At 62.1% G+C, this 115,343-nt stretch carries 73 protein-coding genes and 1 other RNA gene (1 of these 74 running past the window's edge); 41 read left to right on the forward strand and 33 right to left on the reverse strand.

Features of this window, described 5'->3' with window-relative positions; translation table 11 throughout:
- A partial coding sequence (locus MKZ87_RS03310; RefSeq protein ID WP_244647842.1) for a transposase occupies positions 1-96 on the forward strand: 96 nt, incomplete at its 5' end.
- A gap of 223 nt (positions 97-319) precedes the next feature.
- Here MKZ87_RS03310 and MKZ87_RS03315 read toward each other — a convergent pair.
- The 5 genes from MKZ87_RS03315 to MKZ87_RS03335 all read right to left on the reverse strand — a co-directional run bounded on the left by MKZ87_RS03315 (position 320) and on the right by MKZ87_RS03335 (position 32,692).
- Complete coding sequence (locus tag MKZ87_RS03315; protein WP_266200293.1) at positions 320-1,267, reverse strand: alpha/beta hydrolase; 948 nt, start codon at positions 1,265-1,267, stop codon at positions 320-322.
- Between the two features lie 63 nt (positions 1,268-1,330).
- A complete protein-coding gene (locus MKZ87_RS03320; RefSeq protein ID WP_085703518.1) occupies positions 1,331-14,953 on the reverse strand; it encodes a non-ribosomal peptide synthetase in 13,623 nt (4,540 codons plus the stop codon).
- 12 nt (positions 14,954-14,965) lie between these two features.
- Entirely contained in the window at positions 14,966-30,526 is a 15,561-nt protein-coding gene (locus tag MKZ87_RS03325; RefSeq protein WP_266200294.1) for a non-ribosomal peptide synthetase, read from the reverse strand.
- Positions 30,527-30,706: 180 nt separating this feature from the next.
- The gene (locus MKZ87_RS03330; protein WP_085700193.1) at positions 30,707-31,441 is read right to left on the reverse strand and encodes a thioesterase II family protein; all 735 of its coding nucleotides are present in this window, start codon (positions 31,439-31,441) and stop codon (positions 30,707-30,709) included.
- Positions 31,442-31,519: 78 nt separating this feature from the next.
- Entirely contained in the window at positions 31,520-32,692 is a 1,173-nt protein-coding gene (locus MKZ87_RS03335) for an MFS transporter (RefSeq protein WP_085703520.1), read from the reverse strand.
- Between the two features lie 300 nt (positions 32,693-32,992).
- Here MKZ87_RS03335 and MKZ87_RS03340 point away from each other — a divergent pair, with 300 nt between their 5' ends.
- From MKZ87_RS03340 to MKZ87_RS03355, 4 genes are all read left to right on the forward strand, one after another.
- Positions 32,993-33,793, forward strand: coding sequence for a glucose 1-dehydrogenase (locus MKZ87_RS03340; RefSeq protein WP_085703521.1), 801 nt, complete (start codon positions 32,993-32,995; stop codon positions 33,791-33,793).
- On the forward strand, positions 33,786-35,612 hold the full coding sequence (locus MKZ87_RS03345) for a glycoside hydrolase family 15 protein (RefSeq protein WP_085703522.1): 1,827 nt from the start codon (positions 33,786-33,788) through the stop codon (positions 35,610-35,612). Before MKZ87_RS03340 ends, MKZ87_RS03345 begins: the two co-directional genes overlap by 8 nt.
- Before the next feature lie 308 nt (positions 35,613-35,920).
- Complete coding sequence (locus MKZ87_RS03350) at positions 35,921-36,310, forward strand: hypothetical protein (protein WP_085703523.1); 390 nt, start codon at positions 35,921-35,923, stop codon at positions 36,308-36,310.
- Between the two features lie 10 nt (positions 36,311-36,320).
- Complete coding sequence (locus MKZ87_RS03355) at positions 36,321-37,220, forward strand: alpha/beta fold hydrolase (protein WP_085703524.1); 900 nt, start codon at positions 36,321-36,323, stop codon at positions 37,218-37,220.
- Here MKZ87_RS03355 and MKZ87_RS03360 read toward each other — a convergent pair.
- Complete coding sequence (locus MKZ87_RS03360; RefSeq protein WP_085703525.1) at positions 37,189-38,172, reverse strand: GlxA family transcriptional regulator; 984 nt, start codon at positions 38,170-38,172, stop codon at positions 37,189-37,191. The genes MKZ87_RS03355 and MKZ87_RS03360 overlap by 32 nt on opposite strands.
- A gap of 90 nt (positions 38,173-38,262) precedes the next feature.
- On the opposite strand from MKZ87_RS03360, the gene inhA reads away from it, so the two are divergent.
- The 3 genes from inhA to MKZ87_RS03375 all read left to right on the forward strand — a co-directional run bounded on the left by inhA (position 38,263) and on the right by MKZ87_RS03375 (position 41,538).
- Positions 38,263-38,949: an isonitrile hydratase gene (gene inhA, locus MKZ87_RS03365; RefSeq protein WP_085703526.1), complete on the forward strand. Its 687-nt coding sequence runs from the start codon at positions 38,263-38,265 to the stop codon at positions 38,947-38,949.
- A 129-nt stretch (positions 38,950-39,078) separates the two neighbouring features.
- Entirely contained in the window at positions 39,079-39,870 is a 792-nt protein-coding gene (locus MKZ87_RS03370; protein ID WP_085700203.1) for a CPBP family intramembrane glutamic endopeptidase, read from the forward strand.
- 102 nt (positions 39,871-39,972) lie between these two features.
- Positions 39,973-41,538 (forward strand): methyl-accepting chemotaxis protein, encoded by a 1,566-nt coding sequence (locus MKZ87_RS03375; protein WP_085703527.1) that lies wholly within the window; start codon positions 39,973-39,975, stop codon positions 41,536-41,538.
- Positions 41,539-41,612: 74 nt separating this feature from the next.
- Here the strand turns inward: MKZ87_RS03375 and MKZ87_RS03380 are convergent, their stop codons facing one another.
- Both MKZ87_RS03380 and MKZ87_RS03385 read right to left on the reverse strand, forming a co-directional pair.
- On the reverse strand, positions 41,613-41,972 hold the full coding sequence (locus MKZ87_RS03380) for a DUF6124 family protein (protein ID WP_085703528.1): 360 nt from the start codon (positions 41,970-41,972) through the stop codon (positions 41,613-41,615).
- Between the two features lie 753 nt (positions 41,973-42,725).
- Entirely contained in the window at positions 42,726-43,403 is a 678-nt protein-coding gene (locus tag MKZ87_RS03385; protein WP_085703529.1) for an alpha/beta family hydrolase, read from the reverse strand.
- 99 nt (positions 43,404-43,502) lie between these two features.
- Between MKZ87_RS03385 and ccoN (MKZ87_RS03390) the strand changes: the two genes are divergently transcribed.
- The 17 genes from ccoN (MKZ87_RS03390) (at position 43,503) to MKZ87_RS03475 (ending at position 59,734) form a co-directional block, all read left to right on the forward strand.
- Entirely contained in the window at positions 43,503-44,927 is a 1,425-nt protein-coding gene (gene ccoN / locus MKZ87_RS03390; RefSeq protein ID WP_085703530.1) for a cytochrome-c oxidase, cbb3-type subunit I, read from the forward strand.
- Positions 44,928-44,937: 10 nt separating this feature from the next.
- Positions 44,938-45,546 carry a cytochrome-c oxidase, cbb3-type subunit II gene (ccoO, locus tag MKZ87_RS03395; protein ID WP_085700207.1) on the forward strand — a complete coding sequence of 203 codons (609 nt, stop codon included), beginning with the start codon at positions 44,938-44,940 and terminating at the stop codon, positions 45,544-45,546.
- Between the two features lie 5 nt (positions 45,547-45,551).
- Positions 45,552-45,749 carry a cbb3-type cytochrome oxidase subunit 3 gene (locus MKZ87_RS03400; RefSeq protein ID WP_085700208.1) on the forward strand — a complete coding sequence of 66 codons (198 nt, stop codon included), beginning with the start codon at positions 45,552-45,554 and terminating at the stop codon, positions 45,747-45,749.
- Positions 45,746-46,699 carry a cytochrome-c oxidase, cbb3-type subunit III gene (gene ccoP, locus MKZ87_RS03405; protein ID WP_085700209.1) on the forward strand — a complete coding sequence of 318 codons (954 nt, stop codon included), beginning with the start codon at positions 45,746-45,748 and terminating at the stop codon, positions 46,697-46,699. The genes MKZ87_RS03400 and ccoP (MKZ87_RS03405) overlap by 4 nt, the downstream gene beginning before the upstream one ends.
- A 481-nt stretch (positions 46,700-47,180) precedes the next feature.
- Entirely contained in the window at positions 47,181-48,623 is a 1,443-nt protein-coding gene (ccoN, locus tag MKZ87_RS03410) for a cytochrome-c oxidase, cbb3-type subunit I (protein ID WP_085690137.1), read from the forward strand.
- Positions 48,623-49,231 (forward strand): cytochrome-c oxidase, cbb3-type subunit II, encoded by a 609-nt coding sequence (ccoO, locus tag MKZ87_RS03415; RefSeq protein ID WP_085700210.1) that lies wholly within the window; start codon positions 48,623-48,625, stop codon positions 49,229-49,231. The genes ccoN (MKZ87_RS03410) and ccoO (MKZ87_RS03415) overlap by 1 nt, the downstream gene beginning before the upstream one ends.
- Before the next feature lie 6 nt (positions 49,232-49,237).
- The gene (locus tag MKZ87_RS03420; protein WP_003175465.1) at positions 49,238-49,423 is read left to right on the forward strand and encodes a CcoQ/FixQ family Cbb3-type cytochrome c oxidase assembly chaperone; all 186 of its coding nucleotides are present in this window, start codon (positions 49,238-49,240) and stop codon (positions 49,421-49,423) included.
- Positions 49,420-50,403 (forward strand): cytochrome-c oxidase, cbb3-type subunit III, encoded by a 984-nt coding sequence (ccoP, locus tag MKZ87_RS03425; protein ID WP_085700211.1) that lies wholly within the window; start codon positions 49,420-49,422, stop codon positions 50,401-50,403. The genes MKZ87_RS03420 and ccoP (MKZ87_RS03425) overlap by 4 nt, the downstream gene beginning before the upstream one ends.
- 393 nt (positions 50,404-50,796) lie before the next feature.
- On the forward strand, positions 50,797-50,985 hold the full coding sequence (locus tag MKZ87_RS03435; RefSeq protein WP_139834854.1) for a hypothetical protein: 189 nt from the start codon (positions 50,797-50,799) through the stop codon (positions 50,983-50,985).
- A gap of 261 nt (positions 50,986-51,246) precedes the next feature.
- The gene (ccoG, locus tag MKZ87_RS03440) at positions 51,247-52,662 is read left to right on the forward strand and encodes a cytochrome c oxidase accessory protein CcoG (RefSeq protein ID WP_266200295.1); all 1,416 of its coding nucleotides are present in this window, start codon (positions 51,247-51,249) and stop codon (positions 52,660-52,662) included.
- 11 nt (positions 52,663-52,673) lie between these two features.
- Positions 52,674-53,213, forward strand: coding sequence for a FixH family protein (locus MKZ87_RS03445; protein ID WP_085703532.1), 540 nt, complete (start codon positions 52,674-52,676; stop codon positions 53,211-53,213).
- A 133-nt stretch (positions 53,214-53,346) separates the two neighbouring features.
- Positions 53,347-55,797 carry a heavy metal translocating P-type ATPase gene (locus tag MKZ87_RS03450; protein WP_085703533.1) on the forward strand — a complete coding sequence of 817 codons (2,451 nt, stop codon included), beginning with the start codon at positions 53,347-53,349 and terminating at the stop codon, positions 55,795-55,797.
- A 22-nt stretch (positions 55,798-55,819) separates the two neighbouring features.
- Entirely contained in the window at positions 55,820-56,032 is a 213-nt protein-coding gene (gene ccoS / locus MKZ87_RS03455; protein ID WP_085703534.1) for a cbb3-type cytochrome oxidase assembly protein CcoS, read from the forward strand.
- Complete coding sequence (locus MKZ87_RS03460; RefSeq protein ID WP_039770036.1) at positions 56,025-56,708, forward strand: sulfite exporter TauE/SafE family protein; 684 nt, start codon at positions 56,025-56,027, stop codon at positions 56,706-56,708. Before ccoS ends, MKZ87_RS03460 begins: the two co-directional genes overlap by 8 nt.
- Before the next feature lie 82 nt (positions 56,709-56,790).
- On the forward strand, positions 56,791-58,173 hold the full coding sequence (gene hemN / locus MKZ87_RS03465; RefSeq protein ID WP_011333280.1) for an oxygen-independent coproporphyrinogen III oxidase: 1,383 nt from the start codon (positions 56,791-56,793) through the stop codon (positions 58,171-58,173).
- A 199-nt stretch (positions 58,174-58,372) separates the two neighbouring features.
- Entirely contained in the window at positions 58,373-59,107 is a 735-nt protein-coding gene (gene fnr, locus MKZ87_RS03470) for a fumarate/nitrate reduction transcriptional regulator Fnr (RefSeq protein WP_007951654.1), read from the forward strand.
- Between the two features lie 78 nt (positions 59,108-59,185).
- Entirely contained in the window at positions 59,186-59,734 is a 549-nt protein-coding gene (locus tag MKZ87_RS03475) for an adenine phosphoribosyltransferase (RefSeq protein ID WP_085700217.1), read from the forward strand.
- Between the two features lie 134 nt (positions 59,735-59,868).
- On the opposite strand, the gene MKZ87_RS03480 is transcribed toward MKZ87_RS03475, so the two are convergent.
- The 5 genes from MKZ87_RS03480 to dnaX form a co-directional block, all read right to left on the reverse strand.
- On the reverse strand, positions 59,869-61,017 hold the full coding sequence (locus MKZ87_RS03480) for an acyl-CoA dehydrogenase family protein (RefSeq protein ID WP_085700218.1): 1,149 nt from the start codon (positions 61,015-61,017) through the stop codon (positions 59,869-59,871).
- 71 nt (positions 61,018-61,088) lie between these two features.
- Entirely contained in the window at positions 61,089-61,691 is a 603-nt protein-coding gene (gene recR, locus MKZ87_RS03485) for a recombination mediator RecR (protein WP_085700219.1), read from the reverse strand.
- A 66-nt stretch (positions 61,692-61,757) separates the two neighbouring features.
- Complete coding sequence (locus tag MKZ87_RS03490) at positions 61,758-62,792, reverse strand: NADP-dependent oxidoreductase (protein ID WP_085703535.1); 1,035 nt, start codon at positions 62,790-62,792, stop codon at positions 61,758-61,760.
- A gap of 209 nt (positions 62,793-63,001) precedes the next feature.
- Positions 63,002-63,340, reverse strand: coding sequence for a YbaB/EbfC family nucleoid-associated protein (locus MKZ87_RS03495; RefSeq protein ID WP_007951650.1), 339 nt, complete (start codon positions 63,338-63,340; stop codon positions 63,002-63,004).
- Positions 63,341-63,407: 67 nt separating this feature from the next.
- On the reverse strand, positions 63,408-65,504 hold the full coding sequence (dnaX, locus tag MKZ87_RS03500) for a DNA polymerase III subunit gamma/tau (RefSeq protein WP_085703536.1): 2,097 nt from the start codon (positions 65,502-65,504) through the stop codon (positions 63,408-63,410).
- Positions 65,505-65,649: 145 nt separating this feature from the next.
- Here dnaX and MKZ87_RS03505 point away from each other — a divergent pair, with 145 nt between their 5' ends.
- Complete coding sequence (locus MKZ87_RS03505; RefSeq protein ID WP_085703537.1) at positions 65,650-66,399, forward strand: substrate-binding periplasmic protein; 750 nt, start codon at positions 65,650-65,652, stop codon at positions 66,397-66,399.
- 9 nt (positions 66,400-66,408) lie between these two features.
- Here the strand turns inward: MKZ87_RS03505 and MKZ87_RS03510 are convergent, their stop codons facing one another.
- The 7 genes from MKZ87_RS03510 to MKZ87_RS03540 form a co-directional block, all read right to left on the reverse strand.
- Entirely contained in the window at positions 66,409-68,364 is a 1,956-nt protein-coding gene (locus MKZ87_RS03510) for a hypothetical protein (protein ID WP_085703538.1), read from the reverse strand.
- A 228-nt stretch (positions 68,365-68,592) separates the two neighbouring features.
- An RNA gene (gene ffs, locus MKZ87_RS03515) (signal recognition particle sRNA small type) lies at positions 68,593-68,689 on the reverse strand.
- Positions 68,690-68,800: 111 nt separating this feature from the next.
- Positions 68,801-69,967 (reverse strand): zinc-binding metallopeptidase family protein, encoded by a 1,167-nt coding sequence (locus MKZ87_RS03520; protein ID WP_085700225.1) that lies wholly within the window; start codon positions 69,965-69,967, stop codon positions 68,801-68,803.
- A gap of 154 nt (positions 69,968-70,121) precedes the next feature.
- A complete protein-coding gene (ligA, locus tag MKZ87_RS03525) occupies positions 70,122-72,479 on the reverse strand; it encodes an NAD-dependent DNA ligase LigA (protein WP_085703540.1) in 2,358 nt (785 codons plus the stop codon).
- An 87-nt stretch (positions 72,480-72,566) separates the two neighbouring features.
- Positions 72,567-73,433 (reverse strand): cell division protein ZipA, encoded by an 867-nt coding sequence (gene zipA, locus MKZ87_RS03530; RefSeq protein ID WP_064378762.1) that lies wholly within the window; start codon positions 73,431-73,433, stop codon positions 72,567-72,569.
- 258 nt (positions 73,434-73,691) lie between these two features.
- A complete protein-coding gene (smc, locus tag MKZ87_RS03535) occupies positions 73,692-77,180 on the reverse strand; it encodes a chromosome segregation protein SMC (RefSeq protein ID WP_085700227.1) in 3,489 nt (1,162 codons plus the stop codon).
- A 2-nt stretch (positions 77,181-77,182) separates the two neighbouring features.
- Positions 77,183-77,842, reverse strand: coding sequence for a GntR family transcriptional regulator (locus tag MKZ87_RS03540; protein WP_085700228.1), 660 nt, complete (start codon positions 77,840-77,842; stop codon positions 77,183-77,185).
- 266 nt (positions 77,843-78,108) lie between these two features.
- On the opposite strand from MKZ87_RS03540, the gene xdhA reads away from it, so the two are divergent.
- The 4 genes from xdhA (at position 78,109) to guaD (ending at position 84,265) form a co-directional block, all read left to right on the forward strand.
- A complete protein-coding gene (gene xdhA / locus MKZ87_RS03545) occupies positions 78,109-79,563 on the forward strand; it encodes a xanthine dehydrogenase small subunit (RefSeq protein ID WP_085703541.1) in 1,455 nt (484 codons plus the stop codon).
- Positions 79,556-81,949: a xanthine dehydrogenase molybdopterin binding subunit gene (xdhB, locus tag MKZ87_RS03550; RefSeq protein WP_085700230.1), complete on the forward strand. Its 2,394-nt coding sequence runs from the start codon at positions 79,556-79,558 to the stop codon at positions 81,947-81,949. Before xdhA ends, xdhB begins: the two co-directional genes overlap by 8 nt.
- A 140-nt stretch (positions 81,950-82,089) precedes the next feature.
- Positions 82,090-82,947, forward strand: coding sequence for a xanthine dehydrogenase accessory protein XdhC (xdhC, locus tag MKZ87_RS03555; protein WP_085703542.1), 858 nt, complete (start codon positions 82,090-82,092; stop codon positions 82,945-82,947).
- A gap of 13 nt (positions 82,948-82,960) precedes the next feature.
- Positions 82,961-84,265, forward strand: a complete 1,305-nt coding sequence (guaD, locus tag MKZ87_RS03560; protein ID WP_085700231.1) for a guanine deaminase — start codon at positions 82,961-82,963, stop codon at positions 84,263-84,265.
- 192 nt (positions 84,266-84,457) lie between these two features.
- Here the strand turns inward: guaD and MKZ87_RS03565 are convergent, their stop codons facing one another.
- Complete coding sequence (locus MKZ87_RS03565) at positions 84,458-85,222, reverse strand: GntR family transcriptional regulator (RefSeq protein ID WP_007952027.1); 765 nt, start codon at positions 85,220-85,222, stop codon at positions 84,458-84,460.
- 347 nt (positions 85,223-85,569) lie between these two features.
- On the opposite strand from MKZ87_RS03565, the gene MKZ87_RS03570 reads away from it, so the two are divergent.
- Complete coding sequence (locus tag MKZ87_RS03570) at positions 85,570-86,760, forward strand: benzoate/H(+) symporter BenE family transporter (protein ID WP_085700232.1); 1,191 nt, start codon at positions 85,570-85,572, stop codon at positions 86,758-86,760.
- Between the two features lie 40 nt (positions 86,761-86,800).
- On the opposite strand, the gene MKZ87_RS03575 is transcribed toward MKZ87_RS03570, so the two are convergent.
- Complete coding sequence (locus MKZ87_RS03575) at positions 86,801-87,142, reverse strand: YggL family protein (protein ID WP_085700233.1); 342 nt, start codon at positions 87,140-87,142, stop codon at positions 86,801-86,803.
- A gap of 234 nt (positions 87,143-87,376) precedes the next feature.
- On the opposite strand from MKZ87_RS03575, the gene dacB reads away from it, so the two are divergent.
- The gene (dacB, locus tag MKZ87_RS03580; RefSeq protein WP_085700234.1) at positions 87,377-88,837 is read left to right on the forward strand and encodes a D-alanyl-D-alanine carboxypeptidase/D-alanyl-D-alanine-endopeptidase; all 1,461 of its coding nucleotides are present in this window, start codon (positions 87,377-87,379) and stop codon (positions 88,835-88,837) included.
- A gap of 195 nt (positions 88,838-89,032) precedes the next feature.
- On the opposite strand, the gene MKZ87_RS03585 is transcribed toward dacB, so the two are convergent.
- Together MKZ87_RS03585 and rlmKL are read right to left on the reverse strand one after the other, a co-directional pair.
- Positions 89,033-91,417: a diguanylate cyclase gene (locus MKZ87_RS03585; RefSeq protein ID WP_085703543.1), complete on the reverse strand. Its 2,385-nt coding sequence runs from the start codon at positions 91,415-91,417 to the stop codon at positions 89,033-89,035.
- A gap of 146 nt (positions 91,418-91,563) precedes the next feature.
- Positions 91,564-93,834 carry a bifunctional 23S rRNA (guanine(2069)-N(7))-methyltransferase RlmK/23S rRNA (guanine(2445)-N(2))-methyltransferase RlmL gene (rlmKL, locus tag MKZ87_RS03590; RefSeq protein WP_085700236.1) on the reverse strand — a complete coding sequence of 757 codons (2,271 nt, stop codon included), beginning with the start codon at positions 93,832-93,834 and terminating at the stop codon, positions 91,564-91,566.
- Between the two features lie 530 nt (positions 93,835-94,364).
- Here rlmKL and rmf point away from each other — a divergent pair.
- On the forward strand, positions 94,365-94,580 hold the full coding sequence (gene rmf / locus MKZ87_RS03595; RefSeq protein WP_003223300.1) for a ribosome modulation factor: 216 nt from the start codon (positions 94,365-94,367) through the stop codon (positions 94,578-94,580).
- A gap of 259 nt (positions 94,581-94,839) precedes the next feature.
- Here rmf and MKZ87_RS03600 read toward each other — a convergent pair whose 3' ends face one another.
- Positions 94,840-95,859, reverse strand: coding sequence for a quinone-dependent dihydroorotate dehydrogenase (locus tag MKZ87_RS03600; protein ID WP_085700237.1), 1,020 nt, complete (start codon positions 95,857-95,859; stop codon positions 94,840-94,842).
- Positions 95,860-96,081: 222 nt separating this feature from the next.
- Between MKZ87_RS03600 and MKZ87_RS03605 the strand changes: the two genes are divergently transcribed.
- From MKZ87_RS03605 to cobA, 8 genes are all read left to right on the forward strand, one after another.
- Complete coding sequence (locus MKZ87_RS03605) at positions 96,082-97,293, forward strand: CmpA/NrtA family ABC transporter substrate-binding protein (RefSeq protein ID WP_085703544.1); 1,212 nt, start codon at positions 96,082-96,084, stop codon at positions 97,291-97,293.
- Between the two features lie 15 nt (positions 97,294-97,308).
- Positions 97,309-97,884 (forward strand): ANTAR domain-containing response regulator, encoded by a 576-nt coding sequence (locus MKZ87_RS03610; RefSeq protein ID WP_085703545.1) that lies wholly within the window; start codon positions 97,309-97,311, stop codon positions 97,882-97,884.
- 342 nt (positions 97,885-98,226) lie between these two features.
- Complete coding sequence (locus tag MKZ87_RS03615) at positions 98,227-99,438, forward strand: nitrate/nitrite transporter (RefSeq protein WP_085690197.1); 1,212 nt, start codon at positions 98,227-98,229, stop codon at positions 99,436-99,438.
- A gap of 7 nt (positions 99,439-99,445) precedes the next feature.
- A complete protein-coding gene (locus MKZ87_RS03620; protein ID WP_085703546.1) occupies positions 99,446-101,116 on the forward strand; it encodes a bifunctional protein-serine/threonine kinase/phosphatase in 1,671 nt (556 codons plus the stop codon).
- 310 nt (positions 101,117-101,426) lie between these two features.
- Positions 101,427-103,880, forward strand: coding sequence for a nitrite reductase large subunit NirB (gene nirB, locus MKZ87_RS03625; RefSeq protein WP_085703556.1), 2,454 nt, complete (start codon positions 101,427-101,429; stop codon positions 103,878-103,880).
- Positions 103,877-104,194 (forward strand): nitrite reductase small subunit NirD, encoded by a 318-nt coding sequence (nirD, locus tag MKZ87_RS03630; protein WP_007951992.1) that lies wholly within the window; start codon positions 103,877-103,879, stop codon positions 104,192-104,194. The genes nirB and nirD overlap by 4 nt, the downstream gene beginning before the upstream one ends.
- Positions 104,194-106,908, forward strand: a complete 2,715-nt coding sequence (locus MKZ87_RS03635) for a molybdopterin-dependent oxidoreductase (RefSeq protein ID WP_266200296.1) — start codon at positions 104,194-104,196, stop codon at positions 106,906-106,908. Before nirD ends, MKZ87_RS03635 begins: the two co-directional genes overlap by 1 nt.
- Before the next feature lie 12 nt (positions 106,909-106,920).
- Positions 106,921-107,673, forward strand: a complete 753-nt coding sequence (gene cobA, locus MKZ87_RS03640; RefSeq protein ID WP_266200297.1) for a uroporphyrinogen-III C-methyltransferase — start codon at positions 106,921-106,923, stop codon at positions 107,671-107,673.
- Between the two features lie 75 nt (positions 107,674-107,748).
- On the opposite strand, the gene MKZ87_RS03645 is transcribed toward cobA, so the two are convergent.
- From MKZ87_RS03645 to ppsA, 8 genes are all read right to left on the reverse strand, one after another.
- Complete coding sequence (locus MKZ87_RS03645; protein ID WP_085700243.1) at positions 107,749-108,783, reverse strand: OmpA family protein; 1,035 nt, start codon at positions 108,781-108,783, stop codon at positions 107,749-107,751.
- A 107-nt stretch (positions 108,784-108,890) separates the two neighbouring features.
- Positions 108,891-109,481 carry an RNA polymerase sigma factor SigX gene (gene sigX, locus MKZ87_RS03650; RefSeq protein ID WP_011333251.1) on the reverse strand — a complete coding sequence of 197 codons (591 nt, stop codon included), beginning with the start codon at positions 109,479-109,481 and terminating at the stop codon, positions 108,891-108,893.
- A 90-nt stretch (positions 109,482-109,571) separates the two neighbouring features.
- Positions 109,572-110,396, reverse strand: a complete 825-nt coding sequence (locus MKZ87_RS03655; protein WP_007951987.1) for a mechanosensitive ion channel family protein — start codon at positions 110,394-110,396, stop codon at positions 109,572-109,574.
- A gap of 2 nt (positions 110,397-110,398) precedes the next feature.
- The gene (locus MKZ87_RS03660; RefSeq protein ID WP_085700244.1) at positions 110,399-110,647 is read right to left on the reverse strand and encodes a CrfX protein; all 249 of its coding nucleotides are present in this window, start codon (positions 110,645-110,647) and stop codon (positions 110,399-110,401) included.
- 63 nt (positions 110,648-110,710) lie between these two features.
- Positions 110,711-111,706, reverse strand: a complete 996-nt coding sequence (locus MKZ87_RS03665; RefSeq protein ID WP_085700245.1) for a zinc transporter ZntB — start codon at positions 111,704-111,706, stop codon at positions 110,711-110,713.
- 24 nt (positions 111,707-111,730) lie between these two features.
- Positions 111,731-112,222 (reverse strand): ribonuclease E activity regulator RraA, encoded by a 492-nt coding sequence (rraA, locus tag MKZ87_RS03670; protein WP_007951984.1) that lies wholly within the window; start codon positions 112,220-112,222, stop codon positions 111,731-111,733.
- Positions 112,223-112,448: 226 nt separating this feature from the next.
- Positions 112,449-113,438 (reverse strand): alpha/beta fold hydrolase, encoded by a 990-nt coding sequence (locus MKZ87_RS03675; RefSeq protein ID WP_085703549.1) that lies wholly within the window; start codon positions 113,436-113,438, stop codon positions 112,449-112,451.
- A 98-nt stretch (positions 113,439-113,536) separates the two neighbouring features.
- Positions 113,537-115,343, reverse strand: the 3' portion of a protein-coding gene (ppsA, locus tag MKZ87_RS03680; RefSeq protein WP_085700247.1) for a phosphoenolpyruvate synthase. Its footprint extends 569 nt past the window's final position; the window shows 1,807 of its 2,376 coding nt (coding positions 570-2,376); its start codon lies beyond the right edge, outside the window; the stop codon is at positions 113,537-113,539.

Here is a 115,343-nt window from a genome sequence, read left to right on the forward strand (position 1 = left end):
AATCGAATAAAGGTCATCAAACGGATGGCGTACGGTTACCGGGATAGCGAATTCTTTTTCATGAAGATCAAGAGCGTCTTTCCCGGTAATCCGTGAAGAACCTTTTTTTTGGGATGAACGTTTAATGACACAGCAAAGCATGCGGAAGGAAGCCAGGTGTAATTCGAACTACACCAACGGCAGACAAGGTTTCAAACCGGAACAGCCAAGCGCCTGAAACCGGACGTCACGACCGGCCTCTTCGCGAGCAGGCTCGCTCCCACAGGGACGGGTATTGAAGGCCTGATGTGGAATGAAGCGCACATCAGGCCAGGTCGGATCAGACCGTTTCGGGATACATCACGGTGCGCAGCACGCTCACCAGTTCCTGATAGATCGCCTCGACCTCCTCGGTGACCATGCGCATGCGTAAAAAGTCATGCACGTGGCCGCCGAACTCGCGGCATTCGAGCAAGCCGCCCGCCGCCGCCAGACGCTCGGCGTAGGCGCGGCCTTCATCGACCAGCGGATCGAAACCGGCCAGCGCCACGTAGGCCGGGGCTGCGCCGTTGAGGTCGGGGCTCAGCAGTGGCGAGAAGCGCCAGTCGCGGCGATCCTCGATGCTGCGGGCGTAGTGCTGGTAGAACCATTCCAGCGTTTCGCTTTCCAGCAGGTAGCCTTCACCGAGCAAGTCCATCGACTCTCGGCGCTGCGAGGCGTCGGTCACCGGGTAGCAGAGCAATTGCAGGCACGGTTTCAGCGCGCCGGGGGCGCGTGCCTCAAGTGCCAGCACGGTCGCCAGCGTGGCGCCGACGCTGTCGCCGCCAAACACCAGGCGCGACAGATCGAGATCGAATTCGCCGGCCCGTTCGCGCAGCCAATCCAGGGCATCGGCACAATCGTGCAACGCCACCGGGAATTTGTGTTCCGGCGCGCGGCGGTAACCCACCGACAGCACCGCACACGGTGTGCGCGCGCAGAACTCACGGCAAATACCGTCATGGGAGTCGAGGCTGCCGACGACGAAACCACCGCCGTGCAAAAACAGCAGCACCGGCAAGACACCGTCCTTGTGCAACGGACGGTACAGCCGCAAGGTCAGCTCGGCGCCGTCGCGGGCAAGGTGTCGCACCTCACTCACTTCGACATCCGGCACCTCCCAACGCATCTGTTGCGAGGACTGCTCGAACGCCTCCCGGGCCTGCTCGGGTGTCCCTTGGTGAAACGCAACGTTCCGACTGTCTTCGACCAGATCAAGAAACGCCGCTACTTCCGAATTCAATGACATGCACCCCATCCCGGGCCGATGCGCACAATGCGCACCGGCCCTCTCAAAAAGTTAAAGACCGGCTCAACCCGCCGACTGTTGCAGGCAATGCTCGACCAGCGCTTCCAGCTCGGCCTGATACTGCTGCATCAAGGTCTCGATGGTGCTTGGGCGGAAGCGACGGGTGCTGTACATGCAACGCATCGACAGCTTGCCGTCGAACACCTGACCGACAATTTCCAGCCAGTTGCCGAGGTTGGCATCCAGGCTGTAGACATCGCCGATGTGCTCGTGCGCCGGCATCAACATCGCCTGCTCGTCAAAGGTCTGGTCGAACTGTCCCAGATAGTTGAAGGTCAGCCGCGCCTGGGGCAACGCCGCCAGACGCTGTTGCACCGATGCATCCGCCATGTAGCGCAGCGCGCCGTAGCCGACGCCTTTCTGCGGCACAGCAGCCAACTGCTCGCGGACCGCCAGGATCGAAGCGCCAAAATCCTGCTCCGCCAACGGCGCCAGCCGCACCGGGAACATGGTGGTGAACCAGCCAAGCGTGCGGCTCAGATCCAGCCCTTCGACCAGGTCCTCACGACCGTGCCCTTCCAGTTGCACCAGCACCGACTCGGCCTCGCTCCAGCGACACAGCACACGACCGAGGGCAGTCAGCAGCAGATCGTTGATCTGGGTGCCGTACACCGCCGGCGCCTGTTTGAGCAGTTGCCCGGTGCGGGTGGCGTCGAGCCCCATGAACGCTTCTTCGCGAAAACGCACCAGGTTCTTGCCGCGCGGGTTGTCACACGGCAGATCCTTGCCCGGCTGATCCAGTTGTCCGAGCCAGTAATCCAGCTCTTGCCCGACCAGTGCCGGCACCTGCGCCGCCAGGCCATCGGCCCAGGCGCGATAGCTGCTGGTACGCTGCGCCAGTTGCGGCTCGCGACCCTGGCTGAACGCCTCGTACGCGAGTTGCAGGTCTTGCAGGAACACCCGCCACGACACCGCATCGATTACCAGGTGATGCACCACCAACAGCAAGCGCACCTCGCCGTCCGGCAGATTCACCAGCAGGCCGCGCATCAGTGGCCCTTCGAGCAGGTTGAGGCTGCGCTGCGCTTCGTTGACCAGTGCGTCGAGTTGCTCGATGTCGCTGATCTCACGCTGCCACAGCAACGGGTTGTGCTCGGCGATGCACAAGCTGTCCTGCAGCGTTTGATAGTGCTGCAACCAGCGGCCCTGATCCTGATAGAAGCGCAGCCGCAATGAGTCGTGCTGCGCCAGCATCAACCGCAGCGTCTGCTCCAGCGCCGGGGCATCCAGCGCCTGGCGCGATCGCAGCATCATCGCCTGGTTGAAATGATGCGGTTCGCTCATCCCCTCGGCGAAGAACCATTCCTGGATCGGCAACAGACCAAACGCCCCCGCCTGCGCTACATGACTGCTGTCGGCGGTCTGGCTCGAGCGCGCGACCGCTTGCTGGTCGAACAGGTTGCCAATGGTCTGGAAGCGCATCAGGTCGCGCAGCTTGATGTCCAGTTTCAGTTGCGGATGGTTCCGCGCCCGGGAAATCACTTGCAGGCTGAGAATCGAATCACCGCCCAACTCGAAGAAGTTGTCGCTGATACCGACCTGCTCCACTTGCAGGACATCGGCCCAGATCTCGGCCAGCCACGTTTCCTGCTCGTTGCGCGGCGCCTGATATTGATCGGCGCAAAACTCAGGCTCGGGCAGCGCCTTGCGGTCCAGTTTGCCGTTCGGCGAGATCGGCAGGCGTGCCAGACTCATGATCTGCAGCGGCACCATGTATTCGGGCAACTGTGCGCGCAACAGGGTCTTCAGACGCTCGCCGGCGTTGTCGTCGGTGCTGACCACATAGCCGATCAACTGTTTGCCGGAGACGCCGTCACGGGCGATGACCACGGCATCGGTGACACCGTCCTGAGCGCGCAGGCAGGCTTCGATTTCACCCAGTTCGATGCGGAAACCGCGAATCTTCACCTGATGGTCGGCGCGGCCGACGTAATCGAGGATGCCGTCATGGCGCAGGCGCACCAGGTCGCCGCTGCGGTACAGACGGCTGCCCGGTGCCCCGAACGGATCCGGCACGAAGCGCTCGGCGGTGATGGCCGCACGGCCATGGTAACCACGGGCAACCCCGTAGCCGCCGATATACAACTGGCCGGACAAGTCCTGTGGCAGCGGATTGAGATCGTCGTCCAGTACCCACAGCGAGCGTTGGCCGACCACTCGCCCGATCGGCGCATAGGCGGCAGCGCAGGCTTCATTGTTCGGCGCTTTCCAGAGCATTGGCGTGACCACGGTTTCGGTCGGGCCGTAACCGTTGGTGATGTACTGCGGTTGCAACACGCGGCGCACTTGCGCCAGGGTCTGCTCCGGCACCGCGTCACCCCCAAGGCAGTAAATGCGCACCTTCGGCACGGCCATGCCGCTGGCCTCGACATACTCAGCCACCTGTTTGAGGTAGGCCGGCGGGAAGCAGGCAATATCGATCGAACGGTTGAGCAAGGCGTGGCTGGTCTGCTCCGGTGTCCACAGTTCATGATCGCGCAGCACCAGCGTGCCGCCAAAGGCCAGCGTGGTCAGCCAGCGTTCATGGGCGCCGTCGAACGCGAACGACATGAAGTGCAACTCGCGCGTGCCGGCATCCATCTCGTACAACTCACGGATTGCCTGGCAATGCATGCTCAGCGGTCCGTGGGTCACCGCCACACCTTTGGGCAAACCGGTGGAGCCCGAGGTGTAGATCAGGTAGGCGAGGCTGTCATCACAGGTCTGTACTTGCGGGGCCGTGTCGGGGTACTGATTGCCGTCGAAAAGGTCGAGATCAAGCAATGGCAGGTTCGCCGGCAATGGCAAACGCTGGCTGGCGGCGCCACGGCTGATCATCTGACGCATGCCGGAGTCTTCGATCATGAAAGCCAGGCGATCGGCCGGATAGTCGATGTCCAGCGGCACATAGGCAGCGCCGCTTTTGAACACGGCGAGCAGAGCCACCAGTATGTCGAGCGAACGTTCCAGTGCGACACCGATCAGCACTTCCGGACCGGCACCCGCGGCGATCAAATGATGCGCCAGCTGATTGGCACGGCACTCGAGTTGCGCGTAGCTCAACTGTTCGGCACCACATTCGGCGGCAATGGCCTCAGGGCGTTGCGCGGCAATCATCGCCGGCAACAGCGCGCGCCGATGCACCGCCGCCGGTTCTGCGCCCCACTGTTGCAAGGCCTGCCATTGTGGCGCGGCCAGACGCTGCAGGTTGCCCAGACGCTCCGTCGGCTGCCGCATCATGCTGTGCAGCAACACTTCCATGGTCTGGCGGATCCGCTCGACCGCTTCGACACTGAAACGATCACGCAGGAACAGGTACTCGATGGAGAACTCTTCTCCCAGATGCACCGCCAGGTCCATCGGGAAATTGGTCACGTCATGGCTCGCCGAGGCGCCGAAGCGCAGGCCGCCCGGTGCCTGTTCCAGACGCTGGTCGATCGGGTAGTTCTCGAACACGATGATGCTGTCGAACAAGGCTTGCCCGCCCTGCCCCGACCAACGCTGAATATCCGCCAGCGGTGCGTGAGCATGTTCACGCAGATCGAGGTTATAGGCCTGCAGACTGCTCAGCCAGGCATTCAGCGGCTGCGCCGGATCGAGGGTCTGGATCACCGGCAAGGTGTTGATGAACAGCCCCAGCATGTTGCCGGCATTCGGCAACCCTTCCGGGCGCCCGGCCACGGTGGCACCGAACGCCACGCTGTGCTGACCGGTGTAGCGCTGCAACAACAGCAACCATGCGCCTTGAATCAAGGTGTTGGCGGTAATGCCCTGAGCCCGGCAATGCTGCTGCAACAAGGCGGTCTGCTGCGCATCCCAACGGGTGTACAACGCCTGGTGGCCGTGCTCGGCGGATTCATGACGCGGGTGCATCGCCTGGCTCAGCGCGGTCGGTTCCACCAGTGTCTGCAAGTGGCCGCGCCAGAACTGCTCGAGTTGCGCCGAATCCTGCTGCTGCAACCACGCGATAAAGTCGCGGTAACGACCGCTCTCGCCCTCGATCTGGCCGGTGGCGTAGTGCTGCAGGACCTCGCCGAACAACTGCGAACTGCTCCAGCCGTCCATCAGGATGTGATGGCTGGTCCAGATCAACTGGTACTTGTCGGCGTCCAGACGAATCAGGCGCGTGCGTTGCAACGGCATGCGATCCAGCTCAAAACCCTGAACCCGCTGCTGGCGGGCGAACTCGGCGAGTTGCGCCTCATCCATCGGCGTGTCCAGCGCTTGCAGGTCAACAATGCCCTGACGGTGGACGACCTGCACCGGTGACGCCTGGCTGTCTTGCCAGTGGAACGACGTGCGCAGGATTTCGTGACGCTGCACCACGCATTCCCACGCGGCACGGAAGCGTTCGATATCGAGGCCTTCGACCGACAGGTTGAGCTGGTTGACGTAAAGATCGTCGCCATCATCGGACAAGGTGTGGAACAGCATGCCCTGCTGCATCGGCGACAACGGATAGATGTCTTCGATGTCCGCGACCGGCACCGGCAAACCGTCCAGACGTGCCTGGTCCAGCGCCGCCAGCGGGAAGTCCGACGGCGTCAGGCCGTGGTTGCCCGGGGTCACGCAGTGTTCGATCAGCGCCGTCAGTTCACGCCCGTATTCATCGGCCACGGCCTGCACGGTCGCGGTGTCGAACATTTGCTCGCTGAAGCTCCACGACAGGCTCAGTTCACCGCCATACACCTGACCGTTGACCGACAGCCAGTTGCCCAGCGGGGCCTGTTCGCCGAGGTCACTGCCGGCGCTTTCGCCGGCCGGCAGGAACAGCGCGGCTTCGTCGAACTGGCTATCGAACTGGCCAAGGTAGTTGAAGGTGATTTTGGGCACAGGCAGCGCTGCCAGCGTCTCACGCGCCGAGGCATCGCCCAGATAACGCAAGGCGCCAAAACCGATGCCCTTGTGGGGAATCGCACGCAGTTGCTCCTTGATCTGTTTGATCGATTCAGCGAAACCGCTGGCCGGCGTCAGGTGTACCGGGAACACGCTGGTGAACCAGCCGAGGGTGCGGCTCAGATCGATATCGTCGAACAGGTCTTCACGACCATGACCTTCCAGCTGAATCAGTGCCGAAGCATGCCCGTTCCAGCGACTGATGACCCGCGCCAGTGCGGTCAGCAGCAAGTCGTTGACCTGCGTGCGATAAGCCGCCGGGGCCTGTTGCAACAATTGTCGGGTCAGCTCCGGCGCAAGGCGCGTCTGCACACTTTGCGCGTAGCGGTTTTCCAGGCTGCCGTCCGGATGTTCGCACGGCAAAGTGGCGGTCGCCCCGCGCAAGTGCTCACGCCAGAAGGCCTGCTCGTCATCGAGGCTGGCGGTGTGTGCCTGCAAGCGTTCGGCCCAGGCTTTGAAGGCGCTGGTCTTGGCCGGCAACGCGACCTCGCGCCCGGCCTGGATCTGGCTGAACGCGGTTTGCAGATCTTCCAGCAGGATCCGCCACGAGACACCATCGACCACCAGGTGATGCACCACCAGCATCAAGCGCTGAGTGTGATCCGGCAGATCGAACAACACACCGCGCAGCAGCGGCCCGTCGAGCAGATCGAGACTGCCCTGGGCCTGCTGACAGATCCCTTCGATGTCAGCCGAATCCGTCAGCGTGCGCTGCCAGAGCAGTTCCTGCACAGGCTCGGGCGGGCGGTGCGTGGCGGTCCAGCCTTCAGTCGTTTCAATGAACGACAGGCGCAAGGCATCGTGATGCGCAACCAGTGCCTGAAGCACCTGCGCGACGGTCCCGGCATGCAGAGTCATCGCCGGTTTGAGCAGCAGCGACTGGTTCCAGTGATGCCGCTCGGGGATCTCGCTGGCGAAGAACCATTGCTGGAACGGCAACAACGGCGTCGCCCCGCTGACCGGCCCCTGATCGATGCTCAGCACCGTGCCGCCCGATTGTGCGACCGCCGCCAGTGCCTGCACGGTCTGGTGCTGGAACAGATCCTTGGGCGTGAACTGGATACCGGCCTGCCGCGCACGGCCGACCACTTGAATCGAGATGATCGAATCACCACCCAGTTCGAAGAAGTTGTCCGTAGCGCTGACCCGCTCAAGGCGCAGGACATCGGCCCAGATCGTGGCGATGCGTTGCTCCATGTCATTGCGCGGCGCCACGTAGCTGTTCTGCATCAGGCTGGCGTCCGGTGCCGGCAGCGCCTTGCGGTCCAGTTTGCCGTTCGGGGTCACCGGCAGGTTCGACAGCACCATCAAGTGCGCCGGCACCATGTGCGCCGGCAGACTCTCCTTGAGGGCGTCGCGCACGCTGTCGCGCCATTCGCCCAGTTGTGCCTCCTCCACCGGCTGCGTCGGTACCAGATAGGCCACCAGTTGCTTGCCGCTTGGCCCGGTGTGCGCCAGCACCACGGCTTCACGCACCCGGCTCAACTCCAGCAGGCGCGCTTCGATTTCGCCCAGTTCGATGCGGAAACCACGGATTTTCACCTGATTGTCGACGCGGCCCTGATAGTCGAACACGCCATCGGCGCGTTCACGCACCAGGTCTCCGCTGCGGTACAGACGACCGCCCGGCGCCCCGAACGGATCGGGTACGAAGCGTTCAGCGGTCATCGCCGGACGATCCAGATAACCCCGGGCCAGTCCGGTGCCGCCCAGATACAACTCACCCATCACGCCCTGTGGCAATGCGTTGAGGTCAGCGCTGAGCACGCAGGTGCTGCGGTCGCCGATCCGCGTACCGATCGGCGCATAGGCCGCGCCGCACACGTCGCCGCGCCCGGCCTTCCAGATCAACGGGGTGACCACGGTTTCGGTCGGCCCGTAACCGTTGATGATGTGCTGTGGCGCCAGCGCCGCACGCGCCCGTTCGAAACTGTCGTTGGGCACGGCATCGCCGCCGAAACAGTAGATGCGCACCGCTGGCGGCTGGCCGACCTGTTCGGCGTGCTCGGCCAATTGCTGCAAGTACACCGGCGGGAACGCCGCCACCGTCACGCCGTGCTGTTGCATGGCGGCATAGGTCTGCTCCGGACTCCACAGACTGTCATCGCGCAGCAACAGCCGCGAGCCATGGGTCAGCGGGGTCAACCAGCGTTCATGAGCGCCGTCGAAAGCGAACGACATGAAGTGCAGCTCGCAATCGTCCGGGGTCATTTCATAGCGCTGACCGATCGCCTGGCAATGCATCGCCAGCGGTCCGTGTTCCACGCATACACCCTTGGGCTGGCCGGTGGAACCGGAGGTGTAAATCACGTAAGCAAGGTTTTGCGGGTGCACCTCGACCTGCGGCGCCACGTCTGGCCACTCGGCGGTCGGCAACGTGTCCAGATCCAGTGCGCGCAAACCGGTGCTCAGCGGCAACCGCGGGCGCAGTTGCGAATCGCTGAGCAACAGCGCGATGCCCGAATCTTCGATCAGATAGGCCAGGCGCTCGCGCGGATAACCGGCATCCAGTGGCACATAGGCGCCGCCGGCCTTGAGCACCGCGAGCAAGGCCACCAGCATCGATGGGCTGCGCGGCAGGGCGACGCCGACACGCACTTCCGGCCCGACGCCTTCATGGATCAGCACATGCGCGAGGCGGTTTGCCCGGCTTTCAAGCTCGGCGAAAGTCAACGCCTGATCGCCACAACGCACGGCTTCCCGTTGCGCCTGCTGCGCCGCGATCACCGCGATGCGCTGATGCACCAGCAACGGATCCGTGCACGGTTGCGCACGATTGCTGTCCTGCAGACGGCGCTGTTCTTCACCGCTGAGCAGGGTCAACGCGCCGAGACGCGCATTCGCCGACTGCACGAACTGCTCCAGCAACGAAGCCAGTTGCGCGTGCAAACGCACAATCGCCTGCGCGCTGAAACGGGCGGCGGCAAAGCTGTAATGCACCGACAGGGTTTCGCCGAGGTTGACCCCGACCGTCAGCGGGAAGTTGGTTTGTTCACGGGTGTCGACCGCGCCGAAATTCAGACCCAGCGACGAGCCTTGCTCCAGCGCTTCGGAGATCGGGTAGTTCTCGAACACCAACAGGTTGTCGAACAGGCCATCGCTGCCCTGCCCCGACCAGCGCTGGATATCGGCCAGTGGCGTGTGTTCGAAATCACGCAGGCCAACGTTGAGTTCCTGCACGGTTTGCAGCCACTGGCTGACCGTCAGTTGCGGCTCTGGACGGGCAATCACCGGCAGGGTGTTGATGAACAGGCCGACCTGCTGCTCGACCCCCGGCAGATTGGCCGGACGCCCCGACACAGTGGCGCCGAAGGCCACGGTCGATTGCCCGGTGTAACGTTGCAACAGCAACAGCCACGCCGCTTGCACCAGGGTGTTGAGGGTGACTTTTTGCTGACGGGCAAACTCGCTCAAGCGCAATGTGCCCGTGGCGTCGATCCACTGCTGATAGTGCCCGGTACCGCCCTCGGCGCTCGTCGACCGATCCGCCAGCCCCTGGGCCAGGCGGGTTGGCTCATCAAATTGAGCCAGACGCTCGAGCCAGAATTGCTCGCTGAGCTGACTGTCCTGACGCTGCAGCCAGGCGATGTAATCGCTGTAGCGGCCAATGGGCGCTGCAGGCACCTGCCCGGCATAGCGTTGCAGCACTTCACCGAGTAACTGCGAGTTGCTCCAGCCGTCGAGCAAAATGTGGTGGCTGGTGTAGAGCAGTTCGTGGCGGTCTTGCGCGGTGCGCACCACCACCAGGCGCAACAGTGGCACCTCGTTCAGATCGAACGGACGGTTGCGTTCGGCCTCGGCCAGCGCATCCAGCGCTTCGCCCGGTTGGCCGCGCCAGTCGTGAACGGTGAACGGCAGCGTGGCCGAGCGTTCGACGATTTGCAGCGGCTGAGCCTGCGCCCCGCCCCAGACAAACCGCGTGCGCAGAATGTCATGGGCCTCCAGCGCCGCTTGCCAGGCCTGACGGAAACGCTCGACATCAAGCCCTTCCACCGACACCCGCATCTGGTTGATGTAATCGCCCGAACCCTGTTCGTACAGGGTGTGGAACAGCATGCCCTGTTGCATCGGCGACAGCGGATAGATGTTGTTCACCGATGGCGGATCGGTGATCAGCGTATCGAGCTGCGCCTGAGTCAGGTCAGCCAGCGGGAAGTCCGACGGCGTCACACCGCGGTTGTGCGCCTCACAGCAATGGGCGATCAGCGCATTGAGCTCTTGTGCATAGTCGTCAGCCAGACGCTGGATCGTCGCCTGATTGAACATTTCGTGGCTGAACGACCAGCTGAGGCTGAGCTCACCGCCGTAGACCTTGCCGTTGATGTCCAGCCAGTTGGCCAACGGTGCCAGCGAACTCTGCTCGCGGCCGGTGCTTTCACTGGCGGGCACGAACAGCGCGGCCTCGTCGAACTGGCTGTCGAACTGCCCCAGATAGTTGAAGGTAATGCGCGGCACCGGCTGCGCGGCGAGCGTCTGCCGCGCGTGTTCGTCGCCCAGGTAACGCAGGGCACCAAAGCCCAGGCCCTTGTTCGGTACGCCACGCAGCTGTTCCTTGACCGCCTTCAGCGAGTCGGCCAGGCCCATGGCCGCGGTCAGACGCACCGGGAACAGGCTGGTGAACCAACCCACGGTTCGGCTCAGGTCGATGTCGTCGAACAGCGCTTCACGGCCATGACCTTCGAGCTGGATCAGGGTCGAGGCCTGACCGGTCCAGCGGCAGATCACCCGCGCCAGCGCCGTCAGCAGCAGATCGTTGATCTGCGTGCGATAGGCGGCGGGCGCCTGCTGCAACAGTTGGCGGGTCTGATCCGCATTCAGGCGGGTTTCCACGCTCACCGCGTGACGGTTCTGCAAGCTTGCCGCAGGGTTGTCACAAGGCAGATCGGCGGGCGCTTCACCCAACTGGCCGGCCCACCACGTCAGTTCCTGTTGCAGCTCACCACCGGCGAACGCTTGCAGGCGTTGCGCCCAGTCCTTGAACGGGCTGGTCTTGGCCGGCAGTTTGACTGTCTGGCCGTTCTGCAGCTGCTCGCAAGCGTTCTGCAAATCTTCCAGCAACACGCGCCAGGACACACCGTCGACCACCAGGTGATGGATCGCCAGCAACAGGCGCTGGCTGCCATCGGCCACATTCAGCAGCACGGCGCGCAACAGCGGGCCGTATTGCAAATCGAGGCTGCCTTGCGCGGCGTCGCACACCGCTTCGATTTCGTCGGCGTGCTGCACGCTCGCCTGTTGCAGCAACGGCCGGTTATCCGGCGCGCGGTGCGTGGCCGTCCAGCCTTCGGCACCTTCGCTGAAGCTCAGGCGCAAGGCGTCGTGATGCGCAACCAGTGCCTGCAAGGCGTGCTCGAGGACATCGGCATCGACCGCTTGCGAAGGTTTCAGCAGCAACGACTGGTTCCAGCGCTGACGCTCGGGAATCGCCAGCTCGAAGAATCGTTGCTGGAACGGCAGCAACGGCGTGCTGCCGGTGACGGCGCCCTGCTCGATGCCGAACGCCGCGTCGCCACGCTGGGCGACCCGGGCCAGACCTTGCACGGTCTGGTACTGGAACAAATCCTTGGGGGTGATGCGCAGGCCGGCCTGACGTGCACGGCTGACCACCTGGATGGAGATGATCGAATCGCCGCCAAGGGCAAAGAAGTTATCCGTGACGCCCACCTGTTCCAGCCCGAGCACGGCTTGCCAGATCTCGCACAATTGCCGTTCGTTGTCGTTACCCGGCGCCAGATAGGTGTGCTGCTCCAGCGCTGCGTCAGGTTTGGGCAGCGCCTTGCGATCAAGCTTGCCGTTGGGGGTCAGCGGCAGTTTTTCGAGGAACAGCCAATGCGCCGGCACCATGTATTCGGGCAGGTGCTCGCGCAGAGCGGTCTTGAGCACTTCGCGCAGCCGCGCTTGTTCTTCGGCGTTACCCAGGGCAGCGCTCGGCACGATGCAGGCGACCAGTTGCTGACCGCTCGCGCCTTCCTGCGCCAGCACCGCCAGCTCGCGCACCGTGTCTTGTTGCAGCAAACGCGCTTCGATCTCACCCAGCTCGATGCGGAAACCACGCACCTTGACCTGATGGTCGATACGCCCGACGTATTGCAGGTTGCCGTCAGGCTGATAACGCGTCAGGTCACCGGTACGGTAGAAACGCTCGCCCGGAGCGCCGAACGGGTTCGGCAGATACTTTTCTGCGGTCAACGCCGGCCGGGCCAGATAACCGCGGGTGATGCCGGCACCGGCCAGGTACAGTTCGGCGGCGACGCCTTGCGGCACCGGTTGCAACTCGCCATCGAGGACATAGCTGGCGGTGTGTTTCAGCGGCCGGCCGATGCTCGGCTGGCCACCCGCCATGCGCCGTGTCCAGGTTGAATAGGTGGTGTCTTCCGACGGGCCGTACAGGTCGAAAACATGCTCGACCGTCGGTTGCGCATACAAGGTGTCGACCAGCGACTGCTTGAGCGGCTCACCGGCCAGATTGATGATGCGCACGCTCGGCGGGATCTCGCCGCTGCGTTGCAGGGCGGCAATCGCCGACGGCACGGTGTTGATCAGGCGCACCTGATCGCGGGCCGGCAACTGCGGCAACTCCAGCGCATTGCGGGCGATGATCAGCGAACCACCGTTGGCCAGAGTGACAAACAGCTCCCACACCGACAGGTCGAAACACACCGACGTCGAAGCCAGCACGCCTTGAATATCGTCGCGGCTGTACACCGATTGCGACCAGTCGATCAGCGCCAGTACGTTGCGATGGGCAATCGCCACGCCTTTCGGTTTGCCGGTCGAACCGGAGGTGTAAATCACATACGCCAGATTGTCGGCCGACACCCGCGTTTGCGGCGCATGCGCCGGATACGCGGCGAAATCCTCGGCGGCGTTGTCCATCAGCAGCACGTCGGTGTCCGCCGCTGTCGCCAGACTGGCGGCGACGTCCCGTTCGGTCAGCAGGCACAGCGCCCGGCTGTCTTCGAGCATGTAGGCGACGCGGTCGGCCGGGTAATCCGGGTCGAGCGGCACGTACACGCCCCCGGCCTTGAGCACGGCCAGCAGCGCGACCAGCAGATTCTCCGAACGCTGCATCGCCACGCCGACGCGCACCTCCGGACCGACGCCTCGCTCGATCAACGCATGCGCCAACGGGTTGGCCCGTGCTTCAAGCTCGGCATAGGTCAGATGCCGCTCGGCGAACGTCACCGCGCGTGCATTCGGGGTCTGCGCGGCCTGCCGGGCGATCAACTGATGAATGCACAGGTCGCTGGCAAACGGTGCGTCGACAGGGTTCCAGTCGTGCAGCAATACCTGCCGCTCACTGGCATCAAGCAACGGCAATTCGCCGACACGTTGTTGCGCATCGCTGACGATGCCCTTGAGCAACGCCTGCAAATGCCTGCCCATACGCTCGATGGAGGCGGCTTCGAACAGGTCCGTGGCGTAGATCAGCGAGGCCCACACGCCCTCCGGCGATTCGTGGGTTTCCAGGGTCAGGTCGAACTGCGCCGTGAGGCTGTCCCAGTTCACGCTTTCAACCGCCAGCCCCGGCAACTGCATGGCCTGCCGGGCCTGCCGCGCGCCACTCTGATGGTTGAACATCACCTGGAACAACGGGCTGCGGCTCAGGCTGCGTTCCGGCGCCAGGGCTTCGACCAATTGCTCGAACGGCAGATCCTGATGCGCCTGCGCGCCCAGCGCCGCTTGCCTGGCCTGGGCCAGCAAGGCGCTGAACGTCATGCTGCTGTCGAGGGTGGCGCGCAAAACCTGGGTGTTGACGAAAAAGCCGATCAGCCCTTCGGTTTCCGCGCGGTTGCGGTTGGCAATCGGCACGCCGATGCGAATGTCGTCCTGACCGCTGTAGCGATGCAGCAAGGTCTGGAACGCGGCCAGCAACAGCATGAACATCGTCACGCCTTCACGGCGCGCAAGGTCCTGCAGGCCTTTGCTCAACGCCGCGTCCAGCTGCATGTCCAGACGTGCACCGCGATAGCTTTGCACCAGCGGGCGCGGATGATCGGCCGGCAGTTCCAGCACGCCCGGATCCGAGCCCAGATGTTCGACCCAATAGCTCAATTGCCGCTCGCGCTCACCGGCGTCCATCCAGCTGCGTTGCCACTGGGCGAAATCGGCGTACTGGATCGGCAACGGTGCCAGCGTGGCCGGTGCGCCCTGACTGAACCCGGCATAGAGTTCGATCAGTTCGCCGACCATCACTTGCATCGACCAGCCATCGGAAATGATGTGATGTTGCACCATCACCAGAACGTGATCGTCCGGTGCCAGCCGCAGCAGGCAGACCCGCAGCAAGGTGTCCTGTTCCAGATCGAACGGGCGGGCAATCTCGGCTTCGATGGCCGCGCGCAAACGCGGCTCATCGACTTCGCCCTCCAGCTCGCGAACCTCGATCTGCAAGGCAAACGGTGCCTTGATCAGCTGAATGGCCCTGTCCTGATCACCTCGGGCAAAGCCGGTGCGCAGACTTTCGTGACGCTCGATCAGCGTATCGAAACTGCGCTGCAGCACCGCCATGTCCAGGGCGCCGCGCAAGCGCAACGCCGTGGGAATGTGGTACGCCGCGCTGTCCGGCTCCATCTGCCAGAGAAACCACTGCCGCTCCTGGGCATAAGACAAAAGCAGCGGTTCACCTTCGGCGCGCCGGAAAATCGGCGCGATGCCATAAAGGTTAATGCCCTGTTTGCCCAGTAGAATCGCCAGCGCCTTGCGTTTCTCGGGAGAAAGCGCGCCTACCGATTCAATCAACTGCTGCATGCCGTGGTCCTCTCAGGAAATCAGTTTTTCAAGTTCATCTGCTGATAAACGATTGAGAGCCTCCAAGGATTTAGCCAAAACATCATGAACGGGCTGCAAATCGGGTTGCAGGGCTTGTACGGCTTCGCTGAAAGCCGCCAGATCGGCACTGGCGAACAGGCTGGCCAACGGCACTTCGAAGCCCAGCAACTCACGCAGACGCAGGGCCACCTGCGTGGCCAGCAGCGAATGACCGCCGAGCTCGAAGAAATTGTCTGTCAGGCCGACCCGCTCCAGTTTCAGGACATCGGCCCAGACCCCGGCGATCTGCCGTTGCAGTTCAGTTTCAGGCGCCACATAGCTGTGTTGCAGCAGGCTGGCGTCCGGTTGTGGCAGGGCCTTGCTATCAAGCTTGCCGTTGGCGGTCAGCGGCAGGCTGTCGAGGAGCAACAGGTGCGCCGGCACCATGTAATCCGGCAAGTTGTGCTTGAGCGCCTGGCGCAGGCGTTCACGCCACTGACCCTGCTGGTCGAGCTCGACCGACTGATCGGCCACCAGATACGCAACCAGTTGCACGCCGCCGGCGCCTGGCTGATCCAGCACCACGGCCTGACGGATTTGCGGCAGCGCCAACAGTTGCGCCTCGATTTCACCCAGCTCGATACGGAAGCCACGGATCTTCACCTGATGGTCGATACGCCCGGCGTACTCGATCCGGCCATCGGCGCGATAGCGCGCCAGGTCACCGGTGCGGTACAGCCGCGCACCGTCGCCAGCGAACGGGTTCGGCACGAAACGCAAGGCGCTGAGGTCGGCACGCTTGAGATAACCGCGTGCCAACCCGGCACCGCTGACGTGCAACTCGCCGATGCAGCCCTTGGCCACCGGTTTCAGGTCGGCGTCGAGCACGTACCAGCCCAGATCCGGGATCGGCTCGCCCAGCGGGCTGCCGGCATCCTGTTCGAGATCGGCCAGGGTCAACGGTCGGTAGGTCACATGAACCGTGGTTTCAGTGATGCCGTACATGTTGATCAGCTGTGGCGCGGCATCGCCGAAGCGTTCGAACCATGGACGCAGGCTGCGCACTTCCAGCGCTTCACCGCCAAACACGACGTAACGCAACGACAGTTGCGGAACCTGCGGCGCATCGCAAGCGACTTGCATCAGTTGCTTGAATGCCGACGGCGTCTGGTTGAGCACGGTGATGCGCTCACGGCACAGCAGCGCATGAAACTCCTGCGGCGAGCGGCTGACGCTGTGCGGTACGATCACCAGACGCCCGCCATGCAACAGTGCGCCGAAGATTTCCCAGACCGAAAAGTCAAACGCATACGAGTGGAACAGCGTCCAGCGGTCCTCGGCACCGAAGTTGAACCAGGGCTGCGTGGCCTCGAACAGACGCAGCACGTTGTCGTGAGCCAGCAGCGTACCTTTCGGCTTGCCGGTGGAGCCCGAGGTGTAGATCACGTAAGCGAGGCTGGCGCTGTCGGCCCAGACCTGCGGATCGGTTGCCAATTGATCCTGCCAGCGGCTGTCATCACCCAGCAGCAGGGTTTCGACGCGCTCGGCAACCTCCAGATGATCGAGCACACCCGGCTGCATCAGCAGCAAGGCAATGCCGCTGTCTTCGATCATGTATTGCAGGCGCTCGGCCGGGTACTGCGGATCCAGCGGCAGGTAAGCCCCGCCAGCCTTGAGGATGGCGACCAGGCCGACGATCATTTCGATCGAGCGCTCGGCTGCCAGCCCCACCAGCACATCGGCCCCGACGCCCCGCGCGATCAGAGCATGGGCCAGGCGGTTGGCCCGGGCGTTGAGTTCGCCGTAGCTCAATTGCTCCTCGCCCAGGCTCACGGCAATCGCCTGCGGCGCCCGCCGCACTTGCGCTTCGATCAGCTGTGGCAAGGTGCGGGTTTGCGCAAAGGTGGCCGGCGCGCGGTTCCAGTCGTGCAACATCGCCTGTTGTTGTGCGTCATCGAACAGGCTCAGATCGGCCAGCAGACGTTGCGCGGGCGAGTCGGCCATTTGCTGCAACAGGTGCTGCAGGTGACCCGCGATCTGCTCGATCTGCGCTGCGCTGAAATGCTGACGGGCATAGGCGAACTGCAACGACAGGCTGTCGCTCAGGTCCACCAGCACCGTCAACGGCAGGTTGGTCTGCTCCTGGCTGCGCGCCTGGTCGAAACGCAAGCCTTGCGGCGCACCGTTGTTCAGCGCCTCCGACACCGGGTAGTTCTCGAACACCAGCAGGCTGTCGAACAAGCCTTCACCGCGTTGCCCGGACCAGCGCTGAATGTCCGCCAGTGGCGTGTATTCGAATTCGCGCATGGCCAGGTTCAGCGCCTGCACGGTTTGCAGCCACTCACCGAGGGATTGCTCGACACGCGGGGTGGCGATCACCGGCAGCGTGTTGATGAACAGACCGATCTGTTGCTCGACACCTGGCAACTCGGCCGGACGCCCGGCGACCGTAGCGCCGAACGCCACGGTCGGTTGCCCGGTGTAACGCTGCAACAGCAGCAGCCAGGCGGCCTGCACCACGGTGTTGAGGGTGACCTTGTGCTGACGGGCGAACGCCCCCAGACGTTGTGTCTGCTCACGGTCCAGCCAATGGGTCTGCTGGTCGTAACCGCTCTGGCCGGCAGTCGCCAGTGTATCGAGGCAACTGCGGGCCAGATGGGTCGGCTCGTCCAGGTCGGCCAGACGCTCCGTCCAGAAACGCTCGCTGGCCTGACCGTCCTGACGCTGCAGCCAGCCGATGTAATCGCCATAGCGGCCCACCGGCGCGGCCGGGGTTTCACCGGCGTAGCGTTGCATCACTTCGCCGAGCAACTGCGAGTTGCTCCAGCCGTCCATGAGAATGTGATGGCTGGTGTAGATCATCTCGAAGCGGTCATCGCCGGTGCGGACCAGCACCAGGCGCAGCAAGGGCGCCTGCAACAGGTCGAAGCCTTGTTGCAGTTGCTCCTGCGCCAGCCCGTCGAGCGCTCCCGCCAGGTCAGGCCGACCGCGCCAGTCATGCAGGCTGAACGGCAATTGGGCACGACGCTGGACGATTTGCAGCGGCTGCTCCTGCTCGGAGATCCACACGAAGCGCGTGCGCAGAATCGCATGCCGATCGACGGCGCCCTGCCAGGCCTGACGCAAACGCTCGGGATCAAGACCTTCGACGCTGACGCGCATCTGGTTGATGTAATCCCCCGAACCCTGTTCGTACAGGCTGTGGAACAACATGCCCTGTTGCATCGGCGACAGTGGGTAGATGTCTTCGACCTCGGCACCGGCGTGCGGCAAGGCATCGAGCTGTTGCTGGTTGAGCGGCGCCAACGGAAAGTCCGACGGCGTGACGCCGGCATTGCGTGCAGCGCAGCAATGCTCGATCAGCGCCGCCAGTTCGCTCACGTACTCATCCGCCAGACGTTGAATGGTCGCTTCATCGAACATCTCGCGGCTGAACGTCCAGCCCAGACTCAGCTCGCCACCGTAGACCTGACCATTGAGCTCCAGCCAGTTGCCCAGCGGCGCCAACGGACTTTGTTCGTCCCCGGCCTTTTCGCTGGCCGGGGCGAACAGTGTGCCGTCATCGAACTGGCTGTCGAATTGCCCGAGGTAGTTGAACGTGATGCGCGGTGTCGGCAGCGCCGCCAGCTCGCGGCGGGTCGCTTCATCACCGAAGTAACGCAGCACGCCAAAGCCCAGGCCCTTGCCGGGAATCGCCCGCAACTGTTCCTTGATCTGCTTGATTGAACCGTCGAGCGACGCGGTCGGGCTCAGGCGCACCGGGAACAGACTGGTGAACCAGCCGACGCTGCGACTCAGGTCAAGGTCGTCAAACAGGTCTTCACGACCGTGCCCTTCCAGCTGTATCAGGGTCGAAGCCTGCCCCGTCCAGCGGCAGATGACCCGGGCCAGCGCGGTCATCAGCAGGTCATTGACCTGAGTGCGATACGCCGCCGGCGCCTGTTGCAGCAGTTGTCGGGTCAGCGCTTGATCGAGGCGCGTCTGTACGGTGTGCGCATCGCGGTTTTGCAGACGGGCCTGCGGATTGATGCACGGCAGGTCGACGGGCGCATCAGCCAGTTGTGCGCGCCACAGATCGAGTTCACCCGCCAGTTGCGGCGCGTGCTGTTGCAAGCGTTCGGCCCAGTGCTTGAAGGCGCTGGTCCTGGCCGGCAGGCGCAGGGGTTTGCCGTCGATGCGCTGTTGATAAGCGCTTTGCAAATCTTCCAGCAGAATCCGCCAGGACACCCCGTCCACCACCAAGTGGTGCACCACCAGCAACAAGCGTTGTGAACCATCGGCCAGGCTCACCAGCAAGCCACGCAACAGCGGACCTTGAGCCAGGTCGAAGCTGCGCTGCGCCGCAAGGCAGGCGTCCTGCAACTGTTGTTCATCGCTGACCGAAGCCTGCATCAACAGCGCGTGCCTGACGGTTGTTGCGTGGTGATTCGCGGTCCAGCCGTCGGTGGTTTCAGTGAACGACAGGCGCAAGGCATCGTGATGCGCAACCAACGCCTGCAAGGCTTGTTCAAGTGCATCGGCCTCAATGCAGATCGCCGGCTTGAGCATCACCGACTGGTTCCAGTGATGACGCTCGGCAATGTCCGTCGCGAAGAACCACTGCTGGAACGGCAGCAACGGCGTGGCACCGCTGACCGGGCCCTGGTCGATCTGCCCCGCACCATCGCCCAGCGTCGCGACGCCTGCCAGTGCCTGGACGGTCTGATACTGGAACAAGTCCTTGGGGGTAAAGCGGATACCGGCCTGACGGGCACGGGCCACCACTTGAATCGAAATGATCGAATCACCGCCCAGTTCAAAGAAGTTATCGCCCAGCCCTACTCGCGGCAGCTTCAGCACATCAGCCCACACCGCCGCGATACGTTGCTCCAGCTCATTGCGCGGCGCGATGTATTCGGCCTTGCCGGCGCCCAATTCGGGTTTCGGCAGCGCCTTGCGATCCAGCTTGCCGTTGGGGCTCAACGGCATCTGCGCAAGATTCAGCCACTGATTGGGCACCATGTACTCCGGCAGTCCGGCGTGCAGGTGGCGCATCAGGCTGTCGCGCCAGTCTGCGCTTTCTTCGTTCAACACCACGTAAGCGGTCAGCAGCTTGCCGTCGATCACCAGCACCGCCGCCTCACGGACGTTGCCATGCTCCAGCAGACGCGCTTCGATTTCACCGAGCTCGATACGCAAGCCGCGCAGCTTGACCTGATGGTCGATCCGGCCGGCGTATTCGATCACGCCGTCGGCGCGGTAGCGCGCCAGGTCGCCGGTGCGGTAGATCCGCTCGCCATCGCCATAGGGGCTGACGGCAAAACGTTCGGCGGTCAGCGCCGGACGCTGGTGGTAACCGCGTGCCAGGCCGACGCCCGCCAGGTACAACTCGCCGAGCACACCGGTCGGCACCGGCTCGAGGTTGTCGTCAAGGATGTAGCAGCCGAGGTTGGCAATCGGCTGTCCGATCGGCACGCTGTCGCGGCCCTCCTCCACACACGTCCAGTGCGTGACGTCGATGGCGGCCTCCGTCGGGCCGTAAAGGTTGTAAAGCCCGGCCGCCGGCAGTTTGGCGAAGACTTGCTGTTGCGCGTCCGCCGGCAGCGCTTCGCCACTGCACACGATGCGTTGCAGGCGGGTGCACGTGGCGACGTCGGAGTCCTGCAGGAAGGCTTGCAACATCGACGGCACAAAGTGCAGCGTGGTGATGTGTTCGCGGTTGATCAACGCCACCAGTCTTGCCGGATCGCGGTGATCGCCCGGCGCTGCGACGACCAGCCGTGCGCCGGTCATCAATGGCCAGAAGAACTCCCACACCGAAACGTCAAAGCTGAACGGCGTCTTCTGCAGCACGCTGTCGCCCGCGCCGATCTCATAGGCCTGTTGCATCCAGCACAGACGGTTGGTCAGGGCGACATGACGGTTGCCGGCACCTTTCGGTTTGCCGGTGGAACCGGAGGTGTAGATCACATAGGCGAGGTTTTCACCGGTGACCGCCACGGCCGGATTGTCGCTGGCGAAGCCCTCAAGCGATTCCTCGAGCAACAGGGTTTGCACCTGCCCGCTCAATGGCAAGGCATCGAGCAGATGCGCCTGAGTCAGCAACAGCTGCACGCCGCTGTCTTCGATCATGTAGGCCAGGCGATCCTGCGGGTATTCCGGGTCGAGCGGCACGTAGGCACCCCCGGCCTTGAGCACGGCCAACAGACCGACGACCATTTCGATCGAACGTTCGGCAGCGATGCCGACCAGGCTTTCAGGCCCGACACCCTGCGCCATCAGCTTGTGCGCCAGGCGGTTGGCGCGGGCATTGAGCTGCGCGTAGCTCAGGCATTCGTCGGCGAACTTCAGCGCCGGGGCGCCCGGGGTGCGCAGCACTTGCGCTTCGATCAACTGCTGCACGCTCAGGTGTAGCGGGTATTCGGTGGCAGTGGCGTTCCAGTCTTCGAGGATCTGCTGGCGCTCTTGCGCGGCGAGCATCGGCAACGCGGCGATCGCTTGCTGCGGCTCAGCGACAATCGCCCGCAACAATGCCTGCCAATGTTCGAACAGGCGCGCAATGGTCGACGCTTCAAACAAGTCGCTGGCGTAGGTCAGGCTGACCATCAGCCCGGCGGCGGTTTCCGTGGTGTCCAGGGTCAGGTCGAATTGTGCGGTGGCGCTGTTCCACGGCAGGCCTTCGATGCGTAAATCCGCCACATCGGTGACCGGCGCCGCATCGCGCTGGTGGTTGAACAGCACCTGGAACAACGGGCTGTGGCTGAGGCTGCGCTCTGGCGCCAGCGCTTCCACCAATTGCTCAAACGGCAGATCCTGATGCGCCTGGGCGCCCATTGCAGCCTGCCGTGTCTGCGCCAGCAGATCACGGAAACTCGGGTCGCCGGCAAACTGTGCACGCATCACCTGGGTGTTGACGAAGAAGCCGATCAGGCCCTCGGTTTCGGCGCGGTTGCGGTTGGCAATCGGCACGCCGACGCGGATATCGTCCTGACCGCTGTAGCGGTGCAACAGGGTCTGGAACGAGGCCAGCAGGAGCATGAACATCGTCACGCCCTCACGTCGGGCAAGCTCCTGCAATTGCATGCTCAACGCGGGCTCCAATGGTGCATCCAGTCGCGCGCCGCGGTAGCTCTGCACCGCCGGACGCGAATGATCGAGCGGCAGCTCCAGCACCGGTTGTTCGCCGCCCAGTTGGCCCACCCAATAATCGAGCTGACGCTGACGCTCGCCCGCCTCCATCCACTGCCGTTGCCACTGCGCGAAATCGGCGTATTGCAGCGCCAGCGCGGGCAGTTCGAGCGGTTGGCCGGCGCGTTGTGCGGCATACATCGCCATCAGTTCGCGCACCATCACTTGCATCGACCAGCCGTCAGAAACGATGTGGTGCTGAGTGATCACCAGCACGTGATCATCCGCCGCCAGACGCAGCAGGCTGACGCGCAGCAGCGGCCCGTTCAGCAGATCGAACGGCTGGCGAATCTGCGCCTGCACCCAGTTCGAAAGAGTGTCCTCGGCGTCGAGGCTGTGCTGTTCAATCGTCAGTTGGCCCTGCGCATGAATCACCTGCACAGTGCGCTCGTCGTCCTGACGGAACGTGGTGCGCAATGGCTCGTGACGCGCCACCAGTTGATTGAAGCTGTTCTGCAACGCGGCGATGTCCAGCGCACCGCGCAAGCGCAGCGCACTTGGCACGTGGTAAGCGGCGCTGTCCGGCTCCAGCTGCCAGAGGAACCACTGCCGCTCCTGGGCATAAGACAACGCCAGTGCATCACCGCGTTGCAGCGCCGTCATCGGCACGCTTTCGCTGTGTTGCAGGGTGGCGCAGGCGGCGGCAAAGGCTTGCAGCGTCGGTTGCTCGAACAGGGTGCGCATCGGCACATCAATTTTGAGTGTCTGGCGGACCCGGGAAATCACTTGGGTAGCCAGCAGCGAATGGCCGCCTCGTTCGAAGAAGTGATCGTTGAGCCCCACCGCGCCGGACTCCAGCACGGCTTCCCAGATCTGCGCCAGCTGCACTTGCAGCAAGGTTTGCGGCGCTGCATGAACGCACCGGGCCTGGCTCAGCTCGACTTTTGGCAGCGCGGTGCGATCAAGTTTGCCGTTGTTGTTCAGGGGCAATGCGTCCAGCGCCAGCAGGTGCGCCGGCACCATGTAATCCGGCAGCACCTGTTGCAGCGAAGCCTTGAGCGAGTCCAGCCACTGCGCCTGCGCGGTCGCAGGTTCGGTGCCTGTTTCGGGCACCACGTAAGCCACCAGCTGCGCGCCGCCCGGAAAATCCTGAGCGATCACGGCCGCGGCGCGCACGCCCTCCTGCGCTTGCAGGCAGGCTTCGATTTCACCCATCTCGATGCGCAAGCCACGAATCTTCACCTGGTGGTCGATACGTCCGGCGTACTCCAGATCAGCGTTTTCGTTGTAACGCGCCAGGTCGCCACTGCGATACAGACGCGCCCCCGCCTCGCTGGCAAACGGGTCTGGCAGGAAGCGTTCGGCGGTGAGGGCCGGACGATCGAAATACTGCTGGGCCAGACAGGCGCTCGCGCCGATGCACAACTCGCCCACACCACCGGCCGACAACAATTGCCCGGCGCTGTCGAGCACGTACAACGCGCGGCCGGGAATGGCCCGGCCAATCGGAATGCCGAAGGTGTCGCTGGCATCGCTCAGGCGGCAGTCGTGAACGCTCGACACCACCGTCGCCTCGGTCGGACCGTAGGTGTTGAGCAAGCGTACGTGGCTCAGCCCTGCTTCGTGCCACAGGCGCAGGCCTTCGACCGACATGGCTTCGCCACCGACATGCACCTGGCGCAACGCGCCCAGACTCACGACGTTGCCGCCAGCGCATTCACGCGCCAGCAAGAACCAGTAAGCTGCCGGCAAGTCCGCCAGCGTCACGCCGTGGCCGACGATCTCGTCCGCCAACCGGATCACATCCCAGAGTTCGTCGCCGCGCATGATCAGCGCTGCGCCGACACACAGCGGCGGGTAACACTGCTCGACAAAACCGTCGAAGCTGAAGGTCGCAAATTGCAGCACGCGATCATCGGCAGTCAGCGCCGAATACTCGGCACCGGTCTGGCAGAACTCGCGCAGCGCCGCGTGAGCAATCGCCACGCCTTTTGGCTGACCGGTGGAGCCCGAGGTGTAAATCACGTAGGCCAGGTCATCGACCGTGGCGTGATTCAGCGGATCGCTGTCCGGGTAAGCGTCCAGCGTTTCGATGAGGTCGCCCAGTTGCAAATACTCCAGGCCCGCCGCAAGCGGCACGTCTTGCAGGAGAGCGGATTCGTCGAGCAGCAGATCGACCCGGCTGTCTTCGATCATGTAGGCCAGACGCTGGGCCGGGTAGTTGGCATCAAGCGGCACGTAGGCGGCGCCCGTTTTCAGCACCGCCAGCAGGCTGACGATCATTTGCGGGCCACGGCGCAGCGCCAGGCCGACACGTTTGCCCGGCGCCGCACCGCTGGCCAGCAGACGGTGGGCCAGGCGATTCGCCTGGCGGTTCAGTTCGTCATAGCTCAGGCGCTGGTCACCGCACTGTACGGCCAGGGCCTGCGGTGTGGCTTTGGCCTGCGCGGCAATACGCTCGTGCACCAGCCCGGTGTGCTGCAGCAGCAGCGCGGGTGGCCGGCAGTGGGCGAGCATGGCGTGTGTGGCGGCTTCATCGAGCAGCGTCAGGTTGCCGAGGCAATCTGTGGCGTCGGCGATCAGTTGCTCAAGCAAGTGGCGCAGGTTGGCGCAGAGCCTGTGCACCTGGGCGGCGCTGAATCGCGCAGCGTCGTAGCTCATCTCCAGGCTCAGCGTGGCGCCGAGTTCGATACCCAGCGTCAGCGGATAGTGAGTGCGTTCGTGGTTGTGCAGGTTGCCGAAGGTCAACCCGGCCGGAGCGCCCTGTTTCAGCGCCTCGGCGACCGGGAAGTTTTCGAACACCAGCAGGCTGTCGAACAGCGCCGAGCCCTGCTGCCCTGCCCAGCCCTGAATGTCGTACAGCGGCACATGTTCGAACTCGCGCAGAGCCAGGTTCTGCGCTTGCAGATCACTCAGCCACTGGCCGACGCGGTGATCCGGGCGCGGGTTGCACACCAGCGGCAAGGTGTTGATGAACAGCCCCAGTTGCTGCTCGATGCCCGGCAGCGGCGCCGAACGACCGGCCACTGTGGCGCCGAACGCTACGCAATCCTGCCCGGTGTAGCGTTGCAGCAACAGGCTCCAGGCCGCTTGCAGCAACGTGTTGAGGGTGACTTTCTGCTGACGGGCGAACTCGCCCAGACGCCGCGTTGCAGCTTCGTCGATCACCTCGCGATGCTCGTCAGTGCCATGGCCGCCCACGGGCGGACGCAGGGCATCGGCAAGCAGCGTCGGCGCCTGCAACGGCGCCAGCGCAGCCTTCCAGAACGCCTTGCCGGCGTCTGCCGATTGCTGCTGCAACCAGCCCATGTAATCGCGGTAATGCCCGACCGGCGCCGGCAGTGAGCGCCCGGCGGGGTAGTGAGAAATCACCTCGCCGAGCAACTGGGCATTACTCCAGCCGTCCATCAGGATGTGATGGCTGGTGTAGATCAAATGCCAGTGATCGGCGCCGGTGCGCACCAGTTTCAGGCGCAGCAGCGGCGCGCAGTCGAGTTCGAAACCCTGCGCCCGCTCAGTCTCGGCCAGCGCATCGGTGTCGGTGTTGTCCAGCACTTGCAGCGGCAGTTGCACCTGACGGCTGATCACCTGATGGGCGCTGTCCAGGCCTTGCCAGTGGAAGCTGCTGCGCAGCACGTCATGACGCGCCAGCGCCGCTTGCCAGGCACTGGCAAAACGCTGCGGATCGAGGCCCTGAATGTCCAGACGCATCTGGCTGATGTAAGCCTCGGCCTGCGGTTCATACAAGGTATGAAACAGCATGCCCTGCTGCATCGGCGACAGCGGATAGACATCTTCGATGACAGCAGCGGCGACCGGCAACGCATCCAGTTGCGCCTGGCTGATGCGCGCCAGCGGGAAGTCCGATGGCGTGGCTTGCGCAGTGTCGAGGGCGCAGCAGTGCTCGATCAGCGCCGTCAGTTCGACCGCGTAGCGATCAGCCAGGCTTTGCACGGTGGCACGGTCGAACATCTGTGAACTGAAGCCCCAACTCAGGCTCAATTGGCCGCCGTAGACCTGGCCTTCGACGGTCAGCCAGTTGTCCAGCGGCGCCTGTGAATCCTGGGCGACACCGCCGGACTCGGCGGATGGCACCAGCAGCGCCTGCTCATCGAACTGACGGTCGAACTGCCCCAGATAGTTGAAGGTGATGCGCGGCGCAGGCAATGCGGCCAGTTCTTCGCGCACCGACGGCGCGGCCAGATAACGCAGCACGCCATAACCCAGACCTTTGTCCGGCACCCCACGCAGTTGTTCCTTGATCGCCTTGATCGAACCGTCGAGATCCTCGGTCGCCACCAGATTGACGGCGAACAGGCTGGTGAACCAGCCGATGGTGCGCGTCAGGTCGATGTCGTCGAACAGGTCTTCACGACCATGGCCGTCCAGTTGAATCAGGGTGCCGGGCTGCCCGCTCCAGCCACTGATGGTCCGCGCCAGGGCCGTCAGCAACAGATCGTTGACTTGCGTGCGATACGCCGCCGGTGCCTGTTGCAACAATTGGCGCGTGCGCTCGGCGTCCAGACGCCATTCGATCTTTTCCCCGAAACGGTTTTGCAGGCTGCCCTCAGGACGTTCGCACGGCAGATCCCGTGCGCCGTTGTGCTGGGCTTTCCAGTAAACCAGTTGATCGTCGAAGCGCGCAGCCTCGGTGCTCAGGCGCGCAGTCCAGCTCTGGAACGCGCTGGTCCTGGCCGGCAATTGCACGCCACCGCCCGCCGCGAGCTGTTCGTAGGCTTGCTGCAAATCTTCCAGCAACACACGCCAGGACACGCCGTCGACCACCAGGTGATGGAGGATCAGCGACAAGCGCTGAGTGCCATCGGCCATGCTCACCAACACGGCACGCAACAACGGCCCGCTGGCCAGATCAAGACTGCGTTGGGCTTCGTCGCAATGGGCGGTCAGTTGCTCGGCCGTTTCGGCCGTGCGCTGCCACAGGTCAGCGCGTTCGAGCTGTGCGGCGTACGCTTGCTGCCAGCCTTCGGCACCCTCGACAAAACGCAGGCGCAAGGCATCGTGATGATTGATCACATGGGTCAACGCGGCGTCGAGCCACTGAGCATTCAGCGCCTCGCGCGGGGTCAGCAGCAGGGACTGGTTCCAGTGCTCACGCCGGGGCATCGCGCGGCTGAAGAACTGCTGCTGGATCGGCCCCAACAAGGCTTCGCCCGTGGCCGGCGCCTGATCCACCGAACTGTGACGGTCGAGGATCGCGACCAGCGCCAGACTGCGCACCGTCTGATACTGGAACAGATCGCGCGGGCTGATACGGATCCCGGCCTGCCGCGCGCGGCTGACCACTTGAATCGAAATGATCGAATCGCCGCCCAGCTCGAAGAAGTTGTCTTCCAGACCCACGCGTTGCAAACCGAGCACGTCTTCCCAGATCGCCGCCAGGGCTTTCTGCATGGCATCCTGCGGCGCGACAAAAGCTTGCTGCGGCGCGGCATCCGGCTGCGGCAAGGCTTTGCGATCCAGCTTGCCGTTGGCGGTGACCGGCAACCTGGCCAGCGTCATCAGGTAAGTCGGCACCATGAATTCCGGCAGGCTGCCGAGCAGCCAGGCCTTGACGTCCTGTTGCCACTGTTCGTCTGCCTGAGCGGTTTCCAGCACCAGGTAGCCGACCAGATGTTTACCACCCTGCACCAGCACCACGGCTTCGCGCACCAGCGGATGCTGCATCAGGCGGGTTTCGATTTCGCCCAGCTCGATACGCAAGCCACGCAGCTTCACCTGATGGTCGAGACGCCCGAGGTATTCGATGACGCCGTCGGCACGCTGGCGGACCCGGTCACCGGTGCGGTACAGGCGCGCGCCTTCGTGGAAGGGGCACGGTACAAAACGCTCAGCGGTCAGTGCCGGACGCTGGTGATAACTGCGCGCCAGCCCCGCTCCGCCCAAATACAACTCACCCGCCACGCCGCTCGGCACCGGCAACAGTTCGGCGTCGAGCACATGGGTGCGCAGGTTGGCGATGGGCCGCCCGATCGGCACGCTGTCGGCGCCTTCGTCGACACAGGTCCAGTGGGTGACGTCGATGGCCGCTTCGGTCGGGCCGTACAAGTTGTAGAGTCCGGCATTCGGCAGTTTGGCGAACACTTGCAGTTGCGCGTCCAGCGGCAGCGCTTCGCCGCTGCAGACAATCCGTTTGAGCCCGACACAGGCCTCGACGCCCGGCTCATGAATGAACGCCTGCAACATCGACGGGACAAAGTGCAGCGTGCTGATGCCGTAGCGGTTGATGGTCTCGATCAACAGCGACGGATCGCGGTGCGCGCCCGGCGCTGCCACGACCAGACGCGCACCGGTCAGCAGCGGCCAGAAAAACTCCCAGACCGACACGTCAAAGCTGAACGGGGTTTTCTGCAGCACCGAATCGCTGGCATCCAGTGCGTAAGCCTCCTGCATCCAGCACAACCGGTTGACCAGCGCCGCATGACTGTTGCCGGCGCCTTTGGGTTTACCGGTGGAACCGGAGGTGTAAATCACGTACGCGAGGTTTTGCGGATCTACGCCGCCCTCGACACGGCTTTCGCTGTAGCGATCCAGCCAGTCGGCTTCCTGATCGAGGGTAATCACTTTCACCCCGGCAGTCGGCAGCGACGACAGCAGCGCACTCTGGGTCAGCAGCAAGGTGATGCCGCTGTCCTCGATCATGTAGGCCAGGCGCTCTTGCGGGTACTCCGGATCCAGCGGCACATAGGCGCCGCCAGCCTTGAGAATCGCCAGCAGGCCAATCACCATTTCCAGCGAACGCTCGACGCAGATCCCCACCAGGCTGTCGGCGCGCACGCCTTGCTCACGCAACAGATGAGCCAGTTGGTTGGCTCGCGCATCCAGTTGCGCGTAGCTCAGGGTTTGTTCGCCGAACACCAGCGCCGGTGCATCCGGGGTACGGGCCACCTGGGCTTCGATCAATTGATGAACGGGTTGCCCGGTCGGATAAACCGCTGTCGTCGCGTTCCAGGCATGAACCAGCCTGTGCTGCTCATCTGCGTCCAGCAATGGCAGTTCACCAACGCGTTGCGCGGGATCAGCGACCATGGCCTTGAGCAGACGCAACCAGTGGCGCGCCATACGCTCGATGGTCGGCGCGTCGAACAGATCGCTGGCGTAAGTCAGGGCGGCGTGCAGCTTGCCGCCCTTCTCGTAGGTGTCGAGTGTCAGGTCAAACTGAGTGGTGCGGCTTTGCCAGTCGAGGCTGTCGAGCACCAGGCCCGACGCGGTGCCGAGGGCGGCGATATCGGCCACCTGCGGCTGGTGGTTGTACATCACCTGGAACAGCGGTGTGTGACTGAGGCTGCGCTCCAGTTTCAGTGCTTCGACCAGTTGCTCGAACGGCAGATCCTGATGCGCCTGGGCGCCGAGCGCCGTCTCTTTGATCGCCTGCAACAACGCATCGACGCGGGTCTGGCCATCGATCTGGGTGCGCAGCACCTGGGTGTTGACGAAGAAACCGATCAGGCCTTCGATCTCGGCGCGATTGCGGTTGGCAATCGGCACGCCGACACGGATATCGGTCTGCCCGGTGTAACGGTGCAGCAGCGCATTGAACGCGCCAAGCAACAACATGAACAAGGTGACCTGATGCTGTTGCGCGGTGGTGCGCAACTGGTCGGCCAACGGGCCGTCGACGGCAAACTCGTAGCGCGTACCGCGATAGCTCGGCATGGCCGGACGCGAATGGTCCAGCGGCAGTTCCAGCACCGGATGCTCGTCGCCCAGCTGCGCCTGCCAGTACTCCAGTTGCCGCGCTTGCTCGCCAGCCTCCAGCCAGCGACGCTGCCACAGCGCGTAATCGCTGTACTGAACCGGCAGGGCCGCCAGCGCCGGCAACTGGCCGGCGTCAAAGGCGTCATAGCAGCGGATGAATTCGTCGATCAGCACATTCATCGACCAGCCATCGGAAACGATGTGGTGCAGGGTCAGCAGCAAGACGTGCTCCTGCTCGGCGAGCTTGAGCAACGTCACCCGCAGCAACGGCCCGACCGCCAGATCGAACGGCAACACCGATTGCTGCTCGGCGGCACGCACGACAGCCTGCTCGCGCTCGGTGGCCGGCAGCGCACTGAAATCTTCGTGCTGGATGTTCAAGGAAGTCGGGGCCGGCACTTGCAGCAGGCTGTCATCCGCCTGGCGCTGGAACACCGTGCGCAAGGTTTCATGTCGCTCCACCAGCGCAGCAAATGCCTGCTCCAGCGCTGACAGGTTCAGCCGTCCGGTCAGGCGCACCGCGCCCGGCAAGTTGTAGGCGCCGCTGTGCGGATCCAGTTGCCAGAGAAACCACATCCGTTGCTGCGCGTAAGACAACGCCTGGCGATCGTCGGCCTCGATCCCGGCGGGAATCGGGAAACGGGCGAAATCCACGCCCTCCTTTTGCAGGGCCGCGAGGAACATCTGGCGCTTTTCCAGGGGCAACCCGATAAACCGGCGAGCAAGTTTCAAGGAGTCTTCAGCATTCATTTCTCAGCATCCGGATCAGTAGGCAGGAAGCACAAAGGCACGTCGTCCCTATAAAACGAATGCACACCGGAAAAATTAGCGAATGAGAAGAAGTATCAGCAGGTCAGCGGCAAGCCCAAAGCTGCGAGCTGAAAGAAGAAACGACTACAGGCAGACAGCCTGCAGTCGTCGATTGAAAATTCAGGCAATGGCGGGCATCGAGTGCCGGCGGTGATGTACGTCGAGCTGATCCTTGATGACCTTCAGCACTTTGGCCTCGTGTTCATGGATGAAGAAATGACCGCCGGCCAGCATGTCCACCGAGAAACTGCCGAGGGTTTCCTTGCTCCAGCCGATCAATTGCTCGGTGGTCGCGCGATCAGTGGTACCGCCCAGCACATGCACCGGGCATTTGAGCAGCGGGCGCTGGATCGGCTGAAAACGTCCGCACAACAGGAAGTCGGCACGCAGTACCGGCAGGGTCAGGCTCATCAATTCGGCGTTGGCGAGAATGTCTTCGCTGGTGCCATTCAAGGTGCGCAACTGCTCGATCAGTTCGGCATCGCTCTTGGGTTCGGCGAAACCGCGGTCATAGTCACTGCGCAGCGTCGGCGCCGCCGTACCGGAGGCGAACAATGCAACCGGCTCCGGCAATCCCAGGGCGCGCAAGGCATGGGCCAGCTCGCAGGCCAGCAGCGCGCCGAGGCTGTGGCCGAAAATGGCATAAGGCGCGCGCAGGGTCGTTTGCAGTTCGCTGGCCAATTGACGGGCCAGCGCGCGCATATCGGTTTGCAGCGCTTCGCCAAAACGTGCGCCGCGACCCGGCAGCTCGACCGGTTGCAGCGTCAGCCACTGCGGCAATTTGCGTCGCCAGCGGCTGTAGACCATGGCACTGGCGCCCGAATAAGGAAGGCACAGCAATGTCAGCTGAGTCACCCGGCTTACCTCGAAAAGTTGTCTGTATAGAAGAACGAAGGCAGCCCTGCAGAAATTAGCCCGCGCGCGTCTGTTCAGTCATTTCAAGTGGCGGAAACTCTGCACCGCGGAGCCCAGCACCACCGCCCCGGCGGCAATCGCCAGCCAGAAACCGCTGCGGGCGCCGAACGCATCCACCAATGCGCCGGAACCGGCAGCGCCGATGGCCACACCGATGCTCAGGCCGGTGACCAGCCAGGTCAGGCCTTCGGTGAGCTTGGCCGGCGGCACGATGCGTTCGATCAACGCCATCGCCACGATCAGGGTCGGCGAGAAGAACAGCCCGGCGATGAACACCGCGACAGCCAAGCCGAAAATGTTGCTTGCCAGCAGCAACGGCAACGTGGTCACCGCTGTCGCCAGACCGCCGTAGAGAAACAGGCGCGGCAGCGGCAGTTTCGAACGCATCGCGCCGAAGGCAATGCCGGCCAGACAGGAACCGATGGCGTACACCGACAACACGATGCTGGCCGCCGCCGGCTGGCCCTGCTGTTGGGCGAACGCGACGCTGACCACATCCACCACGCCGACAATCACGCCCATGGCGAGCATCAACGCCAGCAACCATTGCACGTCGGTCGAACGAATGATCGAACCCTGATGCTGCGACTCACGCGGATGCACCGGCGGCTCGGTGCTGCGCTGGGCAACAAACGCCGTCACGCCAATCGCCAGCATGATCAGCGCCGCCAGTGGCCCGGCCTCGGGAAACACGCCAACGCACAGCCCCACCGACAACGGCGGGCCGACGATGAAGCAGACCTCGTCGAGCACCGACTCCAGTGCATAGGCGGTCTGCAATTGCGGCTGGCCGCGATAGATTTCGGTCCAGCGTGCCCGCGCCATCGCCGACATGCTCGGCATGCATCCGGCAAGTGCGGCGCAGACAAACAGGGTCCAGGTCGGCGCCTGCAAACGGGTGCACAGCAGCAACATCAGCAGCGCGCCCCCGCCGATCAGCGCCGCCACCGGCAGCACTCGCCCCTGACCGAAGCGATCCACCAGTCGTGACACCTGCGGCGCGCAAAACGCCGTGGCCAGGGCAAACGTCGCTGCCACCCCACCCGCCAACGCGTAGCCGCCGGTCAATTGCGAGAGCATCGTGATCACGCCGATGCCGGTCATGGAAATCGGCATGCGCGCGATCATCGCGGCCATCACAAAGGCCCGGGCGCCGGGGGCGTTGAACAACTCGCGGTAAGGGTTTGCCATCGGATGCAGCCTCATCAGGGGCGGCCAAGTTGCCACAAAGCCTGACGGGCGGGGAAGCGAGTAATTGTTGGTGGAATGTGAAGTCCCCAACGCGCGCAGGGCCAATCGCTGCTGCGTTGATCGTTCCCACGTCGAGGCGTCGAACCGTCCGCGTGGGAGTGCATCCCGGGACGCTCCGCGCCCCATGCGGACTCGGGAACGCCCAAGAGAAACCTGTCGATCATTTCATGTACGCGGATGAACTCTCGCCGCCGGCCATCAGTCAGCTAAATAAGCCCCCAACCCAAGGCGCAACCCTGCATGCAGATTTCCCTCGCCCGCCAAGTGGCTGTTGTCACCGGCGCCAGTTCCGGCATCGGCCACGGCGCCGCCAAAGCTCTGGCCGCCGCCGGTGCTGCCGTCGTCATCAACTACAACCGCCAGGCCGAGCCGGCCGAAGCGCTGGCCCGGCAGATCGTCGCCGACGGCGGTCAGGCCATCGCCATAGGCGCGGATGTATCGAAGGAAGAAGATGTAGAGCGGCTGTTCCAACAGACCCTCGATACCTTCGGAACACTGGACATTCTGGTGGCCAATTCCGGCCTGCAAAAAGACGCGGCGGCTGTGGATATGTCGCTGGACGACTGGAACACGGTAATCGGCGTCAACCTCACCGGCCAGTTCCTCTGCGCTCGCGCCGCGCTGCAGATCTTCAACCGCCAGGGCGTGCGCGAAGGCGTGTCCCGGGCTGCCGGCAAGATCATCCACATAAGCTCGGTGCACCAGCGCATTCCCTGGGCCGGGCACGTCAATTACGCAGCGTCCAAGGGCGGCGTCGATCAGTTGATGCAGACTCTGGCCCAGGAGGTCAGCCACCAGCGAATCCGCATCAACGGCATCGCGCCGGGGGCGATCCGCACGGCGATCAATAAGGACGCCACCGAAGGCGACGCGGGCCAGGCCCTGCTCAAACTCATCCCTTACGGGCGCATCGGCGATGTCGAGGACGTGGCCAATGCGGCGGTGTTCCTCGCCTCCGATGCCTCCGACTACATCGTCGGCACCACCCTGTTCATCGACGGCGGCATGAGCCTCTATCCGGAGTTCCGTGGCAATGGTTGAGCATCAATCCGAACGACAAAGCCCCATCGACGCCCACGGCATCATTGGCGACCTGCGCAGCGCCGCGCTGATCAATGACAAGGGCAGCGTGGATTTTTTCTGCTGGCCGGAGTTCGACAGCCCGTCGATCTTCTGCTCGCTGCTCGATACCCCCGATGCGGGGATTTTCCAGTTGGCCCCGGACCTGCCCGACGCCCGGCGCGAGCAGATTTACCTGCCGGACACCAACGTTTTGCAGACCCGTTGGCTCAGCGATCACGCCGTGGTGGAAATCACCGATCTGCTGCCCATCGGCGACAACGACGATGCACTGCCGCTGTTGATGCGCCGGGTGCGGGTGGTCAGCGGGCAGGCGACGTTTCACCTGCGCTGCGCCGTTCGGCACGACTATGCCCGCGCGCAAACCCGCGCCGTTATCGATCAAAAGGATGTGCTGTTCAGCGCCAGCGGGCAGCCAACACTGCGGCTGGCCTCGGACCAGCCCTTGAGCGTCGGTCAGGACGCCGCCGTCGCGCAATTCACCCTCAAGCAGGATCAGACCGCCGCGTTCATGCTCGGCGCCAGCGATGATCCGCGCTTTGCCGAAGGCGCCGCGCAGTTGTGTATCGAGCGCACGCTGAAGTTCTGGCGCGACTGGATCGGCCAGTCCAACTACCGCGGTCGCTGGCGGGAAATGGTCAACCGCTCGGCCCTGGCCCTGAAGCTGCTGACCTCGCGCCAGCACGGCGCGATCCTCGCCGCCGCCACCTTCGGCCTGCCGGAAACCCCCGGCGGCGAACGCAACTGGGACTATCGCTACACCTGGATCCGCGATGCCTCGTTCACCGTCTACGCCTTCATGCGCCTGGGTTTTGTCGACGAGGCCAACGGCTACATGCGCTGGCTACGCGGGCGGGTCAGCGATTGCAGCGGCCATCGGATGAAGCTGAACATCCTCTACGCGATCGACGGTCGCCAGGAACTCCCGGAAACCGAACTCACGCATTTATCCGGACACGGCGGCGCAAAACCGGTGCGCATCGGCAATGGCGCCTACGACCAGATCCAGCTGGATATCTTCGGCGAACTGATGGACGCCGTTTATCTGGTCAACAAGTACGGCGACGCGATTTCCCACGAAGGCTGGAAACATGTGATGGAAGTCATCGATCAGGTCTGTGAGACCTGGCAGACCAAGGATGTAGGCATCTGGGAAATGCGCGGTGAGCAACATCACTTCCTTCATTCACGACTGATGTGCTGGGTGGCGCTGGACCGGGCGATCCGCCTGGCCTCGAAACGCTCGCTGCCGGCGCCCTTCGCCCGCTGGGACCAGACCCGCCAGGCAATCCACGCCGACATCTGGGACAACTTCTGGAACGAAGAGCATGGGCATTTCGTGCAATACCAGGGCGGCACGGCGCTCGATGGCTCGATGCTGCTGATGCCGCTGGTGCGTTTTGTCAGCGCCAAGGATCCGAAATGGCTGGCGACGCTGGAAGCCATCGAAAAACACTTGGTGCGTGACGGCATGGTTTATCGCTATCGCAATGACGATGCCGGCATCGATGGTTTGTCCGGCACTGAGGGCGCCTTTGCCGCGTGCTCGTTCTGGTACGTCGAATGCCTGGCCCGCGCCGGGCAAGTGGAAAAGGCCCATCTGGAGTTCGAGCAACTGCTGCGTTATGCCAATCCACTTGGGTTGTACGCGGAGGAATTCGATAACCGTGGCCGGCATCTGGGTAATACGCCACAGGCATTGACCCACCTGGCGCTGATCAGCGCGGCGAGTTTTCTGGATCGCAAGTTGAGTGGGGAGAAGAATTACTGGCAGCCGTAGTCATATTTCTTCGCCAGAGCCTGTAAGAAAAATCGCAAATCCAATTGCCGTTTGTAGGAAGGCCACCGACGAACGGCAAACAACCCCGAGCCTTGCCCTTGGCGGGCCGGCCCACACAATCTATTCCTTTCGATACAACTGGTTGATGGCACGGCCTGCAAAAACCTGCCAACCCCGTGTAACGCTTGGCCCGCAACTCGCACTTACACCCCGAAATACCTTGTTGCCAGCTGTTACATCCACCCCTACCATCCACCGCAACGGGCACAGCGGAGCTGTCCAATAAAAACCCGATTCAAGGAACCAGAATGAGCCAACGCATCCACCGCCCCATCGATTCCCCTCTGCGTACGGGCCTAACCCGCGACGAACTGTGGGAAGCCGCCGACAAGGGCCTGATCAAATGCTGGGAAATCGGCCGCCAGCGCGCCGCCCGCTTCCCCGACCTCGCCCAACGCTGCAGCGCCGACGAACTGCCGGTGCTGGGCTGGAAAGGCGGGGTCAGCCGCAGCCTGAAGAAGAATGAAAAGTACGGATCGCTGAAATACCTGGCCCAGTGGCAAGGGTTGCGTGGCGAGGATCTGGATATTGATTTGGGTTCAGAGCGGGTCATGACCTGCTCGCGGACGAAAATGGTGGTGACGTTTACGCCGGATCGCAGCAAGTATTTCAATCAGGTGGCGGAAGCTGAAACTTGAGGAATCCCGTATGACCCAAGCCGTGATGCCGTTTTGCAAGACTGAAAGTCTGACCATCGCCTATGAGCATCACGGCCCTGAAGACGGCGCGCCGGTCATCCTGCTTCACGGCTTCCCCTACTCCCCCCGCGCCTACGACGAAATCGCCCCGTTCCTCGCCGCCGAGGGTTATCGAGTGATCGTGCCGTACTTGCGCGGTTACGGCCCGACCCGTTTCAACAGCGCGGACACGTTGCGTTCCGGCCAGCAAGCGGCGCTGGCTCAGGATCTGCTGGATCTGATGGATGCGCTGGGTATCGAGCAAGCGACGTTGTGCGGTTACGACTGGGGCGGTCGGGCGGCTTGCATTGTGGCGGCGTTGTATCCCGAGCGGGTGCGTGGGTTGGTGACGGGCGATGGCTACAACCTGCAAGACATTCCGAATTCGGTCCAGCCGCTGGATCCGCAGAGCGAGCACCGTTATTGGTATCAGTACTACTTCCACACACCCCGTGGCGTTGCAGGGCTGACGCAGAATCGTCGGGCGCTGTGCGAGTTGCTGTGGCAATTGTGGTCACCGACCTGGGCGCGGAACGCCGAGCGTTATCCACTGAGTGCGCCGGCGTTCGACAACCCGGATTTCGTCGAGGTGGTGATTCACTCTTATCGCCATCGGTTCATGTACGCGCCGGGTGATCCGGCGCTGGAAGGCATGGAGCAGGCGCTGGAGAAACAACCGGCGATCAGCGTTCCGACGATTTCGCTGTGCGGTGCCGATGATGGCGTCGGCCCGGCTCCGGAAGACGATGAAGATGCGCAGCACTTCACCGGGGTTTACGAGCGGCGGGTGCTGGCGGGTGTCGGGCACAACATTCCCGAAGAAGCGCCGGGCGAAACGCTCAAGGCATTACTGGACCTGCTCCAGCGCTGACCGAAAACCGCTCCCGATACGCCTGCGGCGTCACGCCCATGGCCCGCAGGAAACTGCGTCTTAACGTCTCTTCACTGCCAAAACCACAATTGGCCGCGACCCGCTTGATCGGCAACCCGGTATCGCTCAGCAAGCGACGCGCGGTTTCGACGCGGATCAGTTCGATGGCCCGGGCCGGGGTCTGGCCGGTGTCGGCGCGGTAGTGGCGCACGAAGCTGCGTTCGCTCATGCCGGCCTGTTCGGCGAGGGTCGGGATGCCCAGATCGCAAGTCAGGTGTTCGGCGATCCACGCGTGCAGATCATCGAAGCGGTTGCCCTGTTTTTGCAGTGACAGCGTCACGCTGAATTGCGACTGCCCGCCCGGTCGCTTGAGGAACACCACCAGTTGCCGGGCGACGTCCAGGGCCATGTCGCGGCCGAGATCGTCTTCGACCATGGCCAGCGCCAGGTCGATGCCGGCGGTGACGCCCGCCGAGGTCCAGACCGGGCCGTCGTTGATGAAGATCGGATTGGGCTCGACCTGCAAGCGTGGATGTCGCTGCGCTAGTTGCTCGCAACGGGTCCAGTGGGTGACGACCCGGCGACCGTCGAGCCAGCCGCTGGCGGCCAGCAAAAACGCCCCCGTACAGACCGAAGCCACGCGTCGGCAGCCATTGGCATGTTCGCGCACCCAACTCACCAATTCGGCGTCTTCGGCAGCGGCGTAAACGCCCCAGCCACCGGCGATGATCAGCGTATCGCTGGGCTGTTTCGGCAGCGGCTCGGCCAGCATCGCCAGCCCGGCGGAGGAGTTCACCGCCCCGCCGCCGCTGGCGATGACCAATGGCGCGTAAGGCGCAGGCAAACCCTGCTGGCGGGCGATATCGTTGGCCGAGGCGAAAACCTGCAACGGCCCGGTGACATCAAGCAATTGCACATTGGCGAAGGCGAGTACGTGGATAGTTTTCGGCATTTGGCGTAATTCGAGGGCTTATTGGCGTATGCGCCAAAACCTACGCGCCTACAGTGAAGACGTCTACCCCCCTTTTCACGGAGAAGAACCATGGCGCTGCAGATCGGTTTTCTGTTGTTTCCCCAAGTGCAGCAACTCGACCTGACCGGCCCGTATGACGTGCTGGCCTCGTTGCCGGACGTGCAGGTGCATCTGGTCTGGAAGGATCTGGTGCCGGTGACTTCCAGCACCGGGTTGCTGCTGAAACCGACCACGACCTTCGAGGATTGCCCGGATCTGGACGTCATCTGCGTACCCGGCGGCGCCGGGGTCGGGGCGTTGATGGAAGATGAGCAGACGCTGGCGTTCATCAAGGCGCAAGCCGCGCAGGCGCGTTACGTGACGTCGGTGTGCACCGGTTCGCTGGTGCTCGGGGCGGCGGGTCTGTTGCAGGGCAAACGGGCGACCACGCATTGGGCTTATCACGATCTGCTGCCGACACTGGGCGCGATCGCGGTGAAGGATCGGGTGGTGCGCGACGGCAATCTGTTTACCGGGGGCGGCATCACGGCCGGGATCGATTTTGCCCTGACCCTGTCGCAGGAACTGGTCGGCGTCGACACCGCGCAGCTGGTGCAGTTGCAGCTGGAATATGCGCCGGCGCCGCCGTTTGATGCGGGCAGCCCGGACACTGCGCCGAGCGGGATTGTCGATGAGGCGCGCAAGCGTGCGGCACCTTCGCTGAAACTGCGCCGGGAAATCACCGAGCGCGCGGCGGCGAAGCTCAATCTGCGCTGATTCGTGCGCAGCACAGGCCCTGTGGGGATCCACAGGGCCCGCGTCCCGGTTTTCCCCTACACCTTCACTTGTCCCCTCGCCCCCGGACGTGTAGAAAGCCTGTCCACAAATCGTGCACAAGGACTTTCCATGACCGCTCTGCCATGGCTCTATCTCGGGCTTCTCAGCCTTGGTTACGGATTAGCGCTGAGTTTCGGCCAGCTCGGCTGGCTGGCGCTGATCTCCATTGCACTGCTGGTTTTCGCCGGTTACGCCGTGCGCCAGCAAACCGTGCCGGTCGGGCGATATCTCGGCCATGGCCTGTTTATCGTGCTGGCGCTGGCGCTGGCCCTGCACTGGCTTCCGGGCTTCTACAACGGCCGGGTCATCGAACCGCAGCGCTTCACCGACAACGCGGTGCCGTTCTCGATGTACCTGAATCTCGACAAACCACTGATTGGCTTCTGGCTGCTGCTGGTCTGCCCATGGATCGTCGCGCGGCGCTCGTTGCGCCTGACCGTCTACGCGACCGCGCTGGCACTGACGCTGAGCGTGATTCTGGCGTTGGGCGGCGCGGTGTTGCTGGGCATGATCACCTGGGCGCCGAAATGGCCCGACCAAGCGTGGCTGTGGGTGCTGAACAATCTGCTGCTGGTGACGCTGGTCGAAGAAGCGCTGTTTCGCGGCTATATACAGGGCGGCCTCAGCCGGCGTTTCAAACATCTGCCTTACGGCGAAAACCTCGCGCTGCTGCTTGCGTCCCTGCTGTTCGGCCTGGTGCATGTGGGCGCTGGCTGGCAATGGGTGCTGCTGGCGAGCCTGGCGGGTGTCGGCTATGGTCTGGCCTATCGTTTCGGCGGGCTTGGTGCGGCAATCGCCACGCACTTTGGCCTGAACCTGCTGCATTTCGGTCTGTTCACCTATCCGATGCTCGCGGGTTGAAGCAAGGGCCGTTTTGCGACGCCGTACTTATAAATGAAAAAAAACTTCAATAAATCGCCGACCCCGCCGACAACCCTTCAAAGCCTTGCGGATTGAAAAACCATGCGTAATAACCAGCCCATTACACAACGCGAACGGACTTTCCCGGCTCAGCAGCGGTTGATTTCCACAACCGATGCCAAGGGCGTGATCACCTACTGCAACGACGCGTTCGTCGAAATCAGCGGGTTTTCGCGTGAGGAACTGATCCGTGCGCCGCACAACCTGGTTCGTCACCCCGACGTCCCGGCGGCGGTGTTTGCGCACATGTGGGGCACACTGAAACAAGGCTTGCCATGGATGGGCATTGTCAAGAATCGCTGCAAGACCGGTGATCATTACTGGGTGAACGCCTATGTAACGCCGGTGTTCGATGGCAATCAGGTGGTCGGTTACGAGTCGGTGCGGGTCAAACCCACCGCCGAACAGATCCGCCGTGCCGAAGCGCTCTACCAACGCATCAACCAGGGCAAGTCGGCGATTCCACAAACAGACAAGTGGCTGCCGGTGCTGCAGGACTGGCTGCCGTTCATTCTGGTCAGCCAGTTGAGCTTCATGATCGGCGCCACCCTGAACTCGCAGTGGGGCTTCGCCCTCGCCGCCGGCCTGTCGGTGCCGCTGGGCCTGCTGGGTCTGCAATGGCAACAACGCGGGCTCAAGCGCCTGCTGCGTCTGGCCGAGCAGACCACCTCCGACCCGTTGATCGCGCAGATGTACACCGACAGCCGTGGCCCTCAGGCGCGTCTGGAGATGTCGATCCTGAGCCAGGAAGCCCGCCTGAAAACCTGCCTGACCCGTCTGCAGGACACCGCCGAGCACCTGACCGATCAGGCCAAACAGTCCGACGCCCTGGCGCACAACAGCTCCACCGGTCTGGAACGTCAGCGCGTGGAAACCGAACAGGTCGCCACCGCCGTCAACCAGATGGCCGCCACCACGCAAGAAGTGGCGAGCCACGTACAGCGCACCGCCGACGCCACCCAGGAAGCCAACCGCCTGACCGGTCGCGGCCGCGATATCGCCGGTGAAACCCGCGAAGCCATCCAGCGCCTGTCTGTCGTCGTCGGCGAAACCGGCCTGACCGTCACCCAACTGGCCAAGGACAGCGACGAAATCGGCGGTGTGGTTGATGTGATCAAAGGCATCGCCGACCAGACCAACCTGCTGGCGCTCAACGCTGCAATTGAAGCCGCCCGCGCTGGCGAAATGGGCCGCGGTTTTGCCGTGGTGGCCGACGAAGTCCGCCAACTGGCGCAACGCACCAGCGAATCCACCGGCCAGATCCACGCCCTGATCGCCAAGCTGCAACAGACTGCGTCCAGCGCCGTACAAACCATGGAAGCCGGCCATCGCCAGGCGGAAGAAGGTGTGGCACGGGTTCTGGAAGCGGATCAGGCCCTGGTCGGCATCAGCGAAGCAGTGGCCAACATCACCGACATGACCACCCAGATCGCCGCCGCGACCGAAGAGCAAAGTGCCGTGGCTGAAGAAATCAGCCGCAACATCAGCAACATCTCGGAACTGGCGGACCAGACCTCGGAACAGGCGCATAACTCGGCGTTGCTGAGTGAAGAGCTGACCAAGACGGCCAACACGCAATACTCGTTGGTGGAGCGGTTTAACCGCTGATTGTTCTGGCAATAAAAACCCCGGACAGCGAAAGCTTCCGGGGTTTTTTGTTTGTTATTTACGGCGATTGACGACTACTGCGGCAAACGAAGCTTGTCCAGCAGACGATTCACCAGCAGCTCGTTCAACATGATCAGCTGTTGCAGCGCCAGCAACGGTTTGCGCTCAGGACCTTTCACCGAGTTGGCGATATTGCCGGCCATGGCGTTGGCTGACGACAGTGATTCGCAGGCTTCGACCAGCAGTGTTTCGTCATCGAGCGTGGGATCGACCATGTAGATGGGGCGGGCCTTGGGCGGGAAGTACTTCGGGATTTCGGGGCCGAGGTAATAGTCGAGTGCGCGGTCGGCGGCTGCTTTTGTCTTTTGGGACTCAAGCTCGGGGTCGTTGGAGGTTGGATCGGTTTCTGGCGGGTTTGGTGTGGCTTTGAACATAGATGTAACTCCTATCGCAGACTTCAAGGAGCCATCACCCACGCTACCAAACGATGGGTGGCGGCCATACGCGGGTTGGTAGACCGGCTGCAATAGGAACCCGGCGCTCACGAATGAGCCCCACGCATGACCACCATAAAACCGAGCCCCAAGAAAAGGACTGCATACGGTGTTGCCACACAGCTATTACAGACGGGCTACCAAACCCGATCACTGTTTTTCAGTGACAGGGAAACGATATAGCCCTCTCCAAGCCGCGTAAGCCGGCGGATTCTGGCGTACGTGTAGGCAACGACGCAAGGTGTTGTAGCCCTTATGGCGTAACGGTTCGTGTACTTTAAACGCCGTTTCGGAATTACGTTTACGCACAGAAAACAAGCAGATACTTCCCTGCTGCAATCCGCATGGCTTCTCACCACTCAACACGATGAGCGTTAGCTCGAGTACCGCTTTTGATCTTGATCCACGGGCGACGTCGGAAGGCTGAGTGGAGGGATTTATCCGGGGGTGGGAGCGCAGCGACCGTGCGGCGCAGCCGCATGCATCGAGAGGAGGTGCAGCGAAGCAAACCGTAGGCGATGCCCCCCGGATGAATCCCGGAGCGAAGGAACCCCGAGCTTTAGCGAGTGGGCCGGACGTAGGAGCAAGCGTTTTTGGTTACTTTTGGGGCGTTTGCCAAAAGTGACCCGCCGTAAGGGCGGAACCCTAAGCAGCCATAACCGCAGCAACGGATATACACCCAAAAACCAAACCTCACCGAAGAAACCCGGCAACCCTCTCCGCCGCCGAAGCCAAATGCTGCTCCTGCGTAAACCCGGAAACCTTCAGCGGCTTCAAATCATGATCCCCAGAGGCCAACCAAAAAACCTCAATACTCGGCGATAGATCGTAAGCCCCGACAGCGTCCCGATTGCCAAGCGCATCCCGCTCCCCCTGAACAATCAGCGTCCGAGTCCGCAAAGAAGCCAAATGCTCAACCCGCGGTTTCTCAGGTTTCCCAACCGCATAAAACGGATACCCCAGACAAACCAAAGCATCCGCGCCAAGCTCATCGGCAAGAAGACTGGCCATCCGCCCCCCCATCGACTTGCCGCCAACCGCCAAAACCCCAGCGACATGAAGTCGCACCAAGCCATACACCTCACGCCAACATTCGAGCAACTTCGGCGCCGGATTCGGCGGGCGTTTGCTGCCATCAACCCGCCGCTGCGCCATATAAGGAAACTCAAACCGCAACACGTTGATACCAAGCCCGGCAAGGCGCCCAGCCATATCGTTCATCCAGTCGCTGTCCATCGGCGCCCCGGCACCATGGGCAAGAATGAGCGTCGCCGAAGCCTCCCCAACAGCGGCATCCCAAAGCCACCCGTGATCCCGCAGGCACTGCGCCCATTGATCCCCGTCAATACTGGCCTTGTGCTGTTTGTCCATGCTTGCCTCGCTTTTAGTCTGCCTATAACTCCAGGCGAAGGACGCGCTGCCTGTTTGTCGCAAGCGCACTCACTTCGGCTGAACCGTGGATGGGGAACCATGAACACTTCTATCAGTACCGCCTACAACTACAAGGTGGTCCGCCAATTCGCCATTATGACGGTGGTGTGGGGCATCGTCGGCATGGGGCTCGGGGTTTTTCTCGCGGCTCAATTGGTCTGGCCCGAACTCAACTTCAACCTGCCGTGGACCAGCTTCGGACGCCTGCGCCCGCTGCACACCAACGCGGTGATCTTCGCGTTCGGTGGCTGTGCCTTGTTCGCCAGTTCGTTCTACTCGGTGCAGCGCACCTGCCAGACGCAACTGTTCGCGCCGCAAATCGCCGCCTTCTGCTTCTGGGGCTGGCAGCTTGTGATCCTGCTGGCGGCCATCAGCCTGCCACTGGGTTACACCAGCTCCAAGGAATACGCCGAGCTGGAATGGCCAATCGACATTCTGATCACCATCGTCTGGGTCGCCTACGCCATCGTGTTCTTCGGCACGATCATGCAGCGCAAGACCAAACACATTTATGTGGGCAACTGGTTTTTCGGCGCGTTCATCATCACCGTGGCGATCCTGCACATCGTCAACAACCTTGAGTTGCCGGTGAGCTTCACCAAGTCCTACTCGGTATACGCCGGTGCAACCGATGCGATGGTGCAATGGTGGTACGGCCACAACGCAGTAGGCTTTTTCCTCACCGCCGGTTTCCTCGGGATGATGTACTACTTCGTGCCGAAACAGGCCGAACGTCCGGTGTATTCGTATCGCCTGTCGATCGTGCACTTCTGGGCGCTGATCACCCTGTACATCTGGGCCGGCCCGCACCACCTGCACTACACCGCGCTGCCGGACTGGGCGCAGTCGCTGGGCATGGTGATGTCGCTGATTCTGCTGGCCCCGAGCTGGGGCGGCATGATCAACGGCATGATGACCCTGTCGGGCGCCTGGCATAAGTTGCGCAGCGACCCGATCCTGCGCTTTTTGGTGGTGTCGCTGGCGTTCTACGGCATGTCGACCTTCGAAGGTCCGATGATGGCGATCAAGACCGTCAACGCCCTCTCCCACTACACCGACTGGACCATCGGTCACGTACACGCCGGCGCCCTCGGCTGGGTGGCGATGATTTCCATCGGCGCGCTGTACCACATGATCCCGAAAGTCTTCGGCAAAGAGCAGATGCACAGCATCGGCCTGATCAACGCGCACTTCTGGCTCGCGACCATCGGCACCGTGCTCTACATCGCTTCGATGTGGGTCAACGGCATCGCCCAGGGCCTGATGTGGCGTGCGGTGAACGAGGACGGCACGCTGACCTATTCATTCGTCGAAACCCTGGTGGCCAGCCACCCGGGCTTCGTCGTGCGGTTGATCGGCGGGGCGATCTTCCTCAGCGGCATGTTGCTGATGGCTTACAACACCTGGCGCACCGTGCGGGCCTCGCAGCCTGCTGACGTCGTTGCTGCCGCGCAGATGGTCTGAGGAGTCCGCCATGAAACACGAAACGATTGAAAAGAACGTCGGCCTGCTGATGCTGCTGATGGTGTTCGCCGTGAGCATTGGCGGCCTGACCCAGATCGTCCCGCTGTTCTTCCAGGATGTGACCAACAAACCGGTGGAAGGCATGAAGCCCTACACCGCGCTGCAACTGGAAGGCCGCGACATCTACATCCGCGAAGGCTGCGTCGGTTGCCACTCGCAGATGATCCGTCCGTTCCGCGCCGAAACCGAACGCTACGGCCACTATTCGGTGGCTGGGGAAAGCGTGTGGGATCACCCGTTCCTGTGGGGTTCCAAGCGTACCGGTCCGGACCTGGCCCGGGTCGGTTCGCGTTACTCGGATGACTGGCACCGTGCGCACTTGTACAACCCGCGCAACGTCGTGCCGGAATCGAAAATGCCGGCCTACCCGTGGCTGGTTACCCAGCCGGTCGACAGCAGCCACACCGAAACCAAGCTCAAGGTCATGCGCACCCTCGGCGTGCCGTACACCGACGACGACATCAGCGGTGCGGTGGCCAGCCTCAAGGGCAAGACCGAAATGGACGCCCTCGTCTCCTACCTGCAAGTGCTTGGCACTGCGATCAAGAGCAAGAGGTGATTGAGATGGCCTTTGAAATGAGCGCGGGGCTGATTCGCGGCCTCGGCACGGTCGTGGTGTTCGTGGCCTTCGTCGGCCTGACCCTGTGGGTGTTCAACCGCAAGCGCACGCCGGAATTTGCCGAAGCGCGCCTGCTGCCGTTTGCCGACGAGCCGCAACCCGACCCAACCCCTGCAACTGAAACAAGGAGTACCCGGTCATGACCACCTTCTGGAGTACGTGGATCTGCGTACTGACCATCGGCAGCCTGATCGGCCTGACCTGGCTGCTGGTCGGCACCCGTCGGGGCGAAACCAAGGGCAGCGTCGACCAGACCATGGGCCACAGCTTCGACGGCATCGAGGAGTACGACAACCCGCTGCCGCAGTGGTGGTTCATGCTGTTTGCCGGCACGCTGGTGTTTTCCGTGGGCTATCTGATCCTTTATCCGGGCCTCGGCAACTGGAAAGGCATCCTGCCCGGCTACGAGGACGGCTGGACCGGCGTCCACGAGTGGGAAAAGGAAATGAGCAAGGCCGACGCCAAATTCGGGCCGATCTTCGCCAAGTTCGCCGCGATGCCGGTGGAAGAAGTGGCGAAGGATCCGCAGGCGCTGAAAATGGGTGGCCGTCTGTTCGCCTCCAACTGCTCGGTGTGCCATGGCTCGGATGCCAAAGGCGCGTTCGGCTTCCCTAACCTCGCCGACAAGGACTGGCGTTGGGGCGGCAGCGCCGAAACCATCAAGACCACCATCATGGGTGGCCGGATGGCGGCGATGCCGGCGTGGGGTGAAGTGCTGGGCGAGGCTGGCGTGAAAAACGTTGCCGCCTATGTGCGTCATGAACTGGCGGGGCTGCCATTGCCGGCGGACAACAAGGCGGATCTGCAAGCCGGTCAGCAGGCGTTCAGCACCACCTGCATCGCCTGCCACGGGGCAAACGGCCAGGGCACTGAAGCCATGGGCGCGCCGAATCTGACGCACCCGGCCGGTTTCATCTACGGCACCAGCCTGACCCAGCTCGAGCAAACCATTCGCCATGGCCGTCAAGGCCACATGCCCGCTCAGAACGAGCTGCTCGGTAACGATAAAGTGCAGTTGCTGGCTGCTTATGTGTACAGCCTTAGCAATGGATTGAATACAGAAAAACTGATTACCGAGGACAATAAAAAGTAATCATTGCGTACAAAACTGCCGCACGTTTCCAGTGCGGCAGTTTCCAGCCCCTTTGCGACGCATTGTCGCACCCCTTCACCCCCTCTCCTTTCGGTTACCCGGATTCGGGTCTACGCTTGCTCGATGCGGACTGGCCCGTGCCGGTTCCAGGTCGACCCCGAGCGAGGCGTTGAACGAATCGGCTGACTGACATGGCCGCAAAGGCCGGTAGATACCGGCTGTCGTGCCGATTACCGTCCGTCACCCGAACCGAGCGTTCGAACACACCCCGTTACATCCGACCGGGACCCCTCGCTTTTTTCGTCCGCTGCGACATTTTGCCCGAGGGCAATTTTGTCCTTACGCGGCGCATGGAAAGGCCGCAGAATCAGCGTTGGAAAGCATTGACCCAGGTCATGGCGCGTTGCATTGACCCCCTGCTTTCTACATACTTGCGGCCGATTTTAATCCTAATAAAACACCCAAACCGTGGAACCTTAGAATGAGCACAGCAATCAGTCCGACTGCTTATAACTATAAGGTAGTCCGCCAGTTCGCCATCATGACGGTGGTCTGGGGGATCCTTGGCATGGGGCTCGGTGTCTTCATCGCCTCGCAACTGGTCTGGCCGGAGCTGAATTTCGGTCTGCCGTGGACGAGCTTTGGACGCCTGCGCCCGTTGCACACAAACCTGGTGATTTTCGCCTTCGGTGGTTGTGCACTGTTTGCCACTTCCTACTATGTCGTGCAGCGAACCTGCCAGACGCGACTGATTTCCGACAGCCTCGCGGCCTTCACCTTCTGGGGATGGCAAGCGGTCATCGTCGGCGCGATCATTACCTTGCCGCTGGGTTACACCACCACCAAGGAATACGCGGAACTGGAATGGCCTCTCGCCATTCTGCTGGCCATTGTCTGGGTCACCTACGGTCTGGTGTTCTTCGGCACCATCACCAAGCGCAAGACCAAACACATCTATGTCGGTAACTGGTTCTACGGTGCGTTCATCGTGGTGACCGCGATGCTGCACATCGTCAACCACATGTCGCTGCCGGTCAGCCTGTTCAAGTCCTACTCGGCCTACTCGGGCGCCACCGACGCGATGATCCAGTGGTGGTACGGCCACAACGCCGTGGGCTTCTTCCTGACCACCGGTTTCCTGGGGATGATGTACTACTTCGTGCCGAAACAGGCCGAACGTCCGATCTACTCCTATCGTCTGTCGATCGTGCACTTCTGGGCGCTGATCACCCTGTACATCTGGGCCGGCCCGCACCACCTGCACTACACCGCTCTGCCGGACTGGGCACAATCGCTGGGCATGGCAATGTCGATCATCCTGCTGGCGCCGAGCTGGGGCGGCATGATCAACGGCATGATGACCCTGTCGGGCGCCTGGCATAAGCTGCGCACCGACCCGATCCTGCGTTTCCTCGTGGTATCGCTGGCGTTCTACGGCATGTCGACCTTCGAAGGTCCGATGATGGCGATCAAGACCGTCAACTCGCTCTCGCACTACACCGACTGGACCATCGGCCACGTACACGCCGGTGCACTCGGCTGGGTAGCGATGATCTCGATCGGCGCGATCTACCACATGATCCCGAAACTGTTCGGCCGCGCGCAGATGCACAGCGTCGGTCTGATCAACGCGCACTTCTGGCTCGCGACCATCGGTACCGTGCTGTACATCGCTTCGATGTGGGTCAACGGCATCACCCAAGGCCTGATGTGGCGTGCAATCAACGACGACGGCACCCTCACCTACTCGTTCGTCGAAGCGCTGCAGGCCAGCCATCCTGGCTACATCGTCCGTGCCCTGGGCGGTGCGTTCTTCGCCAGCGGCATGCTGTTGATGGCCTACAACGTGTGGCGCACCGTTCGCGCCTCGGACCCGGCTGAAGCTGAAGCCGCCGCCAAGATCGCCGTAGTTGGAGCTCACTGATGAAGCATGAAGCTGTCGAGAAGAATATTGGCCTGCTGGCCTTCTTCATGGTCATCGCCGTCAGCGTCGGTGGCCTGACCCAAATCGTTCCGCTGTTCTTCCAGGACGTCACCAACAAGCCGGTCGAAGGCATGAAGCCGCGCACCGCCCTTGAACTGGAAGGCCGCGACGTTTACATCGCCAACGGCTGTGTCGGCTGCCACTCGCAGATGATCCGTCCGTTCCGTGCCGAAACCGAACGCTACGGCCATTACTCGGTCGCCGGTGAAAGCGTCTGGGATCACCCGTTCCTGTGGGGTTCCAAGCGTACCGGCCCGGACCTGGCCCGCGTTGGCGGTCGTTACTCCGATGACTGGCAGCGTGCGCACTTGTACAACCCGCGCAACGTAGTGCCTGAGTCGAAAATGCCGGCCTACCCGTTCCTCGTAGAAAACAAGCTCGATGGCAAAGACACGGCCAGGAAAATGGAAGTGTTGCGCACGCTCGGCGTCCCTTACACCGACGAAGACATCGCCGGTGCCAGGGATGCCGTGAAGGGCAAAACCGAAATGGACGCGCTGGTGGCCTATCTGCAAGGCCTGGGCACCATCATCAAAAGCAAACGGTGATTCTTGATGGATATCGGGATGATTCGAGGCCTGGGCACCGTTGTCGTGATGGTCGCCTTCATCGGCCTGGCGTTGTGGGTGTTCAGCCCCAAGCGCAAGTCGGAGTTTGAAGACGCGACCTTGCTGCCCTTCGCGGATGATCCCGAAGCCATCAAGCACGTCGAGCAAGCTTCTAGGAGTAACAAAGAATGACTACATTCTGGAGTCTGTACGTCACAGTCCTCAGTCTCGGTACGATCTTTTCCCTGACCTGGCTGTTGCTGTCGACCCGCAAGGGTCAGCGCGCCGAGCAGACCGACGAGACGGTCGGCCACTCCTTCGACGGGATCGAGGAGTACGACAACCCGCTGCCGAAATGGTGGTTCATGCTGTTCGTGGGCACCATCGTGTTCGCGTTGGGTTATCTGGTGCTGTACCCGGGCCTGGGCAGCTGGAAAGGTCTGCTGCCGGGCTACAACTACCTCGATACCGAGAAGCAGACCCCGTTCGCCAACGGCCAGACCGGCTGGACCGGCGTTCACGAGTGGGAAAAGGAAATGGCTCGCTCGGACGCCAAGTTCGGTCCGATCTTCGCCAAGTTCGCGGCGATGCCGATCGAGGAAGTCGCGAAGGATCCGCAAGCCCTGAAGATGGGTGGCCGTCTGTTCGCCTCCAACTGCTCGGTCTGCCACGGTTCCGACGCCAAGGGCGCTTATGGTTTCCCTAACCTGACCGACGCCGACTGGCGCTGGGGCGGCGAACCGGAAACCATCAAGACCACCATCATGGGCGGTCGTCACGCCGTGATGCCGGCCTGGGCGGAAGTGATCGGTGAGCAAGGCGTGGCCGATGTGGCCGCGTTCGTGCTGACCAATCTGGATGGCCGCAAGCTGCCGGAAGGCACCAAGGCGGATCCGGCCAACGGCCAGAAACTGTTCGCTGCCAACTGCGTGGCGTGCCACGGTCCGGAAGGCAAAGGCACCCCGGCAATGGGCGCCCCGAACCTGACCCACCCGGCCGCGTTCATCTACGGCTCGAGCTTCGCGCAGCTGCAGCAGACCATCCGTTACGGCCGCCAGGGCCAGATGCCTGCCCAGGAACAACTGCAAGGCAACGACAAGGTTCACCTGCTGGCGGCTTATGTTTACAGCCTGTCCCACGGTGAAAAACCAGCGGAAGCCGAGGCCCAGTAAGGCCAACGTTTGAAGCAAAAAAAACGGCCCCGCCAATGAGAATTGGCGGGGCCGTTGCTTATGGCCGACTGGCCCAGATGGATTTCAGCGGAACCGTGTCCGCGAATTGCGGTTTTTGCCAATCATTGTTCTCGATCAGATTGCCATGCAGTTGCTTGCGATCATCCGAAAAGCTAGCTGTCAGGGACGTCTGCTGGGACGCTGCGCCGCTGAGAAACGAACCTCTCCGACATTTTTCGAGTACGCAGATCAATCTGTGGGGCTAAAAGAACCACATCGCAGCTTCACATCTCGCAACCGAAATTCGTTGGGCACATTGGCTGGCAAGCGATAACGTCCTTCGGCAGCCGATGCGCTGCGACCTCACAACTCATCTTGCAAGGAAGGCATACGATGAACGAACAACATCAGAATCAGGACGGTGATGAGCCGATTCAAACGGATGAACAGACGCCACAAAATGATGTGACCGATAGCAACAGCCTGAAACGACAAAAGCGCTCCACGAAAGGCAATGTCGCAGCTGACAGAAAAAAAGGCACCGGTGGAATGGATAGCCTTGGCGGCGGCCGGATACTGTGACCGACCGATGAAAGCGGCTGCGTCTGCTCTTGTGCAGCGCAGCCGCCTCGATGTCAGCAGTGCCTGTCGTCTATAGTCAATTGATCTGCATCATGCTTTGCTGCATTCGCTACACCATTCAGGTTTTTTCCCCAACGCGACCAAAGGTCGCACCCGTTCGTCGGTGGTACAGGCGTATCATTGGGCCACTGCAACACCCCTTTTTGACCCCGGTCGGCACGTATCGACCGAGGCATTTTTCCACTGCCGTGGGATGCAATGATGAGCAACCAGATTCCGGTACACGACGTCACGCCGCCCGACAAGAACGCGAACAACAGCGTCGATCTTTACGCCGCTCGAGAAAAAATCTACACAAGAGCTTTCACCGGCCTGTTCCGCAATCTGCGGATGATGGGCGGCACGGCGCTGTTCCTGTTGTATTTCGGTACGGTGTGGCTGAACTGGGGCGGCCATCAGGCCGTGTGGTGGAACCTGCCGGAACGCAAGTTCTTCATTTTCGGCGCCACCTTCTGGCCCCAGGATTTCATCCTGCTTTCGGGCCTGCTGATCATTGCCGCATTCGGCCTGTTCTTCATCACGGTGTATGCCGGCCGGGTCTGGTGCGGTTATACCTGCCCACAAAGCGTGTGGACGTGGATTTTCATGTGGTGCGAAAAGGTCACCGAAGGCGACCGCAACCAGCGCATCAAGCTGGACAAGGCGCCGATGAGTGCCAACAAGTTCCTGCGCGAGTTCGCCAAGCACGCCATGTGGTTGCTGATCGGTTTCGTCACCGGCATGACCTTCGTCGGCTACTTCTCGCCGATCCGTGAACTGGTCTTTGACTTCTTCACCGGGCAAGCCGATGGCTGGTCGTATTTCTGGGTCGGCTTCTTCACCCTCGCCACGTACGGCAACGCCGGCTGGTTGCGGGAGCAGGTGTGCATCTACATGTGTCCGTATGCGCGCTTCCAGAGCGTGATGTTCGACAAGGACACCCTGATTGTTTCCTACGACCCGCGGCGCGGCGAAAGCCGTGGCCCGCGCAAGAAAGGCGTCGACTACAAGGCCCTGGGCCTGGGCGACTGCATCGACTGCACCATGTGCGTTCAGGTCTGCCCGACCGGCATCGACATCCGCGACGGCCTGCAGATCGAGTGCATCGGTTGCGCCGCATGCATCGACGCCTGCGACAGCATCATGGACAAGATGGATTACCCGCGCGGGCTGATCAGCTACACCACCGAACACAATTTGTCCGGGCAGAAGACCCATAAACTGCGCCCGCGCCTGATCGGCTACGCCGTGGTGCTGCTGGCGATGATCAGCCTGTTGGTGACCGCATTCTTCATGCGTTCGCTGGTGGGTTTCGACGTCAGCAAAGACCGCGTGCTTTACCGTGAAAACGCCGAAGGCCGGATCGAAAACGTCTACAGCCTGAAGATCATGAACAAGGATCAGCGCGACCACACTTATGTGCTGGAAGCTGCCGGCTTGCCGGATCTGCGCCTGCAAGGCAAACGCGAGATCAAGGTGCCGGCCGGGGAAATCTTCAGCATGCCGGTCGAACTGTCGAGCGCACCTGAACAATTGCCATCGAGCACCAACGAGGTGAAATTCATCCTCAAGGATGCCGATGACGACAGCGTCCACGTAGAAGCCAAGAGCCGTTTCATCGGCCCACAAAATCGTTGAGAGAACTGAACATGCCCGCAGCAAACACCGCAAGTCCCTGGTACAAGCACCTTTGGCCATGGATCATCATCGGGATTCTGGCCTGTTCGGTGACCCTGACGCTGTCCATGGTGACCATTGCGGTGAACAACCCGGACAACCTGGTCAACGATAACTACTACGAGGCCGGCAAAGGCATCAACCGTTCACTGGATCGCGAACTGCTGGCGCAGACCCTGAAGATGCGCGCTGCCGTGCATCTGGATGATGTCACCGGCGAAGTCGATCTGCGCCTGAGCGGCGACAGCCAGCCGAAAACCCTGGAACTGAACCTGATCTCGCCGACTCAACCGGAGAAGGATCGCAAGATTGTCCTGGCCCGCAGCGAGACCGAACAGGGCCGGTACATCGGCCAGTTGAGCGACAAGATCGAAGGCCGGCGTTTTGTTGAATTGCTGGGCACCCAGGACGATCACGTGTGGCGGATGTTCGAGGAAGAGCTGGTCAGCCATGACAAGGATTTGTTGCTCGGTGATGAGCCGTTGCAGGGCGCTGAAGACCTGAAGCACTAAGCCTGACTCTGATCGCACCCACGCTCTGCGTGGGCACGCAGCCACGGACGCTCCGCGTCCCGGCCGAAGCGGACGCGGAGCGTCCGTGGAGGCAGTCCCACGCGGAACGTGGGAACGATCATCGGAAAGCCTCATGACCATTCCAGTCCCCTGCTACCACTGCGCCCTGCCCGTCCCGTCCGGCAGCCGCTTCACCGCCGTCGTGCTCGGGGAATCCCGCGAGTTCTGCTGCCCCGGCTGTCAGGCGGTGGCCGAAGCCATCGTCGCCGGTGGCCTGGAAAGCTATTACCAGCATCGCAGCGAAGCCTCGGCCAACCCCGAAGCGCTGCCGGTGCAACTGGTCGATGAGCTTGAGTTGTACGACCGCGCCGACGTGCAACAACCCTTCGTGCGCCACGAAGGTGAACTGGCCGAAACCACGCTGCTGATGGAAGGCATCAGTTGCGCCGCGTGCGGCTGGCTGATCGAGAAACACCTGCGCACGCTGCCCGCCGTGGCCGAGGCGCGGTTGAACCTGTCCAATCATCGCCTGCATGTGCGCTGGGCTGACGCTCAGTTGCCGCTGAGCCAGATCCTCAGCGAACTGCGCCACATTGGCTATGCCGCACACCCGTATCAGGCCGACCGCGCGAGCGAACAACTGGCCAGCGAAAACCGCCTCGCCCTGCGCCAACTCGGCGTCGCCGGCCTGCTGTGGTTCCAGGCGATGATGGCGACCATGGCTACCTGGCCGGAATTCAACATCGATCTCAGCCCGGAGCTGCACACCATCCTGCGCTGGGTCGCGCTGTTCCTCACCACGCCGATTGTGTTCTACAGCTGCGCGCCGTTTTTCAAGGGCGCCATGCGTGACCTGCGCACCCGTCACCTGACCATGGACGTCTCGGTGTCGCTGGCGATCGGCGCGGCGTATGTCGCCGGGATCTGGACCTCGATCACCGGGGTCGGCGAACTGTATTTCGACGCGGTGGGCATGTTCGCGCTGTTCCTGCTTGCCGGGCGCTACCTCGAACGCCGCGCCCGCGAGCGCACCGCCGCTGCCACCGCGCAACTGGTCAATCTGTTGCCCGCCTCGTGTCTGCGTCTCGACGATGCCGGCCAGAGTGAACGCATCCTGCTCAGCGAACTGCGCCTCGGTGATCGGGTGCTGGTGCAGCCCGGCTCGGTGCTGCCAGCGGACGGCAAGATCCTCGATGGCCAGTCGAGCATCGACGAATCGGTGCTGACCGGCGAATACCTGCCGCAGCCGCGCGCCATAGGCGATGCTGTCACCGCCGGCACGCTGAACGTGGAAGGCGCGCTGACCGTCGAGGTGCAGGCGCTGGGCCAGGACACACGACTGTCGGCCATCGTCCGCCTGCTGGATCGCGCCCAGGCAGAAAAACCACGGCTGGCGGAAATCGCCGACCGCGCTGCGCAGTGGTTTTTGTTGTTGTCGCTGATCGCGGCGGCCGCCATTGGCCTGCTGTGGTGGGAGCTGGATTCGTCGCGAGCATTCTGGATCGTCCTTGCCATGCTGGTGGCGACCTGCCCGTGCGCGCTGTCGCTGGCGACGCCAACCGCCCTCACCGCCGCCACCGGCACCCTGCACAAACTCGGCCTGCTACTGACGCGCGGCCATGTGCTGGAAGGCCTGAACCAGATCGACACGGTGATTTTCGACAAGACCGGCACCCTCACCGAAGGCCGACTGGTGCTGCGTTCGATCCGACCGCTTGGCGCCCTCGATAGCGATCAATGCCTGAGCCTCGCCGCCGCCCTGGAAAACCGTTCGGAACACCCGATCGCCCGCGCCTTCGGTCGCGCGCCACTGGCTGCCGAAGACGTCCACAGCACGCCTGGCCTGGGGCTTGAAGGGTCGGTCGATGAGCAGCGTTTGCGCATCGGTCAAGCGGCGTTTGTGTGTGATCTCAGCGGCGCGCCGGTGCCTTCGATGCCGAAGGAACCGGGTCAATGGCTACTGCTCGGTGACCGTCAGGGGCCGCTGGCCTGGTTCGCCCTCGACGACCGTCTGCGCGATGACGCCCCGGCCCTGCTCGCCGCATGCAAGGCGCGCGGCTGGCGCACGCTGCTGCTGTCGGGCGACAGTTCGCCGATGGTCGCCAGCGTCGCCGCCGAACTGGGCATCGATGAGGCGCGCGGCGGTCTGCGCCCGGACGACAAGTTGCAAGTGCTGCAACAACTGCACAAGGACGGCCGCAAGGTGTTGATGCTCGGTGACGGGGTCAACGATGTGCCGGTACTGGCCGCCGCCGACATCAGCGTGGCCATGGGCTCGGCCACCGATCTTGCGAAAACCAGCGCCGACGCAGTGTTGCTGTCCAACCGTCTCGACGCACTGGTACAAGCCTTCACGCTGGCCCGCCGCACCCGCCGGGTGATCATCGAGAACCTGTTGTGGGCCGCGCTGTACAATGGCCTCATGTTGCCGTTCGCCGCCCTCGGCTGGATCACTCCGGTGTGGGCCGCCGTCGGCATGTCGATCAGTTCGCTGACCGTGGTGCTCAACGCCCTGCGCCTGACTCGCCTGCCGAGCGCGCCGGCCGTCAACCCCACGTCAGAAACCCGCCCGCTGCCGGCCTGAGCCGCGCGGGCATGGAGTACAGATGCCAGCTCTCTACGTGATGATTCCGGCCGCGCTGCTGATCGTGGCCATCGCCGTCTACATCTTTTTCTGGGCGGTGGACAGCGGCCAGTACGACGACCTCGACAGCCCGGCCCACAGCATCCTGTTCGACGATCAGGATCCGAACCATACCGCCGCTGTGGACGAAGCCAACCCCGCGAAACCGGACGACAAGGCGCCACCCCATGCTTGAACTGGCGCCGCTGCTGGTGTCTGCGTTGATTCTCGGCCTGCTCGGCGGCGGGCATTGCCTGGGCATGTGCGGTGGTCTGATGGGCGCGCTGACCCTGGCGATTCCCAAGGAACAACGCAGCCGACGCTTTCGATTGCTGCTGGCCTATAACCTCGGGCGGATTCTCAGCTATGCCACGGCGGGATTGCTGATCGGACTGGCGGGATGGGCCGTGGCGAACAGTCCTGCTGCGCTGTTCATGCGCGTGCTTGCGGGTTTGCTGCTGATCGCCATGGGCCTGTATCTGGCAGGCTGGTGGAGCGGCCTGACTCGCATCGAAAGCCTCGGTCGCGGGCTGTGGCGCTACATTCAGCCTGTCGCCAATCGCCTGCTGCCGGTGTCGAGCCTGCCCCGGGCTTTATTGCTCGGCGCACTGTGGGGCTGGCTGCCGTGCGGGCTGGTTTACAGCACGTTGCTGTGGTCGGCCAGTCAGGGCAATGCTCTCGACAGTGCATTGCTGATGCTCGCTTTCGGGCTCGGCACTTGGCCGGTGCTGCTGGCGACCGGCCTCGCGGCCGAGCGGGTCACGGCGCTGTTGCGCAAACGCAGCGTGCGCATGGCCGGCGGCCTGCTGGTGATCCTGTTCGGCATCTGGACTCTGCCGGGCCCGCACCAGCACTGGCTGATGGGCCACTGATCCCGTTGATGCAAATCAAGATGCTTTTTCGCGCCCTCCCCTAGACTCGGCACACTGCCAGCCTATCCGGGGGAATGCCCGCATGCTCGACGCCATTCGTTGGGACACCGATTTGATCCGCCGCTACGACCTGGCGGGGCCGCGCTACACCTCGTACCCGACGGCCGTACAATTTCACAGTCAGGTCGGCACCTTCGACCTGTTCCACGCCCTGCGCGACAGCCGCAAGGCCCTGCGCCCGTTGTCGCTGTACGTGCACGTGCCGTTCTGCGCGAATATTTGCTACTACTGCGCCTGCAACAAGGTCATCACCAAAGATCGCGGCCGCGCGCTGCCGTATCTGCAACGGCTCGAGCAGGAAATCCAGCTGATCGCCTGCCACCTCGACCCCGCACAGAAAGTCGAGCAACTGCACTTCGGCGGCGGCACGCCGACCTTTCTCAGCCACGACGAACTGCGCCAGTTGATGGCGCACCTGCGCAAGCACTTCAATCTGCTGGACGATGATTCCGGCGACTACGGCATCGAGATTGACCCGCGCGAAGCCGACTGGTCGACCATGGGCCTGCTGCGCGAATTAGGCTTCAACCGGGTCAGTATCGGCCTGCAAGACCTCGACCCGGCGGTACAACGGGCGGTCAATCGCCTGCAAAGCCTGGAAGAAACCCGCGCGGTGATCGACGCAGCGCGGACTCTGCAATTTCGCTCGATCAACATCGACCTGATCTACGGCCTGCCCAAACAGACCCCGGACAATTTCGCCCGCACCGTTGAGGAAGTCATCAGCCTGCAACCGGACCGACTCTCGGTGTTCAACTACGCGCACCTGCCGGAACGCTTCATGCCACAGCGGCGGATCAACGGCAACGAACTGCCAAGCCCGGCGCAGAAACTGGAAATGCTGCAACGCACCATCGAACAACTGACCGCCGCCGGCTATCGCTACATCGGCATGGACCACTTCGCCCTGCCCGACGATGAACTGGCGATTGCTCAGGAAGAATCGACCCTGCAGCGCAACTTCCAGGGCTACACCACTCACGGTCATTGCGACCTGATCGGGCTGGGCGTGTCGGCCATCAGCCAGATCGGCGACCTGTACTGCCAGAACAGCAGCGACCTCAATCACTACCAGAACACCCTCGCCGGCGCGCAACTGGCCACGAGTCGTGGTCTGGTGTGTAACGCTGACGATCGCCTGCGTCGTGCAGTGATCCAGCAACTGATCTGCAATTTCAGCCTGGATTTCGCCGAGATCGAACGTAGCTTCAACATCGATTTTCAGGGTTATTTCGGCGCGCTCTGGCCGCAATTGCAGGGCATGGCGCAGGACGGGCTGATCGAACTGGATCGCGAGCGCATCACCGTGCTGCCGGCCGGTCGCCTGCTGGTACGTTCGGTGTGCATGGTGTTCGACGCCTACCTGGAACAGCAAAACCGCCAGCGTTTCTCGCGGGTGATCTAGCTTTTCCAAGCACAACGCAGGGGTTGTCCGGGTATCACGGTCATCGAAACGGTGCCTTGCACGCCGTCCGAGACACGTTTATCGGCCGTCATCCCTGCGGCTTCATGCCTTGGGGGCAATCTCGCCACAGGCTGGCCTGAATGTCCTCCGCTGGGTTACCCTTACGCCTTATGTGTGTTTTCCCACAAGGATTTAAGAAATGTCCGAGCCAGTTAAACTGCGCGCTCACAACCAGGCTAATTGCAAGGATTGCAGCCTGGCCCCTCTCTGCCTGCCACTTTCGCTGAATCTGGAAGACATGGATGCGCTGGACGAAATCGTTAAACGTGGCCGCCCGCTGAAAAAGGGTGAGTTCCTGTTCCGTCAGGGCGACACCTTCGATTCCGTTTATGCAGTACGCTCCGGCGCCCTGAAGACCTTCAGCCTGAGCGACACCGGCGAAGAACAACTGACCGGTTTCCACCTGCCGAGCGAACTGGTCGGGCTGTCCGGCATGGACACCGAGAAACACCCGGTTTCCGCCCAGGCGCTGGAAACCACTTCGGTTTGCGAAATTCCCTTCGAGCGCCTCGACGAACTGGCCCTGCAACTGCCGCAGCTGCGCCGTCAGTTGATGCGCGTGATGAGCCGCGAAATCCGCGATGACCAGCAAATGATGTTGCTGCTGTCGAAGAAAACCGCCGACGAGCGCATCGCCACGTTCCTGGTCAACCTGTCGGCGCGTTTTCGCGCTCGCGGCTTCTCGGCCAACCAGTTCCGCCTGAGCATGTCCCGCAATGAAATCGGCAACTACCTGGGGCTGGCGGTGGAAACCGTGTCCCGGGTTTTCACCCGCTTCCAGCAGAACGAACTGATCGCAGCCGAGGGCAAGGAAATCCATATCCTCGACCCGATCCAGCTCTGCGCCCTGGCCGGCGGCTCGCTCGAAGTCTGATCTCGACCCGCGGCCGAGCGTATCGTTTCAGCCGCGGGTATACTGCGCCGTTTGCAGCCCTGCCAGGACACCTCGACGATGGTCTTCGACTCCTTCGACATCAAATCCCTGATCCGCCCCGTGATCGACTTCCCGAAACCGGGTGTGATCTTTCGCGACATCACCCCGCTGTTCCAGTCGCCCAAGGCCCTGCGCCTTGTGATGGACAGCTTCGCCCACCGCTATGTGGAAGCCGACTTCACCCACATCGGCGCGATGGACGCTCGCGGTTTCCTGATCGGGTCGGTGCTGGCCTATCAGCTGAACAAGCCGCTGGTGCTGTTTCGCAAGCAAGGCAAACTGCCGGCGGATGTGCTGGCCGAAGGCTACGCAACCGAGTACGGCGAAGCGTTCCTCGAAGTGCACGCCGACAGCCTGTGTGAAGGCGATTCGGTGGTGATGTTCGATGACCTGATCGCCACCGGTGGCACGCTGATCGCAGCGGCCAACCTGATCCGCCGCATGGGCGCCCGTGTTCACGAAGCGGCGGCGATCATTGATCTGCCGGAGCTGGGTGGTTCGCAGCGTCTTGAGGACATGGGGATTGCGACGTTCTGCCTGACGCAGTTTGCCCTGACTGACAAGTAAAACCCCGCGCCCGATCGTTCCCACGCTCTGCGTGGGAATGCCTCAACGGACGCTCCGCGTTCGGCTTTGGAAGGGACGCGGAGCGTCCCGGGCTGCATTCCCACGCAGAGCGTGGGAACGATCAACACCGAGGATTACAGTCCCATCTGCTTGCTGATGATCTCGTTCATCACTTCCCGCGTCCCGCCGCCAATCGACAGAATGCGGTTATCCCGGTACAGCCGCTCCACCAGGCTTTCGCGCATATAACCCAGCCCGCCAAGAATCTGCACCGCCTCGTTGGTAATGCGATCCGAAGTGTCCGTGGCAAAGTTCTTGGCCATGGAGATTTCCTTGATCACGCTCTGCCCCGCCGCCATCTTCGCCGCCTGCCGGTAGGTGAACTCCCGCGAGACTTCCAGCGCCGTGGCCATTTCCGCAAGGCGATGCTTGATCACCTGGAACTTGCCGATGGGCTTGCCGAACGCCTGCCGCTCCTTCGCCCATTTCAGGCTCTCTTCCAGCGCCAGTTGCGCGGTCATGTTGGCCATCAAGGCCAACGCCAGACGCTCGCTCTGAAAGTTGCCCATGATGCAGGCAAACCCCATGTTCTGCGCGCCGATCAGATTGCCCACCGGCACCGGACAATCGTCGAAGAACAATTCAGCGGTGTCCGACGCCCACCAGCCCATTTTCTTCAGTTGCCGGCCAACGGTGAAACCGGGTGTGCCCTTCTCGATCAGTAGCAGGCTGATGCCGGCAAAACCGGGCGCACCGGTACGCACCGCGACGGTGTAGTAATCGGCGCGCACGCCACTGGTGATAAAGGTTTTGCTGCCGCTGACCCGGTAATGATCGCCATCGCGCACGGCGCGGGTCTGCAGGTTGGCGACGTCGGAGCCGCCGCCCGGCTCGGTCACTGCCAGGGCGCTGATCTTCTCGCCGCTGAGCACTTGAGGGACGACGCGGTCACGGACTTCGGGCCGGGCCCATTTGACGATCGGCGGCAAACCGATATCAAGCGAACCGAGCCCGGCTACAAGCCCGCCGGAACCACAACGCATCAGTTCTTCGCTGGCGGCGATCTTGGCGAACAGATCTCCTTCGTGACTGCCACCCAGCGCTTCGGGGTAACCGATGCCGAGGATGCCGGCCGCACCGGCCTTGAGGTAAAGCTCACGGGGGAAGCTTTCGGCTTCTTCCCACGTATCGATGTCCGGCAGGATCTCGCGCTCGACGAAACGTCTGACGCTGTCGCGGACCAATTGGTGGCTGGGGTCGAAGTATTCCTGGAAGGCGGGCATCGGCGAACTCCATGGAAGGGTTCGCCGAACTTAACCGAGCGCTTGCTTGGTTTTCAACAGGATTGTGTGGCTCAGAGGGAAATCGGCTTGCGCCCTGCAAACGAGTGAGCCAGCGTACCGCCGTCCACCAGTTCCAGTTCGCCACCCAACGGTACGCCGTGAGCGATGCGCGAGGCGATCAGGCCTTTGCTCTGCAGCAACTGAGCAATGTAGTGGGCGGTTGCTTCACCTTCCACGGTCGGGTTGGTGGCGAGGATGACTTCGGTGAAGGTGCCCGCCTCTTCGATCCGCGCCATCAATTGCGGGATGCCGATGGCTTCCGGTCCCAGGCCGTCCAGCGGCGACAGGTGCCCCTTGAGCACGAAGTAGCGACCGCGGAACCCGGTCTGCTCGACCGCGTAGACATCCATCGGCCCTTCCACCACGCACAACAGCGTGTCGTCGCGGCGGGTGTCGGCGCATTGCGGGCACAGATCGTCTTCGGTCAGCGTGCGGCACTGACGGCAGTGTCCGACCCCCTCCATGGCCTGGCTCAGGGCCTGGGCCAGGCGCGTGCCGCCGCTGCGGTCACGCTCGAGCAACTGCAACGCCATACGCTGGGCAGTTTTCTGACCCACGCCCGGCAAAGTTCGCAGGGCGTCGATCAGTTGGCGAATCAAAGGGCTGAAGCTCATGGGGAAAAAGTCCGACAAAACGACGAGACGCGGTTTATACCCGCGCCTCCGGCCAGCGTCAAATCCTCAGTCCTGTGCAACCTTCACCACCAGTTTGCCGAAGTTACGCCCCTCCAGCAGCCCGATAAACGCCTGCGGTGCCTGCTCCAGGCCCTCGACCACGTCCTCGCGGAATTTCACCTTGCCATCGCGCACCCACGGCACCATGGCGCTGATGAATTCCGGCTGACGGTCGCCATAGTCGTCAAACACGATGAAGCCCTGAATCCGTACGCGTTTGGTCAGCAAGGTGCGTTGCAAGGCAGGCAAGCGATCCGGGCCTTTCGGCGCTTCCGAGGCGTTGTAGCCGGCGATCAGGCCGCACAGCGGGATCCGCGCCTTGGGATTGAGCAGAGGGACGACCGCATCGAAAACATGGCCGCCAACGTTTTCGTAATAGATGTCGATGCCATTGGGACAGGCCTTGGCCAGTTGCTCGGCAAAGTCCGGTGCCTTGTGATCGATGCAGGCGTCGAAGCCCAATTGCTCGACCACGTATTTGCACTTCTCGGCACCACCGGCCACGCCGACGGCGCGCAGGCCTTTGATCTTCGCCACCTGGCCGACCACCGAGCCCACTGCACCGGAAGCGGCGGCGACCACCAGAGTCTCCCCTTCTTTTGGCTGGCCGATGTCCATCAGGCCCATGTAGGCGGTCATGCCGGGCATGCCCAGCACGCCGAGGGCCATCGACGGGCTCGGCAGGCCGGACGGGATCGGGATGATGTTGCGGCCGTCGCTGATGCTGTGGCTTTGCCAGCCGGTGGCACCCACCACCAGATCGCCGGGGTGGAATTTCGGATGACGCGACTGTTCTACACGGCTGACAGCGCCGCCGGTCATCACCTCGCCGACCTGTACCGGCGCCGCGTAGGACGGCGCATCACTCATGCGCCCGCGCATGTAGGGATCGAGTGACAGGTACAGGGTCTTGAGCAACACCTGGCCGTCTTCAAGGTCCGGCAGCGCCTCGCGCTCCAGACGGAAGTTCTCGGGCGTTGGCGCGCCCACCGGTCGCGAGGCCAGCACGAAGCGTTGATTGAGGGTCAGAGAGTCGGACATGTCAGCGTCTCCTTTGAATGATGAATTCGGTGGTATAGGGAGCAGACCTTGGTGGGGATGGTGCGTTCCGTTTGATAAGCGATGGTCGAGGTATCGAATCGTCTACTTTGTCGGGGTCAGTCCAGAGCGTGGGAACGATCAACAGGCCAAAAAAATGCCAGGCACGATGCCTGGCATTTTTTGTCGCTCATCCAACCCGCCAAGGCGAATCAGAACGGCAGTTTCATACCGGCCGGCAGGTTCATGCCAGCGGTCATGCTGCCCATTTTCGCCTGGCTGTTGGCTTCGATCTGACGCACGGCGGCGTTGACGGCTGCAGCCACCAGATCCTCGACCACTTCACGGTCGTCTTCGTCCAGGCCTGGCAGTACGCTCGGGTCGATGCTGACCTTCTTCACGTCATGACGGCCGGTCATCACCACGGTGACCAGATCGCCACCGGCTTTGCCGGTGACTTCGGCGTTGGCCAGTTCTTCCTGCATCTTGGCCATTTTTTCCTGCATTTGCTGCGCCTGCTTCATCAGGCCGGCCATGCCACCTTTCATCATGGGAATCACCTCAAAAGTACTTGGATCAAAACAGCGCCCGGCCACACAGGCCGGACGCCCTCAGTTATTAGCCCTGACTGACCAGGGCGTCGACAGGTTCAATAGTATCGTGTCGCACGACCGCACCGAACTGCTGGACCATCTGCTGGATGAACGGATCGCCGTGGATCGACTCCTCCGCCTCGCGCTGACGGTTGGCACGGCGCCGGGACGCGGCCTGGGCCGGGGTTTCCTGCTCGGGCTTGATCAGCTCGATGGTCAGGGTCAGCGTGCGTCCGTGGAACTGGTTCAGCGCATCGTTCAGACGACGCTGCTGGGTGGCGTTGAACAAGGCACTGTGGGCCGGGTCCAGGTGCATCAGCCAATGGTCGCCATCGACCGCGATCAGCGTGCAGTTGGCGGCGATGCTTCCGGTCATGCCGGAGATCGGCAGTTGCGGGAACAGCTCCAGCCATTGCAGGGCCAGACCTGTGGCCGGCGCGGCGGCAGGTTCCGGCTCGGGTTCGGGAGCCGGTTCTGCGGCGTGTTCGCTGGCCAGATCGTCGAGGTAACTGTAGGCCGAATCCATGTCCGGCTCGATGTAGTCCTCGTCGAGCGGCGGCTCGTCGTCCATGTCCATGCCCGGTGTGGCGGCATCGACTTCGGCCACTGACGGCTCGGGGATCGGCGCGGCGGCCCACTCCGGGGCGTCCGGCACGACGCTGTCCGGGGTCGGCAGCGGCATAGGCGGCAGATCCGGCTGTTCGGCGGTGGTTTCCAGCACGGGCTCGACCGCTGGCTGCTGCCCAGGCGCAGGTTCTACCGGGTCATTCCACGGCAGGTCGACGACTTCTTCGGCCACGACCGGCTCGGGTTCTGGCTCAGGAACGGGTTCAGGCGCAATCACCGCGGCAACCGGTACAGGCTCGGGAACAGGCGCAGGCGCAGGTGCCGGTGCCGGTGCAACCACCGGAGCCGGCGCAACAGCGGCAGCCACTACCGGCGCAGGTTTCGGCGCGGCAGCCACTGAGTTTGCGGAATCAACTGTGGCCTGGCTGATCCCCACTGGCTTTAGCGGTTGCCTCGGGGCATCCGCCGTGTCTGCCGGCCGGAAGGCCAGCATCCGCAGCAGCACCATTTCGAAACCGCCTCGCGGGTCCGGCGCCAGCGGCAAGTCGCGGCGGCCGATCAGGCCCATCTGGTAATAGAACTGGACGTCTTCGGCCGGCAGGGCCTGGGCCAGCGCCAGCACCCGGTCACGGTCGCCGTGGCCGTTATCGACACCTTCCGGCAGGGCCTGGGCGATGGCGACGCGGTGCAGCACGTTGAGAATTTCCGAGAGCACGCCGTTCCAGTCCGGACCCTGTTCGGCCAGGTGACGCACGGCTTCGAGCAACGCCTTGGCATCACCTTCGATCAGCGCGTGCAGCACGTCGTAAACCTGGCCGTGATCCAGCGTACCGAGCATTGCCCGCACATCGGCGGCCAGCACCTTGCCTTCACCGAAGGCGATGGCCTGGTCGGTCAGGCTCATGGCGTCACGCATCGAACCGTCGGCGGCGCGGCCGAGCAGCCACAGGGCGTCGTCTTCGAACGGTACGTTTTCGGCGGTCAGGACATGAGTCAAATGCTCGACCACACGCTCAGGTGTCATGTTCTTCAGGGAGAACTGCAGGCATCGCGACAAAATCGTTGCCGGAAGTTTCTGCGGGTCGGTGGTCGCCAGGATGAACTTGACGTAGGGCGGTGGCTCTTCGAGGGTTTTCAACAGCGCATTGAAGGAATGGCTGGAGAGCATGTGCACTTCGTCGATCAGGTAGACCTTGAAGCGACCGCGGCTCGGGGCGTATTGCACGTTGTCGAGCAGCTCGCGGGTGTCCTCGACCTTGGTCCGGCTCGCGGCGTCGATCTCGATCAGGTCGACGAAACGACCTTCATCGATCTCGCGGCACACCGAACACTCGCCGCACGGGCTTGAAGTGATACCTGTTTCACAGTTCAGGCATTTGGCGATGATCCGCGCAATCGTGGTCTTGCCAACGCCCCGCGTACCGGTGAAGAGGTAGGCGTGGTGCAGGCGCTGGCTGTCCAAGGCATTGATCAGAGCCTTGAGCACATGGGTCTGGCCGACCATTTCGCGGAACGAGCGCGGACGCCATTTACGTGCAAGAACCTGATAACTCATCGAAAACCGTCGCGGCAAAGGAAGCAGAAGCGGCTAATGCTAGCGGAGCAAGGGCAAAATTGCATCCGGTGTGCTCGTCTATTCTGGCTAAGCTGCATGAGCGAGGGCTTTTGTCGGCTCGGGATCGGGAATTACCGGAGCATTTATGCGGTGGGCCGTGGGGGCATTACTGGGATTGAGCCTGAGCGCGATGGCGTCGCAACCGCCGCTGCGCTTCGTCGTTGCCGACAGCTGGGCGATGCCGATGGTGCAGATCGAACGCGGCCGCCCGACCCAGGGCATCCTTTACGACATCATGCTCAGCCTGGCGACTCAGGTTGGCGTGCCGGCGCAATTTCACGTCCTGCCCCGCAACCGCGTGCAGAACGCCATGGAACACGGCGAAGTCGATGTGCGCTGCTATGCCGCACAATCCTGGCTGCCGAATCTGTCCGGGGATTACATCTGGAGCATTCCGCTGTTCTTTCAGCGTGATCTGCTGATCAGCCGCCAGGACCAGCCGCCCAGCGCCGATCCGGCCCTCCTGCCCCGCCAGTCGATCGGCACCGTGCTCGGCTACAGCTACCCCACGCTGCAACCGACATTCGACACCGACCGACTATGGCGCGAAGACGCGCGTAACCAGGCGCAGGTACTCGACAAACTAATGGCCGGCCGCTACCGCTACGCCGTGAGCAATCAATGGACCCTGGACTGGTTCAATCAGCGCCTGATGCCGCAGCAGCAACTGCAAGCGGTGGCGGTGTTGCAGGAACAGAAGATCGGCTGCTATGTGCGCAACGACCCGGACGTGCCGGTGCAGCGGATATTGAGGACATTGCTGCGGATGAAAATGTCGGGGGAAATTGATGACATTATCCGGCTGTATACCGGAGGATCGGCCAGTGAACCGTGAGCCGGGCCTTCAATGCCCCGCCGTATCGCGAAATTGCTGGTACTCGTGATACTCGACCCACGCCACCACATCGTACGGCACATAAAGCTTCAGCCTGGCGCGGGAGATGGCGATGTACACGGCGCAGATCCGCTGATCGAACGCGTAGGCATCCTTGAATTTCTCGTTGGTCAGCAACCCCGGCGTCAGCAGGACCTTGTCGAACTCCATGCCCCCCGCCTCTTGCGCGAGCATCAACAGGCAGCCATTGCCGGCGTTGTCGATCATTCGGTTCAGGCGCGTCAGGTCGGCAATCATGAAGCCGTTTTCCAGCTTGTCCTTGACCCGCAGAAACGATTCGTCGAACCGGTTTACGTCGCACACCGCTTGCCAGTCAGGCAGGTCGCTGAAATACGGATGCACGCCGTTTTCGCTGAATTCAGAACGGTAGAAATCCGGTTTGAACAGTTCGATGGCGGTGGCCATGAAATGCTTCAGATCATCCTGGGTTCGCTTGTCCGGGAATCTGAACTTGCGGTTGGAATCGTGCAGATGGATCGCCCAGATCATGCTGTCCCATGGCGATGCCGTCAGCACCACGCAACCTTCGGACGGCACGAAGCCTTCCGGGTATTCCTTGATGACGACGTCAGCATCACTGGCACCCTCGAACGGAATCTTGCCCTTCTGCGAGTGCCGGGCGATCAGCGGATTGACCAGCCGTTCGACATTGCGCCCCGAACGCACGGAATAGCTGATATCGCTCTGGCGAACCTCACGGTGCCGCTTGACCGGCACGCCGCTGGCCTGCTGATACTCGTCGCCGAGGGTGATCAGCACCTGACGCCCGCGCTCGATGATCTGCAACAGCGACCCGGGAATGTCCTGACTCTCGTCGATCAGCACGTGCGTGTAGCGCGCCGGCACCACGCAACCAGCGATGCAGGCCCGCTTGATCATCAGTAGCGCTTCGAAGCCGGTCTGGCTGCCCCACGCCGGATTGAGTTCGAGGTAGCCCCACACCCGGCTCGAATATTCCAGCAACACCTGAGCGTCGACGCTGGAGAGCGGCTGGTTGAAATGCGGCAGATGCTTCGCCGAAAAGGTGTGATCGCGGAAGCGGCAGTAGCGTTCGATCACTTTGAGGCAGAGTTCAAGGGTCGCCTGCCCGTCGTGGTGGCGAAAACCGAAGATATTCAGTTCCTGCGCCAGCGCCTGCCGGGTCGGGATTCGCCCTCCCTCCGCCTGCGGCCTGCGCCCGAGCATCAGCGACTGCGCAAACGCCAGGAAGGTCTTGCCGGCCTTCTTCTCGCTCGGCCCCGCCATCCGCTGGCGAAGCACCTCCAGTTTGGCCGGGGTGCGCGCCAGCAACAGCGTCTTTTCCGGGCGCAGATGTTCCAGCAAGGCCACCAGCAGATGGCTTTTGCCGATCCCTGCGTAACCTTGAACGTGCAGATCTTCGTCCAGGTTGGCGCGGAAGGTTCTGACCAGTTTGTCCTGGGCCGGGCTCAACCAGCGCTCGCGGTAACGGGGCGTCACTATCGGCTGGCTGAACGGGTCATGGCGGCGATGACGCCGGACTTTGTATTCGAAATCCCACTGACCATCGGGCAACAAGTAGTCGCGCGCCGATATTTCTTCAGCCAACAGAAAACGCAGGTTCAGAGGATTAAGAACCTTCAGACCGAAATACAATTTGCGCGGGTCGAACAGCCGCCGGGCTTCTGACAACAGACCAGCCGTCGCTGACTGACGTTTTTCGACAGCCCAGGCCAAGAGTTTGGCCAGAATCTTTTCCGCCGCAATTGCGCCGAGATCCTGCTCTTTCGTCTGCACCAGATTCTGAATAACCAGCACCGCCGCCAATTCCGGATCGGTCAGGCTCTCGAGCGCTGTTGCGCCCTCCGCCTGCAACAGGTTCGCGCAGGTTTCATCCGTGACGGGCAAGAACACAGGGCTGGATAAATCGGAATGTTCCGGGAGCATAAAACCTCGCGACCTGGGCACAACCCCTGAGGTCGATCCCGGTCAGACTCTTCATTCATTTCGGTTGTGGCGAGTATGCGCGATTGCAGGAGAAATGATTACCCCGTGTCGACGCCATCGCGAGCAGGGTGTGCTGACTCGAACGACGAATCGCAGGCATAAAAAAACCGCAGTGGGCGAAACCCATGCAGTTCTGTCTGACTCGTTCGATGTTCGTTAAGGTGGTAACCCTACCAGCCACACCCCGGCACACAATGTTCCCGCTGTGGCTGCTGCCTTCCGGCTCTGACCAGGTTCACGGGTAATCGTTGCGGGGGGACCGATAGGGTCACCATAACGACACTCGCCTGTCGGCGAGCCGCGCCATTGTACCTATCTGAGACGAAGTTACAACCGCTCGTTGCAGATAAAAAACATGAAGGGCTTCAAGCACTTGCTATTGCGCCTGAAGCACCTCGTCCGCGCGGCCGCCCTCTTGCTGGATCACCAGATGAATGAAGTGCAGCTTGGCGATCGCCGCAGGCGGCAGGACGAATGGATAGAAATCCGGCTGGCCCATGCTGCGCGACAGTTCGTTGAGCATGCCGGCCAGTTCGATCCACGCATTGACGAACGACAGGAACGCCGCGCCGCCGGGATGCTCGGGGTCGTACAACGTGCTGGACGGGAACGGCTGGTAATCCAGGTCCATCTCCCGGGCGCTCATGCCAAAGCCCAGCGCGGTATCCACCGCGTCCATCATATGCAGGTAATGCGCCCAGGTTTCCGCCCAGTCTTCCCATGGGTGCATGGTGGCGTAGGCGCTGACGTAATGCTGCGACCAGTCGGCCGGTGCGCCCTGCTGATAATGGCGCTCAAGTGCCTCGGCATAACTGGCGCGTTCGTCGCCGAACAGGTTGCGGAATGAACCCAGCCAAGGGCTGTTGGCGATCAACCGATCCCAGTAGTAATGCCCGACCTCATGGCGAAAATGCCCGAGCAGCGTGCGATAGGGTTCGTGCATCTGCGCCCGGACCTGCTCGCGGTGGGCGTCGTCGGCTTCTGCGATGTCGAGGGTGATCAGGCCATTGGCGTGGCCGGTCATCGGCGCATTGCCTTGCAGATCGACGCCGATGAAATCGAAGGCCAGGCCGGTTTCTTCGTCGACGGTTTTCGGGATGACCGGCAGGCCGAGGCCAATCAGTTGCGCCACCAGTCGCCGCTTGGCGATTTCCACCTTGCGCCAGCGCTCGGGGTTTTCCGGGACGGACAGGTCGGGAATGGTGCGATTCAGAGCGCAGGCCGCGCACAGGGTGTCGTGATCGTTGGCGGGCAGCAGCCAGTTGCAGCCGGCCGGAGTGTCGAGATTGGCGCAACGCCGGAACAGCCCGGCCTCGGGATCGACGTCCAGCGTCCAGGTGTTCTCTTGCGGCCCCGGTTGCAGCGAGGTCAGCCGACTGTGTTCCGGTTGATAACCCAGCGCCGCGTTGCAGGCCAGGCACTGGCTGTTGCGAAAGAACAGCGACTGGCCGCAGCGGCACGGCCAGACCTTGCTGTTGCGCGAGGATTCGCCCATGAACGGCGCGACGATGCGGGAACTGAGCTGCTCGAAAAAGCGGTACATGGCGATCTCTCCCTGGGGCTTGCCAAGACTAGATCATTCCCGCACGCAGATCGTTCCCGCGCTCTGCGTGGGAATGCATACCGTGACGCTCTGCGTCACAGCGGACGCGGAGCGTCCGGGCGGTATTCCCACGCGGAGCGCATCTGTCGATCAATCAGGCACTGATACCGTGCCCTTTCAGGAACCCGATAAACGCCTCTTCATCCATCACTTTCACGCCCAGCTCGTTGGCCTTGGTCAGTTTCGACCCGGCGCCCGGTCCGGCCACCACGCAATGAGTCTTGGCCGACACGGAACCCGCAACCTTGGCGCCGAGGCTTTCCAGGTGTTCCTTGGCGACATCGCGACTCATCAGCTCGACCTTGCCGGTCAGCACCCAGGTTTCGCCGGCCAGCGGCAGGCCTTCGACGACTTTCTTTTCGCTCTGCCAGTGCATGCCGAAATCGCGCAGTTGCTTCTCGGCGTCTTCAGCCAGTTGACGATGCTCGGGCAAGGCGAAGAACCCGCGAACCGAGTTGGCCTGTTTCTCCGGCAATGCCTGACGCATGTCCAGCCAGTCAGCGTTCATCACCCCTTCCAGCGATTCGAACTTGTCCGCCAGTTTCTGCGCCCCGCCCGGGCCCACCGAAGGAATGTGCAGCTTGTCGAGGAAGCCGCCCAGCGTGGTACTCGCGGCAAACTCGGCACCCAACTCGCCCTGGTCCTGAATCTGCAAACCGTGGCCCAGCAGTTCGCTGATCACCTGCCGGTTGTGCGCATCCTCGAAGAAGCTGTGAATCTCGTGCGCCACTTCCAGGCCGATGTCCGGCAGGTACGTCAGCACTTGCGGCAAGGCTTGCTGGACACGCTCCAGCGATCCCAGCGAACGCGCCAGCACTTTGGCCGTCTCCTCGCCGACATCCGGAATGCCCAGCGCATAGATGAAGCGCGCCAGCCCCGGCTTCTTGCTGTCTTCGATGGCAGCCAGCAACTTGTTGCTCGACACTTCGGCGAAGCCTTCGAGGTCGACGATGTCCTCGAACTTCAGCGCGTAAAGATCAGCCGGCGAACTGACCAGACCTTCGTCCACCAGTTGCTCGACACTCTTGTCGCCAAGGCCTTCGATGTCCATCGCCCGGCGCGATACGAAGTGAATGATCGCCTGCTTGAGTTGCGCACCGCAGGCCAGTCGGCCGACGCAACGATACACCGCGCCCTCACTGATGGTTTCCTTGCCCTTGCTGCGCTTGACCAGTTGCGTGCGCTCGACGTGCGAGCCACACACCGGACAGTTCTCGGGAATCTGCACCGGCCGCGCGTCTTCCGGGCGACGCTCGGCAACGACTTGCACCACTTGCGGAATCACATCACCGGCGCGGCGAATGATCACCGTGTCGCCGATCATCAGGCCCAGCCGGGCGACTTCGTCCATGTTGTGCAGCGTTGCATTGGCCACGGTCACACCTGCGACCTTGACCGGTTTCAAGCGCGCCACAGGCGTGACGGCGCCGGTGCGGCCGACCTGGAATTCCACGTCGAGCAGTTCGGTGAGCTCTTCCATGGCCGGGAATTTGTGGGCGATGGCCCAGCGCGGTTCGCGGGCGCGGAAGCCCAGTTCGCGCTGGTCGGCAATGCTGTTGACCTTGAACACCACACCGTCGATTTCGTAAGCCAGCGAATTACGGCGCTCGCCGATATCGCGGTAGTAATCCAGGCATTCGCCGATGCCTTTGGCCAGTTTCAATTCATGGCTGATCGGCAGACCCCAGGCTTGCAGCTGCTTGAGGTTGCCGATGTGAGTGTCGGAAATATCGTGAGAGACCTGGCCGATGCCGTAGCAGCAGAATTCCAGCGGACGGTTGGCGGTGATCTTCGAATCCAGCTGACGCAGGCTGCCGGCGGCGGCGTTGCGCGGGTTGGCGAAGGTCTTGCCGCCGATTTCCAGTTGCGAGGCGTTGAGGCGCTCGAAACCGGCCTTGGACATGAACACTTCGCCGCGCACTTCCAGGGTCGCCGGCCAGCCCGTGCCGTGCAGCTTCAGCGGGATGTTGCGCACGGTGCGCACGTTGACGCTGATGTCTTCACCGGTGGTGCCGTCGCCGCGTGTGGCGCCACGCACCAGCACACCGTCCTGATACAGCAGGCTGACCGCCAGGCCATCGAGTTTCGGTTCGCAACTGTATTCCACCGCCGCGCCACCGCCGAACAGGTCACCGGCCGGCAGATCCAGACCTTCGGTCACCCGGCGGTCGAACTCGCGCATGTCGGTTTCTTCGAAGGCGTTGCCGAGGCTGAGCATCGGCACCTCATGACGCACCTGGGTGAACGCGGTCAGGGCCACGCTACCGACACGTTGGGTAGGCGAGTCGCTGGTGATCAGTTCCGGATTGGCCGCTTCCAGCGCCTTGAGCTCGTGGAACAACCGGTCGTACTCGGCATCCGGAATGCTCGGCTCATCGAGGACGTGGTAACGGTAGTTGTGCTGATCGAGTTCAGCGCGCAGCTCTAGAATGCGGTCTTTGGCGGCAGTCATGGGTGTTCTCTCATAAAGCAAAAGAGCAGCCGAGGCTGCTCAATCTATTTTGCCGATTGCCCCTTTATTGCGAGGCAACCTTTTCAATCAACGCTTCTGGGTCAGGGCGCGGCGTTCGAATTCGACGATGCGCTGACGGTAGTGCTCGATGGTCTGCGCGGTCAGGACGCTGCGCTGGTCATCTTTCAACTCGCCGTTCAGTTCCTGGGACAGCTTGCGGGCTGCCGCCACCATCACGTCGAAGGCCTGCTTCGGATGACGCGGGCCTGGCAGGCCGAGGAAGAAGCTCACCGCCGGGGTGCTGAAGTGGTCGATGTCGTCCAGATCGAAGATGCCCGGCTTGACCGCGTTGGCCATGGAGAACAGCACTTCGCCGTTGCCGGCCATGCTTTCGTGACGGTGGAAGATATCCATCTCGCCGAAACGCAGACCGCTTTCCAGAATGTTCTGCAGCAGTGCCGGGCCCTTGAAGCCGGCCGGGTCGCGGCAGATCACGCTGATCACCAGCACTTCTTCGGCTTGCGGCTGATCTTTATCGGCCACTGCCGGCGACGACTTGGCGGCAGGCTCGACGAAATCATCGTCGCGGCTGCTGAAGCTCGGACCGCCGTCCAGATCCAGATCGAGGTTCAGGTCGCCCTGGGCCGGACCGTTGCTGCCACGCTTGCCGCGCTTGGAACCGGATTCGCGAGGCTCGCGTGCTTCGCGGGCCGGCATGCTCACCGATGGCAGATCGTGTTCGTCCAGTTGCGGCTCTTTATGGGTGTCCAGCACACGGGCCGGGCCCAACAGCTCGGCGCTGGTGTCCTCGTCCGGCAGGTTGGACAGACTTCGGTCAAGACGGAATTTCAGTTTTCCCTTGCCGCCGCGCATACGGCGCCAGCCATCGAAAAGAATACCGGCTATCACAATGATGCCGATGACGATCAGCCACTCGCGCAGACCGATTTCCATGTAATCCCGTGCCTCTATAAAAAATGCTGAAAAATAAGGGGTTTACACTGTGCAAACCGCTTTAAAACGTGGCGCCAACTCTATGTTCTGACAGGCGTTTTGCCCACGTATACGAAAAATTGACATTAAACTAGCACGACCAAAGACAACTTTACACCGTCTGTCTCATTGGCTTGCGCGATTATGTCGATTGGCCAGCCATTCGAAACCGGTAAATAAGTCCTACGGACTACAAATACCTTTTCCGACAGCGCCGGCTCAGGCATCCACCATCGCCATCGCCTCCTCGACATCCACGGCTACCAGTCGCGAACAACCCGGCTCGTGCATCGTCACGCCCATCAACTGGTCAGCCATTTCCATGGCGATCTTGTTGTGGGTGATATAGATGAACTGCACAGTCTGCGACATCTCCTTGACCAATCGTGCGTAGCGTCCAACGTTAGCGTCATCCAGCGGTGCGTCAACTTCATCGAGCATGCAGAACGGCGCCGGATTCAACTTGAAGATCGCAAAAACCAGTGCCAGTGCCGTCAGGGCTTTCTCGCCACCGGAGAGCAAATGGATGGTGCTGTTCTTCTTGCCGGGCGGTTGCGCCATGATCGTCACCCCTGTATCGAGTAGATCTTCGCCCGTCAGTTCCAAATACGCGCGTCCACCACCGAAAACTTTCGGGAAAAGCGCCTGTAAACCGCCATTGATCTGATCAAAGGTATCTTTGAAACGGTTACGGGTTTCCTTGTCGATCTTGCGGATGACGTTTTCCAGCGTCTCAAGGGCTTCGACCAGATCGGCGTCCTGAGCATCCAGATAACGTTTACGCTCGGATTGTTGCTGGTATTCGTCGATCGCCGCGAGGTTGATCGCGCCCAGGCGCTGAATGCGCGCGGCGATGCGCTCGAGTTCTTCTTCGGCGCCCTTCTCGCTGGCCTCGGCGGTCAGGGTGTTGAGCACGCCGTGCAGATCGTAGCCGTCTTCCAGCAGTTGATCCTGCAGAGCCTTGCGGCGCACGGTCAGGGCCTGCCATTCCATGCGTTGCTGTTCGAGCTGGCCACGGATCATTTGCGATTGCTGCTCGGCCTGGGTCCGGCGTTTTTCCGCGTCGCGCAGTTCGCGGTCGGCGTCTTCCAGCGCGATCTGGGCGGTCTTGAGTTCATCGTCGACGCTCATGCGCTTGTCGAGCAACTCTTCGAGTTTGAGGCGCAACTCTTCCAGCGGCGCCTCGCCCTCCTCCAGATTCAGGCTGAGCTGTTCGCGTTTTTCGGTGAGGCGCTCGGCCTGCATTTCCAGACGTTCAAGGGCCTGGCGGGTCGAATCATGCTGCGCGCGCAGCGAGCCCAGACGCACGGCCAATTGATGGGCGTGATCCTTGTGCTGGCGCGCTTCCTGACGCACCCGATCCAGCCGCTCGCGCAGGCTGTCTCGCTGGGCCAGCAGCAATTCGCGCTGTTCGGTGTCCAGGGCCATGGCGTCGAGGGCGTCCTGCAGCTGGATCCGCGCTTCGCCGATGTTTTCGTGTTCCAGTTCGCGCTGTTCGGCGAGCTCGACCAGTTCTTCGTCGAGTCGGGTGCGACGCAGATTCAACTGCTCGGCCTTGGCTTTGCCGGCGGACAGTTGAGCTTTCAGCTCGCCTTGCTGACGGGCCTCGTCTTGCAGCAAACGACGCAAATGCTCGCGACCGTTTTCCTGCTGACGCTGTTGCGCGCGCAGAGTCTGTAAACGGGTTTCCATGGCCTCGACCGTGGCTTCGCGCTCTTCGCGCTCCGCATGCAGCGTTTCGATTTCCTGGCCACGCGCAAGCATGCCGCTTTCGGCTTCGCTGGCGCGGCGCACCCGCAGGAAATGCCGGCCGACCCAGTAACCGTCGCGGCTGATCAGGCTCTGCCCGGCAGCCAGCTGGCCGCGCAGGGCCAGCGCCTGCTCAAGACTGTCGACCGGTTTGACCTGAGCGAGCCAGGGCGACAGATCAACCAGTGCCTCGACCTTGTCCAGCAGGCTGCCGGCCACGCGCACGCCGTCATTGCCGGGGCTGAGCAAACGCAGATCACCCTGGGCGAAACCGGACAGATCGAAGCCGTCGAAATCGTCCACCAGCACCGCTTGCAGGTCGGCACCGAGCACGGTCTCCACCGCCAGCTCCCAACCGGCCTCGACCTTCAGGCCTTCGGCCAGACGCGGACGCTCGGCAAGGTTGTGTTCCTTCAGCCATTCAGCGGTGCCCGTGCCCGGATCGAGCGCGGCCTGCTGCAAGGCTTCCAGCGATGCCAGGCGACCGTTGAGACGCTGCAAATCGCCCTGCGCCTGCTGCTGCGCGGTCAGCGCCTGCTGCAACTCCTGGCGCAGTTGCTCAAGTTTTTCGACCTGGGCTGCTTCGCTGGTCTGCAAATCTTCAAGGGTGGCTTCGGACTCCGCGAGCTGTTCGCTGAGCTCCATGATCGCCGCGTCTTCCGGATCGGCCGAGAGCAACGCCCGCTCTTCGCCCAGACGTTTTTGCCGATCGGCCAGACGCTCCAGACTGGTTTCCAACTGCTGGATGCGCGACTGCTGCACTTCGGCCTGACGGCGGGGTTCGGCGGCGGTCAGGTTGAAGGCGTCCCACTGCTCCTGCCAGCCGTGCATGACGGTTTCGGAATCTTCCAGCGCCGCGGCGGCCTCTTCGGCGGCGGCGTTGGTGATTTCCTGCTCGGGGGTCAGTTGATCGAGCTCTTCGCCGAGGGTCAGCAGCAAGGTACGGTCGTGGCCCAGGTGCGATTCGGTTTCCAGGCGCGCGCGCTCTGCCTCTTTCAGATCGTCCTGCAATTGGCGCAAACGCTGCTGGCCGTGCTGGATGCTCTGCTCGACCCGGGCGATGTCGCCGCCGACCGAATAGAAGCGCCCCTGCACCAGATTGAAGCGCTCGGACAGGTCATGGTGACCGTCGCGCAGGCGTTCAATGGCCGCGTCGGCGTTGCGCTGCTCGGCGACCAGCGCTTCGAAGCTGATCTCCTGGTTGCCGATGATCGATTCGCGCTGGCCGACCTGATCGTTCAGATCCTGCCAGCGCAGGGCCGACAGTTGCGCCTTGAGCTGGCGCTCTTCGGCCTTGTATTCCTGATACTTCTTGGCGGCCTCGGCCTGACGGTGAAGGCGTTCGAGCTGGCGTTCGAGTTCTTCACGCAGGTCGGTCAGGCGGGCAAGGTTTTCGTGGGTGCGGCGGATGCGGTTCTCGGTCTCGCGCCGGCGCTCCTTGTATTTGGAAATACCAGCGGCTTCTTCGATGAAGTTGCGCAGGTCTTCGGGCTTGGACTCGATCAGCTTGGAGATCATCCCCTGCTCGATGATCGAGTAGCTGCGCGGGCCGAGGCCGGTGCCGAGGAAGATGTCGGTGATGTCGCGGCGACGGCATTTGGCGCCGTTCAAGTAATAAGTGGTCTGGCTGTCGCGGGTCACTTTGCGGCGGATCGAAATTTCCGCGTACGCCGCCCACTCGCCCAGCAGGGTGCCGTCGGAGTTGTCGAATACCAGTTCGATGCTCGCCTGGCTCACCGGTTTGCGGCTGGTCGAGCCGTTGAAGATGACGTCGGTCATCGACTCGCCGCGCAGATTCTTGGCCGAGCTTTCGCCCATTACCCAGCGCACGGCGTCGATGATGTTCGATTTGCCGCAACCGTTCGGCCCGACGACCGCCGCCATGTTGCTGGGGAAGTTCACCGTGGTCGGATCGACGAAGGATTTGAACCCCGCCAGTTTGATGCACTTGAGCCGCAAGGTCAGGCAACCGTCAGGGCGGCCACCACCAGATCGCAGCTGCGCTGGGCGTAAGCCGTCAGCACGATGCGGATCTGCGGCAGGTCACGGGCGAGGACGGCGGCGAGCAAGCGTTCGAACAGTTCGAGGAATTCGCTCATCTCGGCCTTGCGCTGCTCCAGCGCAAGGAAATACGCACGGCTCATGGCCGGTTGCAGGTTCTCGACGGTTTCCTGCAGGTACGGGTTGTTGGCGAACGGATACGCGGCGCGCATCACGTTGAAGCTTTCGTCGACGAAGGTGCGAATGTCCTGACGCTCGTAGCTGGCGGTCAGGCGCTGCTGGATCTGCACGAACGGCGCCATGTCGGACTGGACTTGCCAGCCATTGGCCACCGCGTTGCCGAGCAGGATGTACAGCTCGCTCATCAACGTGCACAGGCTCTGCACCTTGTGCGCCGTAAGCTCAGTGACGTGGGCGCCGCGGCGCGGCAGGATCGCGATCAGGTGACGGCGCTCGAGGATCAGCAAGGCTTCGCGGACCGAGCCGCGGCTGACGTTCAGCGCCAGCGTGACCTTCTGTTCCTGGATGCGCTCTCCCGGCTTCATTTCGCCGCGAATGATCCGTTCGGCGAGGTGGTGAGCGATTTGCTCGGCGAGGCTGTCCGGCGCCTTGAACGTCATGGTTGTCCTTCAAACTCTTCGATCTGCACAAGCGGCGCAGTGTAGCGCAATGCGCGGTCATGGCGGAGTGCCCGCACAGCGGTTTTTGGCACGAATCCCGCAAAAAAGCGCTTGATCCCATAAGGGTCAATACTGAAGAGACACGTGGTTGAGCGACAAAACGGTTTTTCCTGACCTTTAAGTCAGAAAACCATTGACCGAAAAGTCAGACCTGCTAAATTCGGCTCAAGTCGCTCAACAACAATAATGAGTCTGCGAGGCCTTCCGTGATCCAGTTTTTACTTAACCAGGAACTCCGTAGCGAGCACGCCCTGGACCCGAACCTGACTGTGCTCAACTACCTGCGCGAACACGTGGGTAAACCCGGCACCAAAGAAGGCTGCGCCAGCGGTGACTGCGGCGCCTGTACGGTGGTGGTCGGCGAGTTGCAGACGGATGACGATGGCCGCGAGCGCATTCGCTATCGCAGCCTCAACTCGTGCCTGACGTTCGTTTCGTCGCTGCACGGCAAACAACTCATCAGCGTCGAAGACCTCAAGCACAAGGGCGAACTGCACAGCGTGCAGAAAGCCATGGTCGAGTGCCACGGTTCGCAGTGCGGTTTCTGCACCCCCGGTTTCGTGATGTCGTTGTTCGCCCTGCAAAAGAACAGCGATGCGCCGGACCATGCCAAGGCCCACGAAGCGCTGGCCGGCAATCTCTGCCGCTGCACCGGCTACCGGCCGATCCTGGCCGCCGCCGAGCAATCCTGCTGCGGCAAGCAGCCTGACCAGTTCGACGCCGGTGAGGCGCAAACCATTGCCCGCCTCAAAGCCATTGCCCCGACATCGATCGGCGAACTCAACAGCGGCGACAAACGCTGCCTGGTGCCGCTGACCGTGGCCGATCTGGCCGACCTCTACGATGCTTATCCACAGGCCCGCCTGTTGGCCGGCGGCACCGACCTGGCGCTGGAAGTCACGCAGTTCCACCGCACCCTGCCGGTGATGATCTACGTGGGCAACGTCGCCGAAATGAAGCGCATCGAGCACTTCGAGGATCGCATCGAAATCGGCGCCGCCACCGCCCTCTCCGACTGCTACGAAGTGTTGAACGCCGAGTACCCGGACTTCGGCGAGCTGCTGCACCGCTTCGCCTCCCTGCAGATCCGCAACCAGGGCACCCTCGGCGGCAACATCGGCAACGCCTCGCCCATTGGTGACTCGCCGCCCCTGCTGATCGCCCTCGGCGCGCAGATCGTGTTGTGCAAGGGCGAGACGCGCCGCACGCTGGCGCTCGAGGATTACTTCATCGATTACCGGGTCACCGCGCGCCAGGAAAGCGAATTCATCGAGAAAATCATCGTGCCTCGCGCCACGGCCGAGCAGCGTTTCCGCGCCTACAAAGTCTCCAAGCGTCTGGACGATGACATCTCCGCCGTCTGCGCCGCGTTCAACCTGCGCGTCGAAAACGGCGTGATCACCGACGCCCGCGTCGCCTTCGGCGGCATGGCCGCGATCCCGAAACGCGCCGCTCATTGTGAAGCCGTGCTGCTCGGCCAGCCGTTCAACAACGCGGTGGTCGAACGTGCCTGCACTGCGCTGGGCGAGGATTTCACTCCGCTCTCGGACTTCCGCGCCAGCAAGGAATACCGCCTGCTCAGCGCGCAGAACCTGCTGCGCAAATACTTCATCGAACTGCAAACACCGCACATCGAGACTCGGGTGACCGCTTATGTCTAACCATCACGGCGTAGAGAAAACACAAGCTGAACTGGCTGAACTGTTCGCCAGGGACCTGACCACCGGCGTCGGCCGCAGCGTCAAGCACGACAGCGCCGCCAAGCATGTGTCCGGTGAAGCGCAGTACATCGATGACCGCCTGGAATTCCCTAACCAGTTGCACGTTTACGCACGGTTGTCGGATCGCGCCCACGCAAAAATCATCAGCATCGACACCAAACCCTGCTACGCCTTCGAAGGTGTGCGCATCGCCATCACTCACGAAGACGTTCCGGGCCTGAAAGACATCGGCCCGTTGATGCCGGGCGATCCGCTGCTGGCCATCGATGACGTGCAGTTCGTCGGTCAACCGGTACTGGCGGTGGCCGCCAAAGACCTCGAAACCGCTCGCAAGGCCGCGATGGCCGCGATCATCGAATACGAAGATCTGGAGCCGGTGCTGGACGTGGTCGAAGCCCTGCGCAAACGCCACTTCGTACTCGACAGCCACACCCACCAGCGCGGGGATTCGGCCAACGCCTTGGCCACGGCCGAGCACCGCATCCAAGGCACGCTGCACATCGGCGGTCAGGAACACTTTTATCTGGAGACGCAGATTTCCTCGGTAATGCCGACCGAAGACGGCGGCATGATCGTCTACTGCTCGACCCAGAACCCCACCGAAGTGCAGAAACTGGTGGCCGAAGTCCTCGACGTGTCGATGAACAAGATCGTGGTCGACATGCGCCGCATGGGCGGTGGTTTCGGCGGCAAGGAAACCCAGGCCGCAAGCCCGGCATGCCTGTGCGCAGTGATCGCGCACCTCACCGGCCAGCCGACCAAGATGCGCCTGCCTCGGGTCGAAGACATGCTGATGACCGGCAAGCGTCACCCGTTCTATGTCGAGTACGACGTGGGCTTCGACAGCAACGGGCGCCTGCACGGGATCGCGATGGATCTGGCCGGCAACTGCGGCTGCTCGCCTGACCTGTCGGCCTCGATCGTTGACCGTGCGATGTTCCACTCGGACAACTCGTACTACCTCGGCGATGCGACCATCAACGGTCACCGCTGCAAGACCAACACCGCGTCGAACACCGCGTATCGGGGTTTCGGCGGCCCGCAAGGGATGGTCGCGATCGAAGAAGTGATGGACGCCATCGCCCGTCACCTCAACCTCGATCCGCTGGCCGTGCGCAAGGCCAACTACTACGGCAAGACCGAGCGCAACGTCACCCACTACTACCAGACTGTCGAGCACAACATGCTCGAAGAGATGACCGCCGAGCTGGAAGAAAGCAGCCAGTATGCCGAACGCCGCGAAGCGATCCGTCGCTACAACGCCAATAGCCCGATCCTGAAAAAAGGCCTGGCGCTGACCCCGGTGAAGTTCGGCATTTCCTTCACCGCCAGCTTCCTCAACCAGGCGGGTGCGCTGGTGCACGTCTATACCGACGGCAGCATCCACCTGAACCACGGCGGCACGGAAATGGGCCAGGGCCTGAACACCAAAGTCGCGCAGGTCGTGGCCGAAGTGTTCCAGGTGGAAATGGATCGCGTGCAGATCACCGCGACCAACACCGACAAGGTGCCGAACACCTCGCCTACGGCGGCCTCCAGCGGTGCTGACCTGAACGGTAAAGCCGCACAGAACGCGGCGGAAATCATCAAGCAACGCCTCGTTGAATTTGCGGCGCGGCACTACAAGGTCAGCGAAGAAGACGTGGAATTCCACAACGGCCACGTCCGTGTGCGCGACCACATCATGACCTTCGAAGCGTTGATTCAGCTGGCGTATTTCAATCAGGTGTCGCTGTCGAGCACCGGGTTCTACAAGACCCCGAAAATCTACTACGACCGCAGCCAGGCCCGTGGTCGGCCGTTCTACTACTTCGCCTTCGGCGCGGCGTGCTGCGAAGTGATCGTCGACACCCTGACCGGCGAGTACAAGATGCTGCGCACCGACATCCTCCACGACGTCGGCGCCTCGCTGAACCCGGCCATCGACATCGGCCAGGTCGAGGGCGGCTTTGTCCAGGGCATGGGCTGGCTGACCATGGAAGAACTGGTGTGGAACAACAAGGGCAAGCTGATGACCAACGGCCCGGCCAGCTACAAGATCCCGGCCGTGGCGGACATGCCGCTGGACCTGCGGGTGAAACTGGTGGAAAACCGCAAGAACCCGGAAGACACGGTGTTCCACTCCAAGGCAGTGGGTGAGCCGCCGTTCATGCTCGGCATCGCCGCGTGGTGCGCGATCAAGGATGCGGTGGCCAGCCTCGGCGACTACAAGCATCAACCGAAGATCGACGCGCCGGCGACCCCGGAGCGGGTGTTGTGGGGTTGCGAGCAGATGCGCCAGCTCAAGGCGGTGAAGGCCGTCGAAGCTGAAACCGAGGTTGTTTGATGATCGTTCCCACGCCTGCGTGGGAATGCAGCCCGCGACGCTCTGCGTCGCATCCTGAACAGCGGACGCGGAGCGTCCAGTGATGCATTCCCACGCGACGGTTCGACGCCTCGACGTGGGAACGATCTGAGAGGTGAGATATGTACAACTGGATCGACGCCCTCGCCGACCTGCAGAACCAGGGCGAACCCTGTGTTCTGGTGACGATCATCGAAGAGCTCGGCTCGACGCCGCGCAATGCCGGCTCGAAAATGGTCGTCAGCGCCCGCCAGATGTTCGACACCATCGGTGGCGGGCACCTGGAATACAAAGCCATGCAGATCGCTCGCGAGATGCTCGCCAGCGGCAAGCAGGACACCCATCTGGAGCGCTTCAGCCTCGGCGCCAGTCTGGGCCAGTGCTGCGGCGGCGCGACGGTGCTGCTGTTCGAACCGATGGGCCAGGTGCAGGCGCAGATCGCCGTGTTCGGCGCCGGTCATGTCGGTCGCGCACTGGTGCCCTTGCTCGCCAGCCTGCCCTGCCGGGTGCGCTGGATCGACTCCCGGGAGGAGGAATTCCCCGAGCAGATTCCCCACGGCGTGCGCAAAATCGTCGCCGAAGAGCCTGTGGATGAAATCGACGACCTGCCCGCCGGCAGCTACTGCATCGTCATGACCCACAACCATCAGTTGGATCTGGAACTCACCGCAGCGATCCTCAAGCGCAACGATTTCACCTGGTTCGGCCTGATCGGCTCGAAAACCAAACGGGCCAAGTTCGAACATCGCCTGCGTGACCGTGGTTTCGACGCCAGCGTCCTGCAACGCATGCGCTGCCCGATGGGCATCGGTGAAGTCAAAGGCAAGTTGCCTGTAGAAATCGCCATCTCCATCGCCGGCGAAATCATCGCCACCTATAACGCCAATTTCGGCCAGCACACCGCCAGTGCCGAACCGATTGCCAAACTGCTGCCGGTTTCCCGGCGCAGTCAGGCCGCCACACTCAAAGCCTCAAACTGATTAGAGAACCCTCATGCCTCTGACTCGCAAAGCCTACCGCGCCGCCATCCTGCACAGCATCGCCGACCCTGCCGAGGTCGGCATCGAAGCCTCCTACGAGTATTTCGAGGATGGCCTGCTGGTGGTCGATGGCGGCAAGATCAGCGCCCTCGGCCACGCCAGCGAACTGCTGCCGACCCTGCCGGCGGACATCGAGATCACGCATCACAAGGATGCGCTGATCACCCCGGGCTTCATCGACACCCACATCCACCTGCCGCAGACCGGCATGGTCGGCGCCTATGGCGAGCAACTGCTGGACTGGCTGAACACCTACACCTTCCCTTGCGAAAGCCAGTTCGCCGACAAGGCCCACGCCGATGAAGTGGCGGACATCTTCATCAAGGAACTGCTGCGCAACGGCACCACCACCGCGCTGGTGTTCGGCAGCGTGCATCCGCAATCGGTGAACTCGTTCTTCGAAGCGGCAGAGAAGCTGGATCTGCGGATGATCGCCGGCAAGGTGATGATGGACCGCAACGCGCCGGACTACCTGACCGACACCCCGGAATCGAGCTACGTCGACAGCAAGGCGCTGATCGAGCGCTGGCACGGCAAGGGCCGTCTGCACTATGCCGTCACCCCGCGATTCGCCCCGACCAGCACCCCGGAACAGCTGACGCTCGCCGGTCAGTTGCTCAGCGAATACCCGGATCTGTACATGCAGACCCACATCAGCGAAAACCTCAAGGAAGTCGAGTGGGTCAAGGAGCTGTTTCCGGAGCGCAAGGGCTATCTGGACGTCTACGATCACTACCAATTGCTCGGCGAGCGCTCGGTGTTCGCCCACGGCGTGCATCTGTGCGACGACGAATGCGCACGCCTGGCGCAGACCGGTTCGGCGGTCGCGTTCTGCCCGACCTCGAACTTCTTCCTCGGCAGCGGCCTGTTCAACCTGCCGATGGCCGAGAAGCACAAACTGAACGTCGGGCTCGGGACTGACGTCGGCGGCGGCACCAGTTTTTCGTTGCTGCAAACCCTGAACGAAGCCTACAAGGTGATGCAGTTGCAAGGCGCACGCCTGAGCCCGTTCAAGTCGCTGTACCTCGCCACCCTCGGTGGCGCGCGGGCCCTGCGTCTGGAAGACAAGATCGGCAACCTGCAACCGGGCTCCGACGCCGACTTCCTGGTGCTGGACTACAACGCCACGCCGCTGATGAGCTATCGCTTGAAGCAGGCCAACAACATTGCTGAAACGCTGTTCGTGCTGATGACCCTGGGCGATGACCGCACCATAGCTCAGACCTACGCGGCGGGCGCGCTGGTGCACCAGCGCTAACTGATTGCTCGATTGTTCCCACGCTCTGCGTGGGAATGCCTCTGGGGACGCTCCGCGTCCAGTGACGCGGAGCGTCACGGGCTGAATTCCCACGCGGACGGTTCGACGCCTCGACGTGGGAACGATCAGGAGAGCAAAAAAATCCCCCGGCACTTTGCAGTCCGGGGGATTTTTATTGCCTGTCGATTCGCCTCAGAGCTTGACCGCCGGCCGCCCCGGCTTCTTGGTCTGCAACAGGTGCGAGAACACTGCATGCAGATCGTCCGAAGCGCTTTCTTCGTCGAGGTTGAGCTTGCTGTCGATGTGATCCATGTGATGCATCATCAGGTCCACTGCCAGCTCGCCGTTGCGCGCTTCGATGGCGTCGATCAACTGGGTGTGCTCGTCGTAGGAACAGTGCGAACGGTTGCCGCTTTCATATTGGGCGATGATCAGCGACGTTTGCGAAACCAGGCTGCGCTGGAAACTGATCAACGGCGCATTCTTCGCTGCCTCGGCCAGTTTCAGGTGGAATTCACCCGAGAGACGGATGCCGGCGCCGCGATCGCCACGGGAGAAGCTGTCGCGCTCGTCGTTGACCATCTGGCGCAATTCGGCGATCTGCTCGGCGGTGGCGTGTTGCACGGCCAGCTCGGTGATCGCGCGCTCCACCAGACGCCGGGCGAGAAACACCTGACGCGCCTCTTCAACGCTCGGGCTGGCGACGACCGCGCCACGGTTCGGCCGCAACAGCACCACGCCTTCATGGGCCAGACGCGAGAGCGCGCGGCGAATGATGGTGCGGCTGACCCCGAAAATTTCCCCCAGCGCTTCTTCGCTCAACTTTGTGCCGGGCGCCAGGCGCTGTTCGAGGATGGCCTCGAAGATATGCGCATAGACGATGTCGTCCTGGGTTCCGCTGCGGCCGGCTTTGCCTGCTCGCGGTTGTTTCTTGAGGGGTTGCAACTGTTCGTTCATGGGCACTCGAGTCGGGAAGAACGGCGGCGAATTGACCGTGACTGTAATACGGCACAGTGGGTCGCTGGCAAGTATCGCGTAAAAAACAGCGCGATTGTACACAATGGAAGGTGGCAACACGACTGTACGGCTGTTTGTGGCTTTGGCTGTATTGCAACGCTTCGTTACGTTTGAGTTTAGGCTTGATCGCAGAATCCGCGATCCCTGTGGGAGCGAGCTTGCTCGCGATAGCGGTTGGACATTCAACTCCAATGTCGACTGTTCCGCCGTCATCGCGAGCAAGCTCGCTCCCACAAGGGTTTCGCATAGCAGCAAATATCTTCATTGGTACAAGGAATACCGCTGTCATGAACGAAATTACCCACACCCGACTGCGCCCGCTGGCGGACACTTCGCCCTCCGCCATCGTCGCCGGGTTCATCGCGATGATGACCGGCTACACCAGTTCGCTGGTGCTGATGTTCCAGGCAGGGCAAGCGGCGGGCCTGACCAGCGGGCAGATTTCTTCGTGGATCTGGGCGATCTCCATCGGCATGGCGGTGTGTTCGATCGGCCTGTCGCTGCGTTATCGCACGCCGATCACCATCGCCTGGTCGACGCCCGGCGCGGCGCTGTTGATCACCAGCCTTGGCGGCGTGACCTATGGCGAAGCGATTGGCGCCTATATCACCTGCGCGGTGCTGGTGACCATTTGCGGCTTGACCGGCAGCTTCGAACGGCTGGTGAAAAAGATCCCGGCCTCCCTCGCCGCGGCGCTGCTGGCAGGGATTCTGTTCAAGATCGGCAGCGAAATCTTCGTCGCCGCGCAGCACCGCACCGGCCTGGTGCTGGGGATGTTCTTCACTTATCTGATCGTCAAACGCCTGTCGCCCCGTTATGCGGTGCTCGCTGCGCTGCTGATCGGCACCGCGCTGTCGGGCGTCATGGGGTTGCTGGACTTCAGCGGTTTTCACCTGGAGGTGGCGACACCGGTCTGGACCACGCCGCATTTTTCCCTGGCCGCGACCATCAGCATCGGCATCCCGCTGTTTGTGGTAGCGATGACCTCGCAAAACATGCCCGGCATCGCCGTATTGCGGGCCGATGGCTACAACGTTCCGGCCTCGCCGCTGATCACCGCCACCGGCATCGCGTCGCTGTTGCTGGCGCCGTTCGGTTCCCACGGCATCAACCTCGCAGCGATTAGCGCGGCGATCTGCACCGGGCCGCATGCCCATGAGGATCGCAACAAACGCTACACGGCAGCCGTGTGGTGCGGGATTTTCTACGGGATTGCCGGGGTGTTCGGCGCCACATTGGCGGCACTGTTTGCCGCACTGCCCAAGGAGCTGGTGCTGTCGATTGCCGCTTTGGCCCTGTTCGGCTCGATCATCAACGGCTTGAGCATCGCCATGACCGAAGTGAAGGAGCGGGAAGCGGCGCTGATCACCTTCATGGTCACGGCGTCGGGGCTGACGCTGTTTTCCATCGGTTCGGCCTTCTGGGGGATTGTCGCGGGGGTGTTGACCTTGCTGATCCTCAACTGGCGAAAGGCATAAAAAAACGGCGACCTTCGGGTCGCCGTTCTTCATTTCGGAATCAAGCCTTGTTGATCGGCTTTTCCGGATACCAGACGTCCAGCAGCGGGCTGATTTCAGTCTTGGTCAGCTCGGTGCGGGTTTTCAGCCAGGCTTCCACGGCAGCGCGCTGCTCTTCGGAAACCGAACCACGCTTCTGCAGGCAAACCAGACCGAAGCCTTCGCCGCCGACATAGCCCAGACCATTGGCGTCCATGGCTTCTTTGATGAAGGCTTCGAGGAAAGCATCAATGGCTTCTTCGGACAGATCTTCTTTGAAGTCCAGGTTCAGTTCGAAACCCAGCTCTTGAAATTCATCGACGCACAGTTTTTTGCGCAGACGCTGGGAACGGTTAGTCGCCATTGGAACAATCCTCTTAAGTAATAACGGCCGGCACTTTACCAGTTTAAGGCGGCGATTGCCCGCCTATCCGGGACGTGCGTACGACCGCCTGTAAAAAAATAACGAATTGACGCCCTTGCGAAAGGCACAAGCTGTTACACCTTGGGGCATAATGCCGACACTTTCATGACCACTGAGGGCCTTTTCATCCATGTCCTCGTCTTTTTTCCCCTCGGCTGTAGGGTTTTATTTCATATGATCAAATCGTTGCGTCCTCTGCTCCTGGCCGGCCTTCTTCTCCCCTTGGCCCTGCCCGTCTCCGCTGCCACCATCAACACCGCCCTGACCCCCAACGTCGAAAAAGCCCTCAAGGCCAGCAAGCTGCAGCCCACTGCCCTGTCGCTGGTGATGGTGCCGCTGGACGGTCCGGGCACGCCGACCGTGTACAACGCCGACGTGTCGGTCAACCCGGCCTCGACCATGAAGCTGGTCACCACTTACGCGGCGCTGGAAATGCTCGGCCCCAACCACCAGTGGAAAACCGAGTTCTACACCGACGGCGACCTTAACGGCGGGATTCTCAACGGCAACCTCTACCTCAAGGGTGGTGGCGATCCGAAACTGAACATGGAAAAACTCTGGCTGCTGATGCGCGACCTGCGCGCCAACGGCGTGACTCAGGTCACCGGTGATCTGGTACTGGATCGCAGCTTCTTTGTGCAGCCGCAACTGCCGGAATTCAACGATGACGGCAACGACGAGAACAAGCCGTTTCTGGTCAAGCCGGATTCGCTGCTGGTCAACCTCAAGGCCCTGCGTTTCGTGGCCCGCAATGACAATGGCCGGGTGTTGATCTCGGTCGAGCCGCCGATTGCCAGCATCAATATCCAAAACACCGTCAAGGCACTCAATTCCAAACAATGCACCGGCGGCGTGCGCTACAACCCGGTGCCGCAGGCCGATGGCAGCGTGACAGTGACCGTGGCCGGCCAATTGGGCGAAGGCTGCAGCTCGCAGACTTATCTGTCGCTGCTCGACCACGCAACCTACACCGCCGGCGCCGTGCGGGCGATCTGGAAGGAACTGGGCGGCAGCATCCAGGGCAAGGATCGTCTGGCCCCGACCCCGAGCAGCGCCAAAGTGCTGGCCCGGGCGTTCTCGCCGGATCTGGCGGAAATCATCCGCGACATCAACAAATACAGTAACAACACCATGGCTCAGCAACTGTTCCTGAGCCTGGGCCAGAGATTCCGCAACGACGCCGATGGCGATGACGCCAAGGCTGCGCAACGCGTGGTCCGTCAGTGGCTGGCGAAGAAAGGCATCACCGCGCCGCACCTGGTGATGGAGAACGGCTCCGGTCTGTCGCGTTCCGAGCGAGTCAGCGCCCGGGAAATGGCCAACATGCTGCAAGCGGCCTGGCACAGCCCATATGCTGCCGAATACATCAGCTCGCTGCCGATTGCCGGCACCGACGGCACCATGCGCAAACGCCTGAAGACCACCGCGATGCGCGGCGAAGCCCACGTCAAGACCGGTACCCTGAACACCGTACGGGCGATTGCCGGCTTCAGCCGCGACGTCAACGGCAACACCTGGGCGGTGGTGGCGATCCTCAACGACAAGGCCCCGTTCGGCGCCTCGTCGGTGCTGGATCAGGTGCTGCTGGATCTGTATAAACAGCCGCGGACGCCGCAGACCGCTTCGGTTTTGTAACCCTGTAAATGATTGCTCCCACGCTCTGCGTGGGAACAATCATCACAGCCGAAACTGCCGCCCCCCCCCAAAAAACCTGATTGTTCCCACGCTCCGCGTGGGAATACAGCCCGTGACGCTCTGCGTCACTGGACGCGGAGCGTCCCCGGAGGCATTCCCACGCAGAGCGTGGGAACGATCAGGTGGCAGAGGGGCTCAGTTCATCTGCCGCTCGACCCGATCCCGTCCGCCCTGCTTCGCCGCGTACACCCCGGAATCCGCCCGTAGCAACAGCGCGTCCGCGCCCTCTCCCGGTCGCCAGCTGGCAATCCCGAAACTGGCCGTCACCACCCCCACCACGTCGATCGGCGCACTGCGCAGGCTGTGCCATAACTCTTCGGCCAGCATGAGGGCGTGATCACCGTCGATGTCCGGGCACAGCACCATGAACTCCTCGCCGCCCAACCGGCAGAACACGTCGGTACGCCGCAGACGATGGCCGATGCGCTCGCAGACCGCCTGCAACACGCGGTCGCCCACCGCATGACCGTACTGATCGTTGATCCGTTTGAAGTGGTCGATGTCGAGCATGATCACCGACAACTCACCACCGCCACGCTCTACACGCGCCATTTCGGTGGTCAGGCGCTCCTGGAAATAGCGCCGGTTGTGAATCCCGGTCAGAGCGTCGGTCACCGACAATGCACGCAACTCTTCTTCGACGCGCTTCAGATCGGAGATGTCGGAAATGTAACCGTGCCACAGCACGCCGCCGCCCGGCAGTTCCTCCGGGGTCGCCTCGCCACGAACCCAGCGCAGGCCGCGTTCGGGCAACTGCACGCGGTATTCCTCGCGCCACGGACTGAGGTTGTCCGCCGAGGCGCGGATCGACTTGCGCACACGACTGACGTCCTGCGGATGGATGCGGGTGAAGATCGCTTCGGCGTTGAGCAGCAGCACGTCCGGCTCCAGCTCGTAGATTTCGCGAATCCCGTCGCTGGCGTAGATCACACTGAAGCGCCCGTCGAACTCCATTTTGAATTGATAGATCCCGCCGGGAACGTGGGCGCTGAGCTTCTTCAACAGCACGTCCCGTGCGGCCAGCGCTTCGTGCACGCGCTTGCGCTCGGTGATGTCGATGCAGATCGCCAGGTGTCCGACCCACAGCCCCTGCTCGTCCAGCACCGGTGTGGCAAGCATGTTCACCGGCAGGTGGCTGCCATCCTTGCGTACCAGCGTCCACTCCCGCGCTTCGTGCCCGCCGACTTCGCCGCCCTCCACCAGCATCGCCTGACAGGTCGGAATGACCTTGCCATAACGGGTGCTGAGCTCCGCCGCACGAGCCACCAGTTCCCGGGGAAAGTGCAGGTTTTCCAGGGTCATGTGGCCGACCACTTCGTTGCTGTGATAACCGAGCATCTGCTCGGCGCCGGGGTTGAAGGTGTTGATCACGCCGCGCAGATCGGTGGCGATGATTGCAACCTGGGTTGCCGCGTTCAGCACCCCGCGCAGCTGGCCGTGAGTGCCGCGCAGTTCCTGTTCACGCTCATGCAGTTCCTGAGTGCGCAACTCGACCATGCGCAACGCGCGCTGGCGCTGACTGACCAGCACATAAAGCAGCGCGCTCAGCAGGAGACTGAGCAATCCGCCCAGCACCACCACGCTGCCAACCGACGAATGGTTGGCCTGCATGAACGCTTCGCTGGGAAGAATATCCACCTGATAGTCGTGATCGGCCATGCGCACCAGCCGGGTGGCGGACAGATCGCTTGGCGCCGGTTCATTGGTCGACTCGAACAACACTTCATGTTGATCGCTGTTGGACAGATCGAGAATGCGCACTGACAGATAGTCATTGAGTGCGTCCGGCAAGCCGTCCGCCAGCAGTTGACGCATGCTGATCACTGCCATCACATAACCGAAAGAGACGTTTTCGCCCTGACGAACCACTGGCGCGACCAGCAGGACGCCGCGTGCATAAGCCGGCTCGATAGACACCAGATGCATCGGCTGCGACACCGCCAGACCGTGGAGCTGGTCAGCCCGTTCAAGGGTCGATCGGCGCAACGGTTGCGCCAGCAAGTCATACCCCAGCGGCGAGCCGAGCCGACTCTGGGTCTGGCTGTACACCACCACGACGTATTCATCGCGAGCCGCGGCCAGTTGCAGTTCGCCGCGTGCATTGAGTTCGCGCACGCTGAAGGTGGTCAGGCCCTCGTCTCGCACCTGTTTCTCGAACGCTGCACGCTCGGCGCCGCTCACCCGCAAGGCGAACGAATAGGCCTGGGTGCGCAGTAATAAAGGTCGGGTGTAGCCGTCGAATTCGGCGCGGGACACCGATTCGGAGTTGGCGAAGAACCGTCGCAGGCCATCGAGGCGTTGCTCCTGATCCTGAAAGCGTTCTTCGATGCGGCTGTAGCGCTCGTTGGCCAGTAGCTGAAAGCGTTGGCGCAACTGGCTGTGAAACTGATTGAGGGTGCCCCAGGCGAGCAGCCCCGTGAGAATCCCGCCGGCGAGCAATACCAGCAGCGCGACCAGCCAGGCCGAGACTTCTTCGCTGATAAAACCCAATATCTTCGGGCGCACGGGGTGCAACGACATAAAAGCCACTCACTACGTCAGCATCTGCGGGAAAAACCCCATCGGCCGTGTGTGAGTTATAGCTATTAGCCACTAATTTGGCTAGCTCTGGACGGATCCAAGAGCCTTTAAAAATCAAGGCTCTGTGGATCCAATTTTGCAGAGTGTCAACGAGCCGTGATTTTCCAGGCGCGATGGATCTTGCCGTTGCGGGCGAAATCCGGGTCGATGGTGCTGGCGGTGATTTCCTCGACCGCGTAACGCTCGGCCAGGTTGTCCTCGAGCTGGAACTTGCGGAAGTTGTTGGAGAAGTACAACACCCCGCCCGCTGCCAGGCGCGCCATGGCCAGGTCGATCAACTGCACCTGGTCACGCTGTACGTCGAAGATGCCTTCCATGCGCTTGGAGTTGGAGAAGGTCGGCGGATCGATGAAGATCAGGTCGTACTCTTCGCGGCAGTTTTCCAGCCACGCCATCACATCGCCCTGCTCCAGACGGTTCTTGTCGGAGAAGCCGTTGAGCGACAGGTTGCGACGCGCCCAGTCGAGGTAGGTTTTCGACAGGTCGACGCTGGTGGTGCTGCGCGCGCCGCCCTTGGCCGCGTGTACGCTGGCGGTCGCGGTGTAGCAGAACAGGTTGAGGAAGCGCTTGCCGGCGGCCTCTTTCTGGATCCGCATGCGCATCGGCCGGTGATCGAGGAACAGTCCGGTGTCGAGGTAATCGGTGAGGTTGACCAGCAACTTCACGCCGCCCTCGGTCACTTCATTGAACTTGCCCTGGGCCGCCTGACGCTCGTACTGCCTGGTGCCGCTCTGACGCTCGCGGCGCTTGACCACCACGCGGCTCTTGTCGATGTTCAGCGCCTGAGGGATGGCCGCCAACGCATCGAACATGCGGATCGAGGCCTTTTCCGGGTCGATCGACTTCGGCGCGGCGTACTCCTGAACGTGCACCCAGTCGTGGTACAGGTCGATGGCCATCGCGTATTCCGGCATGTCCGCATCGTAGACGCGGTAGCAATCGATGCCTTCGCGCTTGACCCACTTGCCCAACGCCTTGAGGTTCTTTTGCAGGCGATTGGCAAACATCTGCCCGCCTTCGCTCAGGCGCGGCTGCTCGATCACTGGCGCGGGGGCCGGCGTCGGTTTGATCGGATTGCCGTTCTTGTTGAACTTGCGCTCTTGCGGCTCGTTCGGCGTCTGGTCGTAAGCGGCTTGCTCGCGCTCGGCCTGGCGTTGCTCCGGAGTACGGCGCTCGCCGGTGACGAACTGATCCGGCAGGACTTTGATCAACAGCAGCTTGCACGGCAGTGCGCCGTTCCAGAACGAATACTGTTTGTGGCTGCGGATGCCCATGCGCTTGCCAAGGTCCGGTGCGCCGGTGAACACCGCCGCCTCCCAGTTCAGGCAGGCCTGACGCAGACGCTCGCCAAGGTTCTGGTAGAGGTACAACAGGCTGGCTTCATCACCCAGACGCTCACCGTACGGCGGGTTGCAGATGACCAGACCTTTCTGGTTCTGGTCCGGACGCGGTTCGAAGGTCGCGACTTCGCCCTGATAGATCTTGATCCACTCGCTCAGGCCGGCGCGCTCGACGTTGTTGCGGCCTGGCTGAATCAGCCGTGGGTCGGCTTCATAACCACGGATCCACAGCGGTGGTTTGGCCAGACCGGCGGCGGCGCGCTCGACGGCTTCTTCGTGGAGCTTTTTCCACAGCGCCGGTACGTGACCGAGCCAGGCGGTGAAGCCCCATTGCTCGCGACGCAGGTTCGGCGCCATATCGGCGGCGATCATGCCGGCTTCGACCAGGAACGTGCCGACACCGCACATCGGGTCAGCCAGCGCGCCACCTTCGGCGGCAATGCGCGGCCAGCCGGAACGGATCAGGATCGCGGCCGCGAGGTTTTCCTTCAGCGGCGCAGCGCCCTGCTGCAAGCGGTAGCCGCGCTGGTGCAGGCTGTGGCCGGAAAGGTCGAGGGACAGAATCGCTTCGCCGCGATCCAGACGCAGGTGAATGCGCAGGTCCGGGTTGAGCTTGTCGATGCTTGGTCGGTCGCCCTGCGGGGTGCGCAGTTTGTCGACGATGGCGTCCTTGACCTTCAGGGCGCCGAAGTGAGTGTTGTCGATGCCTGAACCGTGGCCGCTGAATTCCACGGCCAGGGTGCCGTCGGCCAGCATGTGATCCTGCCAGTCGAGGTCGAGTACGCCGTGGTACAGGTCTTCGGCGTTTTTCATCGGGAAACGCTTGAGCACCAGCAGCACCCGGTTGGCCAGACGCGACCAGAGGCACAGACGATAAGCGGTTTCCATGGTCGCCATGCCACGCACGGCGGAGGTGTGTTCGCGGGCCTCTTCAAGGCCAAGCCCGACGGCTTCCTCGATGAGCAGGCCTTCAAGGCCTTTGGGGCAAGTGAGGAAGAGTTCGAAACGGTCGGACATGGTTTTTTCACAGCCTTTGGCTAATGAACCGGCAACGCATTGCCGGTCCGGTTTTCAATCAGGCGCTTTTCTACAAGAACGCCCGCGTGGCACGAAGGTGTGCCGTTCCATCCCCGCTGCTCGGGTTAAAAGAGCTTAGATGCCGGGACAGATAAAGAAGTTGAAGCAACAAAATGACTCAAAGCAACCCTTCGTCGAATAGTAACCCAGCGTAAACGTGGGTCATTCTCACTAAAGGATTAACCTCATCATCCAGCGCGGGGCCGATCATACCGGGGTTTGGCCAATAAACACTGGATAAATACGCGGTTACTTATGGCCATAGCATCTTTTTCGTTACGTCCTTATGACAAAACGGTCATTCCATCGATGTGACTCATTGGTTAGAACTGCACACAGGTTGACGTCGCAACGGCGTCAACACCTTGGCTCGCCACGCCGGCAGCGAGCCGCCAACGGCAGAGTTTTTCTGCCAGACCTCAATTGAGGTCGACGCGACAAAAACAGTCAACAAGTGAGGGAAACACCCTATGAGAAGACTTAAGCGTGATCCGTTGGAAAGAGCTTTTTTGCGCGGATATCAATATGGCGTTGGTGGCAAATCCCGTGAGCTTTGCCCATTTACTCTACCGTCGGTACGTCAAGCCTGGATCAACGGCTGGCGAGAAGGACGCGGCGACAACTGGGACGGTATGACCGGCACTGCGGGAATCCACAGACTCAACGAACTTCACGCCGTCGGCTGACACAGGGCACTTATTGCGACACGACAATCTGATTTCGTAAAAACCTGATCACCATGCACGTCCTTCCCGGACGGCGGGCCACGGCCCAGGGGCTCCTTCGAGGAGCCCTTTTTTATGCCTGCCACATTATTTATGCCATACACAAAACCTGTGGGAGCGACGGTGCGACGACTCGACTTGCTCGCGATGGCGGTGCATCAGTCACACGAAATGTTGACTGAACGGACGCCATCGCGAGCAAGCTCGCTCTCACAAAGGATCAGCGTTTGGCGGCGATGGCGTCCACCGATTCGCGGATCAGCGCCGGGCCCTTGTAAATGAAGCCGGAATAAATCTGCACCAGGCTCGCGCCGGCAGCGATCTTCTCGGCCGCATGCTTGCCTTCGGTGATGCCGCCCGCCGCGATGATCGGCAGCTTGCCGCCCAGCTCGGACGCCAGCACCTTCACGGTGTGGGTGCTCTTCTCACGCACCGGAGCGCCGGACAGACCGCCCGCCTCGTCACCGTGTTCCATGCCTTCGACACCCACGCGGCTGAGGGTGGTGTTGGTGGCGATCACCGCGTCCATCCCGGTTTCGATCAACGCCTGGGCGACTTGCGCGGTTTCTTCGTCGGTCATGTCCGGCGCGATCTTGATCGCCAGCGGTACATGTTTGCCGTGGCGCAGGGCCAGTTCGGCGCGGCGGGTGGCCAGGTCTGCCAGCAATTGCTTGAGCGAATCGCCGAATTGCAGGCTGCGCAGGCCCGGAGTGTTCGGCGAACTGACGTTGACCGTGACGTAACTGGCGTGGGCGTAGACCTTGTCCAGGCAGATCAGATAGTCCTCAACCGCGCGCTCGACCGGGGTGTCGAAGTTCTTGCCGATGTTGATCCCCAGCACGCCCTTGTATTTGGCCGCCGCCACCCGCGCCAGCAGGTTATCCACACCGAGGTTGTTGAAACCCATGCGATTGATGATCGCCTCGGCTTCCGGCAGGCGGAAAATCCGTGGTTTCGGGTTGCCCGGCTGCGGGCGCGGGGTCACGGTGCCGATTTCGACAAAACCGAAACCCAGCTGCGCGAAGCCGTCGATGGCCGCGCCGTTCTTGTCCAGACCGGCCGCCAGACCGACAGGGTTCGGGAATTGCAGGCCCATGACATTCACCGGCAGCGACGCCGGAGCCTTGCACAGCAAGCCGTTGAGGCCCAAACGCCCGCCCGCGCCGATCAGATCCAGCGACAGATCGTGGGAGGTTTCCGGGGAAAGTTTGAACAACAGCTGACGGGCCAGGGTGTACATGGGCGGCTATGACTCGGGCGGCGAAAAGAGGCGGCGATTATAGCCGGGCATCGCCCCAGCGCGCGAGGCGCACGGGTAAATCCGTGCGCATGGCATATGCCTTGCACCTTCCCCGGCATCAGCCCGCAGGCCAATGGTGGCGTGCAGGCAAGGACAATGGCGTCGTCTCTCGGTTTTGCGCGGGCAAAGCCTGGGACGACGTTTTTTTTGAGGGTAGCTTTTATGACTCTAACCTCCGCCGGGCCGCTGGCCTGGGTCAACGGCAGCGATGCCCCGGAAAAAAGCGCGATCAACCTCGGCTTCATGGCCTTGAGCGACTGCGCCTCGCTGGTGGTCGCCGCCACCCAGGGCTTTGCCCAGCCTTACGGCCTGACCCTGAACCTCAAGCGCCAAAGCTCCTGGGCCAACCTGCGGGACAACCTGGTCAGCGGCGAACTCGATGCCGCCCACAGCCTCTACGGCCTGATCTACGCGGTGCACCTGGGCATCGGCGGTGTCGCGCCGACCGACATGGCGGTGCTGATGGGCCTGAACCAGAACGGTCAGAGCCTCAACCTGTCCCACGGTTTGCAGGGCCTGGGCGTGACCGGTCCTGAAGCACTGCACCGGCATGTGCACCAAACCCGCGCAAAACTGACCTTCGCCCAGACCTTCCCGACCGGCACCCATGCCATGTGGCTTTATTACTGGCTGGCGAGCCAGGGCATTCATCCGTTGCAGGATGTCGACAGCGTGGTCGTGCCGCCGCCGCAAATGGTCGCGCACTTGCAAGCCGGACGCATTGATGGCTTCTGCGTCGGCGAGCCGTGGGCGGCCAGCGCCGTACAGCAGGATCTCGGCTTCACATTGGCGACAAGCCAGACCATCTGGCCCGATCACCCGGAGAAAGTCCTTGGCTGCACCCGCGCCTTCGTCGACCAATATCCCAACACCGCCCGCGCGCTGGTGATGGCGATCCTCGAGGCCAGCCGCTTCATCGAAGAAAGCCCGGAAAACCGCCGCAGCACCGCCCAGTTGCTGAGCGCGGCAGAATACCTCGACGCCCCGCTGTCCTGCATCGAACCGCGCTTTCTCGGCGACTACGACGATGGCCTCGGTCATCGCTGGCAGGATCCGCACGCGCTGCGTTTTCATGGCGATGGCGCGGTGAATCTGCCGTACCTGTCAGATGGGATGTGGTTCATGACCCAGTTCCGCCGCTGGGGTTTGCTGCGCGATGACCCGGACTACCTCGCCGTCGCCCGTCAGGTGCAACAACTGGAGATCTATCGCGACGCGGCGACTGCCATGGGCGTCGCGGCCTGGGGCAAGGACATGCGCAGCAGCCAGTTGATCGACGGCAAAATCTGGGACGGCAGCGACCCGGCCGCCTATGCCCGAAGCTTCAAGCTGCACGCGCTGAGCGACAGCGCGCCCCTTCTCGCCCAGCGCTGACAGGAGACCGCGAACATGCTGCGCATTCTGCTGATCAACGACACCGCGAAAAAAGTCGGACGCCTGAAAGCCGCGCTGACCGAGGCCGGTTTCGAGGTGATCGACGAGTCGGGTCTGACCATCGACCTGCCGGCGCGCGTCGAAACGGTGCGTCCGGACGTAATCCTGATCGATACCGAGTCACCGAGCCGCGATGTAATGGAGCAAGTGGTGCTGGTCAGCCGCGATCAGCCCCGGCCGATCGTGATGTTCACCGACGAACATGATCCTGGCGTGATGCGTCAGGCGATCAAGTCCGGGGTCAGTGCCTACATTGTTGAAGGCATTCACGCACAACGCTTGCAGCCGATTCTCGATGTGGCCATGGCCCGCTTCGAAAGCGATCAGGCCTTGCGCGCCCAGCTACAGGCCCGCGACCAGCAACTGGCCGAGCGCAAGCGCATCGAACTGGCCAAGGGGTTGCTGATGAGAATGAAGGACTGCAACGAAGAAGAGGCCTACACCCTGATGCGCCGCCAGGCCATGAGTCGTCAGCAGAAACTGATTCAGGTCGCTGAACAGATCATTGCCATGAGCGAGTTGCTGGGCTGAAGTGCTCCCCCACATTGATCGTTCCCACGCTCCGCGTGGGAATGCAGCCATGGACGCTCCGCGTCCGCTTCTGAACGTGACGGATGCGTTTGCACGCAAAGCGTGGAAACAAGCCACACCGATCTGGCACAAATCTCGCTAAGCATTACGCACAGGTAACCAACGGCGGTTGCCCCACCCACGACAAAGACGTCGCTCACCTTCTTCGCCCCCTTCGGCGATCCGGGTAGCGGCGTTTTTGCGTTTTGGCCCCACAGCCCGGGGCCGGTGGTGCGGCCGTGGCGGCGCCCCACTGTGCTGGTTCTGACTCCTTCTCGAGATTCTCTACAGCTGAGGTGCGCGATGAATAAAAGCTTCTGGAAATCCGGCCACACCCCGACTCTGTTCGCGGCCTTCCTGTATTTCGACCTGAGCTTCATGGTCTGGTACTTGCTCGGCCCGCTGGCGGTGCAGATTGCCGCCGACCTGCATCTGACTACCCAACAGCGCGGGCTCGTGGTGGCGACGCCGATTCTGGCCGGCGCGGTGCTGCGCTTTGCGATGGGCATGCTCGCCGATCGCCTGTCGCCGAAAACCGCCGGGCTGATCGGCCAGGTGATCGTGATCTGCGCGCTGCTCGGCGCCTGGAAACTCGGCATCCACAGTTATGAACAGGCTTTGCTGCTTGGCCTGTTCCTCGGCATGGCCGGCGCCTCGTTCGCTGTGGCCCTGCCGCTGGCCTCGCAGTGGTATCCCCCGGAGCATCAAGGCAAGGCGATGGGCATCGCCGGGGCGGGCAATTCCGGCACCGTGTTCGCGGCGTTGATTGCCCCGGTTTTGGCGGCGGCGTTCGGCTGGAGCAATGTGTTCGGTTTCGCCCTGATTCCGCTGATCCTGACCCTGGTGCTGTTCGCCTGGCTGGCGAAGAACGCGCCCGAGCGGCCGAAAGCCAAATCCATGGCCGACTATTTCAAGGCCCTGGGTGATCGCGACAGCTGGTGGTTCATGTTTTTTTACAGCGTCACCTTCGGCGGCTTCATCGGCCTGGCCAGCGCCCTGCCCGGCTACTTCAACGATCAATACGGCCTGAGCCCGGTGACCGCCGGTTACTACACCGCCGCCTGCGTGTTCGGTGGCAGCCTGATGCGTCCACTGGGCGGCGCGCTGGCTGACCGTTTCGGTGGCATCCGCACCCTCTTGGCGATGTACACGGTTGCAGCGGTTTGTATAGCAGCGGTCGGCTTCAACCTGCCAAGTTCCTACGCGGCGCTGGCACTTTTCGTCTGCACCATGCTCGGCCTCGGCGCAGGTAATGGCGCGGTTTTTCAACTGGTGCCGCAGCGTTTCCGTCGCGAAATCGGCGTGATGACCGGGCTGATCGGCATGGCCGGTGGCATCGGCGGGTTTGCCCTGGCGGCAGGCATGGGCGCGATCAAACAGAGCACCGGCAGCTATCAACTGGCGCTGTGGTTGTTCGCCAGCCTTGGCGTATTGGCGTGGTTCGGTCTGCACGGTGTCAAACGTCGCTGGCGAACCACTTGGGGTTCGGCGGCCGTGACCGCTGCCCGGGTCTGAGGCCCGAATGGCTCTGCAACTGAGTTTCGCCGAAGCCAGCGCCACCGGACCACGCGCGGAAAACCAGGACGCCTTGCGCCTGGTCACGCCGGCCCCGGCGCTGGCTGCGAGCAAAGGTTTTCTGTTCGCCATCGCCGACGGCGTCAGCCAGTGCGCCGATGGCGGGCTGGCCGCGCGCTCGACTTTGCAGGCACTGGCGCTGGATTACTACGCCACCCCGGAAACCTGGAGCGTGGCCCAGGCCCTCGATCGTCTGTTGCTCGCACAAAACCGCTGGTTGCAGGCCAACGGTGGCGGTCAGCCGCTGCTCACCACGATCAGTGCACTGGTCCTGCGTGGCCGGCGGTTTACCCTGGCGCACGTCGGTGATTGCCGGGTCTATCGCTGGCACGCCGAGACCTTGCAGCGGATCAGCGAGGATCACGTCTGGGATCAGCCGGGCATGCAGCACGTGCTCAAGCGCGCACTGGGACTGGATCAGCATCTGGTGCTGGATTTTCTCGACGGCGAACTGCGTGACGGCGAATGTTTCGTGCTGCTCAGTGATGGCGTGTGGGCAGCGCTCGGCGACACCGCTATCGCCGCAATTTTGCGCGATCAGCCGGACCTGCACAGCGCTGCGCAAACACTGGTCAACGCTGCGCACCTGGCCGGCAGTCAGGACAACGCCAGTGCGCTGTTGGTGCGGGTAGATGCCGTCGGGGAGGCCAGCCTTGGCGATGCGCTGGTTCATTTGCAGCAGTGGCCTCTGCCCCCGCAGTTGAAACCGGGTCAGGTTTTTGAAGGCTGGCGGGTTCAAGAGGTTATAGGGCGCAGCCAACAATCGTTGCTGTATCGAGTGCTCGATGGTCAGGGCCAGACCTGGCTGTTGAAAACTTTGCCCGCACAATGGGCGGACGATGCCCAGGCCGGCCAGGCCTTGCTGACGGAAGAATGGTTTCTCAAACGCGTCGCCGGGCGGCATTTTCCTGAAGTCCATAGCGCCGGACAGCGTCAGCATTTGTACTACGTGATGCGTGAATATTCGGGGACAACCCTGGCGCAGTTGTTTGAACAACGCGGCCCGCTGCCACTGGCTCAATGGCAGGATCTGGCCGAACGTCTGCTGCGGGCAGTCGGCCTGTTGCATCGACGGCAGATCCTGCACCGCGACATCAAACCGGAAAACCTGCATCTGGGGGACGACGGCGAGCTGCGCCTGCTGGATTTCGGCCTGGCGTATTGCCCCGGCCTGTCGCAGGACGCACCGTCGACCTTGCCCGGAACCCCGAGCTACATCGCGCCGGAAGCCTTTCAAGGCGTAGCACCCAGCGCGCAACAGGATCTGTATGCGGTGGGCGTGACCTTGTATTTCCTGCTCACCGGGCACTTTCCCTATGGCGAGATCGAAGCCTTCCAGCGCCCGCGTTTCGGGGTGCCGGTGAGTGCCGGGCGATATCGCCCGGATCTGCCGGAGTGGCTGGCGCAGTGTCTGGAGCGCGGTGTGGCGGCCGATCCCTTGCAACGCTATGAAACCGCCGAGGAATGGCTGCTGACTCTGGAGCAAGGTGAGCGCCGCAGCCTGAACGTACGCCCTCGCCCCTTGCTGGAACGCGAGCCGCTGAAGGTCTGGCGGACTTTGGCGTTGCTGGCGTTGCTGGGCAATCTGGTGCTGCTGTTTCTGTTGTTTCATGGCTGATGCGGCGCTCCATAAACGGGCGTGCCGCTTCCATTCAGTGCAAAAACCACAATGAACATCTGGCCAATTCCTGCATTACCCCAGTGAATTCGCGGCTTACCGCGACTTGGCACAGCCACTGCATTAACGTTTTCAACTGACATAAAAGCCCGACCTTCAACGACGAAGGCCGGGCTTCCCGAGAGAACGGGACAAGGACAAAGGCGTCCTCGCCAGGTAACTGGCGGGACGCCTTTTTTGTTTGCGCCATTTTTGTCGAGCAAGGCCTGACTGCCCACAGGAGGCAAGCCCGATGCTCCCGGAGAATCTGATGAAAAAACTCAAACTGGTGATGATCGGCAATGGCATGGCCGGGGTTCGTACCCTGGAAGAACTGCTCAAGCTCAGCAACGAGCTGTACGACATCACGGTCTTCGGCGCCGAACCGCACACCAACTACAACCGCATCCTGCTATCGCCGGTATTGGCCGGCGAACAGACCTTCGAAGAGATCGTGCTCAACGACCTCGACTGGTACCTGGAAAACGGCATCAAACTGCTGCTCAACCGCAAAGTGGTCGAGATCGACCGGGTCAAACGCCGGGTGATCGCCGAGGATGGCACTGAGGCCGAATACGACCGCCTGCTGATCGCCACTGGCTCGACCCCGTTCATCCTGCCGATCCCCGGCAACACCTTGCAGGGCGTGATCGGGTACCGCGACATCGCCGACACCCAGGCGATGATCGATACCGCCAAGACTCACAAACACGCCGTGGTGATCGGTGGCGGTTTGCTCGGCCTCGAAGCCGCCAACGGCCTGATGCTGCGCGGCATGCACGTCACCGTGGTGCACCTCGGTGAATGGCTGCTGGAGCGGCAACTGGACAAGACCAGCGGCCAGCTCCTGCAAACCGCCCTCGAATCCCGTGGCCTGCACTTTCGCCTGTGCGAACAGACCCAGGCCCTGCACGACGCCGGCAATGGTCGGGTCGGCTCGGTGCAATTCAAGAACGGCGACATCATTCCTGCCGATCTGGTCGTCATGGCCGCCGGCATTCGCCCCAACACCGAACTCGCGGAAAAGGCCGGCATCCCGTGCAATCGCGGGATTCTGGTCAACGACACCCTGCAAACCTACGACCCGCGCATCTATGCCATCGGCGAATGCGCCAGCCACCGTGGCATTGCCTACGGCCTGGTGGCGCCGCTGTTCGAACAGGCCAAGGTCTGCGCCAACCACTTGGCGCAACTGGGTTTCGCGCGCTATCAGGGCTCAGTGACGTCGACCAAGTTGAAAGTCACCGGCATCGACCTGTTTTCCGCCGGCGACTTCATGGGCGGCGAAGGCACCGAGACCATCACCCTCTCCGACCCGATCGGCGGGGTGTACAAAAAACTGGTGATCAAGGATGACGTGCTGGTCGGCGCGTGTCTGTACGGCGATACGGCAGATGGCGGTTGGTATTTCCGGCAGATTCGTGAGAATCACGCCATCGGCGAGATCCGCGATCACTTAATGTTCGGAGAAAACGCAATTGGCGACGTAGGACATCAGGGCCAGGACAAGGCCATGAGCATGGCCGACAACGCCGAAGTCTGCGGCTGCAACGGCGTGTGCAAGGGCACCATCGTCAAGGCGATTCAGGAGCACGGGCTGTTCAGCGTCGACGAAGTGAAGAAACACACCAAGGCCGCCAGCTCCTGTGGCTCTTGCGCCGGCCTGGTCGAGCAGATCCTGATCAACACCGTCGGCGGCGCGGCAGACGTCAAACCGAAAAGCGAAAAAGCCATCTGCGGTTGCAGCGATCTCAACCATGGCCAGATTCGCCAGGCCATTCGCGAACAGCATTTGCTGACCATCGCCGGCACCATGAGCTACCTCAACTGGCGCACGCCGAACGGTTGCGCCACTTGCCGGCCGGCCCTCAACTACTACCTGATTTCCACCTGGCCCGGCGAAGCCAAGGACGATCCGCAGTCGCGCCTGATCAACGAACGGGCCCACGCCAACATCCAGAAGGACGGCACCTACTCGGTGGTACCACGGATGTGGGGCGGCGTGACCAACCCGTCGGAACTGCGGCGGATCGCCGACGTGGCGGACAAATATCAGGTGCCGATGGTCAAGGTCACCGGCGGTCAGCGCATCGACTTGCTGGGGATCAAGAAGCAGGATCTGCCCGGCGTGTGGAAAGACCTCGACATGCCGTCGGGCCACGCCTACGGCAAATCGATCCGCACCGTGAAAACCTGCGTCGGCAGCGAGTTCTGCCGCTTCGGCACGCAGAATTCGACCCAGTTGGGCATCGATCTCGAACACGACCTGTTCAACATGTGGTCGCCGCACAAAGTGAAACTGGCGGTCTCCGGATGCCCACGCAACTGTTCGGAAGCGGGGATTAAAGACGTAGGAATCATCGGAGTCGATTCCGGCTGGGAGATGTACATCGGTGGCAACGGCGGGATCAAGACCGAAGTCGCCGAATTCTTCGTCAAGCTCAAGACTGCCGAGGAGGTCCGCGAATACAACGGCGCGTTCCTGCAGCTGTACCGCGAAGAAGCCTTCTACCTCGAACGCACCGTGCATTACCTGCAACGGGTCGGCATGGAGCACATCAAGAAAGCCGTGCTGGAAGATCCCGAGCGCCGCAAGGCCCTGAACGAGCGCCTGCAATTCTCCCTGTCGTTCGAACAGGACCCGTGGAAAGAACGCCTCGCCCAGCCGCAACTTAAGAAAGAATTCGACGTGATCCCTGTGAAAAACCTGGAGGTGCCGGCATGAACTGGCTCGATATCTGTGCCCTGGAAGAGATCAACGCCCTCGGTTCGCGGATCATCGCCGGGCCCAAAGGTGACATTGCGATCTTTCGTACAAGCGACGACGAAGTCTTCGCACTCGATGACCGCTGCCCGCACAAGGGCGGCCCATTGTCCCAAGGCCTGATTTACGGCAAGCGCGTGGCCTGCCCACTGCATAACTGGCAGATCGATCTGCAATCCGGCGAAGCCCAGGCGCCGGACGTCGGTTGCGCACATCATCACCCGGCCCGGGTGGAAAACGGCCGCGTGCAACTGGCCCTGCGGGACGCCGTCTGATGAACCGCCAGACGACCGCCTCGACCTGCTGCTATTGCGGGGTCGGCTGCGGCGTGCTGATCGAGCATGACGGCGAGCACATCCTCGGCGTCAGCGGCGATCCGGCGCACCCGGCCAACTTCGGCAAACTGTGCAGCAAAGGCTCGACCCTGCACCTGACCGGTGATCTTGCGGCCCGGGCTTTGTACCCGGAATTGCGCCTGGGCAAAGGCCTGGCGCGCAGCCGCTGCGACTGGGACACCGCGCTGGACCATGCCACCCAGGTCTTCGCCGAAACCATCGCCGAACACGGCCCGGACAGCGTGGCGTTCTACATCTCCGGGCAGTTGCTGACCGAGGACTACTACGCCTTCAACAAACTGGCGCGGGCGCTGGTCGGTACCAACAACATCGACAGCAATTCGCGGCTGTGCATGTCTTCGGCGGTGGTCGGCTACAAGCGCAGCCTCGGCGCCGACGCCCCACCGTGCAGCTATGAAGACCTGGAATCGAGCGATTGCGTGGTGATCGTCGGCAGTAACATGGCCTACGCTCATCCGGTACTTTTTCGCCGCCTCGAAGAAGCCAAGTCCCACCGCCCTCACATGAAAGTCGTCGTCATCGACCCTCGACGCACCGACACCTGCGATCTGGCCGACCTGCATCTGGCGATTCTGCCGGGCACCGATGTCGCCTTGTTCCATGGGATTTTGCATCTACTGTTGTGGGAAGACTGGATCGACCGTGACTTCATCAAGGCCCACACCGAAGGACTCGCCGGGCTGAAAAGTCTGGTGCGCGATTACACCCCGGCCATGGTTTCGCAGCTGTGCGGGATCAGTGCCGAGCAGTTGCAGCAATGCGCCGAATGGATCGGCACCGCGCCGAGTTTTCTCTCGCTGTGGTGCATGGGCCTGAACCAGTCCACCGCCGGCAGCGCGAAGAACAGTGCGCTGATCAACCTGCACCTGGCCACCGGGCAGATCGGCCGACCGGGGGCAGGACCTTTCTCTTTGACCGGTCAGCCGAATGCCATGGGCGGGCGGGAAACCGGCAGTCTCTCCAACCTGTTGCCAGGTCATCGCGAAGTAGCTAATCCGGAGCACCGCGCCGAAGTGGCGGCGTATTGGGGTGTGGATAAGCTGCCGGAAAACACCGGGCTCAGCGCCATCGAACTGTTTGAACAAGTGCGCAGCGGCCGGATCAAGGCGCTGTGGATCGCCTGCACCAACCCCGCGCAATCGATGCCGGACCAGAACGCCGTGCGCGCCGCGCTGGAAGCTTGTCCGTTCGTGGTATTGCAGGAAGCGTTTCGTACCACCGAAACCGCGGCGTTTGCCGACCTGCTGTTGCCGGCGGCCAGTTGGGGCGAGAAGGAAGGTTCGGTGACCAACTCTGAACGGCGGATTTCCCACGTTCGCAAAGCCATTGCCGCACCGGGTGAAGCGCGTCCGGACTGGGCGATCACGGTAGATTTCGCACAACGCCTGGAGAAACGTCTGCGCCCGCAACAACCGGGGCTGTTTGCCTTCGAGCAATCGGCGCAGCTGTTTGACGAGTACAAACAACTGACCCGGGGGCGCGATCTGGATTTGTCCGGGATCAGCCACGGATTGATTGATGAGCTGGGGCCACAGCAATGGCCCTTCCCCGCTGGCGCCCGCCAGGGTACGGCCCGGTTGTATGGCGACGGGATCTTTCCTACGCCGAACGGGCGCGCGCAATTCGTTGCCGATCCCTATCGCGCCGCCAAGGAACAACGCGACGCGCGCTTTCCCCTGACCCTGATCACCGGCCGCCTGCGTGATCAATGGCACGGTATGAGCCGCACGGGTACGGCGGCGCAGTTGTTCGGCCATGTCAGCGAAGCGGTGTTGGGGCTGCACCCGGACGAGTTGCGCCGCCACCGCTTGCAGTCGGGGGATTTGGTGAATCTGAAAAGTCGTCGGGGCGCGGTGATCGTGGCGGTCGCCAGCGATGACAGCGTACGTCCGGGCCAGGCGTTCCTGCCGATGCACTGGGGCGATCGTTTCCTCAAGGGCGGCGTGAACAGCCTGACCCTGCCGGCTTTTGATCCTTTGTCGAAACAACCGGAACTCAAGCACAGCGGTGTGCGGCTGGACCCGGTGGAGTTGCCATGGCAACTGTTCGCACTGATCGAGGGCGATGTTCAACGGCACTTCGAGGCGCTTCGACCGCTCTGTGAGGCTTTTTCCTACACAAGTATCAGCCTTGTCGGACGTGAACGGCCTGCGTTGTTGATACGTGCAGCCAGCGTTATGGCGCCAGAGCCGCAATTGCTGCATGAAATCGACCAATGCCTGGCCCTGATCGAGGGGCCGGTGCTGGCTTATGACGATCCACGCCGTGCCATCGGCAAGCGGGTACGCATCGAAAACGGGCGAATCACTGCGATTCGCCTCGCTGGCGAAACCCTCGCTCAGCACTGGTTGCAAGGCCTGTGGCTGGAGGGTCGCGCCGACGAACAACTGCGGCGCTGGCTGCTGGCACCGATGAGTGCACCGCCGGGCAATGCCGGCACGCCGGTTGTGGCGGACAAGACCCTGTGCAATTGCAAGAACGTCAGCCACAGCGCGGTCTGCGCCGGTATTGGTGAAGGTCTGGATCTGCAGGGTTTGAAAAACAAGTTGGGATGCGGCACGCAATGCGGTTCCTGCGTCCCGGAAATCAAGCGTTTGCTGGCCGCCGAAGTGCGTCCGGTCGCCGTCATTTAAAGAGGAAACACCATGAGCGCGAAAGTCTGGTTGGTGGGCGCAGGTCCCGGTGATCCTGAGCTGCTGACGCTTAAAGCAGTGCGTGCCTTGCGCGAAGCCGAGGTGGTGCTGATCGACGATCTGGTCAATGAGGCGGTACTTGAGCACTGCCCTGCTGCGCGAATCATTGCGGTCGGCAAACGCGGCGGCTGCCGCTCAACGCCCCAAGCGTTCATCCATCGGCTGATGCTGCGTTACGCCCGTCAGGGCAAATGCGTGGTGCGACTCAAGGGCGGCGATCCGTGCATTTTCGGGCGTGGAGGTGAAGAAGCGCAGTGGTTGCGTGAGCGCGGGGTCGAGGTGGAGTTGGCCAATGGCATCACCGCCGGGCTGGCGGGCGCGACCCAATGTGATATTCCGCTGACGTTGCGCGGCGTGGCCCGGGGCGTGACGCTGGTCACCGCTCACACCCAGGACGACAGCCAGTTGAACTGGCGGGCGCTGGCGCAAGGCGGAACGACGCTGGTGATTTACATGGGGGTGGCGAAGCTCGGCGAGATTCGCGAGCAGCTCTTGGCGGGGGGGATGGCGACGGATACGCCAGTGGCGATGATCGAGAATGCCTCGTTGCCGGAACAACGCGAATGCCGTAGCGACCTGGCAGCCATGGAAAACGATGCCCTTGATTTCCGGCTCAGGAGCCCTGCGATTCTGGTCATAGGCGCCGTCGCAGCCGCTGCGACCCAGGTCGATTCGATTGACTGGGCAGCCGAACGCCTGGCCTGACAATCCCCGGTTTACCCAAATCGCAGGCAAAGAAAAGCCCGGCATAAGCCGGGCTTTTCTCGCAGCGGCAGCTAATTACTTAGCTTGAGCTTCAACCTGCGCTTCTACGCGACGGTTAACAGCACGGCCAGCTTCAGTTTTGTTGTCAGCAACTGGGCGGGATTCGCCGTAGCCGATCGACTGAATGCGGGACGATTCAACACCGTACTGGTTGGTCAGAACTTGCTTAACGGCGTTTGCACGACGCTCGGACAGTTTCTGGTTGTAAGCGTCAGGACCGACGGAGTCAGTGTGACCTTCAACAGTAGTGGTGGTGGATGGGTACTGCTTCATGAAGTCAGCCAGGTTTTTGATGTCGCCGTAGCTGTTTGGCTTCACAACCGACTTGTCGAAGTCGAACTTCACGTCCAGCTCAACACGAACAACTTCAGCAACTGCCGGGCAGCCATCAGCGTCAACAGTTACGTTGGCTGGGGTGTCTGGGCACTTGTCAACGTTGTCGCATACGCCGTCGTTGTCGCTGTCGGAGCAGACTTCAGCCGGAGCTGGAACTGGAGCAGCAGCTGGCTTGGAGCCGCCACCGAAGTTCACACCGATACCGACGCTAGGAGCCCACTCGGTGTCGCCCTGGTCGATGTTGTATTGAGCTTCAACGCCAGCACGGGCGTAGAAGTTCTCGGTGAAGTACAGCTTGGCACCGCCGCCAACGTTGGCGAAGGTAGAACGGTTACGACCGCCAGTGCCGTTCTGGCCGATGCTCTGATCGGAGAAACCAGCCGATACGTATGGACGCAGCATGTCGCCTGGGTTGTTGAAGTGGTACAGAGCGTCCAGAGCGGTGTTGGCGCCCTTGATGTTACGACCGTCGTCGGAACGCACGTTGTGCACTTCGTCGTAGCCCAGACGCAGTTCAACGTCGTCGGTCAGGAAGTAACCGATCGAGCCGCCGAACAGGTTGCCGTTGTTCTTGAAGTTACGAGCGCTGTCGAATTGTTCTTTCTTTGCGAAGCCTTCGATTTCAACTGCGCCTTGGCCTTGTGCCAGAGCGCCGAAAGAAGTGGCGGCAATCAAAGAACCAATGGCCAAGCCCAAGGTGTTTTTCAGTTTCATCCGTTAAATCCCCATCTGGTGATTGTGAAGCAGTCCCGCAAACCGGGGGACAACTCGGCGGCAAGTCTATCAGAACTTGCCTACACGTAAGAGATATTTGCGCCGAACTAAGTTTCAGCAATGCCTGCAAATTTCTCACGCAATTTATCAAGAGCACGTTTGTAACGCATTTTTGTCGCACTCAAACCCATGTGCATGATGTCTGCGATCTCCTGGAACTCCAGCTCTGCGACAAATCGTAGCACCAGAATTTCCCGATCAATCGGGTTCACATACACCAGCCAGCGATCCAGTCCACCCTTTTCCTCGGGTTTTGGCGCCTTTTCTTCAGACGCTTCCTCAAGGGGGTCAAGACTCAGTGCGTCCATCAAGCGACGCTTTCGCCGTTCCTTCCGATACTGTGTGATGCATTCGTTGTACGTGATGCTGTAGAGCCATGTCTTGAACTTTGATTTCCCCTCGAAGTTCTTCAGGCCGTACAGCACCTTAAGCATCACTTCCTGACAGACATCGTCTGCATCGCGATCGTTCCCAAGATATCGTGCACAGACGTTAAATAATGTCCGCTGGTAACGCCGCATCAGTTCTTCATAGGCGCGCGTCACGTGAAACAGCTCGGTATGCGAGCGCGCGACCAACTCCTCGTCAGAGAGCTCGCGGGGGTCGTAGCGCGTGGATAGCGTTTGGGCTTTATTCAAAACAAGTCGTGCCGACAGTCAGGTCAATGTCCACCGCAGCCAGCATCAGCTGGCATTTTGCGGCGGCATACATTAGCAGGGTTTGCCGGGTTAGCGGCTACTCACATGCTGCTCCAGCAGGATCCGATTCGAGAGAGAGACTAGCTCACCCTCATCGGTCAGCAATGTGGTCTTAACCGTGCCGATCTCTTCGATCTGGCCTTCGACCTCGCCAATACGCACTTGTTGCCCAACCTGATACAACTCACGCACATAGATTCCCGCAAGAATCTGACCGGCAATTTCCCGGCTTCCCAAACCCATGGCCAAGGCAACAGCCAGACCAACGGTAATCAATACGATGACGATCACATGGTTCAGCAGGTCGGTCTTGACCTCCAGCTGACTGATCGCGACCGAAATGCTGATGATGATCACCAGGCCCTGGGCGATTCGCCCAAGTCCTGAAGCGTAGTCCAGGCCTACGCCTTCTGCCGCCCCGCGAACCAGGCCATTGGCCAGTTGCGCGAGCAGGACGCCCACCAGCAACACCAGCGCGGCACCGAATACTTTCGGCAAATACAGCGCGAGCATGTCAAGCGTAGCTGAAACTCGCTCAAGTCCAAGGGATTCTGCTGCCGATACCAGGAAAATCAGCAGAACGAACCAATAGACGATCTTGCCGATCAGGGTCGAGATCGGCACTTGCAGCCCCGCGCGGGACATCAATTTTGTCAGGCCGGTGCCGCCCATCAGGCGATCGAGACCCAGTTTGGCCAGCAATTTGGACAGCAAGGTGTCCAGCAGCTTGGCTACGACAAAACCCAACAGCAGCACAACCAGTGCGCCGAACAGGTTCGGAATGAAATTAGCGACTTTGGTCCACAACGCAGTCATTGCAGTGACGAGGCTCTGAGTCCAGAGATCAAGTTCCATATTCAATCAGCCTTATCAGCAGTGCGAGCGGTAGGTTTACGGAGACGGGAGACCGGCGCGACATGGGCCGAGCCGTTGTTCAGGGCGATCATCAGCGCGGGCAGCCAGCGGCCCAGCAGGCTGAACAGATCGCCGGCGCCCACCTGGCGGTTGGCGGTTTTGAGTACGCGGCCCAGGCAGGCATCGTCGTCGCGGCCGGACGGCGAGGCGTTGAGCATGTCGCGCAAAGACTGTTCAAACGGATCGTGCATACGCACCTCTCGTGATGTCTGTGAAAGACGCGGGCAAATTTGGTCGGGTCACATGGCGCATCTTCATACCCAGCGCAAACGGCGGAACAACCACCATTGTCCGAGGGCCAGGGCGAGCACTGTCAGGCAGGCGATCAGGAAACCATAAGGGCTGCTCGAGAACGGAATGCCGCCAACGTTGATGCCCAGCAGACCGGTCAGAAAACTCATCGGCAGAAAGATGCAGGTGATGATCCCGAAGCGGTACATGGTGCGGTTCATGCGCACGCTCAAGCGCCGGTCTTCGGCGTCCAGCACAAGCCCCACGCGCTCTCGGGTCAATTCGAGCTCTTCGAGATAACGGGTCAGGCTGTTGTTCAATTCGTTCCAGTAGTCGGCATCGTCATCGACGAACCACGGCAGTTTTATCCTTGTCAGCTGTCCGAAAATATCCCGCTGCGGTGCCAGAAAACGCTTGAGTCCGGCGGCCCTGCGACGGATGTGCAAAATGGCGCCATGCTCGGGGGTATACCGTTCGTCGGCATCCAGTTTTTCTTCCTCTTCATCGACCACTTCAGAGAGGCAAGTCACCAGATCCTGCACCTTGTTGGTGAGGAGTTGCGCCAGATACAGCATCAGTTCGGACGAAGTTTTCGGCCCCTTGCCCTCGCCCAACATCACCAGCAACTCGTCGGTGGCTCGCAGCGGACGCAATCGCAGGGAAATCACTCGCTGGGCCGAAGCGAAAATGCGCACCGACACCATGTCTTCCGGCTCGGCGCCCGGGTTGAGATTGACCCCGCGCAAAAACAGCAGCAGCTCGGAATCCGGCAACGGCAACAGACGTGGACGAGTATTTTCTTCCAGCAATAGATCGCAAGCGAACTCGTTGAGCCCACTGGATTTGCGCAGCCAGGTCTGGGTCTGCGGGTGACTGCGATCCCAGTGCAGCCACAGGCTTTCATGAGCCTGCAACTGCAGATCGTCGAGATCAGTCCGGGCTATCGAACGCGCACCGCCTTTACCGTCCAGCACCAGGGCATGCACCAGCCCCCACTGCGCGTTTTCTTCCTCGAACATCCTCACCCCTATGGTTACCGCGATTTATTCAGGCATTTTCAGCGGACTTGGCGAGATGATCACGCCATTGTTGTCCGCATAGATGTACTGGCCGGGATGGAAAGTGACACCCGCAAACGTCACCGGCACGTTGAGGTCGCCGATACCGCGCTTGTCCGTTTTCATTGGGTGACTGGCCAGGGCCTGCACGCCAAGATCGGTCTGGGCGATGACGTCGACGTCACGGATGCAGCCGTAGATGACCAGCCCTTCCCACCCGTTTTTCGAGGCTTTCTCGGCGAGCATGTCGCCCAGCAATGCACGGCGCAGTGAACCGCCACCATCCACCACCAGCACCTTGCCATTACCCTTGAGTTCGACCTGCTCCTTGACCAGCGAATTGTCTTCGAAGCACTTGATGGTCACGATCTCGCCGCCGAACGAATCACGGCCGCCGAAATTGCTGAACATCGGGTCCAGCACCTGAACCAGCTCCGGATAGGCGTCGCACAGGTCAGGCGTAAGGTAATGGTTCATCGAATAACTCCTGTAACAAGGAAGACGATCAAGGATGTCGCACACTTCTGAGACGAGTTCCGGCGGTCGCTGTTTACCTTAGCCCATGTCATGGTCACTGAACGAACCTGAACACAAGCTGAAACGGAATAGCAAAACAGTCACCAAATATGACCAGAACCGTCCAGCGCGTCATATCTTAGCCGCAAGCCGACCCGAACGAAATGCCCTTTTCAGGGCGCCGCACTCAGACCGCTGCCGCCAGATCCGGCTTCTCACCGAGCAACGACGTGTGCTGATCCGCCAGCCAACGCGCCACCAGCGGCCAGACTTCAGCCTGCGCCGCCTTGCTCACCAGCATTTCGACATGCCCGAACTGATCATTGAAACCCTGCTCACGGCCCAGGTTGATGAACTGCTTGTGCTCGGAGCCGATCTGCTCGAACAGCTTGCGGCACGCCCAGGCCGGATCCTGGTGATCGCCTGCCGCGCTCACCGCCAACACCGGAACCCGCACATCGGCAAGACCTGCCCACCAATCCTTGTCCTTGTCGCCGAAACGACCGAACAGGCCGTACCAGCGCATGCTTTCCAGCGCCAGACCGATCGGTTCGTCTTCCGGGCCGCGCTTGAGCCGCGAGCCTGACAATTGGGCAAAACGCTTGAGAATGAAGCGCCCACCCCATTCCACCGGCGGAATCTTCAGCGGCCAGTATGTGCGGCTGACCTGGGTGCCGAAAAACGCCGCCGACGCCACCGCAGGCTCACCCAGGTATTCGCCGCCCAGTGCGGCGGCCAACGTGATGCCCCCCAGCGAGTGGCCGATCCAGTGCGGAATCTGCCCGCTCTGCTCACGCACAAACGCGGCAATCGCCGGCAGATCGTAACGGGCATAGTCGGCGACGCGGTTGCGGCGGTAGTCCTCGTTACGCCGGGACAAACCGTGACCGCGCATTTCCGGGATCCACACATCGAATCCCAGACGCGTCAGATACGCGCCCAGGCCCAGGCCCTTCGGCGAAAACCAGAAGCGCCGGTTGGAAAAACTGCCGTGCAGCAAGATCACCGGCACGCCGCGCGATGCCGGCTCATCGGCCATGCCGAGACGGGTCACTGCGATTTCCACGGACCAGTCAGGGCTGTTGCCCGGTTTCAAACGGTAAACGTCTTCGCTCAGATCACCGCGTCGTTCGGCGCTGATCAGGGCGACAGGAAATAGGTTGCTGCTGCTTTGCATGATGCTCTTGCACAAAAAAGGGCGGCATCCGGAGAGCTCGCCCTACTTCAATCTTAAAGCCCCGCCCCGGTTCACCGGGCCGAGGCTTCATTCACGGCTTATTCCGCCGCCTGGCCTTCGGCAAGGAAGAACCAGGTTTCCAGCACGGTGTCCGGGTTCAGCGACACGCTTTCGATGCCCTGCTCCATCAGCCACTTGGCGAGGTCCGGGTGGTCCGAAGGGCCCTGACCGCAGATGCCGATGTACTTGCCGGCCTTGTTGCACGCGGCAATTGCGTTGGCCAACAGCTTCTTGACCGCCGGATTACGCTCGTCGAACAGGTGCGCGATGATCCCGGAGTCGCGGTCCAGACCCAGCGTCAGCTGAGTCAGGTCGTTGGAGCCGATCGAGAAACCGTCGAAGAATTCGAGGAATTCTTCAGCCAGGATCGCGTTGGATGGCAGTTCGCACATCATGATCACGCGCAGACCGTTGTCGCCACGGGCCAGGCCGTTTTCGGCGAGCAGATCCACCACCTGGCTGGCTTCGCCGAGGGTACGGACGAACGGCACCATGATTTCGACGTTGGTCAGGCCCATCTCGTTGCGCACGCGCTTCAGCGCACGGCACTCGAGTTCGAAGCAGTCACGGAACGATTCGCTGATGTAACGCGAAGCGCCACGGAAGCCCAGCATCGGGTTTTCTTCTTCCGGCTCGTACAGTTTGCCGCCGATCAGGTTGGCGTATTCGTTGGACTTGAAGTCCGACAGACGCACGATGACCTTCTTCGGTGCGAACGCAGCAGCCAGGGTGCTGATGCCCTCAACCAGTTTTTCGACGTAGAAGCCGACCGGATCGTCGTAACCGGCGATGCGTTTGTCGACGCTTTCCTTGATGTCCTGCGGCAGGCCGTCGTAGTTCAGCAGCGCTTTCGGGTGGACGCCGATCATGCGGTTGATGATGAATTCCAGGCGGGCCAGGCCCACACCGGCGTTCGGCAGTTGCGCGAAGTCGAAGGCGCGGTCCGGGTTGCCGACGTTCATCATGATCTTGAACGGCAGCTCCGGCATGGCGTCCACGGAGTTCTTCTTGACGTCGAAGCCCAGTTCGCCTTCGAAGATGTAACCGGTGTCGCCTTCGGCGCAGGACACGGTCACGCCCTGGCCATCCTTCAGCAGTTGGGTGGCGTTGCCGCAACCGACCACTGCCGGAATACCCAGCTCACGGGCGATGATCGCCGCGTGGCAGGTACGGCCGCCACGGTTGGTCACGATAGCGCTGGCGCGCTTCATTACCGGTTCCCAGTCCGGGTCGGTCATGTCGGAGACCAGCACGTCACCCGGCTGGACCTTGTCCATCTCGGAGACGTCCTTGATGATCCGTACCTTGCCCGCGCCGATGCGCTGACCGATGGCACGGCCTTCAACCAATACGGTGCCGGTTTCTTTCAGCAGGTAACGTTCCATGACGTTGGCCTGGGTGCGGCTTTTCACGGTTTCCGGACGGGCCTGCACGATGTAGAGCTTGCCGTCGTCACCGTCCTTGGCCCACTCGATGTCCATCGGGCAGCCATAGTGCTTCTCGATGATCATCGCCTGCTTGGCCAGCTCGCTGACTTCAGCGTCGGTCAGGCAGAAACGTGCGCGATCGGTCTTGTCGACTTCAACGGTTTTCACAGAACGACCGGCCTTGGCCTCGTCGCCGTAGATCATCTTGATGGCTTTGCTGCCCAGGTTGCGACGCAGGATCGCCGGACGACCGGCAGCCAGCGTGCCCTTGTGGACATAGAATTCGTCCGGGTTCACCGCGCCTTGTACGACGGTTTCGCCCAGACCGTAGGCGCCGGTGATGAACACTACGTCACGGAAGCCGGATTCGGTATCGAGGGTGAACATCACGCCGGCGGTGCCGGTTTCCGAACGCACC

Origin of the sequence: Pseudomonas sp. MCal1, assembly GCF_026341415.1 — a bacterium.
Classification (GTDB): Bacteria; Pseudomonadota; Gammaproteobacteria; order Pseudomonadales; family Pseudomonadaceae; genus Aquipseudomonas.

Excerpts from the sequence above, each read along its gene's own strand:
- MKZ87_RS03315 (WP_266200293.1), bottom strand. The coding sequence starts at position 1,267 with ATGTCATTGAATTCGGAAGTAGCGGCGTTTCTTGATCTGGTCGAAGAC.
- MKZ87_RS03320 (WP_085703518.1), bottom strand. The coding sequence starts at position 14,953 with ATGCAGCAGTTGATTGAATCGGTAGGCGCGCTTTCTCCCGAGAAACGC.
- MKZ87_RS03325 (WP_266200294.1), bottom strand. The coding sequence starts at position 30,526 with ATGAATGCTGAAGACTCCTTGAAACTTGCTCGCCGGTTTATCGGGTTG.
- MKZ87_RS03335 (WP_085703520.1), bottom strand. The coding sequence starts at position 32,692 with ATGGCAAACCCTTACCGCGAGTTGTTCAACGCCCCCGGCGCCCGGGCC.
- MKZ87_RS03340 (WP_085703521.1), top strand. The coding sequence starts at position 32,993 with ATGCAGATTTCCCTCGCCCGCCAAGTGGCTGTTGTCACCGGCGCCAGT.
- MKZ87_RS03345 (WP_085703522.1), top strand. The coding sequence starts at position 33,786 with ATGGTTGAGCATCAATCCGAACGACAAAGCCCCATCGACGCCCACGGC.
- MKZ87_RS03350 (WP_085703523.1), top strand. The coding sequence starts at position 35,921 with ATGAGCCAACGCATCCACCGCCCCATCGATTCCCCTCTGCGTACGGGC.
- MKZ87_RS03355 (WP_085703524.1), top strand. The coding sequence starts at position 36,321 with ATGACCCAAGCCGTGATGCCGTTTTGCAAGACTGAAAGTCTGACCATC.
- MKZ87_RS03360 (WP_085703525.1), bottom strand. The coding sequence starts at position 38,172 with ATGCCGAAAACTATCCACGTACTCGCCTTCGCCAATGTGCAATTGCTT.
- inhA (WP_085703526.1), top strand. The coding sequence starts at position 38,263 with ATGGCGCTGCAGATCGGTTTTCTGTTGTTTCCCCAAGTGCAGCAACTC.
- MKZ87_RS03370 (WP_085700203.1), top strand. The coding sequence starts at position 39,079 with ATGACCGCTCTGCCATGGCTCTATCTCGGGCTTCTCAGCCTTGGTTAC.
- MKZ87_RS03375 (WP_085703527.1), top strand. The coding sequence starts at position 39,973 with ATGCGTAATAACCAGCCCATTACACAACGCGAACGGACTTTCCCGGCT.
- MKZ87_RS03380 (WP_085703528.1), bottom strand. The coding sequence starts at position 41,972 with ATGTTCAAAGCCACACCAAACCCGCCAGAAACCGATCCAACCTCCAAC.
- MKZ87_RS03385 (WP_085703529.1), bottom strand. The coding sequence starts at position 43,403 with ATGGACAAACAGCACAAGGCCAGTATTGACGGGGATCAATGGGCGCAG.
- ccoN (WP_085703530.1), top strand. The coding sequence starts at position 43,503 with ATGAACACTTCTATCAGTACCGCCTACAACTACAAGGTGGTCCGCCAA.
- ccoO (WP_085700207.1), top strand. The coding sequence starts at position 44,938 with ATGAAACACGAAACGATTGAAAAGAACGTCGGCCTGCTGATGCTGCTG.
- MKZ87_RS03400 (WP_085700208.1), top strand. The coding sequence starts at position 45,552 with ATGGCCTTTGAAATGAGCGCGGGGCTGATTCGCGGCCTCGGCACGGTC.
- ccoP (WP_085700209.1), top strand. The coding sequence starts at position 45,746 with ATGACCACCTTCTGGAGTACGTGGATCTGCGTACTGACCATCGGCAGC.
- ccoN (WP_085690137.1), top strand. The coding sequence starts at position 47,181 with ATGAGCACAGCAATCAGTCCGACTGCTTATAACTATAAGGTAGTCCGC.
- ccoO (WP_085700210.1), top strand. The coding sequence starts at position 48,623 with ATGAAGCATGAAGCTGTCGAGAAGAATATTGGCCTGCTGGCCTTCTTC.
- MKZ87_RS03420 (WP_003175465.1), top strand. The coding sequence starts at position 49,238 with ATGGATATCGGGATGATTCGAGGCCTGGGCACCGTTGTCGTGATGGTC.
- ccoP (WP_085700211.1), top strand. The coding sequence starts at position 49,420 with ATGACTACATTCTGGAGTCTGTACGTCACAGTCCTCAGTCTCGGTACG.
- MKZ87_RS03435 (WP_139834854.1), top strand. The coding sequence starts at position 50,797 with ATGAACGAACAACATCAGAATCAGGACGGTGATGAGCCGATTCAAACG.
- ccoG (WP_266200295.1), top strand. The coding sequence starts at position 51,247 with ATGAGCAACCAGATTCCGGTACACGACGTCACGCCGCCCGACAAGAAC.
- MKZ87_RS03445 (WP_085703532.1), top strand. The coding sequence starts at position 52,674 with ATGCCCGCAGCAAACACCGCAAGTCCCTGGTACAAGCACCTTTGGCCA.
- MKZ87_RS03450 (WP_085703533.1), top strand. The coding sequence starts at position 53,347 with ATGACCATTCCAGTCCCCTGCTACCACTGCGCCCTGCCCGTCCCGTCC.
- ccoS (WP_085703534.1), top strand. The coding sequence starts at position 55,820 with ATGCCAGCTCTCTACGTGATGATTCCGGCCGCGCTGCTGATCGTGGCC.
- MKZ87_RS03460 (WP_039770036.1), top strand. The coding sequence starts at position 56,025 with ATGCTTGAACTGGCGCCGCTGCTGGTGTCTGCGTTGATTCTCGGCCTG.
- hemN (WP_011333280.1), top strand. The coding sequence starts at position 56,791 with ATGCTCGACGCCATTCGTTGGGACACCGATTTGATCCGCCGCTACGAC.
- fnr (WP_007951654.1), top strand. The coding sequence starts at position 58,373 with ATGTCCGAGCCAGTTAAACTGCGCGCTCACAACCAGGCTAATTGCAAG.
- MKZ87_RS03475 (WP_085700217.1), top strand. The coding sequence starts at position 59,186 with ATGGTCTTCGACTCCTTCGACATCAAATCCCTGATCCGCCCCGTGATC.
- MKZ87_RS03480 (WP_085700218.1), bottom strand. The coding sequence starts at position 61,017 with ATGCCCGCCTTCCAGGAATACTTCGACCCCAGCCACCAATTGGTCCGC.
- recR (WP_085700219.1), bottom strand. The coding sequence starts at position 61,691 with ATGAGCTTCAGCCCTTTGATTCGCCAACTGATCGACGCCCTGCGAACT.
- MKZ87_RS03490 (WP_085703535.1), bottom strand. The coding sequence starts at position 62,792 with ATGTCCGACTCTCTGACCCTCAATCAACGCTTCGTGCTGGCCTCGCGA.
- MKZ87_RS03495 (WP_007951650.1), bottom strand. The coding sequence starts at position 63,340 with ATGATGAAAGGTGGCATGGCCGGCCTGATGAAGCAGGCGCAGCAAATG.
- dnaX (WP_085703536.1), bottom strand. The coding sequence starts at position 65,504 with ATGAGTTATCAGGTTCTTGCACGTAAATGGCGTCCGCGCTCGTTCCGC.
- MKZ87_RS03505 (WP_085703537.1), top strand. The coding sequence starts at position 65,650 with ATGCGGTGGGCCGTGGGGGCATTACTGGGATTGAGCCTGAGCGCGATG.
- MKZ87_RS03510 (WP_085703538.1), bottom strand. The coding sequence starts at position 68,364 with ATGCTCCCGGAACATTCCGATTTATCCAGCCCTGTGTTCTTGCCCGTC.
- MKZ87_RS03520 (WP_085700225.1), bottom strand. The coding sequence starts at position 69,967 with ATGTACCGCTTTTTCGAGCAGCTCAGTTCCCGCATCGTCGCGCCGTTC.
- ligA (WP_085703540.1), bottom strand. The coding sequence starts at position 72,479 with ATGACTGCCGCCAAAGACCGCATTCTAGAGCTGCGCGCTGAACTCGAT.
- zipA (WP_064378762.1), bottom strand. The coding sequence starts at position 73,433 with ATGGAAATCGGTCTGCGCGAGTGGCTGATCGTCATCGGCATCATTGTG.
- MKZ87_RS03540 (WP_085700228.1), bottom strand. The coding sequence starts at position 77,842 with ATGACGTTCAAGGCGCCGGACAGCCTCGCCGAGCAAATCGCTCACCAC.
- xdhB (WP_085700230.1), top strand. The coding sequence starts at position 79,556 with ATGTCTAACCATCACGGCGTAGAGAAAACACAAGCTGAACTGGCTGAA.
- xdhC (WP_085703542.1), top strand. The coding sequence starts at position 82,090 with ATGTACAACTGGATCGACGCCCTCGCCGACCTGCAGAACCAGGGCGAA.
- guaD (WP_085700231.1), top strand. The coding sequence starts at position 82,961 with ATGCCTCTGACTCGCAAAGCCTACCGCGCCGCCATCCTGCACAGCATC.
- MKZ87_RS03565 (WP_007952027.1), bottom strand. The coding sequence starts at position 85,222 with ATGAACGAACAGTTGCAACCCCTCAAGAAACAACCGCGAGCAGGCAAA.
- MKZ87_RS03570 (WP_085700232.1), top strand. The coding sequence starts at position 85,570 with ATGAACGAAATTACCCACACCCGACTGCGCCCGCTGGCGGACACTTCG.
- MKZ87_RS03575 (WP_085700233.1), bottom strand. The coding sequence starts at position 87,142 with ATGGCGACTAACCGTTCCCAGCGTCTGCGCAAAAAACTGTGCGTCGAT.
- dacB (WP_085700234.1), top strand. The coding sequence starts at position 87,377 with ATGATCAAATCGTTGCGTCCTCTGCTCCTGGCCGGCCTTCTTCTCCCC.
- MKZ87_RS03585 (WP_085703543.1), bottom strand. The coding sequence starts at position 91,417 with ATGTCGTTGCACCCCGTGCGCCCGAAGATATTGGGTTTTATCAGCGAA.
- rlmKL (WP_085700236.1), bottom strand. The coding sequence starts at position 93,834 with ATGTCCGACCGTTTCGAACTCTTCCTCACTTGCCCCAAAGGCCTTGAA.
- rmf (WP_003223300.1), top strand. The coding sequence starts at position 94,365 with ATGAGAAGACTTAAGCGTGATCCGTTGGAAAGAGCTTTTTTGCGCGGA.
- MKZ87_RS03600 (WP_085700237.1), bottom strand. The coding sequence starts at position 95,859 with ATGTACACCCTGGCCCGTCAGCTGTTGTTCAAACTTTCCCCGGAAACC.
- MKZ87_RS03605 (WP_085703544.1), top strand. The coding sequence starts at position 96,082 with ATGACTCTAACCTCCGCCGGGCCGCTGGCCTGGGTCAACGGCAGCGAT.
- MKZ87_RS03610 (WP_085703545.1), top strand. The coding sequence starts at position 97,309 with ATGCTGCGCATTCTGCTGATCAACGACACCGCGAAAAAAGTCGGACGC.
- MKZ87_RS03615 (WP_085690197.1), top strand. The coding sequence starts at position 98,227 with ATGAATAAAAGCTTCTGGAAATCCGGCCACACCCCGACTCTGTTCGCG.
- MKZ87_RS03620 (WP_085703546.1), top strand. The coding sequence starts at position 99,446 with ATGGCTCTGCAACTGAGTTTCGCCGAAGCCAGCGCCACCGGACCACGC.
- nirB (WP_085703556.1), top strand. The coding sequence starts at position 101,427 with ATGAAAAAACTCAAACTGGTGATGATCGGCAATGGCATGGCCGGGGTT.
- nirD (WP_007951992.1), top strand. The coding sequence starts at position 103,877 with ATGAACTGGCTCGATATCTGTGCCCTGGAAGAGATCAACGCCCTCGGT.
- MKZ87_RS03635 (WP_266200296.1), top strand. The coding sequence starts at position 104,194 with ATGAACCGCCAGACGACCGCCTCGACCTGCTGCTATTGCGGGGTCGGC.
- cobA (WP_266200297.1), top strand. The coding sequence starts at position 106,921 with ATGAGCGCGAAAGTCTGGTTGGTGGGCGCAGGTCCCGGTGATCCTGAG.
- MKZ87_RS03645 (WP_085700243.1), bottom strand. The coding sequence starts at position 108,783 with ATGAAACTGAAAAACACCTTGGGCTTGGCCATTGGTTCTTTGATTGCC.
- MKZ87_RS03655 (WP_007951987.1), bottom strand. The coding sequence starts at position 110,396 with ATGGAACTTGATCTCTGGACTCAGAGCCTCGTCACTGCAATGACTGCG.
- MKZ87_RS03660 (WP_085700244.1), bottom strand. The coding sequence starts at position 110,647 with ATGCACGATCCGTTTGAACAGTCTTTGCGCGACATGCTCAACGCCTCG.
- MKZ87_RS03665 (WP_085700245.1), bottom strand. The coding sequence starts at position 111,706 with ATGTTCGAGGAAGAAAACGCGCAGTGGGGGCTGGTGCATGCCCTGGTG.
- rraA (WP_007951984.1), bottom strand. The coding sequence starts at position 112,222 with ATGAACCATTACCTTACGCCTGACCTGTGCGACGCCTATCCGGAGCTG.
- MKZ87_RS03675 (WP_085703549.1), bottom strand. The coding sequence starts at position 113,438 with ATGCAAAGCAGCAGCAACCTATTTCCTGTCGCCCTGATCAGCGCCGAA.